Source organism: Rhizobium sp. PvP014 (genome assembly GCF_017876855.1).
Classification (GTDB): domain Bacteria; phylum Pseudomonadota; class Alphaproteobacteria; order Rhizobiales; family Rhizobiaceae; genus Neorhizobium; species Neorhizobium soli.
In genome coordinates this window covers 1,539,869-1,653,715 of sequence record NZ_JAGIOT010000002.1, presented here as the reverse complement: position 1 = coordinate 1,653,715, position 113,847 = coordinate 1,539,869, and the positions used below count along the sequence as shown (strand labels likewise).

The 113,847-nt window shown below is 61.5% G+C and carries 102 protein-coding genes (2 of these 102 only partly in view); 49 read left to right on the top strand and 53 right to left on the bottom strand.

Annotation, left to right across the window (positions count from 1 at the left end):
• A protein-coding gene (gene puuD / locus J3A65_RS12550) for a urate hydroxylase PuuD (RefSeq protein ID WP_209901473.1) crosses the window boundary here: on the bottom strand, nt 1-395 show its beginning. 847 nt of this gene lie to the left of the window's left edge; the window shows 395 of its 1,242 coding nt (coding positions 1-395); the start codon lies at nt 393-395; the stop codon falls past the left edge of the window.
• A 183-nt stretch (nt 396-578) separates the two neighbouring features.
• Between puuD and J3A65_RS12545 the strand changes: the two genes are divergently transcribed.
• Nucleotides 579-1,007, top strand: coding sequence for a GFA family protein (locus J3A65_RS12545; RefSeq protein ID WP_113166803.1), 429 nt, complete (start codon nt 579-581; stop codon nt 1,005-1,007).
• Between the two features lie 5 nt (nt 1,008-1,012).
• Here J3A65_RS12545 and J3A65_RS12540 read toward each other — a convergent pair whose 3' ends face one another.
• The gene (locus J3A65_RS12540) at nt 1,013-1,933 is read right to left on the bottom strand and encodes a sensor domain-containing diguanylate cyclase (RefSeq protein WP_092661053.1); all 921 of its coding nucleotides are present in this window, start codon (nt 1,931-1,933) and stop codon (nt 1,013-1,015) included.
• 212 nt (nt 1,934-2,145) lie between these two features.
• Between J3A65_RS12540 and J3A65_RS12535 the strand changes: the two genes are divergently transcribed.
• From J3A65_RS12535 to J3A65_RS12525, 3 genes are all read left to right on the top strand, one after another.
• The gene (locus tag J3A65_RS12535) at nt 2,146-4,152 is read left to right on the top strand and encodes a GAF domain-containing protein (RefSeq protein ID WP_113110796.1); all 2,007 of its coding nucleotides are present in this window, start codon (nt 2,146-2,148) and stop codon (nt 4,150-4,152) included.
• Nucleotides 4,153-4,536, top strand: coding sequence for a response regulator (locus J3A65_RS12530; RefSeq protein WP_192086208.1), 384 nt, complete (start codon nt 4,153-4,155; stop codon nt 4,534-4,536).
• Nucleotides 4,537-4,727: 191 nt separating this feature from the next.
• Nucleotides 4,728-5,102: a hypothetical protein gene (locus J3A65_RS12525; protein ID WP_197978069.1), complete on the top strand. Its 375-nt coding sequence runs from the start codon at nt 4,728-4,730 to the stop codon at nt 5,100-5,102.
• 13 nt (nt 5,103-5,115) lie between these two features.
• On the opposite strand, the gene J3A65_RS12520 is transcribed toward J3A65_RS12525, so the two are convergent.
• Nucleotides 5,116-6,012, bottom strand: a complete 897-nt coding sequence (locus J3A65_RS12520; RefSeq protein ID WP_244476133.1) for a LysR substrate-binding domain-containing protein — start codon at nt 6,010-6,012, stop codon at nt 5,116-5,118.
• A gap of 116 nt (nt 6,013-6,128) precedes the next feature.
• Between J3A65_RS12520 and J3A65_RS12515 the strand changes: the two genes are divergently transcribed.
• Nucleotides 6,129-6,353 (top strand): hypothetical protein, encoded by a 225-nt coding sequence (locus J3A65_RS12515; RefSeq protein WP_209901471.1) that lies wholly within the window; start codon nt 6,129-6,131, stop codon nt 6,351-6,353.
• 8 nt (nt 6,354-6,361) lie between these two features.
• On the opposite strand, the gene xdhC is transcribed toward J3A65_RS12515, so the two are convergent.
• The 5 genes from xdhC to J3A65_RS12490 form a co-directional block, all read right to left on the bottom strand.
• Nucleotides 6,362-7,219, bottom strand: coding sequence for a xanthine dehydrogenase accessory protein XdhC (gene xdhC, locus J3A65_RS12510; protein ID WP_209901469.1), 858 nt, complete (start codon nt 7,217-7,219; stop codon nt 6,362-6,364).
• 32 nt (nt 7,220-7,251) lie between these two features.
• Complete coding sequence (gene xdhB / locus J3A65_RS12505; RefSeq protein WP_209901467.1) at nt 7,252-9,591, bottom strand: xanthine dehydrogenase molybdopterin binding subunit; 2,340 nt, start codon at nt 9,589-9,591, stop codon at nt 7,252-7,254.
• Nucleotide 9,592: 1 nt separating this feature from the next.
• On the bottom strand, nt 9,593-11,065 hold the full coding sequence (gene xdhA / locus J3A65_RS12500; protein ID WP_209901465.1) for a xanthine dehydrogenase small subunit: 1,473 nt from the start codon (nt 11,063-11,065) through the stop codon (nt 9,593-9,595).
• Between the two features lie 664 nt (nt 11,066-11,729).
• Nucleotides 11,730-12,506, bottom strand: coding sequence for a 3-hydroxybutyrate dehydrogenase (locus J3A65_RS12495; protein ID WP_062455520.1), 777 nt, complete (start codon nt 12,504-12,506; stop codon nt 11,730-11,732).
• Nucleotides 12,507-12,662: 156 nt separating this feature from the next.
• Entirely contained in the window at nt 12,663-13,613 is a 951-nt protein-coding gene (locus J3A65_RS12490) for a sensor domain-containing diguanylate cyclase (protein ID WP_082472015.1), read from the bottom strand.
• 248 nt (nt 13,614-13,861) lie between these two features.
• Between J3A65_RS12490 and glpK the strand changes: the two genes are divergently transcribed.
• Nucleotides 13,862-15,355: a glycerol kinase GlpK gene (gene glpK, locus J3A65_RS12485; protein WP_209901462.1), complete on the top strand. Its 1,494-nt coding sequence runs from the start codon at nt 13,862-13,864 to the stop codon at nt 15,353-15,355.
• A gap of 42 nt (nt 15,356-15,397) precedes the next feature.
• On the opposite strand, the gene J3A65_RS12480 is transcribed toward glpK, so the two are convergent.
• Entirely contained in the window at nt 15,398-16,687 is a 1,290-nt protein-coding gene (locus tag J3A65_RS12480; protein ID WP_209901460.1) for a hypothetical protein, read from the bottom strand.
• Between the two features lie 314 nt (nt 16,688-17,001).
• Between J3A65_RS12480 and J3A65_RS12475 the strand changes: the two genes are divergently transcribed.
• Nucleotides 17,002-18,336 (top strand): D-alanyl-D-alanine carboxypeptidase, encoded by a 1,335-nt coding sequence (locus tag J3A65_RS12475; protein WP_062455530.1) that lies wholly within the window; start codon nt 17,002-17,004, stop codon nt 18,334-18,336.
• 4 nt (nt 18,337-18,340) lie between these two features.
• Here the strand turns inward: J3A65_RS12475 and J3A65_RS12470 are convergent, their stop codons facing one another.
• The 3 genes from J3A65_RS12470 to J3A65_RS12460 all read right to left on the bottom strand — a co-directional run bounded on the left by J3A65_RS12470 (nt 18,341) and on the right by J3A65_RS12460 (nt 20,263).
• Nucleotides 18,341-18,877: an SH3 domain-containing protein gene (locus J3A65_RS12470; RefSeq protein WP_062455533.1), complete on the bottom strand. Its 537-nt coding sequence runs from the start codon at nt 18,875-18,877 to the stop codon at nt 18,341-18,343.
• Nucleotides 18,878-19,034: 157 nt separating this feature from the next.
• Nucleotides 19,035-19,505 (bottom strand): GFA family protein, encoded by a 471-nt coding sequence (locus J3A65_RS12465; RefSeq protein WP_209901458.1) that lies wholly within the window; start codon nt 19,503-19,505, stop codon nt 19,035-19,037.
• Nucleotides 19,506-19,555: 50 nt separating this feature from the next.
• Nucleotides 19,556-20,263 (bottom strand): glutathione S-transferase N-terminal domain-containing protein, encoded by a 708-nt coding sequence (locus J3A65_RS12460; RefSeq protein ID WP_209901456.1) that lies wholly within the window; start codon nt 20,261-20,263, stop codon nt 19,556-19,558.
• 291 nt (nt 20,264-20,554) lie between these two features.
• On the opposite strand from J3A65_RS12460, the gene J3A65_RS12455 reads away from it, so the two are divergent.
• The gene (locus tag J3A65_RS12455) at nt 20,555-21,163 is read left to right on the top strand and encodes a 3'-5' exoribonuclease (RefSeq protein WP_245341531.1); all 609 of its coding nucleotides are present in this window, start codon (nt 20,555-20,557) and stop codon (nt 21,161-21,163) included.
• Nucleotides 21,123-22,112, top strand: coding sequence for a hypothetical protein (locus J3A65_RS12450; protein ID WP_209901454.1), 990 nt, complete (start codon nt 21,123-21,125; stop codon nt 22,110-22,112). Before J3A65_RS12455 ends, J3A65_RS12450 begins: the two co-directional genes overlap by 41 nt.
• Nucleotides 22,113-22,181: 69 nt before the next feature.
• Here J3A65_RS12450 and mqo read toward each other — a convergent pair whose 3' ends face one another.
• A complete protein-coding gene (gene mqo / locus J3A65_RS12445) occupies nt 22,182-23,888 on the bottom strand; it encodes a malate dehydrogenase (quinone) (RefSeq protein WP_245341530.1) in 1,707 nt (568 codons plus the stop codon).
• Between the two features lie 213 nt (nt 23,889-24,101).
• Between mqo and J3A65_RS12440 the strand changes: the two genes are divergently transcribed.
• The 6 genes from J3A65_RS12440 (at nt 24,102) to map (ending at nt 29,596) form a co-directional block, all read left to right on the top strand.
• Entirely contained in the window at nt 24,102-25,127 is a 1,026-nt protein-coding gene (locus J3A65_RS12440) for an ABC transporter substrate-binding protein (RefSeq protein ID WP_062455545.1), read from the top strand.
• A gap of 71 nt (nt 25,128-25,198) precedes the next feature.
• Complete coding sequence (locus J3A65_RS12435; RefSeq protein WP_245341664.1) at nt 25,199-26,200, top strand: iron chelate uptake ABC transporter family permease subunit; 1,002 nt, start codon at nt 25,199-25,201, stop codon at nt 26,198-26,200.
• Nucleotides 26,197-26,958, top strand: a complete 762-nt coding sequence (locus tag J3A65_RS12430) for an ABC transporter ATP-binding protein (protein WP_209901452.1) — start codon at nt 26,197-26,199, stop codon at nt 26,956-26,958. Before J3A65_RS12435 ends, J3A65_RS12430 begins: the two co-directional genes overlap by 4 nt.
• 91 nt (nt 26,959-27,049) lie before the next feature.
• A complete protein-coding gene (locus J3A65_RS12425; protein WP_062582828.1) occupies nt 27,050-27,514 on the top strand; it encodes an SRPBCC family protein in 465 nt (154 codons plus the stop codon).
• A gap of 221 nt (nt 27,515-27,735) precedes the next feature.
• The gene (locus J3A65_RS12420) at nt 27,736-28,779 is read left to right on the top strand and encodes an LLM class flavin-dependent oxidoreductase (protein ID WP_209901450.1); all 1,044 of its coding nucleotides are present in this window, start codon (nt 27,736-27,738) and stop codon (nt 28,777-28,779) included.
• Between the two features lie 58 nt (nt 28,780-28,837).
• Nucleotides 28,838-29,596, top strand: a complete 759-nt coding sequence (gene map / locus J3A65_RS12415) for a type I methionyl aminopeptidase (protein WP_209901448.1) — start codon at nt 28,838-28,840, stop codon at nt 29,594-29,596.
• 53 nt (nt 29,597-29,649) lie between these two features.
• On the opposite strand, the gene J3A65_RS12410 is transcribed toward map, so the two are convergent.
• The gene (locus J3A65_RS12410) at nt 29,650-29,865 is read right to left on the bottom strand and encodes a hypothetical protein (RefSeq protein WP_062455558.1); all 216 of its coding nucleotides are present in this window, start codon (nt 29,863-29,865) and stop codon (nt 29,650-29,652) included.
• Nucleotides 29,866-30,171: 306 nt separating this feature from the next.
• On the opposite strand from J3A65_RS12410, the gene J3A65_RS12405 reads away from it, so the two are divergent.
• Entirely contained in the window at nt 30,172-31,359 is a 1,188-nt protein-coding gene (locus J3A65_RS12405; RefSeq protein WP_209901446.1) for a YbfB/YjiJ family MFS transporter, read from the top strand.
• A 129-nt stretch (nt 31,360-31,488) separates the two neighbouring features.
• Nucleotides 31,489-32,766, top strand: coding sequence for a peptide antibiotic transporter SbmA (gene sbmA / locus J3A65_RS12400; RefSeq protein WP_062455562.1), 1,278 nt, complete (start codon nt 31,489-31,491; stop codon nt 32,764-32,766).
• A gap of 359 nt (nt 32,767-33,125) precedes the next feature.
• Here the strand turns inward: sbmA and J3A65_RS12395 are convergent, their stop codons facing one another.
• Together J3A65_RS12395 and J3A65_RS12390 are read right to left on the bottom strand one after the other, a co-directional pair.
• Complete coding sequence (locus J3A65_RS12395) at nt 33,126-33,491, bottom strand: VanZ family protein (protein ID WP_092660271.1); 366 nt, start codon at nt 33,489-33,491, stop codon at nt 33,126-33,128.
• Between the two features lie 75 nt (nt 33,492-33,566).
• Nucleotides 33,567-34,553 (bottom strand): polysaccharide deacetylase, encoded by a 987-nt coding sequence (locus J3A65_RS12390; RefSeq protein ID WP_209901444.1) that lies wholly within the window; start codon nt 34,551-34,553, stop codon nt 33,567-33,569.
• Between the two features lie 215 nt (nt 34,554-34,768).
• Between J3A65_RS12390 and J3A65_RS12385 the strand changes: the two genes are divergently transcribed.
• On the top strand, nt 34,769-35,440 hold the full coding sequence (locus tag J3A65_RS12385) for a tetratricopeptide repeat protein (protein WP_062455572.1): 672 nt from the start codon (nt 34,769-34,771) through the stop codon (nt 35,438-35,440).
• A gap of 30 nt (nt 35,441-35,470) precedes the next feature.
• Nucleotides 35,471-36,901: a ribosome biogenesis GTPase Der gene (der, locus tag J3A65_RS12380; RefSeq protein ID WP_062455575.1), complete on the top strand. Its 1,431-nt coding sequence runs from the start codon at nt 35,471-35,473 to the stop codon at nt 36,899-36,901.
• Nucleotides 36,902-37,262: 361 nt separating this feature from the next.
• Here der and J3A65_RS12375 read toward each other — a convergent pair whose 3' ends face one another.
• Nucleotides 37,263-38,297 (bottom strand): glycosyltransferase family 1 protein, encoded by a 1,035-nt coding sequence (locus J3A65_RS12375; protein ID WP_192086222.1) that lies wholly within the window; start codon nt 38,295-38,297, stop codon nt 37,263-37,265.
• A 191-nt stretch (nt 38,298-38,488) separates the two neighbouring features.
• Between J3A65_RS12375 and J3A65_RS12370 the strand changes: the two genes are divergently transcribed.
• Nucleotides 38,489-40,534 carry an acyltransferase family protein gene (locus tag J3A65_RS12370; RefSeq protein WP_209901441.1) on the top strand — a complete coding sequence of 682 codons (2,046 nt, stop codon included), beginning with the start codon at nt 38,489-38,491 and terminating at the stop codon, nt 40,532-40,534.
• On the opposite strand, the gene J3A65_RS12365 is transcribed toward J3A65_RS12370, so the two are convergent.
• Nucleotides 40,495-41,406 carry a sugar kinase gene (locus J3A65_RS12365; protein WP_209901439.1) on the bottom strand — a complete coding sequence of 304 codons (912 nt, stop codon included), beginning with the start codon at nt 41,404-41,406 and terminating at the stop codon, nt 40,495-40,497. The two genes, J3A65_RS12370 and J3A65_RS12365, sit on opposite strands and share 40 nt — an antisense overlap.
• 156 nt (nt 41,407-41,562) lie before the next feature.
• Here J3A65_RS12365 and J3A65_RS12360 point away from each other — a divergent pair, with 156 nt between their 5' ends.
• On the top strand, nt 41,563-43,224 hold the full coding sequence (locus tag J3A65_RS12360; RefSeq protein WP_209901437.1) for an alpha-glucosidase family protein: 1,662 nt from the start codon (nt 41,563-41,565) through the stop codon (nt 43,222-43,224).
• A 269-nt stretch (nt 43,225-43,493) separates the two neighbouring features.
• Here the strand turns inward: J3A65_RS12360 and J3A65_RS12355 are convergent, their stop codons facing one another.
• On the bottom strand, nt 43,494-45,035 hold the full coding sequence (locus tag J3A65_RS12355; protein WP_092660281.1) for a sodium:proton antiporter: 1,542 nt from the start codon (nt 45,033-45,035) through the stop codon (nt 43,494-43,496).
• Between the two features lie 285 nt (nt 45,036-45,320).
• On the opposite strand from J3A65_RS12355, the gene J3A65_RS12350 reads away from it, so the two are divergent.
• The 3 genes from J3A65_RS12350 (at nt 45,321) to J3A65_RS12340 (ending at nt 46,705) form a co-directional block, all read left to right on the top strand.
• On the top strand, nt 45,321-45,671 hold the full coding sequence (locus J3A65_RS12350) for a restriction endonuclease (RefSeq protein WP_062457890.1): 351 nt from the start codon (nt 45,321-45,323) through the stop codon (nt 45,669-45,671).
• Nucleotides 45,672-45,825: 154 nt separating this feature from the next.
• Nucleotides 45,826-46,335, top strand: a complete 510-nt coding sequence (locus J3A65_RS12345; protein ID WP_209901435.1) for a DUF3291 domain-containing protein — start codon at nt 45,826-45,828, stop codon at nt 46,333-46,335.
• Between the two features lie 130 nt (nt 46,336-46,465).
• Nucleotides 46,466-46,705, top strand: coding sequence for a hypothetical protein (locus J3A65_RS12340; protein WP_062455595.1), 240 nt, complete (start codon nt 46,466-46,468; stop codon nt 46,703-46,705).
• A 124-nt stretch (nt 46,706-46,829) separates the two neighbouring features.
• Here the strand turns inward: J3A65_RS12340 and J3A65_RS12335 are convergent, their stop codons facing one another.
• The 5 genes from J3A65_RS12335 to J3A65_RS12315 all read right to left on the bottom strand — a co-directional run bounded on the left by J3A65_RS12335 (nt 46,830) and on the right by J3A65_RS12315 (nt 50,819).
• Complete coding sequence (locus tag J3A65_RS12335; RefSeq protein ID WP_062582851.1) at nt 46,830-48,071, bottom strand: saccharopine dehydrogenase family protein; 1,242 nt, start codon at nt 48,069-48,071, stop codon at nt 46,830-46,832.
• 53 nt (nt 48,072-48,124) lie between these two features.
• Complete coding sequence (locus tag J3A65_RS12330; RefSeq protein ID WP_209901433.1) at nt 48,125-49,222, bottom strand: carboxynorspermidine decarboxylase; 1,098 nt, start codon at nt 49,220-49,222, stop codon at nt 48,125-48,127.
• A gap of 156 nt (nt 49,223-49,378) precedes the next feature.
• Nucleotides 49,379-49,795, bottom strand: coding sequence for a GFA family protein (locus J3A65_RS12325; RefSeq protein ID WP_062582853.1), 417 nt, complete (start codon nt 49,793-49,795; stop codon nt 49,379-49,381).
• 71 nt (nt 49,796-49,866) lie between these two features.
• A complete protein-coding gene (locus J3A65_RS12320; protein WP_209901432.1) occupies nt 49,867-50,400 on the bottom strand; it encodes an SRPBCC family protein in 534 nt (177 codons plus the stop codon).
• Entirely contained in the window at nt 50,397-50,819 is a 423-nt protein-coding gene (locus J3A65_RS12315) for a metalloregulator ArsR/SmtB family transcription factor (protein WP_245341529.1), read from the bottom strand. Before J3A65_RS12315 ends, J3A65_RS12320 begins: the two co-directional genes overlap by 4 nt.
• A gap of 164 nt (nt 50,820-50,983) precedes the next feature.
• Between J3A65_RS12315 and J3A65_RS12310 the strand changes: the two genes are divergently transcribed.
• Nucleotides 50,984-51,826 carry an alpha/beta hydrolase gene (locus J3A65_RS12310; protein ID WP_209901430.1) on the top strand — a complete coding sequence of 281 codons (843 nt, stop codon included), beginning with the start codon at nt 50,984-50,986 and terminating at the stop codon, nt 51,824-51,826.
• Between the two features lie 164 nt (nt 51,827-51,990).
• Here the strand turns inward: J3A65_RS12310 and J3A65_RS12305 are convergent, their stop codons facing one another.
• From J3A65_RS12305 to J3A65_RS12285, 5 genes are all read right to left on the bottom strand, one after another.
• Entirely contained in the window at nt 51,991-52,311 is a 321-nt protein-coding gene (locus tag J3A65_RS12305; protein ID WP_062457893.1) for a metalloregulator ArsR/SmtB family transcription factor, read from the bottom strand.
• A gap of 114 nt (nt 52,312-52,425) precedes the next feature.
• Entirely contained in the window at nt 52,426-53,202 is a 777-nt protein-coding gene (locus J3A65_RS12300; RefSeq protein ID WP_209903484.1) for a pyridoxamine 5'-phosphate oxidase family protein, read from the bottom strand.
• A 103-nt stretch (nt 53,203-53,305) separates the two neighbouring features.
• A complete protein-coding gene (choV, locus tag J3A65_RS12295; protein WP_062582860.1) occupies nt 53,306-54,379 on the bottom strand; it encodes a choline ABC transporter ATP-binding protein in 1,074 nt (357 codons plus the stop codon).
• Nucleotides 54,376-55,251, bottom strand: a complete 876-nt coding sequence (gene choW, locus J3A65_RS12290; protein ID WP_062455618.1) for a choline ABC transporter permease subunit — start codon at nt 55,249-55,251, stop codon at nt 54,376-54,378. The genes choV and choW overlap by 4 nt, the downstream gene beginning before the upstream one ends.
• A gap of 145 nt (nt 55,252-55,396) precedes the next feature.
• Complete coding sequence (locus J3A65_RS12285) at nt 55,397-56,350, bottom strand: choline ABC transporter substrate-binding protein (RefSeq protein WP_062582865.1); 954 nt, start codon at nt 56,348-56,350, stop codon at nt 55,397-55,399.
• A 187-nt stretch (nt 56,351-56,537) separates the two neighbouring features.
• Here J3A65_RS12285 and J3A65_RS12280 point away from each other — a divergent pair, with 187 nt between their 5' ends.
• The 3 genes from J3A65_RS12280 to J3A65_RS12270 all read left to right on the top strand — a co-directional run bounded on the left by J3A65_RS12280 (nt 56,538) and on the right by J3A65_RS12270 (nt 59,489).
• A complete protein-coding gene (locus J3A65_RS12280) occupies nt 56,538-57,119 on the top strand; it encodes a thymidine kinase (protein ID WP_062582867.1) in 582 nt (193 codons plus the stop codon).
• 129 nt (nt 57,120-57,248) lie between these two features.
• The gene (locus J3A65_RS12275) at nt 57,249-58,187 is read left to right on the top strand and encodes a hypothetical protein (RefSeq protein ID WP_209901428.1); all 939 of its coding nucleotides are present in this window, start codon (nt 57,249-57,251) and stop codon (nt 58,185-58,187) included.
• Nucleotides 58,188-58,298: 111 nt separating this feature from the next.
• Nucleotides 58,299-59,489 (top strand): DUF2333 family protein, encoded by a 1,191-nt coding sequence (locus tag J3A65_RS12270; RefSeq protein ID WP_192086235.1) that lies wholly within the window; start codon nt 58,299-58,301, stop codon nt 59,487-59,489.
• A gap of 21 nt (nt 59,490-59,510) precedes the next feature.
• On the opposite strand, the gene J3A65_RS12265 is transcribed toward J3A65_RS12270, so the two are convergent.
• The 4 genes from J3A65_RS12265 to J3A65_RS12250 form a co-directional block, all read right to left on the bottom strand.
• Nucleotides 59,511-60,230, bottom strand: a complete 720-nt coding sequence (locus J3A65_RS12265; RefSeq protein WP_062455631.1) for a LuxR C-terminal-related transcriptional regulator — start codon at nt 60,228-60,230, stop codon at nt 59,511-59,513.
• A 226-nt stretch (nt 60,231-60,456) separates the two neighbouring features.
• Entirely contained in the window at nt 60,457-60,978 is a 522-nt protein-coding gene (locus J3A65_RS12260; RefSeq protein WP_082472017.1) for a TIGR00645 family protein, read from the bottom strand.
• A gap of 142 nt (nt 60,979-61,120) precedes the next feature.
• Complete coding sequence (locus J3A65_RS12255; RefSeq protein WP_209901426.1) at nt 61,121-63,454, bottom strand: TonB-dependent hemoglobin/transferrin/lactoferrin family receptor; 2,334 nt, start codon at nt 63,452-63,454, stop codon at nt 61,121-61,123.
• A gap of 228 nt (nt 63,455-63,682) precedes the next feature.
• Nucleotides 63,683-65,278: a DUF2235 domain-containing protein gene (locus J3A65_RS12250; protein WP_062455637.1), complete on the bottom strand. Its 1,596-nt coding sequence runs from the start codon at nt 65,276-65,278 to the stop codon at nt 63,683-63,685.
• A gap of 186 nt (nt 65,279-65,464) precedes the next feature.
• Here J3A65_RS12250 and J3A65_RS12245 point away from each other — a divergent pair, with 186 nt between their 5' ends.
• Together J3A65_RS12245 and J3A65_RS12240 are read left to right on the top strand one after the other, a co-directional pair.
• Nucleotides 65,465-67,144: a formate--tetrahydrofolate ligase gene (locus tag J3A65_RS12245; protein WP_209901423.1), complete on the top strand. Its 1,680-nt coding sequence runs from the start codon at nt 65,465-65,467 to the stop codon at nt 67,142-67,144.
• Nucleotides 67,145-67,309: 165 nt separating this feature from the next.
• Nucleotides 67,310-68,458: a ceramide glucosyltransferase gene (locus J3A65_RS12240; RefSeq protein WP_113167206.1), complete on the top strand. Its 1,149-nt coding sequence runs from the start codon at nt 67,310-67,312 to the stop codon at nt 68,456-68,458.
• Nucleotides 68,459-68,474: 16 nt separating this feature from the next.
• Here the strand turns inward: J3A65_RS12240 and J3A65_RS12235 are convergent, their stop codons facing one another.
• Nucleotides 68,475-69,779, bottom strand: a complete 1,305-nt coding sequence (locus J3A65_RS12235) for an extensin family protein (RefSeq protein WP_245341528.1) — start codon at nt 69,777-69,779, stop codon at nt 68,475-68,477.
• A 289-nt stretch (nt 69,780-70,068) separates the two neighbouring features.
• Here J3A65_RS12235 and J3A65_RS12230 point away from each other — a divergent pair, with 289 nt between their 5' ends.
• The 4 genes from J3A65_RS12230 (at nt 70,069) to queF (ending at nt 74,441) form a co-directional block, all read left to right on the top strand.
• Complete coding sequence (locus tag J3A65_RS12230; protein ID WP_209901421.1) at nt 70,069-72,258, top strand: anthranilate synthase; 2,190 nt, start codon at nt 70,069-70,071, stop codon at nt 72,256-72,258.
• Nucleotides 72,258-72,782, top strand: a complete 525-nt coding sequence (locus J3A65_RS12225; protein WP_209901418.1) for a GNAT family N-acetyltransferase — start codon at nt 72,258-72,260, stop codon at nt 72,780-72,782. Before J3A65_RS12230 ends, J3A65_RS12225 begins: the two co-directional genes overlap by 1 nt.
• A 266-nt stretch (nt 72,783-73,048) precedes the next feature.
• Nucleotides 73,049-73,975, top strand: a complete 927-nt coding sequence (locus tag J3A65_RS12220) for a cation diffusion facilitator family transporter (RefSeq protein WP_280136603.1) — start codon at nt 73,049-73,051, stop codon at nt 73,973-73,975.
• 1 nt (nt 73,976) lies between these two features.
• Nucleotides 73,977-74,441: a preQ(1) synthase gene (gene queF, locus J3A65_RS12215; protein ID WP_062455655.1), complete on the top strand. Its 465-nt coding sequence runs from the start codon at nt 73,977-73,979 to the stop codon at nt 74,439-74,441.
• A gap of 77 nt (nt 74,442-74,518) precedes the next feature.
• Here the strand turns inward: queF and J3A65_RS12210 are convergent, their stop codons facing one another.
• Nucleotides 74,519-75,379, bottom strand: coding sequence for a DUF2076 domain-containing protein (locus tag J3A65_RS12210; protein ID WP_174196403.1), 861 nt, complete (start codon nt 75,377-75,379; stop codon nt 74,519-74,521).
• Nucleotides 75,380-75,539: 160 nt separating this feature from the next.
• Complete coding sequence (locus J3A65_RS12205; protein ID WP_192086242.1) at nt 75,540-76,136, bottom strand: HupE/UreJ family protein; 597 nt, start codon at nt 76,134-76,136, stop codon at nt 75,540-75,542.
• A gap of 216 nt (nt 76,137-76,352) precedes the next feature.
• Between J3A65_RS12205 and J3A65_RS12200 the strand changes: the two genes are divergently transcribed.
• Nucleotides 76,353-76,940 (top strand): ATP-dependent Clp protease proteolytic subunit, encoded by a 588-nt coding sequence (locus tag J3A65_RS12200; protein ID WP_062457904.1) that lies wholly within the window; start codon nt 76,353-76,355, stop codon nt 76,938-76,940.
• 142 nt (nt 76,941-77,082) lie between these two features.
• Here the strand turns inward: J3A65_RS12200 and J3A65_RS12195 are convergent, their stop codons facing one another.
• Entirely contained in the window at nt 77,083-79,782 is a 2,700-nt protein-coding gene (locus J3A65_RS12195) for an EAL domain-containing protein (RefSeq protein ID WP_209901416.1), read from the bottom strand.
• A 241-nt stretch (nt 79,783-80,023) separates the two neighbouring features.
• Here J3A65_RS12195 and J3A65_RS12190 point away from each other — a divergent pair, with 241 nt between their 5' ends.
• Both J3A65_RS12190 and leuA read left to right on the top strand, forming a co-directional pair.
• Complete coding sequence (locus J3A65_RS12190) at nt 80,024-81,211, top strand: benzoate/H(+) symporter BenE family transporter (protein WP_209901414.1); 1,188 nt, start codon at nt 80,024-80,026, stop codon at nt 81,209-81,211.
• A 365-nt stretch (nt 81,212-81,576) separates the two neighbouring features.
• Complete coding sequence (gene leuA / locus J3A65_RS12185) at nt 81,577-83,304, top strand: 2-isopropylmalate synthase (RefSeq protein ID WP_209903480.1); 1,728 nt, start codon at nt 81,577-81,579, stop codon at nt 83,302-83,304.
• 104 nt (nt 83,305-83,408) lie between these two features.
• Here leuA and J3A65_RS12180 read toward each other — a convergent pair whose 3' ends face one another.
• From J3A65_RS12180 to J3A65_RS12170, 3 genes are all read right to left on the bottom strand, one after another.
• Nucleotides 83,409-84,248: an anti-sigma factor gene (locus tag J3A65_RS12180; RefSeq protein ID WP_209901413.1), complete on the bottom strand. Its 840-nt coding sequence runs from the start codon at nt 84,246-84,248 to the stop codon at nt 83,409-83,411.
• Nucleotides 84,245-84,745 (bottom strand): RNA polymerase sigma factor, encoded by a 501-nt coding sequence (locus J3A65_RS12175; RefSeq protein ID WP_209901411.1) that lies wholly within the window; start codon nt 84,743-84,745, stop codon nt 84,245-84,247. The genes J3A65_RS12180 and J3A65_RS12175 overlap by 4 nt, the downstream gene beginning before the upstream one ends.
• A 98-nt stretch (nt 84,746-84,843) precedes the next feature.
• On the bottom strand, nt 84,844-85,803 hold the full coding sequence (locus J3A65_RS12170; RefSeq protein ID WP_209903478.1) for a metallophosphoesterase: 960 nt from the start codon (nt 85,801-85,803) through the stop codon (nt 84,844-84,846).
• Nucleotides 85,804-85,881: 78 nt separating this feature from the next.
• Between J3A65_RS12170 and J3A65_RS12165 the strand changes: the two genes are divergently transcribed.
• Entirely contained in the window at nt 85,882-86,370 is a 489-nt protein-coding gene (locus tag J3A65_RS12165) for an NUDIX domain-containing protein (protein WP_062455673.1), read from the top strand.
• A 15-nt stretch (nt 86,371-86,385) separates the two neighbouring features.
• Here J3A65_RS12165 and J3A65_RS12160 read toward each other — a convergent pair whose 3' ends face one another.
• A complete protein-coding gene (locus J3A65_RS12160; RefSeq protein ID WP_209901409.1) occupies nt 86,386-87,357 on the bottom strand; it encodes a glutathione S-transferase family protein in 972 nt (323 codons plus the stop codon).
• A 330-nt stretch (nt 87,358-87,687) separates the two neighbouring features.
• On the opposite strand from J3A65_RS12160, the gene J3A65_RS12155 reads away from it, so the two are divergent.
• Complete coding sequence (locus tag J3A65_RS12155) at nt 87,688-88,191, top strand: N-acetyltransferase (RefSeq protein ID WP_062455683.1); 504 nt, start codon at nt 87,688-87,690, stop codon at nt 88,189-88,191.
• 30 nt (nt 88,192-88,221) lie between these two features.
• On the opposite strand, the gene J3A65_RS12150 is transcribed toward J3A65_RS12155, so the two are convergent.
• Genes J3A65_RS12150 through J3A65_RS12125 form a run of 6 tightly spaced genes read right to left on the bottom strand, consistent with a single transcriptional unit; the run spans nt 88,222 to nt 96,065 of the window.
• Complete coding sequence (locus J3A65_RS12150) at nt 88,222-88,641, bottom strand: GNAT family N-acetyltransferase (RefSeq protein WP_209901406.1); 420 nt, start codon at nt 88,639-88,641, stop codon at nt 88,222-88,224.
• Nucleotides 88,642-88,670: 29 nt separating this feature from the next.
• The gene (locus J3A65_RS12145) at nt 88,671-89,090 is read right to left on the bottom strand and encodes a GNAT family N-acetyltransferase (protein WP_113110754.1); all 420 of its coding nucleotides are present in this window, start codon (nt 89,088-89,090) and stop codon (nt 88,671-88,673) included.
• The gene (locus J3A65_RS12140; protein ID WP_209901403.1) at nt 89,090-91,156 is read right to left on the bottom strand and encodes a hypothetical protein; all 2,067 of its coding nucleotides are present in this window, start codon (nt 91,154-91,156) and stop codon (nt 89,090-89,092) included. Before J3A65_RS12140 ends, J3A65_RS12145 begins: the two co-directional genes overlap by 1 nt.
• A 3-nt stretch (nt 91,157-91,159) precedes the next feature.
• A complete protein-coding gene (locus J3A65_RS12135; protein ID WP_209901400.1) occupies nt 91,160-94,087 on the bottom strand; it encodes a DUF4159 domain-containing protein in 2,928 nt (975 codons plus the stop codon).
• Nucleotides 94,084-95,019 carry a DUF58 domain-containing protein gene (locus J3A65_RS12130; protein ID WP_209901398.1) on the bottom strand — a complete coding sequence of 312 codons (936 nt, stop codon included), beginning with the start codon at nt 95,017-95,019 and terminating at the stop codon, nt 94,084-94,086. The genes J3A65_RS12135 and J3A65_RS12130 overlap by 4 nt, the downstream gene beginning before the upstream one ends.
• A gap of 32 nt (nt 95,020-95,051) precedes the next feature.
• Nucleotides 95,052-96,065 (bottom strand): MoxR family ATPase, encoded by a 1,014-nt coding sequence (locus tag J3A65_RS12125; RefSeq protein ID WP_062457917.1) that lies wholly within the window; start codon nt 96,063-96,065, stop codon nt 95,052-95,054.
• Nucleotides 96,066-96,270: 205 nt separating this feature from the next.
• Here J3A65_RS12125 and J3A65_RS12120 point away from each other — a divergent pair, with 205 nt between their 5' ends.
• From J3A65_RS12120 to J3A65_RS12110, 3 genes are read left to right on the top strand one after another with little or no spacing between them, the layout of a single operon-like run.
• Nucleotides 96,271-96,906: a DUF1285 domain-containing protein gene (locus J3A65_RS12120; RefSeq protein WP_209901396.1), complete on the top strand. Its 636-nt coding sequence runs from the start codon at nt 96,271-96,273 to the stop codon at nt 96,904-96,906.
• The gene (locus tag J3A65_RS12115; RefSeq protein WP_209901394.1) at nt 96,903-97,538 is read left to right on the top strand and encodes a CoA pyrophosphatase; all 636 of its coding nucleotides are present in this window, start codon (nt 96,903-96,905) and stop codon (nt 97,536-97,538) included. Before J3A65_RS12120 ends, J3A65_RS12115 begins: the two co-directional genes overlap by 4 nt.
• Nucleotides 97,535-98,812: a CCA tRNA nucleotidyltransferase gene (locus J3A65_RS12110; RefSeq protein ID WP_209901392.1), complete on the top strand. Its 1,278-nt coding sequence runs from the start codon at nt 97,535-97,537 to the stop codon at nt 98,810-98,812. The genes J3A65_RS12115 and J3A65_RS12110 overlap by 4 nt, the downstream gene beginning before the upstream one ends.
• Nucleotides 98,813-98,821: 9 nt before the next feature.
• Here J3A65_RS12110 and J3A65_RS12105 read toward each other — a convergent pair whose 3' ends face one another.
• Both J3A65_RS12105 and hemF read right to left on the bottom strand, forming a co-directional pair.
• On the bottom strand, nt 98,822-99,079 hold the full coding sequence (locus tag J3A65_RS12105; RefSeq protein WP_092660339.1) for a hypothetical protein: 258 nt from the start codon (nt 99,077-99,079) through the stop codon (nt 98,822-98,824).
• A 141-nt stretch (nt 99,080-99,220) separates the two neighbouring features.
• Nucleotides 99,221-100,132 carry an oxygen-dependent coproporphyrinogen oxidase gene (gene hemF, locus J3A65_RS12100; RefSeq protein WP_062455712.1) on the bottom strand — a complete coding sequence of 304 codons (912 nt, stop codon included), beginning with the start codon at nt 100,130-100,132 and terminating at the stop codon, nt 99,221-99,223.
• Between the two features lie 187 nt (nt 100,133-100,319).
• On the opposite strand from hemF, the gene J3A65_RS12095 reads away from it, so the two are divergent.
• Nucleotides 100,320-100,577, top strand: coding sequence for a hypothetical protein (locus J3A65_RS12095; RefSeq protein ID WP_062455715.1), 258 nt, complete (start codon nt 100,320-100,322; stop codon nt 100,575-100,577).
• Between the two features lie 9 nt (nt 100,578-100,586).
• Here the strand turns inward: J3A65_RS12095 and J3A65_RS12090 are convergent, their stop codons facing one another.
• The 3 genes from J3A65_RS12090 to J3A65_RS12080 form a co-directional block, all read right to left on the bottom strand.
• Complete coding sequence (locus tag J3A65_RS12090) at nt 100,587-102,239, bottom strand: Na/Pi cotransporter family protein (RefSeq protein WP_209901390.1); 1,653 nt, start codon at nt 102,237-102,239, stop codon at nt 100,587-100,589.
• A gap of 147 nt (nt 102,240-102,386) precedes the next feature.
• The gene (locus J3A65_RS12085) at nt 102,387-102,698 is read right to left on the bottom strand and encodes an addiction module antidote protein (protein WP_209901388.1); all 312 of its coding nucleotides are present in this window, start codon (nt 102,696-102,698) and stop codon (nt 102,387-102,389) included.
• Nucleotides 102,699-102,904: 206 nt separating this feature from the next.
• Nucleotides 102,905-103,369, bottom strand: coding sequence for a tRNA (cytidine(34)-2'-O)-methyltransferase (locus tag J3A65_RS12080; RefSeq protein WP_113110745.1), 465 nt, complete (start codon nt 103,367-103,369; stop codon nt 102,905-102,907).
• 337 nt (nt 103,370-103,706) lie between these two features.
• Between J3A65_RS12080 and J3A65_RS12075 the strand changes: the two genes are divergently transcribed.
• From J3A65_RS12075 to J3A65_RS12065, 3 genes are all read left to right on the top strand, one after another.
• Nucleotides 103,707-105,557, top strand: coding sequence for an ABC transporter ATP-binding protein (locus J3A65_RS12075; RefSeq protein WP_092660349.1), 1,851 nt, complete (start codon nt 103,707-103,709; stop codon nt 105,555-105,557).
• Between the two features lie 337 nt (nt 105,558-105,894).
• On the top strand, nt 105,895-107,808 hold the full coding sequence (locus tag J3A65_RS12070) for a methyl-accepting chemotaxis protein (RefSeq protein ID WP_062582930.1): 1,914 nt from the start codon (nt 105,895-105,897) through the stop codon (nt 107,806-107,808).
• Nucleotides 107,809-107,963: 155 nt separating this feature from the next.
• Entirely contained in the window at nt 107,964-109,844 is a 1,881-nt protein-coding gene (locus J3A65_RS12065) for an ABC transporter ATP-binding protein (RefSeq protein ID WP_209901386.1), read from the top strand.
• Here the strand turns inward: J3A65_RS12065 and J3A65_RS12060 are convergent.
• Nucleotides 109,831-110,769: an endonuclease/exonuclease/phosphatase family protein gene (locus J3A65_RS12060; protein ID WP_209901383.1), complete on the bottom strand. Its 939-nt coding sequence runs from the start codon at nt 110,767-110,769 to the stop codon at nt 109,831-109,833. The two genes, J3A65_RS12065 and J3A65_RS12060, sit on opposite strands and share 14 nt — an antisense overlap.
• A gap of 368 nt (nt 110,770-111,137) precedes the next feature.
• Between J3A65_RS12060 and petA the strand changes: the two genes are divergently transcribed.
• The 3 genes in view from petA to J3A65_RS12045 are tightly spaced (at most 22 nt apart) and all read left to right on the top strand, a layout consistent with a single transcriptional unit that may run on beyond the window.
• Nucleotides 111,138-111,728, top strand: a complete 591-nt coding sequence (gene petA / locus J3A65_RS12055; RefSeq protein WP_062582935.1) for a ubiquinol-cytochrome c reductase iron-sulfur subunit — start codon at nt 111,138-111,140, stop codon at nt 111,726-111,728.
• Between the two features lie 13 nt (nt 111,729-111,741).
• Entirely contained in the window at nt 111,742-113,031 is a 1,290-nt protein-coding gene (locus tag J3A65_RS12050) for a cytochrome b N-terminal domain-containing protein (protein WP_209901381.1), read from the top strand.
• Nucleotides 113,032-113,053: 22 nt separating this feature from the next.
• Nucleotides 113,054-113,847: the 5' portion of a cytochrome c1 gene (locus J3A65_RS12045; RefSeq protein ID WP_174196424.1), read on the top strand. 106 nt of this gene lie beyond the right edge of the window; the window shows 794 of its 900 coding nt (coding positions 1-794); it begins with the start codon at nt 113,054-113,056; its stop codon lies beyond the right edge, outside the window.

Sequence of the window (113,847 nt, the reverse complement as noted above, 5' to 3'; positions counted from 1 at the left end):
ATCCCGAGCGACGCCAGCGACAGACCGATCGCCTGCAGGGACGACAGGTCCATCACCGTGCGGTCGATCAGGAACAGGTCTGCGCCGCCATAATAGACGATGCACAGCATCAGGAAGCCGGAGAGCCAGGTGGCGTAGCTTTCCCACTTGAACCAGGTCAGGTGTTCCGGCATCTGCGCCGGCGCCACCAGATATTTCTGGATGTGATAGAAGCCGCCGCCATGGACCTGCCATTCCTCGCCATAGGCACCGACGGGAAGATGCGCCCGCTTCACCAGCCCGAGATCAAGCGCGATGAAGTAGAAGGACGAGCCGATCCAGGCGATCGCAGTGATGACGTGAAACCAGCGCGCTGCAAAGCTCAGCCATTCCCAGGCGATCGCGTATTCGTACATTCCGTGTGTTCCCGATTCAGTTCCCCTGCAGCGCACTTTGGGGAAAAAATCACCGAGAGGGAAGAGGGGCGGACGCCACCGTCATTCCGATACAGATCATATGGCAATGAGGGGAGCGGGCGAGGTTGCCGTGCCCGTCCATCCGGACTAGCTTTCGGGCGTATCAGGATCGAGGAGCTACCCATGAGCGAAACCGCAGAACCCCATCATGCCTCGTGCCACTGCGGCGCGGTGCGCTTGCGGGTCAAGTTGTCGGATGGGTTCAACACGATCCGGCGCTGTGACTGCTCGTTTTGCCGCATGCGGGGAGCCGTCGTTGCCTCTGCGCTGCTGAGCGATCTCACCATCCTTGAGGGCGAGGACAGCCTGACGCTCTATCAGTTCAATACGGGGACTGCGAAACACTATTTCTGCAAGACCTGCGGCATCTATACCCATCACCAGCGACGCTCAAATCCGGAGCAGTTCGGCATCAATGTCGCCTGCATCGAAGGTGTCAGTCCGTTCGATTTCCCCGAAGTGACGGTCATGGACGGCGTCCGTCATCCGGCCGATACGGGTGCCGATCCAAACTCGGGGATTGCAGGTGTCCTCAGATACTCGACATCCTGAGGCTGTCAGACAGCGGCAGTAATCCGTCCCAGGCGTGTTTCCGGATCGAGGCAGACCTGGTTGCGGCCCCGCATCTTGGCGGCATAAAGGGCCAAGTCGGCGCGCCGGTAGAGGTCGGCGGCGCTATCGCCGCTGTCGCCGGACGCGATGCCTGCAGAAAACGTGTAGCGGAAGCTCTGCTGTTCCGCGACGGGCCGCGAGTGACGCACCGCCTCCAGCATCTTGCCGACGATCGTCAGCGCGTTTTCCGGTGATGCATTGGGCAGGATCAGCACGAATTCCTCGCCGCCGACACGGCCGAGTACGTCGGTCTTTCGCACATGGCTGTGCAGTGTCTTGGCAAAGTCCTTCAGCACCGCATCGCCGACCGAATGGCCGAAACGGTCGTTGATATATTTGAAATTGTCGATGTCGAGTACGGCCAGGCATCCGGCCGGCTGCGACGGCGCGCCACCTTGCGAGCGCAACAGATCGTCGATCTTTGCCATCGCAAACCGCCGGCTTGGAATGCCGGTCAGCTCGTCGATCTGGGAGACCCTGATCGCGTCGTCGCGGTCCTGCCGGAGCGTTCTTTCGTCAGGGCGCATCGAGGTGATGTCACTTGCAACGCACAGCATCCAGCCGTTCGGCTGCATGGTTTCCGTCATCCAGAGCCAGCGGCCGTCGTGAAGGTCGGTTTCGTAGGCGCGAAAGCCGGTCTTGCCGCGCCGCGAAAGGGTGGAGCGCAGCCATGTCTCGAAATCCGTCGCCTTGATGACCGTGCCGCGCGCTGACAGGAAATTGCGGCGCATCATCTCCGACCAGAGCGGATTTTCGGTCTCGTCGAGGCACCAGGCGTCCCGGAACGCACGATTGGCGAAACGTAGCCTGTCGTCCTGATCGAACACTGCGATCAGGACGCCTGCAACTTCCATCAGCCCGGCCATCTGCCGCAGCGTCGCGTCGTCGTTCAAGGCCATGATGTCCCAGAATGTGAGTCTCTGTCTGCGTATTTCTTAGCTGTTACTTATGAATGATCAGTTAGGCAATTTGTTTCAACCCGCGGTATACGCGGTTGAGCAGCAGCAGTGACCGTGCAGTGGTGACAAATCATTTTTGCGCCCTATCTTAGCGTCAACTGCAATTTTCAGAGTTTCCCTTGCTCATCGCCGATCTCGACGAACACGCCGCCCTTCTCGATCGTCTCGAGGCCCTCGAAGCCTACGACATCATGGATTCTCCGTCTGAACCGGAGTTCGACGGGATCGTCCAGATCGCCACCGCGCTTTGCAAGGCGCCGGTGGCGCTGATCAGTCTTGTCGATGCGGAACGCCAGTGGTTCAAGGCGCGTGTCGGGTTCAGCCCGTCTGAAACGCCGCTCTCCCAGTCGGTCTGCCGCCATGCGCTCGCCAGTTCCGATCTTCTGATCATTCCCGATCTCAAGGACGATCCGCGCACGTGCTACAACACGCTGGTGACCGGCGAGCCATTCATCCGCTTTTACGCGGGCGCACCGCTGATCACACCCGACAATATCACCATCGGCAGCCTCTGCGTCATCGACAGTGTGCCGCGGCCGCACGGTCTCGACAACGAACAACGCGAAGGACTGCGCGCGCTTGCAGGCCAGGTGATTGCGCTGTTTGAAGCGCGCCGGCTGTCGCAGCGCAAGGACGATCTGTTTCGCCGGCAGAAGAGCCTGACATCGCATATGCGGGCCGCTGCAAACGAGACGCTGGCGGCCCAGGAGGCTGGCGGCGTCGGCACGTTCGAAGTGGATATCGAGACCGGTCAGGCCAAGACGTCGCCGGCCTTTTGCCGCATCTTCCATCTGCCCGTCGCACCAATCTATCCGTCCTCCCTGTTTGAGGGAATGGTCGTGGAGAGCGACCGGGGCTTGCAGTCGAGCGACCTCGGCCGTCGGGAGGCCACGGATTCGCTCGACGTCGAGTATCGCATCAACACGGATGTCGGAATCCGCTGGATTTCGCGCACCGCCAGTTTCGTTCACGACGAGAGCGGACGGCCGATCAAGATGATCGGTGCGGTGAAGGACGTCACAGTCATCAAGCGGGCGGCCGCCCGCGTCCAGGCTCTGCTCGATCTCGGCGACCGTCTCAATCATCTGACCGACACAGAGTCCATGGCGATGGCGGCGGCCGACCTGATGGCCAAGGCACTGGATGCCACCCGCGCCGGTTTCGGCATCGTCAACCTTGCTGACGAGACGGTGATGATGCAGCCGGAATGGACGGCGCCCGGTGTCGTGTCTCTTTCCGGCCGGCATCACTTCCGTGATTACGGCTCGTTCATCAACGATCTGAGGCTTGGCAACCCCGTCGTCATCCCCGATGTCACGCAGGACCCGAGAACCCGCGACAATGCGCAGGCACTGCTGGATCTCGATATCCGCGTCCTCGTCAATGTGCCGATCATGGATCAGGGGCGTTTCAATCTGGTCGTGTTCGCCCATCACACGCATCCCTATGCGTGGAGCACCGAAGAACTGGCCTTCCTGCGCAGCTTTGGCGATCGCATCCAGGCAGCGATTGCCCGCGTGCATGCCGAGGCCGAACAGATGGTCCTGCAGCGTGAGCTCGGGCACCGTCTGAAAAACACGCTTGCCATGGTGCAGGCCATCGCCTCCCAGACCCTGCGTCCGGTTAAGGAACGCAACCACGTGGATGCTTTCGAGCGTCGCCTGCATGCGCTGAGCACCGCGCACGAAATCCTTCTCGAGCGCAACTGGAGTAGTGCCCCCGTTTCCAACGTCGTTGAAAAGACGCTTGACCGTCTCTCCGTGCGCGAGCGGATCGACATTGTCGGCGACCCGATCATGCTTGGACCCAAGGGTACGCTGTCGCTGTCGCTCGTGCTGCACGAGCTCGCCACCAACGCGATCAAGTATGGCAGTCTCTCCAACACGACAGGCCGCGTTGCCATCAACTGGCACGTGGAAGGCGAGGGCGATCTTTCGTCGTTCAACTTCAGCTGGCAGGAAAGCGGCGGGCCCCAGGTTGCCGAACCGCAGGCCAATGGGTTTGGATCGAAACTTATTCGTATGGGACTGGCCGGAACAGGCGGCGTTAACGTTCGTTATGAACCATCGGGCTTCGTCGCCCAGATGCACGCGTCTCTCCCTCAGCTCCAGCAGGCAGATATCTGAATGGGATCACTTACCCCGCCTTCAAGGCACGTCGTACTCGTAGTTGAGGACGAACCGCTGCTCTTGATGATGGCGACGGACCTCGTAGAAGAAGCCGGTTTCGAAGCCGTCGAGGCTCGAAGTGCCGATCAGGCAGTCGAAATTCTCCAGGACCGTAAGGATATCCGCATCGTCTTTACCGACATCGATATGCCGGGCAGCATGAACGGAATGCGGCTGGCCGCCATGGTGCGCGACCGCTGGCCGCCGATCGAGATCATCATCGTGTCCGGCCATGTGAAGCTCGGCAAGGACGATATGCCGGCCCGCAGCGTGTTCTACAGCAAGCCCTACGATGCCGCCAAGATCGCCGCTCAGCTGCACCGGATGGTCTCGCACCTCTGAATGCCTGCCTGAGTGTAGGTTCCTTAAGAAAAATCTAATACGCAAGTTGTGCGCCGCACTATTTTGTTTAGCGGCACCAGCCGACTCGCGTATTGTAAGCTTTGCAAGTTCTCCGGCGGTGCCGGGTATTGCGTTGAGCGCGTCGCCGGAGATGACATTCATCAACGGAGAACAGGCTTATGCATAGCGACATGACGCCGAGCAGGCGGTGCCTTCCAACGGGCGCGGTGATTGCGTTTGTATCCGGTGTATCCACGTGCGGCATTCCCATTCCACAGGGGCGGGCGCACGAGGCCGTGAGCGGCTTCAAATACGAGTCCTACTGCTGCAACGGCAACAATCATACCGGCGACTGCCAGAGGATCCCGACCAGGAATGTCAGGATCACAAGCGGCGGTTACGAAATCATCCTGAAGCCCGGTGACCACCGTCTGGTCACCCGCACCCATGATTTCCAGCTGCCGCAGAGCGAGGCCCGTCGCAGCACCGATTCCGAATATCACATCTGTCTCTATCCGACGGAAGACACGCTGCGCTGTTTCTACGCGCCCGACATGGGCTTTTGAACGAGCAGCATGATCAGTCTCTGAAACTCGGCATCATAAGGCGCATGAAATCACGGAAGGCGCGGATCTTCTTCGAATGCCGCCGCGTCTCCTGATAGGCGAACCAATAGTCGTTGCCGTCCGAGGCCCTCAGTTCGAACGGCTGGATCAGTCGTCCGAGTGCAACGTCGTCGGCGTAGAATTCAGGCTTCAGAATCGCTACGCCCTGTCCGGCGATCGCGGCCGCCGCCTCGAAAGCCTGTGCCCCGAAACGGCTGTTCGGTCGTCCCCCGAGATCCGCATCGGGAATGCCGGCCGCGGCCAGCCACAGCCGCCACCAGACATCGCCCGCGTCGATGATCCGCAGCTTCAGGATGTCGGCCGGCTCGCGAACGCCGCCGATCGTTTCGGCCAGCACCGGGCTCAGCATCGGTGTAAAATCGCTCTTCATCAGGAAATGCGAGGTCAGTCCCGGCCAGTGGCCGGTGCCGCTGCGGATCGCCACGTCGGCTTCGGTCCGGGTGAAGTCCACCACGGTCTGGGAGGTTTCGAGCCGCACCGCGATGTCGGGGTTCTGCATCTGGAATGTGCCGAGATGAGGGGCGAGCCACCGGTATGCGAATGTCGCGGTCGTGTGGATGACCAGCGTGCTCTCTGACAGTTCCTTCGTTCCCGCCACAGCCTCGTCCATGATGCCGAACGCTTCCGATATTTTTGGTGCCAGCCGCTCGCCTGCCGCCGTCAATGTCACCTGTCGCGGCCGGCGGAGGAACAGCTGGTCGCCCAAAGTCTCCTCAAGAAGCTTGATCTGATAGCTCACCGCCGTCTGCGTCATGCCCAGCTCTTCGCCGGCCCTGGTGAAACTCAGGTGCCGCGCTGCCGCTTCGAAGACGCGAAGAGCGTTCAGCGGAAAGTTCGTCGACATTTTCATGGATAAGCCCTCTTCATCCATACAGACGGATGTTCCATTGGAAATGGAGCATTTTTGCGCGCATCTTCCAAGCACAAACATCAAATCAGTGATGACTCAACAAGGGAGAAGCGGCCATGTTCAGTGGTTTGCGCGCTGCATTTCTGCGCCTGAAATCAAGCAAGGGTTTTTTGACATCGATGATCGCAGGCGCCCGCCGGCGGTGCGACGTGGAGAATGTCAGCGAGGACGAACTGCGGGCCTTCGGTCTGCTCGACGAGAGGATCTCGCCCAGCACCGTCAAGCGTCGCTTCCGTTCCGAGGCGTGGGCCGAGGTGGATCGCTACCAGCGCTTTCCGTGAGGCGCGTGTCAGACCGAAGAACGCGCGGGCACACCCTCTTCGACCGGGTGCCCGGCGGGGACGCGGTGCAACAGTTCGGCGGCCACGAGCGCTGCGATCACGGCCGGGCGCTTGTCCTTGACGCTGCCATCAGCCGACACACTGCCGACCGGCAGCGTCAGCCTAGATATCATCGCCGAACTCGTGTCGCGGTTCTCCGTCTGCCGCTGCAGCCAGTTTGCAAATGTCGCGCGCTTTGTGGCCGAGCCGATCATGCCGACATAGGCGAGGTCTCCCCGCGAGAGCGCCCGTTCGGCGATCAGGAAATCCAGCGCATGGTCGTGGGTGAGGATGACAGCCGCGCCACCCGGCGCAATCTCCGCCACATGCGCTTCCGGCATGGCGGCCAGCCGTGCGGAAACTTCTGGTGGCAGTCCCTCCAGCGCCTCGGCGCGTGTCTCGATGACGGTCACGGCAAAGGGCAGGGGCGCGAGAGCGCGTGCCAGCGCCAGACCCACATGGCCGCAGCCGAACAGGTAGATTTCGGGGCGCGTGTCCTCTTCGAAGCGGATACGGGTTTGCAGATCCGTAGCGACTTCAGGCGTCACGACAGTAAACACGAGTTTCGTGCGACCGCCGCAGCACTGGCCGATCTCAGGCCCCAGCGGAATATCCATCACCGCTGCGCCCGAGCCTGCCAGGATGGCACGCGCATTGTCGATCGCCATATATTCGAACTGGCCGCCGCCGATCGTGCCCCAGATCGCACTGCTGCTTACCAGCATGAACGTACCTTGCTCACGCGGCGTCGAACCCTTTGCCTCAGTGATCTCGACGAGGATCGATGCGGGGTTGGCGGCGAGAAACGCGGCAAGCGGCAGGGTCATGGTTGGGGCTCATGCGGCTGCAGCATCGCTCTTCACCCCAAAGCCTTCATCCGCTCGACCGCCATCAGCACCCTTTCCGGCGTCGCGGGCGCATCGAGCCTCGGGCAGGCGGTGTAGTCGGCAACGCTTGCCACCGCCATCGAGATCGCTTCGAGAACCGAGATCGCCAGCATGAACGGCGGTTCGCCCACGGCTTTCGAGCGGCCGACGGTCGGTTCAGCATTTTCAGACCATTCCGCCAGCTGCACGTTGAAAATCTTCGGCCGGTCGGAGGCGAGCGGGATCTTGTAGGTGGAGGGCGCGTGGGTCCTCAGGCGACCCTTGGCGTCCCACCACAGTTCTTCGGTTGTCAGCCACCCCATGCCCTGCACGAAGGCGCCCTCGATCTGGCCGATATCGATCGCCGGATTGAGCGATTTGCCGACATCATGGAGAATGTCGGTGCGATCCATCATGTATTCGCCAGTCAGCGTATCGATCGAGACTTCCGACACGCAGGCGCCATAAGCGAAATAATAGAACGGATGGCCCTTTCCGGCCGCCCTGTCCCAATGGATCCTCGGCGTCTTGTAGAAACCCGCGGCGGAAAGCTGGACCCGGTCGTAATAGGCGGCCTTCACGAAAGTATCGAACGGCACGGTGTCGCCACCAATGCGAATGCGGTTTGGCAGGAATTCCACTTCGGACTTGTCCACCTTCCACTGCCGGCAGGCAAAGTCCACCAGCCGCTCCTTGATCTGCCGGCAGGCATCGTAGGCGGCCATGCCGTTGAGATCGGAGCCGGAAGAGGCAGCCGTCGCGGATGTGTTCGGCACCTTGCCGGTGGTGGTCGCCGTGATCTTCACCCGGTCGATATCCACCTGGAAGGCGTCGGCCACGACCTGCGCCACCTTGGTATAGAGACCTTGGCCCATCTCGGTGCCGCCGTGGTTCAGGTGGATCGAACCGTCGTTATAGACATGCACCAGCGCGCCGGCCTGATTGTAGGCGGTGAGCGTGAACGAGATGCCGAACTTGACCGGCGTCAGCGCGATGCCCTTGCGAATGACTGGGCTTTGCGCGTTGAATTCGAGGATCGCCTGCCGCCGCGCCTGATAGTCGCTCGACTGTTCCAGTTCGTCGACGATGCGGGCGATGACGCAGTCCTCGACCTCCTGATGATAGGGGGTCGTGGTGCGGCCGGAGCCGGGCTGTCCGTAGAAATTGATCTTGCGCACCTCGAGCGGGTCTTTCCCGACCGCATAGGCGATTTCCTCGATCATCCGTTCGGCGCCGAGCATGCCCTGCGGCCCGCCGAACCCGCGAAAGGCGGTGTTGGACACCGTGTGGGTCTTTAGCGGTTGCGAGGTCAGGTGCACATGCGGGTAGAAATAACTCGAATCCGCATGAAACAGCGCCCGGTCGGTGACGGGACCCGAGAGATCGGCGGAAAAGCCGCAACGCGCCGCGTAGGTCGCGTCGACCGCATGAATGCGGCCGTCCTCGTCGAAGGCGATATCGTAATCGACGCGGAAATCATGACGCTTTCCGGTCATCGACATGTCCTCGTCGCGGTCCGGCCGGAATTTGACCGCCTGGTTGAGCTTCTTTGCCGCGACGGCCGCAAGGGCCGCGAACTGGTTGCCCTGGGTCTCCTTGCCGCCGAAACCGCCGCCCATGCGCCGCGTGCGAACCTCGATCGCGTGGTTCGGCACGCCCAGCACATGCGCCACCATATGCTGCACCTCGCTCGGATGCTGGGTGGAGGACCAGACGATCACGTCGTCGTCCTCGCCCGGAATCGCAAAGGCGATGTGGCTTTCGAGGTAGAAATGCTCCTGGCCGCCGATCTCCATCGAGGCCTGGACCCGAAGCGGCGGCTTGCCGATCTCGGCCTCCGGCTCGCCGCGCTTCAGCGTCATCGGCTCGGTCACGAATGGCGCGCCATTGTCGCGGGCACCTGCGATGTCGCTCCAGTGGGGAAGGTCGCTATACTCGATCTTCGCCAGAAGTGCTGCACGCCTGGCCTGGTCGCGCGTTTCCGCAAACACCGCAAAGATCGGCTGGCCGTGGAACTGCACGAGATCGGTCGCCAGCAGCGGTTCGTCATGGCGGCCAGTGGAGCCGACGTCGTTGGCGCCCGGAATATCGTCCGCCGTCATCACCCAGACGACGCCGGGGGCTGCTTTCACGGCCTCGAGGTCGATCGAGACGATCTGCGCATGGGCGCGATCGGCAAGGCCCAGCCCGCCATGCAGCGTGCCCGCGGGTTCTGGGATGTCGTCGATATACTCGGCCTGACCGGTCACATGCTTGTGCGCCGAATCATGCTTCAGCGATACATGCATCGGGCCGTCGATCACGGACTTCATCGGAAAGCTTGTATTGTCCATGTTATGCTTCCTCCAGCTCGAACCGGTGCAGCTCGCTCGGTGCTCCCGCTGTCTCCAGGAAGAACCGCGTCAGCAGGTTCTTGGCGGTCAGGCTGCGGTATTCAGAGGTTGCCCGCCAGTCCGTCAGCGGCTGGAAATCGGCATCGAACGCGTCGCGCACGGCAGAGACCACGCCCCAGCTCCAGGGCTGGCCGGTCAGCATATCCTCCACATGGGTTGCCCGTTTCGGGATCGCCGCCATGCCGCCGAAAGCGATGCGGATCTCCTCGACCAGCCCTTCCGCATCGAGCATCAGGTAAAACGCGCCGCACAGCGCCGAAATGTCCTCATCGCGGCGCTTGGAAATCTTGTAGACGGCGAAATGGCTGTCTTCTGCCGGGCGCGGCACGACGATCTTTTCCACGAACTCGCCGGGCTGCCGGTCCTGCTTGCCATAGGCGATGAAGTAATTCTCGAGCGGCATCGTGCGGCGACCGGAATGGGAACGCAGCGTCAGTTCGGCACCCAGCGCGATCAGGGGCGGCGGCGTGTCGCCGATCGGCGATCCGTTGGCGATATTGCCGCCGATCGTGCCCATGTTGCGCACCTGGCTGCCGCCGATCCGGTCGATCAGCCGGCCGAAGGCGGGAACCACCGCATCCATCACGCCTTGCGCATCCGCATAACTGACGCCGGCGCCGATCGAGACGCCTCCTTCCTCGATGGTGATCGATTTCAACTCGCTGAGGTGGTTGATGAAAATGACAGGGTCGAGCAGCCGCAGCTGCTTCGTCACCCACAGCCCGACGTCAGTGGCGCCGGCCACGACGGTTGCATCAGGGTTTTGGGAAAAGACTTCGGCAAAGGCCTCGACCGAGGCCGGTACGATGGAGCGTGCGCCGTCTTTCTCCACGACGATCGTGTCGGTCGCCGACTGCATGGAGAAAAGCTTGCCCATGATTTCGGTGCGGTCGCGTTCCAGCGGATCAAACAGCGCGCTCGGGCGGCTTTCCGCCACCTGTTCGGCCGCCTTGACGATCGGCTCGTAACCGGTGCAGCGACAGAGATTGCCCTGCAAGGCGCTTTCGATGTCCTGGCGCGACGGCTGTTCGTTGGAAAGCCAGAGCCCATAAAGCGACATCACGAAGCCCGGCGTGCAGAAGCCGCATTGCGAGCCATGACAGTCGACCATCGCCTGCTGCACCGGATGCAGCTTGCCATCCTTTGCGGCCAGATGTTCGACCGTGACGATATGGGTTCCGTGCAGCGATCCGAGCAGGCGGATACAGGCATTGACGCTTTCATAGATCAGGCCGCGTTCGCTCAGCCTCCCCACCAGCACCGTGCAGGCACCACAATCGCCCTCGGCACACCCTTCCTTCGTCCCCGTCAGCCGCCGCTTCAGGCGCAGATAATCGAGAAGCGTTTCCGTGGGGCCGAAATCTCCAAGGCTCAACTCTTCCGTGTTGAGAATGAAGCGGATCGCTGAACTCATCTGTCTCCTTCGTCCGCCGTTCCCGGCTTCTGCTGTCAATTTCATTGCGGCGGATGCCGAGGCATCCGCTCAAAGTCTCTGCCGCGACGCGACGCCCGACGTCTCCGCCGCGACACCCGCGCAACTCTCCTCATTCCTGTGCTCGTCACAGGAATCCAGCAGCGTCGCGTCCGCGACGCTGGAGGGCTTTTCCCACGCGAAAGACTTCGCGTGACTGGATTCCTGTGACGAGCACAGGAATGAGGGAAACGGGGGTGGGCGCCGTCGCCCACATCGCTTGCTTCGCGCAAGTCTACTTCGCAGTGCGGTCGCCGTCGATGGAGATATTTTTGGCGGGGACGCGGGAGGCAACCTTTCCGCCGAGACAGCTGTCCGGATCTCTCCACCGCAGCGACCACCTAGCGTCTCCGTCGCAACACCCGCCCAACTCTCCTCATTCCTGTGCTTGTCACAGGAATCCAGCAGCGTCGCGTCCGCGACGCGGAAGAGCCTTTCCACGCGAAAGACTTCGCGTGACTGGATCCCTGTGACAAGCACAGGGATGAGGGTCGTGGGGAGGACAACGCGCGGCCACGGAGAGCACGCGCAGGGAGACGGAATGAGGGAAGCGGAGACGTGCCGTTTACTCAGTTGCACTCGCTCCCAATCGCCTCCCACGCCCAAACTACTGCGCCGTCCATCCGCCATCGATGGAGAGGTGCGTCCCCGTGATACTTCTTGCCGCATCGCTCGCGAGGTACAGCGCCGCGGCGGCCACGTCCTCGACCGCGACGAATTCCTTCGTAGCCTGTAGCCGCAGCAGCACTTCATCTCGCACCTGCGCTTCGCTGATGCCCTTTTCGCGGGCCTGGGCGGGGATCTGTTTTTCGACCAGAGGCGTCAGCACGAAGCCGGGGCAGATGGCGTTGACGGTGATGCCGGATTGCGCAACCTCGAGCGCGACGCTTTTGGTGAGGCCCATGATGCCGTGCTTGGCGGCCACATAGGCGGATTTGAACGGCGAGGCGACGAGGCCGTGGGCGGAGGCGACGTTGATGATGCGGCCCTTGCCTTGCGCTTTCATCAGCGGGATCGCGTGGCGCATCGTGTGGAAGGCGGATGACAGGAGGATGGCGATCAGCTGGTCCCATTTTTCCGGCGGAAAGTCCTCGATCTTTGCCACATGCTGAATGCCGGCATTGTTGACAAGGACGTCGACCGTTCCGAATGTCTTCGCCGTGCTCCGGATCAGATCCTCGATCTCGCCGGGCCTCGTCATGTCGGCCGGGTGGTAGAGGACGGTTGCGGCACCCGCCTCGTCGAGCATCCGGCAGGCGGCCTCGATTGCGTCCTTTTCTCCAAAGCCGTTGATCACGACCGTATCGCCCGCGGCTGCAAAACCCTTTGCGATGCCGAGACCGATGCCGGACGTTGAGCCGGTGACGACGACGGTTCTTGCCATTTTTATAAAACCCTCCCTAGGCCAAAGCGCCCGCGCTTGAGCGGTGCCTCGACCGGAAAGGTACGCTCAAACCTTGCGCCCTGGCAATTGCCAAGGAGTGCCGAAAGAAGGGGAGCGAGCAAGGGCCAGGCGCCAGCCTTGCCCTTGCAGCAAGCTTCAGTTTGCCGGCTTGCCCGCACCGGTTGCGGCATGGGTCGCCTGCGCATGAGACGGGGATCGCGCCGGGTTGCCGGCCGTGTTTCTGGCGGCCTGACGCACGCGGTTGCGCCCGCCTTGCTTGGCGTCATAGAGCAGCGTATCGGCCACCCGCAGCATCTGTGCGAAGCTCTCGCCGGCCTCCCCCTGGTAGACTCCGAAGCTTGCGGTGAGACGTCCTTGAGCCAGCGGCGTGACGGTGGTCTTTGCGAGTGCTGCGCGCAACCGCTCGGCGATATCAGCGGCCTCCGTCTCGGTCGTCTTCGGCAAGACGATGCAGAATTCCTCGCCGCCGATCCGCGCCGCGAGATCGTAGGGGCGGACATAATTGGTGGCAATTTCGCCGGCTGCCACCAGAACCTGGTCGCCGACATCGTGTCCGTGACTGTCGTTGATGGTCTTGAACTTGTCGAGATCGAACAGGATGACCGAGATCGGTTCCGCCTGGCGCTCGGCGCGTGCCAGTTCCTGCGCAACGCGTTCGCTCAGCCAGCGGCGGTTGCCAAGCCCGGTCAAAGGGTCGGTCATCGCCTGGTGGCGCAGCTTCTGCATCAGCGTTTCGACTTCGGCGACCATCGAGGTCACAGCCGTCGCGAGCACGCCGATCTCATCATCGGCTTTGGAAAACATCCGCACCGGCTGGCCTTCGTCGCGATAGGTTTTGACCGCGCGCGTCAGGCTGCGGAGCGGCCGCAGCAGCAGCCAAAGGCCCGAAAGGCAGGCCACGGTGCCGATCAGCGTGGCGCCGAGCAGCAACAGAAGAAGCGTGAGCGGCTGGGTTTCGAAACCGATCGCGAGATAGGCGATCACGGCGATCAAGGGCACGTGGATGGACAAAAAGCAGATCATGAAGATCTTGGCCGTCAGTGATTTCCTGAAAGGCTGCAGCGCCATCGGGGGGGTCGGATTCATCCCGGCTCCTTTTGAAGATACAAGTCCCACTGCGGGGTCCAAAGACCGCATAAAGCTATGGGTGCGTCCAAAAGAGGGCGCTCGCTCAAAAAGGCAAATGCGAAATTTAGCAGTTTCGCCGCTGATCCTGTGGATAACGGTGCGGCACCCGCTCGATTCCAGCCTCCATGGCGGGGAGTTGCGGTTTGACGGCGACGGCGGCATCTGCTCAAACCGTGATCAACGCGCAAATGGTGAGGGAGGGCAGCATGGCGGGTTACATCCTGGCGATCGATCAGGGAACCACGTCGACACGGTCAATCGTGTTTGACGAAACAATGCAGATCGCCGGTGTCGGCCAGACCGAGTTTCCGCAGATCTTTCCGAAATCGGGCTGGGTGGAGCACGATCCGGAAGCGATCTGGGAGAGCGTGCTCGTGACGGTCAAGCAGGCGCTGAAGGCCGCAGGCCTTGAGGCATCGCAGATCGCCGCAATCGGCATCACCAACCAGCGCGAGACCGTCGTCGTGTGGGACCGCGAGACCGGCAAGCCGATCCACAACGCCATCGTCTGGCAGGATCGCCGCACTGCATCCTATTGCGAAAAGCTCAAACGCGAGGGTCTGGAAAAGACATTCTCGAAGCGCACCGGCCTGCTGCTCGACCCGTATTTCTCCGGCACCAAGCTTGCCTGGCTGCTGTCCAACGTGAAGGGTGCGAGGGCGCGCGCCGCAAAGGGCGAACTCTGCTTCGGCACGATCGATACGTTTCTGATCTGGCGGCTGACGGGGGGAAAGAGCTTCGTCACCGACGCCACCAATGCCTCGCGCACATTGATCTACAATATCGCCGACAATGCCTGGGACCAGTCGCTGCTTGATATCCTCAAGATCCCGGCCGCCATGCTGCCCGAGGTGAAGGACTGCGCCGACGATTTCGGCGTGACGGAAAAATCCCTGTTCGGCGCCGAGATCCCGATCCTGGGCGTTGCGGGCGATCAGCAGGCGGCAACGATCGGTCAGGCCTGTTTCGAACCGGGCATGATGAAATCCACCTATGGCACCGGTTGTTTCGCCGTTCTCAACACGGGACGCGACATGGTGCCTTCGAAGAACCGGCTGCTCACCACCATCGCCTACCGGCTTGACGGCGAGACGACCTATGCGCTGGAAGGCTCGATCTTTATCGCGGGCGCTGCCGTGCAATGGCTGCGCGACGGAATCGGCGTCATCGACAAGGCGTCAAAATCGGGAGATCTCGCCGCAAAGGCCGATCCGCAGCAGGACGTCTATCTGGTGCCCGCCTTTACCGGCATGGGCGCGCCGCACTGGGATGCGGAGGCGCGCGGCGCCATGTTCGGCCTCACACGAGCGACGGGACCGGCGGAAATTGCCCGCGCGGCACTCGAAGCCGTCTGCTACCAGACCCGCGACCTCTTGGATGCCATGTGCCGCGACTGGAAGAACCGCAGCGGCGACACGGTGCTGAGGGTCGATGGCGGCATGGTTGCTTCCGACTGGACGATGCAGCGCCTCTCCGACCTCCTTGACGCGCCGGTCGATCGCCCCAAGATCCTCGAAACCACCGCCCTTGGCGCCGCCTGGCTCGCCGGCTCCAAGGCCGGCGTCTGGCCAGACCGCAAGGCTTTTGCCAAAAGCTGGGCGCGAGAACGCCGGTTTGAGCCGGAGATGGACCCGAAGACACGGGTTGCCAAGATCAAGGGCTGGAAGGACGCGGTAAGGCGGACGTTGACGAAGGGGTGAGGGGGAATTTTGGCCTCAGCCCTCTTGCTTATCTAGCACCAGTCAATTTGTCGCTTGTTGACCGACCGCTCCCAGGTCGGGCTTGTAGCCGGGTTGACTGAATGGAGCCGGCTGTTTCCGCATCGATCGTGCTTTCAACTTGGAACGAACTGCGCCGACCGATGCTGCTCCGAGCATGATTCCCAAAAGTGCGGACGTCTTGATCGAGAGAAACGCGCCGCCGAACAGCGCCGTCGTGGTGATGTAGATCGATGCCATCAGTGGCAGGATCGGCGGCGTCAGGCGGGTCGAAGTCAGGACGCCTGAAAAGAGGTAGAGGCAGAGCAACATGCCTGGCAGTGTGGCAGCGTAGACGAGATAGAGGATGCCGCTGTCGCCGAACCGGCTCACGTTCAAGGCGCCCGAGAACAACTCGAAGATGTTGGTACTGGTGACGACATCGAATGTGATGGCGATGCGTCGAGGGGTTTCGGACTCGGCAAGCCGGCCATCACTCATCATGTAGAAGAAAAATGCCGCGACCAGCACGATGGCCGGACCCCAAGCCGACCATGCCATTCTGATATGCGACTGGAGACATGACAGACCGAAAAAGAGAATGATCATGGCGGACGGCACACGCGAGTCGGCCAGCAGTGCCAGGACCAGGCAGGCGGCAAATGCGCCCGCGCGTTGCCAGGGGTAGTGCCGGAACCAGACGGCGAAGAACATGCAGGCGACGACTGCGAAATATCCGAGCGACAGAGGTTCCAGAAACGGTCCACCGATCCGGTGATCGGTCAGGAAGCCGAAGAAACTTCCGCCGCCGCGGTTGGCGCCGAGATAAAGCCCCATCTCGTCCGAGCCGCTGGCGAGCTGGTCGGAGACCCAGACGCGGGTGTTGCGGAAGAACGAGAGGGGATTGAACAGCGTGGTATAGAGGCCGACCAGGAACGCATCCAGAAAGCAGATGACACCGACCGCAGCGATGATCAGCTTGAAGGCCTTGAACGGAAATTGCCTGATGACACTTCCGAAGATGATGAAGATCGGGATGACCATCAGGTCGTAGTAATGTTTCGAATTGAGCTCGTTCCAGATTGACGCCAAGAGTGCAAAGACAGCAAGGCAGGCGCAGGCGATCCAGAAGCTCAACGGAAGCTGCGGCCGCCGCAGGACAGCAACAGCAATCGCTGCTGCAGTAATGGCTAATTGAGCGACGGACGCGATAGTCGAATTGACCGGAAACAGTAGGCTGTTGGAGAAAGCAAGGGCCGTATTCAAAAGCGTTGCGGCAAACAAGACTATGCTTGCCGGCCTGTCGGCGTCGTTGTTTTTTCTATAGGTCTGCAATGGCTGCCCCAATCCCGTCAACCGCCTCCGGTTTGTGTAACTGTTCTTAGCAGATCGATGTATTCATCGACAATCGCTCAGGATTTATTTCTCGCGCTTTCGTCTGCCCGCAGTTTGAGCCGTATCTTACGGACAGGTTGCTTATTTATCATCTTGGCACGACGATCCGTTCCGATTGGATCAGCGCAGGCCGCGGTCGCCGTCCGACCGGTGTCCCATAAAAAGACACATCATACCGGGTAAAATTCGGCAGCGCCATTTTCATGCCGGTATCGCTCGCCTATGGTCGCACCGCAAATTCGAGAAGGTGTAGAATGGTTCGGCTGCTGCGTGTTCTGTCGTTTTTTCTGGTGTCATGCTTGGCGGTCGCTGCCGGCCGGACCGAGGCGCAGGCAGGTTACGCGCATTTCATATATGATGTGAGCGCGGGCAAGATTCTTGCGTCCGAAAATGGCGACGTGCTCAACCACCCGGCGTCGCTCACCAAGATGATGACGCTTTATCTCACCTTCGAGGCGATCAAGAGCGGCCGGATGACCTGGGACGAGCAGATCGTCATGACGCCGAACGCGGCGTCGAAGATCCCGTTCAAGCTGGGGCTGAAGCCCGGCGAGACGCTGTCCGTGCGCGAGGCGGTGCTTGCCACCGGCATTCGATCCGCCAACGACTCGGCGGCGGCGCTCGGCGATCGTCTTGGCGGTTCGGAAGAACGGTTCGCGACGATGATGACGGCGAAAGCGCGGGCGCTCGGCATGTCGAAGACGGTGTTCCGCAATGCGTCCGGCCTGCCGGATCCGGCCCAGATCACCACCGCCCGCGACATGGCGATCCTGGCTTTGTCGCTGATCCGCGACTATCCGAGCGAGTACCAGCTGTTTTCGATGCGGTCGTTCGTGTTCCGCGGCCGGACCATCCGCGGCCACAACAATCTCATGTACCGCTATCCCGGCATGGACGGGATCAAGACCGGTTTCGTCAACGCCTCCGGCTACAATCTGGCAAGCGCCGTTGTCGTCAACGGCAAGCGCTATATCGGCGTGGTGATGGGCGGCAAGTCCGCGCGCAAGCGCGATGACCAGATGGCGGCGCTGCTCGATCAGTATACCAACCCGATGCGGCCGGCAGGCGGTGCGCTTGTGGCGACGGCGGAGCCGCAAAAGCGTCCCGGCGTCCAGCCTGGGGGCCAGGCGGGAGCTCCGGCGGCGGGCCAGGTCCTCTCCTATGCCGAACAGCCGCGCCGTCAGATTTCGCCCGGCATGGCATCGTCGAGCCAGAGGACTGTCGCTGCCAGTGCCGGCGGCAGAACCCAGTCGCGCACCGGTATCGAACCGCCGGTTCCCTTGCCCTCCGCGCGGGTCGCCGATGCGTCGAGCGCTGCGTCGCAGGTGGATGCCGCGTCGAACGCCGCAGGCTGGAGCATCCAGGTTGCCGCCGCCGGCAGCCGCAGGGCGGCCACCGCGATGCTGGAGCGGGCACTGCCGGTTCTCGCAGGCGGGTTCGGCCCGGCGGCACCAAGCGTCGAGGGTTACAAGGATGGCGCCCGCGAGTATTTTCGCGCACGATTTGTCGGATTTGCCAGCCGGGAGGTTGCCGCCAGCGCCTGCGCCTCGCTGCAGGCGAAATCGATGACCTGTTTCGTGGTGCGCTGAGGCCTTACTCGATCGTTTCGCCGGGATAGACGCCCCACAGATCCGCCTGTCTGACGAAGCCGGCAAGCCGGCGGTTCTGCAATTGCGCGCGGCACCAGCGGCCGTCGCACCTGACGATATCGAGTTTCACCTCCGCTTGCAGCTGCGCCACCGGCCGCCCGTCGGATGCGGGCGCGATGCGCAACGGCACCGTCTCCTTGATCCAGGGGCCGACCACGGCGGTGCGGTTGCCGGAGAGAAGCGCTGCAAACATCCAGCCGCTCGCGCCCTGCTGGTCGCGCACGCGCCGCCAGTTTCCGTATTCCTCGATGATCTCAAGCGGCAGGCCGCGGGCGGAATAGACATAGGATGTCGGGTGATCCAGCGAGGGTCCGACGCGCATATGCGCCGTTCGTGATTTCAGCGACACAAAGCGGGGGATCGGAAACCCGGTCGAGCGGCCTTTCTTCCAGCCGTCGTTGAACGCGGCTTGCGCCTGCGGCACGCTGCCCCCTGTTTCGACCGGTGCCAGGATGGCGATCAGGACCAGGAGAGCGGGCAAGGCTCTTCTGGCGCGCGTTCCGATTTTTCCGTTTGTTTTCATCAACCCGCCATCGTTGCTGCAGCCAGCTAAGGCCGGCTGCGGCATTCAAGTCGGTCGTGGTTAGCAGCGCGTTAATCAACGCCACCAACGGGAACACGATGCACTCACGATGGGGTTATCGGTCGTCGCTCCCGGCCTGCGCCCGGTAGTCCCCGACGAGCCCTTCGTAAGCGTCCATCGGCGGAAATTCCGCAAAACTGTGGGTGGCGCCCGTGTTTGCCCAGGGGAATTTCGTCGAGGTGAAGGTTTCGATGAACGGCGCAAACCAGTCGGCATCGTCCAGCATGGTCGGCCGGATGTTGACGAACCCGTCCATCCCTGTCGCCTTCGTGTAGAGCCAGCTCTTGCAGCGCGAGCAGTGGTAGTGATGGACATCGTCGCCATGCATGCCGCCGATGACAGGCTTTCCCGCTGTGACTTCGAAACCATCGGCAGGAATGGCGGCCGAGCAGGAGAAGGCGCTGGCGCTCATCTTCTGGCACCCCTTGCAGTGGCAGGCCATCGTGACCAGCGGCGCTGCACTGATCCGGAAGCGGATTTCGCCGCAGCGGCAGGACCCAACGATCGGCAGTTTCGGCATCGGCATGGTGATCTCCTCAGGTGATCCGGAGGAGATAGCGCATCATGCTGACAATGTCAGGCGGGGCGTTTCGGGATGTCCAGGCCGCGCTGCACGGCGGGACGGGCTAGGCCGCGTTCCAGCCATTTCGGCACATGGACAAGCTCGTCATAGCCGACGAGGTCGCCGGCACCGTAAAAGCCGATCAGGTTGCGAACCCATCCGAGCATGGAAATGTCGGCGATCGTGTATTCATCGCCCATCACCCAGTCGCGACCGGCGAGCCGGGTTTCCAGCACGCGGATCAGCCGAGCGCTCTCCTTGGCGTAGCGGTCACGCGGGCGCTTGTCTTCGAAATCCTTGCCGGCGAATTTGTGGAAGAAGCCGAGCTGGCCGAACATCGGACCGAGCCCGCCCATCTGGAACATCACCCACTGGATCGCCTCGTAGCGGCCGGCCGGGTCGGCGGGCAGAAACTGTCCCGTCTTTTCGGCAAGATAGATCAGGATCGCACCCGATTCGAACAGCGCCAGAGGCTTGCCGCCGGGACCATCCGGATCGAGGATTGCCGGGATCTTGCCGTTCGGGTTGAGCGACAGGTACTCCGGCTCCCAGGTCTCGTTCGCCCCGATATTGATGAAATGCGGCTCGTAAGCCAGACCCGTCTCCTCCAGCATGATCGAAACCTTCACCCCATTCGGCGTCGGCGTCGAATAGAGCTGGAGGATGTCGGGGTTTTCAGCCGGCCAGCGGGTGGTGATCGGATAAGCAGAAAGATCGGCCATGGGGGATCCTTGGGCGGGAGAAAGACGAATTATAACTTGCTAGGTCGGTGGTGAAAGGCGACACTTGGAATATAGCTATTTAGACGGTCAGTGAAAGGTTGGCAGCCATGCATGTCGATCTATGGACTCGCGATCTCGAAAGTGCTGAAAGCCTCGCACGCCCTTAGAGTGGCAAATCGATCTCAAGAAGAGGACCGGCGCATGTTTCATTTGGGCGACGAGCATCCTTCAGTGTCGAAGCGTGCACACGATGCTTCGACCGACTCGAGTTCCACAACGTTGGAGAGCAAGTTGGACGTCTACTTCTCGGCCGATATCGAGACCGATGGTCCGATTCCAGGCCCGTACTCCATTCTTTCCTTTGCTCTGGTTGTTGCGGGTACATATGATGGAGTAGAGTTCAAACGTCCCGAAAACTATAGCGATAGTTTCTATCGAGAACTAAAGCCTATTTCAGCCGATTTTGAAGCAGAAGCTCTTGCGGTAAATGGGCTTGATCGGGCCAAGCTTTTTGAAACCGGATCTTCCGCGGAACGTGCAATGGACGACGCAGGGGAGTGGGTCCGAAAAATCGCGGGCAAAGGAAGCCCTGTGTTCGTTGCCTATCCGTTAAGTTTCGATTGGACGTGGTTATACTGGTATTTTGTGCGTTTTAGTAAGCAAGGATCACCTTTCGGCCATTCCCGTTGCTACGACATAAAAACGGCTCTTGCCGTTAAGAGTGGACGTCAGATCGCTGCGTCCGGGCGTTCCAATGTACCTAAGCCCTTGCTTCCAGATAGAATACATACGCACCACGCGCTTGATGACGCTATCGAACAAGCAGAAATTTTCGCAAATTTATTTGAATGGAGTGGGGATGGCGCATTATTTGGAAGAAAGAAGGACCCGAACTCTTAGTAAGATCGTAAGTTTAAAAGAGAAATTGGTGAATGCTGAAGCGCTCCTTCAGGGAAAAGCATGCGTCTATGCTACGGGGTCGTTTGGGAGGCTTGAGAGCGGACAGAACAGTGATCTTGATCTATTCATTCTGAGTAAGACCGGAACGGTCGACGGCGTCACGACGAGTCAATTGCGAAATCTTGACGCGATACTTGTGAAGGCAGACCTGATCAGTGCCGTTAGGGAGTCGGGCATTCCTGATTTTGATGCCGATGGGAAATACCTAGGTCATTATTCCGTCGGAGAGTTCACTGCCCATCTTGGAACTCCCGAGGACGATGCCAAAAATACATTGACGGGCAGGCTGCTCCTGTTCTTGGAAAGCACGCCCCTATTGGGCGAAGCGGTTTACGACGACATCATATCGGACGTGATCGCAGAATACTGGCGCGACTACGAAGATCACTCCTTGGAATTCATGCCGGCTTTTCTGGCTAATGACATCCTCCGCCTATGGCGTACCTTTTGCGTCAACTACGAAGCCAGGACGCGTCGAGACCCTCTTGACGAAAAAATCGAAGGGAAGATAAAAAATTACAAGCTCAAGCACAGCCGTGTTTTGACCTGTTACTCGGCTTTGCTGTTCCTTCTCGGTGTATTCAAATTAGATGAGACTGTATCTATCGAACGCGCCAAGGAGATGACTCACTCGACGCCAACGGGGCGGCTTATCTGGTTACAGAAGCAGGAGCAATTTCGCGAGGTTCACGAAGTTGTCGATCGATTGCTCAACGTATATTCGGATTTCCTTAAGGACACGGATAGGCCAAAGAAAGAGCTACGCGAAGATTTTGGCCAAAATAGTTTGTTTTGGGCGAAAAAATCGAGTGAGTTTGGTGATTTAATTTTCCAGGTCCTGCAGATAATTGGGCGGGATAACAAATTTTATCGGCTTTTGGTCGTTTAAATACGAAAAAACCGGGCATCCTTTCGGACACCCGGCTTCCATTCATTCGTCTGAGGCAGACCCTCCCGATTACAAAGCGATGTCCGGGACCTTTTTCACGTCGCCTTCTGGTGTGACAGTTGCTGTCGTGGCGGATGGGGCGTTGAGTGCCGGGGAGGCGATGGCGAGTTGCAGGCGGGCTTCCGTGGCGGCCCATGCCTTGGCAAGCATATCCGGGTTTTCGTTCAGCTTCTGGCCGTAGCTCGGAACGATCGTGTGGATGCGTTCCTGCCATTCCGGTGTCTTCAGCTTTTCGGCGAACACCTTCTTCAGAACATCGAGCATGATCGGGGCTGCGGTCGAGGCGCCCGGCGAAGCGCCGAGAAGGGCTGCGATCGAGCCGTCCTTGGCCGCGACGATCTCGGTGCCGAGCTTCAGCACGCCGCCCTTGACCGGATCGCGCTTGATGATCTGCACGCGCTGGCCGGCCTGCCACAGGCGCCAGTCCTCGGCCTTGGCATTGGGGAAGTAGACCTTGAGCGCTTCGAAACGGTCGTTGTCGGACATGATCAGCTGGCCGGCGAGATACTGGACGAGCGCGAACTCGTCGGTGCCGACCTTGACCATCGGCCAGATGTTGTCGAGCGTGACCGACGCCGGCAGATCGAACAGCGAGCCTTCCTTCAGGTACTTCGTCGAAAAGGTGGCGAAGGGGCCGAACAGGATGTGGCGCTTGCCTTCGAGCACGCGCGTGTCGAGATGCGGCACCGACATCGGCGGAGCGCCGGTCTCGGCCTGGCCATAGGCCTTGGCAAGGTGGCGTTCGACGATCTCAGGCTTGTCGCAGACGAGGAACGAGCCACCGACCGGGAAGCCGGCATAGTCGTCGCCTTCCGGAATGCCGGACATCTGCAGAAGCGGCAATGCGCCGCCGCCAGCACCGATAAAGACGAATTTTGCCCTGACGGTCTCGGATGCGCCGGTGTCACGGTTGGAATAGCTGACCGTCCAGGTGCCGTCGTCGTTCTTCTGCATGTCGTCGACTTCCGACGAGGTGCGCAGCGTGAACGTCTGCTGGGCCTTCAGGTGCGCCACATACTGGCGGGTGATTTCGCCCCACTCGACGTCGGTGCCGAGCGGGCTCCAGGTGACGGCGAGCTTCTGGTTCGCGTCACGTCCTTCCATCATCAGCGGAACCCATTCGGCGATCTTGGCGTGATCGTTCGAGAATTCCATGCCGGAGAAGAGCGGGCTTGCCTTCAGCGCTTCGAAGCGCTTGGCCAGGAACGCCGTATTGTCTTCGCCCCAGACAAAGCTCATGTGCGGCGTCGAGTTGATGAACGAGCGCGGATCCTTCAGAACGCCGACATCGACCTGGTGTGCCAGGAACTGACGGGTGACCTGGAACGCTTCGTTGATTTCGATGGCGCGGTTGATCTGGACATTGCCGTTGCTGTCCATCGGCGAATAGTTGAGTTCGGCAAGCGCCGAGTGGCCGGTGCCGGCGTTGTTCCAGCCGTTGGAGCTTTCCATCGCGACCTTGTCGAGGCGCTCGATCATTTCGATCGTCCAGGTCGGCTCGAGCTGCGAGATGAGAACGCCGAGCGTGGCGCTTATGATGCCGCCGCCGACGAGGAGAACGTCGACCGTCTTTTCGGGAGAGGTGGTTTGCGCCCAGCTCGGAAGCGTCGTCGCGCCAAGTGCAGCAGCGCCGCCCGCAGCGGAGCCGAGAAGCTGGCGACGGCTGACCGCCATGCCGCTTGTGGAGGACGAAATGTTATTGTTCTTGGAAGGCATCGCCACCTCGGAATTGTTGGTGTTTCGCTCCTCCCGCGGCGGTCTCTAAGGGATTTATCATAGACCGACAAGCCCCCGTTGCGGCATTTTGTCGGTAGGACAGCGTGACGCGGCGGCTGTTCTTCAAAAGATGATTGAATTCATCTTGTTTTGATCCGGCGGCGTGGATATAGGGCGCGTGCGCCCATCGTCCTTCAACAGGGAACCACTCTCGTGACAGCGATTAAGTCTCTTCTGGCCGTCTCCGGCCTTTGCGCCGCTCTTGGTCTCGCGACTGCCGATCTTGCCGAGGCGGCAACCCAGTACCCGCTGACGATCGACAATTGCGGCGCTTCCGTCACGTTCCAGAAGGCCCCGGAACGGGCCGTCGGACTTGGCCAGAACAGCGCGGAAATCCTGCTGATGCTCGGGCTCGAGGACAGGATGGTCGGAACCGCTTTCTGGCCGAGCAAGGTCCTGCCGCAACTGGAAGAAGCCAATGCCAAGGTGAAGCTGCTGACTGTCGAATTCCCGACATTCGAGAGCATTCTGGCGCAGAACCCGGATTTTGCCGCCGCCGCGCTGCCGAGCCTGATCGGCCCGACCAGCAAGGTTGCCAAGCGCGAGGATTTCGAGAAAGTCGGCGTCCCCACCTATATCTCGCCCAGCACCTGCCTTTCCACCGAAAAGGTGAAGAACGAATACGGCAGCCGCGACCAGCTTTGGAATATGGACCTGCTCTATAAGGAGATCGCCGAGCTTTCGCAGATCTTCGACGTTTCCGAGCGTGGCGAAGCGGTCATCGCCGATTTCAAGGCGCGTGAGGCAGCCCTTCGTTCGAGCGTTGCCAAGGACGGCAAGACACTCTCCTACCTGTTCTGGTTCTCCAGCCAGTCGCCGACCGCCGATGCCTATCTCGGCGGCAAGAACGCGGCCTCCGGCTTTATCGCCGATCTCTTGGGCGGCAAGAATGCCGTGACGGCGGAAGCCGAATGGCCGACGCTTGGATGGGAAAGCATCATCGCTGCCAATCCCGATGTGATCGTGGTCGCCAATCTCGACCGCAACCGTTGGGAGCTGGACAAGCCGGACGCCAAGATCAAGTTCCTGACCACCGATCCGGCCGTCAGCCAGATCGCGGCCGTCAAGAACAAGGCGATGGTGGTGATGGACGGTCAGGCGATGAACCCGACGATCCGCACGATCTACGGCGCCGAACAGGTGGCCTCGCAGCTCAAGGCGCTTGGTCTCCTGAAGTGAGCGAAACGCAGCGACCGATCCCGCAGCAAAGCCGGCATACGGGCCGGCAGAACGGGCGGCAGCTTGCCGTCCTGTTCGGCCTGCTGCTGGCGTCGCTCGCCGCCATCGGTCTCGTGGTCGGAGTGAGCGTCGGTATCGGCGACCTGCCGATCCCGCTTTCGACGACCTATGCCGCAATCACCAACCGGCTGGGCTGGACCGCGATCGCGCTCAACCGCATCCACGAGACGGTCATCTGGGACTACCGCCTCAGCCGGGCGCTGGTCGCATCCTTCTGCGGTGCGGGTCTTGCGCTGTCTGGCGCCATCATGCAGTCGCTGCTGCGCAATCCGCTGGCCGAGCCCTATGTGCTCGGCATTTCCGCCGGCGCCTCCACCGGGGCGGTGGCAATCGTCATTCTCGGGCTTGGCGCTGGCACGGTGTCGCTTTCGGCCGGTGCCTTTGCCGGCGCCTTTGCGGCGTTCTTTTTCGTAGCGTTGCTGTCGAACGGCGCGCGTGGCGGGGCGGATCGCACCATTCTTGCGGGCGTAGCGGCATCGCAGCTGTTCAACGCGGCAACCTCCTATATCGTTACCACATCCGGCAATGCGCAGCAGGCGCGTGACGTGATGTTCTGGCTGCTCGGCAGTTTCGGCGGCGTGCGCTGGCCGGAATTCATGCTCGTCTCGGTCATCGTCGGCGTGTGCCTGATCGTCTGCCTGTTCTATGCGCGCGTGCTCGACGCGTTTGCCTTCGGAGACGAGGCGGCCGCCTCGCTCGGCGTCAATGTCGGTCGGGCCCGCATCGTGCTGTTTGCGCTGACGGCGATCATGACGGCGACGATCGTCTCGATGGTTGGAACGATCGGCTTTGTCGGTCTCGTCGTGCCGCATGCGGCGAGGTTCATCGTCGGGCCTTTGCATATCCGGCTGCTGCCGGCCTGCGCCATCGTCGGTGCAATCTTCATGGTGCTGGCCGATATCGCCTCGCGGGCGCTGATCCCGCAGCAGGTTCTGCCGATCGGCGTCGTCACGGCTTTGGTCGGCGTGCCGTTCTTCTCCGTCATTCTCTACCGGTTCCAGAAGTCGTCATGAGCATCGAAGCGGAAAATCTCAGCTGGAAGATCGGCCGCAAGACCATTCTCGACGGCGTGTCCTTCGCGGCCGAACCGGGTAAGATGGTTGGGCTGCTCGGGCCGAACGGATCCGGCAAGACCTCGCTTTTGCGCCTGATCGCCGGACTGAAGACGCCGCATGCGGGCAAAGTGACGCTCGATGGCCGCGATATCGGCACGATCGGCCGACGCTCGATCGCGCAGAGGGTGGCGTTCGTGGAGCAGCATGCGACGACCAATTCCAGTCTGCGCGTGATCGACGTGGTCAAGCTCGGGCGGTTTCCGCACCGCTCGATGTTTTCAGGCTGGTCGATGGCCGACGACGAGGCGGTGAGTGAGGCGCTGGAACGATCCGGCATGGTGGAAAAGCGCAACGACCGCTGGCAGAGCCTGTCGGGTGGCGAGAGGCAGCGCGTGCATATCGCGCGGGCGCTCGCGCAATCGCCGAAGGAACTGATCCTCGACGAGCCGACCAACCATCTCGATGTCCAGCACCAGATCAGCCTCATGCGGCTGGTTGCCGGTCTGCCGGTCACAAGCGTGATCGCGCTGCACGATCTCAACCACGCCGCGATGTTCTGCGACAGCCTGATCATCCTGCAGCAGGGCAAGATCGTTGCATCAGGGACACCGGAGGAGATCATCACGCAGGAACTTCTGAGGGACGTGTTTTCGGTCGATGCGCGGGTGGAAACCTCGTCGCATCACGGGCGGCCGCATATCCACTATCTGCGATAGATCCGAAAACCTCGTATTCGCGCTTCCCTTGCGACGCATTCGTTGTAGGCTCATGTCTTCAGCACGTTGAACAGGCACGGGAGAGAGACGGATGACACACGCCGCATACGCACTGCAGATCGTCCGCGAGTTCGATGTGCCGGCCGAGAAGCTCTACAAGGTCTGGACGACGCCGGAACGGTTCGGCGAGTGGTTCTGCCCGCTGCCCTGGAAAGTGACGCAGGCGCGCGCCGACCTTCGTCCCGGCGGCGAGAGTTTTGTGCTGATGCAGGGGCCGGAAGGCGAAACGGTGCCGAATGCCGGAGTCTATCTGGAAGTGGTGCCGAACAGGAAGCTCGTGTTTACCGACGCCTATACGGCCGGATGGGTGCCCTCGGCCAAGCCGTTCATGACCGGCATCATCGCGTTCGAGGATATCGGCGGCGGACGCTCCCGCTACACGGCAACTGCCGTCCACTGGGCCGAGGAAGACATGATCGCCCACCGGGACATGGGGTTCGAGCAAGGCTGGGGCGTGGTTGCGGACCAGATGGCAGAGATTGCCAAGACGATGTAGATTTTCTCGATTCCTTTCAGGCTGTTGGGCCCTATCGCTCGTGTCCTTAATCCGCAAACGGTGCGGCTGACGATGTGAATCCGGTTTAGGATCCAAGTGTCTGAAACCAGATTCCTTTTGCCTATCCACTCAATCGAACGAACCGTTCGAGAAAATCCGGTTTGCGGGATGTCTGTCCGGTGACTATGTGACTGGCATCAGCAACCGGATATCTTCTGACGATGGAACTCGGCCTTTACACTTTCGGTGATCTCGACCCGACCACGCTCAACAAGGGTGGGGAGGCGGCACGGCGGCTGGCGAACCTTTTGGAAGAGATCGAGCTTGCCGACCAGGTGGGGCTCGACGTGTTCGGGCTCGGCGAACATCACCGGGCCGACTATGTGATATCGTCACCGGCGACGGTGCTTGCGGCGGCGGCCGTGCGCACGAAAAACATCCGGCTGACGAGTGCGGTCACGGTTCTGTCTTCGGAAGATCCGGTGCGGGTGTTTCAGGAATTTGCGACAGTCGATCTGATTTCCGGCGGCCGGGCCGAGATCATGGCCGGGCGCGGCTCGTTCATCGAATCCTTCCCGCTGTTCGGCTATGACCTTGGCGACTACGACGACCTGTTTTCGGAAAAGCTCGATCTGCTGCTCGCGCTACGCGACAATGAGATCGTGACCTGGCAGGGCGAAAAGCGGGCGCCGATCAATGCCCGAGGCGTCTATCCGCGGCCGCTGCAGAACCAGATGCCGGTGTGGATCGCGGTTGGCGGCACGCCGCAATCGGTGGCGCGGGCCGGCGCCATGGGCCTGCCGCTTGCGGTCGCCATCATCGGCGGGGAATATCCGCGCTTTGCGCCGTTCTTCAAGCTTTACCGCGAGGCGGCGACGCGGGCCGGGCATGATGCCGCCACCCTGCCGACTAGCATCGCTGTCCATGGGTTCATCGCCGATACGACCGATATGGCTGCCCAGCAGTTCTACGGGCCGCAGGCTTCTGTGATGGACCGGATCGGCCGAGAGCGCGGCTGGGGGCCGACCAACCGGGCGCATTTCGACCAGGCCCGTGGTCCGATCGGCAATCTCTTTGTCGGCGAGCCGGGGCTGGTGGCGGAAAAGATCATCGCTGCCCACACGGTGTTCGGCATGAGCCGTTTCATGCTGCAGATGGCGATCGGCCTGATGCCGCATGATCAGATCATGCGCGGCATTGAACTCTACGGCACGAAAGTGGCGCCGATCGTCAGAAAAGAGATCGGGAGCCCAAAAAGCATTTGACGGGCCGGGTCGTTGGCGCGAAACCGGCGACCTTACAGAGAGTGGACGTGCGGGACGGATGATCATTTCGAACGAAGACGAGCTTGCAAAGCTCAAGAAGATCGGCAGGCTCTGCGCCCGTGCGGTGGATCTGATGGGCAAGGCGCTCGAGCCCGGGATCACCACCCGCGAACTGGATGCGATCGGCCGCAAGCTTCTGGAAGACAACGGCGCGCAGTCGGCCCCGGAGCATGACTACCAGTTTCCCGGCGCGACCTGCATTTCCGTCAACGAGGAAGTGGCGCACGGAATTCCCGGCGACCGGGCGATTGCGGCGGGCGATCTCGTCAATATCGACGTTTCGGCGCTCAAGGACGGATTTTACGGCGATACAGGCGCGTCATTCTGCGTGCCGCCGGTCAAGCGCGAGGTCGAAAAGCTGTGCCGCGACGGCAAGCGGGCGCTGTGGACCGGGTTGCAGCAGGTGAAGACGGGAAAGCCGATTGCCGGCATCGGCAACGCGATCGGGGCGTTTGCCAAGAAGAACCGCTATACGCTGATCACCAATCTTTCGAGCCACGGCATCGGCCGCTCGCTGCACGAGGAGCCGGGTGAAGTGCCGACATGGCCGGATCCGCAGGAAAGCCGTATCATGGAGGAGGGGCTGGTGTTTACCATCGAGCCGTTCCTGTCGCTCGGCGGCGAATGGGCCGAGGACGCCGACGACAAGAGCGATCCGTGGACGCTCTACAGCGAACCCAAGGCGCCGACCGTGCAGTTCGAGCACACGATCGTGGTGACGCGCAACGGGCCGCTGATCCTGACGCTGGCAGACTAGGCTATCCTAGCTCTGTCAGCAGACCGGCCGAAGAGTCGGCCGTGTCGATCCGATCAGCTTTTCTTGTGTTTGCTGCAGACGATATCCAGCCTGCGATAGAAAGCGTCGGCGCGCTCCTGATTGAGCTTGTCCATCATCAGGCTGGTCTGGCGACGGGCAGCGCTTTCGAGCAACTGGGCAAAAGCCGCGTTGCCGATCTGGTCGGCCTCGCGCAGCTGCGAGATCAAAGGGTCGGACATCACGTCCGAACGGGTAAGATCCTGGTTCATCAATATAAACTCCATCATCCCTACAAAATCGATCCGAACACCTGAAACGGCATTCGAAGGGTACGATGCGTAGATTTCCTAAAATGAACGCCGGCCAGGACATCCGAATCACCGGAGCCCCTGTCGACCTTCATATAATGCCCGTCATTCGTGTCAGCAAAGCGACAGAAGTCGTGATTTGTGGTGTCGGGAATGGGATTGCAGGTGATCCGAATTTGAGGCTGCCCGACCACCCATCAGCGCTCGTCATCGCAGCGATGACAATTTCTGCATTGTGCAGCGCAACCGCCGCTGGGATAAGGCGGCATGTTGCAGATCTCTACGCCTCAGGTTCGAACCCCCCTTATGATCGGCGTGTCCGGCGGCGTTGCGATGGCGGCGGCGATGGGGTTCGGGCGGTTCTTCTATACACCGGTGCTGCCGGGGATGATTGCGGGCATCCCGATCTCGGCTGCCGATGCGGGTACGATTGCAGCCGGTAACTTTGCGGGTTATCTGGCCGGTGCCTTGCTTTCGGCCTATGGCTGGGCGTCAGGTCGCGAGCGGCAGGTGGCGCTCGGAGGATTGCTGGCGACAGCGGTTCTTCTGGCGGCCATGGGTCTTTCGACATCGGTCACGGTGTTTGTGGTGATCCGTTTTCTCGCCGGGCTTGCTAGTGCGTTTTCGATGATCTTCACCTCGGCCGTGGTGCTGCCGCATGCGGCGGGCCGTCCGACTGTCGGCATGCTGCATTACGGTGGCGTGGGCGCCGGCATCGCGCTGTCTTCGGCGCTTGCCTTCATCGTCAACACGGTGGCGGGTGATGCGGCGCACGGGTGGCGGATCAACTGGTTTGCGGGTGCGGCAATCGCGTTTCTTGTCTTCCTCCTGGTGTCGCGCGGATTGCCGCGGCCGGCCGGGGAGACGCGGGTACCCGTCGAGCCCAGGCTCGTCTGGAACCGTCCGCTCGTGCTGATAACGCTGTCCTATGGCCTGTTCGGCTTCGGTTATGTGATTACCGCCACCTTTCTTGTCGCGATTGCGCGGATGGGCAATGCCGGGTCGGTGGTCGAGTTTCTGGCCTGGTTCGTTACCGGGTGTGCGGCCACGGTTTCGCTGTTTGCCTGGCAGCCATTCGTCAGGCGGCTGGGGCTCGGGGCCGCCTATTGCGCCGCCATCGCGTTGCTGTGGCTCGGCGTGCTCGGCTCGGTGATACTGCCTGCGGTTCCAGGTGCGCTGTTCGGCGGGTTGCTGCTTGGGGCAACATTCATGGTCGTTACCGCCTACGGGCTGCAGCTCGGCCGCCAGCTTGCGCCGCAAAGCCCGCGCCGCGCCTTTGCCTTCATGACCGCCGCCTTCGGCACCGGCCAGATCGTCGGGCCGCTCGTGGCGGGGTTTATAGCGGAGCGGAGCGGCAGTTTCACGCTACCGTCGCTGATTGCAGCCGGCGCCCTTGTCGTGTGCGTCGGGCTGGCATTGCCGCTGATCCGGTATGTGCCTCGACGGGACGCCTGAGGGCTGATGCTTACATTTATGTAACAATGGCGGGGAACCATTGCCGCTCCCTTGGAACTGCCTTAGTTTCCGGCCACATCGTCCACCCCGACATCATCCTAGAATCGAACTCAGGAAAGCGCGCGCTCCGTGTTCCACTCCTTCTTTCCCCGACCAAAACTGTTTTTCCTTTCGGCGATCGCATTTGCGTTTGTCGCTGTCCTCGCCTGGTATTTTGTTTTTGCCGGTATCGGCGACAGTCTTGGCTTCGGCGCGCCGGAGGGGGCGGTGGAACCCTACGACCTCACCTTCTTCCTGATGCCGTCGAATGTCTTTTTCTATGCCTATTTTGCAATCTGCATGCTGTTGTTCGGCGCCGCATGGAGTTTCATCGATCGCTACAATCCGTGGATCGGCTGGTCGGTGTGGGGATCCCTGTTGATCGTCGCCGTCACCTATTTCGGCGTGCAGGTGACCGTCGTCATCAACAACTGGCGCCGTCCTTTCGGTGATACGCTGATGAACGCCCTGCAGGGCAAGCCGGGGACGACGGCATGGGACTTCTACAGTCTGATGCTGATCTTCGCGCAGGTGGCTTTCCTCAGCATGGCCGTATCGATCCTCACGGATTTCTTCACCAGCCACTACATCTTTCGCTGGCGCACGGCGATGAACGACTTCTACATGTCAAAATGGGAGCAGTTGCGCCATATCGAAGGCGCATCGCAGCGTGTCCAGGAAGATACGATGCGGTTCTCCGCGACGCTGGAAGGCCTTGGCATTACGCTGATCAATTCCGTGATGACCCTGATTGTCTTCCTGCCGATCCTGTTCGGACTGTCGAGCTACGTGACGGAACTGCCGATTATCGGGCAGATACCGCATGCGCTGTTCTGGTTGGCGATCTTCTGGGCAACCTTTGGTACCGTTCTTCTGGCAACTGTCGGCGTCAAGCTTCCGGGGTTGAATTTCCGCAACCAGCGCGTTGAAGCCGCCTACCGCAAGGAACTTGTTTACGGCGAGGACCATGCCGATCGCGCCCAGCCTGCGACGGTCAGAGAACTCTACGGGAATGTGCGGAAGAACTATTTCCGCATGTACTGGCATTACCTCTATTTCAACGTCGCCCGCTATTTCTACATCCAGGCGGACGGGCTTTTCCTGCTGTTCATGCTGGTTCCAACCATCGTCGCCGGCAAGATTACCTATGGTATCTACCAGCAGATCGCCACGGCCTTCGGGCAGGTGTCGAACTCGTTCCAGTATCTGGTCAATTCCTGGACGACGATCATCGAGCTTCTATCGATCCACAAGCGCCTGAAGGCCTTCGAGGCGGCGATCGATGGTGAGCCGCTGCCGGAGATCGACCGGAATTATCTGGTGCGTGAAGCGGAAGGCGGGGAGATGGCGGCGAACAAGCCGACCTGACCTGATCGTCGTTTCCAGATAGCAGACAGCAGTTTTGGCCGCGCCGGGTGACTAGTCCGGCGCGGTTTCTCGTTCAGGGGAAGGGCAGGCGGCGCAATAAGGGTATTTTGGAGTTCAGGCTTTCCGCCTGCCGGGACCGTTTCCGATGATTTTCGGGATGCCGAAAACCGTCACGGCCATCATCGGAACCGGTTCTTTCGAACCTGTTGGTGATGCCGGTTCGCGAACCCGGTTCCCCGCCCAATGACGCAATCATTATCCCGCGGCCGGACAGCGTGAGGACGAGCAGTTTTCAGAAAAATGATAATCCGTTGATTTCGAACGGAGATAACGTGCATTAGCGGATTTTTCGGACGCCTTTAGGCGACAGCTTTGCGGCGGAACCGCATCTGGTTCAGCGCCCAGCCGGCAAGGCAGCCGATGGCGGCGCCTGCGGCCTTGACCAGTGCATCATCCATATGGGCATGGCGCGAGGGCGACAGGAGCTGCAGCATCTCGATGCCGCCAGCCCCGATCAAGAGCAGAACTGCGCAAAAAATCCACTGGCGCGGATAGGCGGCGACGAAGAGGAAGGCCATCACGGCGAAGGCCGCCGCCCGGTCGACATCCACGGGCAGGAGGTCGTGCGGCCGCAGGTCGATCGGCGAGATCGTCACGAAGACGATCGCGGCGAGCGCCAGCCAGGCCAGGGTCCTGGCCGGATTTGCGAGAAGGCGGTTTGTCATCAGGGTGTCATACCGAACTATGCTGCATTGCGAAAATCGAATCGTCGCCCGCGGTTAACGGCGTCCAGCAGACGGCTACAGGCCGGACGTTGCCTTGGCCTTGCGACGTTCTGCGATCATGGGGATGGCCTGCTTGTAGCTGACGCAGGCGACATCGTCCCTATTGCAGACTTCTGAGACCAGCCGTTCCATCGCCCGCCAATAGGCACCGCCGTTCATCTCGACGAAGTGAAAGCCGAGCTGAACAGGAATGCGGTCACCGTCGTATTCGCGGTCGAAGGCGGCGCGGAACGCGGAATAGGCGCGGTCCTCGAACGTGGACGACTGGCTGGGATTGTCGATGCCGCCGGAATGGCGGATGAACAGATTGTAATCCATGGCGATGATCGGTCGCTGCGACGGGCCTTCGGGAATGAGCGGCAGGCCGAAGCGGATCAGCCAGTCCTCCTCTTCCGGCATCATCGGCCCCTTGGTGACAAGGCTTGCATCATAGGTAAAGCCCGCTTTTTTCTCGGCGACAGTCATGCCGGCACTGGTGGCGAAATAGGGGGCGCGGAAACCACGGATGTCGTTCGCCACGAAATCCTTCCAGCCGTCGGGTTCGCTGTCGCCAGCACCGACCGCGGTCCAGGCATTGCCGAGCACGCGCGAGAAGGTCGTCATCTCGGCGCTCCAGTCTGCCGCGGACCAGTCCTTGCCGTCGAAGTGGCCGCAGGTGTGGCTGGAAATGTCGTGGCCTTCCTGATGCGCCTGCCAGATATGGGAAAGCCGTTCTCGCGCTTCGTCTTTCGTCTGGGCAAAGCCGATATTGGAGCGGCCGGGCTTGTGGCCCGGTCCCTGATAGGTCGACCGCTCGGCGCGGGGGATCAGCAGCGTGCAGGACAGGAAGTAGGTGAAGTGGGCGTTGTTGGCCCTCGCAAAATCGCGGCTGCGCTGCCACAGGTGGTTGGGACCGGCGCCATCGAAGGAGACGATCAGCAACTGTTTCGGCCGCTCGTCTGCGCTCAACGCCGGGGAGGCGAGGCAGAGGCAAAGGGCGATGGAGGAAGAGAGCAAACGCATGGCAACCCGGTACTGTGTCCAAAGGGGAGAATCGAGGCGAATTTCCCTGCGCCCGGATTAAGGCGAAGCTTTGAATTGGGATATGATAGAAGGGACCAAGGCTCCTTGCATCAACAAGCTTGTTTGAGAATTGCGTGAGGGGCCTTACATCCTTAGCAAAATAAGCTATTAGGCGCTCTTTAGATGGATGGGGCCCCAGCAAGGCCGGAGTGATCATGGCGCAGAACGACGACAGCTTTTTCCGTGAGGTCAACGAAGAACTTCGTTCCGACCAGTTGCAGTATGTGTGGAAGCGCTACAGCCGTATCCTGATCGGCGTTGCCGTTCTCGTCGTCCTCGGCACGGCCGGCTGGCGCGGGTACGAATACTGGGAAAACCACGGTTCGTCGCAGTCGGGTGACCGGTTCATCGCGGCGCTTGATCTTGCCTCGAAGGGCAAGAACGACGAAGCGCTGGCGGCACTCTCCGCGATCGAAAAGGATGGCTCCGGCGCCTATCCGGTTCTCGCCAAGATGCGTGCAGGCTCGGTTCAGGCCGCCAAGGGCGATACCGGGGCAGCCATCTCCACCTTTACCGCGATCGGCGGCGACACTTCAGCGCCGGCCGCAATCCGCGATCTCGCAAAACTGCGTGCCGCATGGCTGCTGATCGACGCCGGCACCTACGATCAGGTGTCTGCACAGGCGCAGGCGATGGCCAACCAGGGCCAGACGCTTGCCAATTCCGCCCGCGAGGCACTCGGTCTTGCCGCCTACAAGGCCGGCAACATGGCGGAAGCCAAGACCTGGTTCCAGCGGATCGCCGAGGATGCCAGTGCGCCGCGCAACGTTGCCAACCGCGCCCAGATCATGCTCGACAACATCGCCGCATCCGGCAAGGCGCCCTGATTTTTCGCCACAGGGCAGCAAGGAACGACTATGAGCTTCACCGTCGCCATCGTAGGACGCCCGAATGTCGGCAAGTCCACGCTCTTCAACCGGCTGGTCGGCAAGAAGCTCGCGCTCGTCGATGACACGCCGGGCGTTACCCGTGACCGCCGCCCGGGCGATGCCAAGCTGATCGACCTCCGGTTCATCATCATCGATACGGCCGGTCTCGAAGAGGTCGGTCCCGATACGCTCGAGGGCCGCATGCGGGCCCAGACCGAGCTCGCCATCGAGGATGCCGACCTGACGCTGTTCGTGGTCGATGCGAAATTCGGTCTGACACCGCTCGACAAGACGTTCGGCGAACTGTTGCGCCGCAGCGGCAAGCCGGTCGTGCTGGTGGCCAACAAATCCGAAGCCAAGGGTTCCGACGGCGGCTTCTACGATGCCTATACGCTGGGTCTCGGCGAGCCGGTGCCGATTTCTGCCGAACACGGCCAGGGCATGATCGACCTGCGCGACGCGATCGTCGAGGCGATCGGCGAAGACCGGGCGTTTCCGGAAGGCGACGACGACGAGGCCGAGACGGATATCGACGTGCGCGACAGCGTGCTGGGCGAAGAGGCCGACGACGAGTTCGAGCCGGCCTATGACGATACCAAGCCGCTGCGGGTTGCCATTATCGGCCGTCCGAATGCCGGCAAGTCGACGCTGATCAACCGCTTCCTCGGCGAGGATCGGCTGCTGACCGGGCCGGAAGCCGGCATCACCCGCGACAGCATTTCCGTCGACTGGGAGTGGCGTGGCCGCACGATCAAGATGTTCGACACGGCCGGCATGCGCAAAAAGGCCCGCGTCCAGGAGAAGCTCGAAAAACTGTCCGTCGCCGACGCGCTGCGGTCGATCCGCTTTGCCGAGACGGTCGTGATCGTGTTCGACGCGACCATCCCGTTCGAGAAGCAGGACCTGCAGCTGGTCGATCTGGTGCTGCGCGAAGGACGCGCCGCCGTGCTCGCCTTCAACAAGTGGGATCTTGTCGAAGAGCCGCAGGCGGTGCTGGCCGAGCTGCGCGAAAAGACCGAGCGGCTGCTGCCGCAGGCGCGCGGCATCCGCGCCGTGCCGATTTCCGGCCAGACCGGTTATTCGCTCGACAAGCTGATGCAGAGCATCATCGACACCGACATGGTGTGGAACAAGCGCATCTCGACGGCCAAGCTCAATCGCTGGCTGGAAGGCACGCAGGTTCAGCATCCGCCACCGGCCGTTTCGGGCCGTCGCCTGAAGCTCAAATACATGACGCAGGTCAAGGCCCGCCCGCCGGCCTTCATGATTTCCTGCACGCGTCCCGATGCCCTGCCGGAAAGCTACATCCGCTATCTGACCAACGGCCTGCGCGCCGATTTCCAGATCCCGGGCGTGCCGATCCGCATTCACTTCAAGGCGGGCGAGAACCCGTTCGAAAACCGCCGCAAGAAGCGATAAACCTGCTCGATGATCGCGTTTAGTGCAGAGCGTCGATCATCAGCAGCACGAGCGATTTCGCCAAATGGTTGAAATATAAGCCAGAACGTGGGCTGAACGCAGCGACCGCTCAGGCGTTTCGCGCTCTGCTTGCATTCGGTTCGTCTTTATGATCCACTCCTTCTTGTCGACCCGGTGCTGTGGAGGGCGTTGGGCGGCCTTTTGGGAGGTTTTTCATGATCGTACTCGGTCTGCTGACTGCCGTGGGTCTTGGTGCTGGTGGTATCGGCTATTTCATCTGGCGCGGATAGGCATCAGCGGGACATGCCGGTTCGACATGCAGGCTAGCGCATCGAACCCCGGCCACAGCAGCAATATTCGGTTATCGCGCAGTCAGCGCCTTGACGCCCTGTACCTTGAGCACGTTGCCGAGAAACTGTTTCGAGGCGGCTTCCCAGGTGTAGCGGCGGGCAAGGCGACTTGCGTCCTCGCGCCGACACGTCAGTGCTTCCAGGCAGGCAAGCCGCAGGTCTTCGTTGAGGGCACCGGCGCCTGAGCCCTGTTCGATGATATCGATTGGACCCATGACCGGATAGGCCGCGACCGGGACGCCGCTTGCCAGCGCCTCGAGAATGGTGTTGCCGAACGTATCGGTTCTGGACGGGAAGACGAACACGTCGGCCTGGGCGTAGGCGCGTGCCAGGTCTTCTCCCGTTTTCATTCCCGTGAAAAGCACATGTGGGTAGCGCCGTTGAAGGTCGGCGCGGGCGGGGCCGTCGCCGATCACGACCTTGGAGCCCGGCAGATCGAGATCGAGAAAGGCGGGCAGGTTTTTCTCCACGGCTACTCGGCCGACCGTCATGAAGATCGGGCGCGGCAGGTCGAAGGGCTTTGCCTCGAGTGCCACCGGGTGAAACACCGTCTGGTCGATGCCGCGGCTCCAGCGCAGAAGATTTTTCACGCCGAGCTTGTGCAGTTCCCGCTCAAGGCTCGCGGTTGCCACCATGCAGCCGTTGCCGGCATTGTGGAACCAGCGGACGAAGCCGTTGAGCAGCCGGATCGGCACCGGAAAGCGGGCGGCCACATATTCCGGAAAACGCGTGTGATAACTGGTGGAGAACGGCATGCCGTTCTTCAGGCACCAGCGGCGGGCAGCAAGTCCGAGCGGTCCTTCCGTTGCAATATGCACGGCGGATGGCTGAGTTCCTTCGATGGCCGCGGCAACGCTGCGGAAGCTTGCGACCGAAAGGCGGATTTCCGGATAGGTCGGGCAGGGGATGCTCGAGAAATCCAAGGGCGTCACCATCGAGACATTGATGCCCATGCCTGCCAGTTCGCGGTTGGTATTTTCGATCGAACGTACGACGCCATTGACCTGCGGATACCAGGCGTCGGTTACAATGGTAATCCTTGTCATGGTTTGACCCGGCCCCGTTGCCATGCCGGAACCGACTCGCGGCTGCCGACCATGTTTTCCGTTCCTTCATCGGAAAATATTGTAACAGGGCGATGAAGACGCGCTCTCAACGTTTGATTGTCAAAGCCGAACGCTGCTCGCAGCACCCCTCAGCAATGGACTTCCGCGGCCGGGATTGGTAGAGCCCCGGCATGCAGTACAGACCAGAAATCGATGGGCTGCGCGCGATCGCCGTCGTTCCCGTCATCCTCTTCCACACCGGTCTCGGGTTAATGCCGGGTGGCTTTGTCGGCGTCGACGTGTTCTTCGTCATCAGCGGCTACCTGATCACCGCGATCATTCTCAACGACCTGGCGAGAGACCGTTTCAGCATCGTCAATTTCTACGAGCGGCGGGTGCGGCGCATCGCGCCGGCGCTGCTTGTGGTGTGCATTGCCTGTCTGCCCTTTGCGGCACTGTGGATGCTGCCATCGGAACTGGACGATTTCGGCAAGGACCTGTTCCACTCGCTGCTGATGGTTTCCAACTTCGAGCTCTGGGACAATACGGGATATTTTTCGCCCAGTACCGAACTGAAGCCGCTGCTGCATACGTGGTCTCTATCGGTGGAAGAGCAGTTCTATCTGGTGTTTCCGGTGCTTCTGTGGATGGTGCGCAAGCAGACGCGGCGGGTGATCTTCCGCATCGTGGCGATTTTGGCGCTGATCAGCCTGTTTCTGGCATGGCCGGTTTCAAGGGTCGATCCGGTCGCGAATTTCTATCTCCCCTTTACCCGTTTCTGGGAACTTGCCGCAGGCGCGCTTTTGGCGATCGGCGGCATACCGACCCGTTACTCTGAGCGGACCCGATCGGCCCTGGGGCTTGCTGGCCTTATCCTGATCGTCGGCAGTTGCCTGTTCCTGACATCCGAGCTGAAATGGCCGGGACCGGTGACGCTGGCGCCGGTCGTCGGCACGCTTCTGGTGATCGCCTTTGCCGGTCCGGGCAATCTTGCCGGACGGCTGCTTTCGCTTCGGCCGCTGGTGGCGATCGGGCTGATCAGCTACAGCCTCTATCTCTGGCATCAGCCGGTGTTCGCCTTTGCCCGTCTGCGCTCGATGGACATGCTGCCGGGCTGGTCCTACGGGCTGCTGGTGGCGCTCGTGTTTGCGCTGGCAATCGCAAGCTATTTTCTGGTGGAACAGCCGTTCCGGAAGCCGCAGGTCGGCCGTCGCTTGGTGTTTTCCCTCAGCGGGTCCTTAGCGGCGGTGCTGGTGGTGCTCGGCATCGTGACCACCAACGCGCAGGGCTTTCCGGGCCGCGATCCCGTGCTTACAGCCATGGGGGAGCCGAGCCTCGGCATCGGCAAGATCTGCAACGGCGAAGTGCGGCCGGATGTCTGCACGATCGGTCAGGGCCCGGAAATGGCGGTCTGGGGCGATTCGCTGGCGATGCATCTGGTCGACGGGCTGGCGGCGTCCATGCACGATACGCCGTCCGATCAGGGCGAGGGGCTGGTGCAGCTTCACAAGAACAGCTGCGCGTTTCCAACCGGCATCGCGCCCATTCCGCTCAACGATTCCGCGTCATGGCCGCTCGACTGCATTCGTCACAACGAGGCGGTAAAGGCCTATCTTGCAAAGACGCCCTCGCTGCGCACCGTCGTGCTCGGATCGCAGTACCTGACCTATCTCCGATCTGACCGCCGGGTGATGACGGCGCAAGGCCAGGCGATGCGGACGGATTACGGCCGGATGCTTGCCGAGGTCGAGGCGACTGCCGACTGGCTGCGCTCGATCGGTCTGCGGCCGGTGTTCATGGCGCCGCCGCCGCGCGATGGTCGCGATATCGGCCGCTGTGTCGTGCGAAGCGCCATGCTGGATGTTGCAGACACGCCCTGCATGATGGAGCGGGACGAACAGCGCGCCCATGATGCCCTCGTGGAGCGGCTGATGGCGGACGTTTCGAAGCGGTTCCCGGTCGTGTCGCTCGAAGATTATCTCTGCGACGAAAAAAGCTGCCGGGTTGTGGATGACGGCGTTTCGCTGTTCCTCGACGACGAGCATTTTTCGCATCTGGGGTCGATCCATCTCGGTAAGACGCTCGATCTCTACGACGCGCTGACGGATGCCGCGCAACACGGTTGCGAGGCTGGCGTGAAGGTGGGCGAGCCGAAAGGGATCTGCCAGCTCAAGCCGACACATCCGGTCGCGGTGGTTCAGCCGGGCAGAAGCTCCGGACTGATCAGCGCGCCGTGATGGCCGATGACGGTGGCGGCGACTGCGGCGCCGTAGGCTGCGGCTTCGTGCGGTGCGGCGCCGCTTAAGTACTTCGACAGGAAGCCGGCGTTGAAACTGTCGCCGGCGCTGGTCGTGTCGACCACCTTGCCGGTGGTGACGGCCGGTGCATGACCGGTCACGCCCGACAGGCTGAAGGTTGCGCCTTCTGCGCCGTTCTTGACCACGACATCCGTGACGCCGAGACCATGGTAGCGGGCGATCGTATCGGCCACCGTGGCATCGCCGAAATAGGTCGCTTCATCGTCGAAGCTTGGGAGAACGATGGTGGCGGCTCTTGCGCCATCCTCGATCGTCTTCAGCATGATGTCCCGGCTCACCCACAGGCGCGGGCGAAGGTTCGGATCGAAGGCGACCGTCTTGCCGGCGGCCTTGGCGCGGCGCAGTTCCGATAAAAGCGTCTCGACCGCTTCCGGTGCCAGGATGCCGAGCGTGATGCCGGAGAAATAGATGATGTCGGCGGTTTCGATGGCCGAGCGCAGGTGCTCGGCGTCGTCTGCGAGCTTGCGCGCGGCAGCGCTGTCGCGCCAGTAGCTGAAGGTGCGCTCGCCATTCTTGAGGGTGATCAGGTAGAGGCCGGGCGTCTTGCCGGGGATGCGGCGGATGAGGCTGGTGCCGATGCCGGCTTTCTCCATCATCCCAAGCATATCCGACGACATGGGATCGTCGCCGACTGCGGTCAGATAGTCCACCGACCAGTCTTTGGAGAGGCAGGCGCGGGCATACCAGGCCGTATTGAACGTATCGCCGGCAAAGCCCTTGCGCAGCAGGCCTTCACCCGCCTGCGACAGTTCCACCATGCATTCGCCGATCGAAAGAAGCTTTCCGCCCAATTGTCATCCCTCCCATGGGTTTGACGCTCGAATAAGCTGAAGCGTCCGCCATGACAAGAGCGTGTCGCGCTTCGTTTCCGCGTTGTCTTTTGGTGGCATGGCTCTAGTTTGGGACCAAGGTTGGAATGAGCGATTTTCAAGAAGGAGCATTGTGGAATGGTATTGGAGACCACGAGGGACACCACTCGCAAGGTTGACGGCAACTGGTGGCGCGGTGCGGTGATCTACCAGATCTATCCGCGATCCTTCCAGGACACGACCGGCGACGGACTGGGCGATATCAAGGGGATTACCCAGCGCCTGCCGCATGTGGCTTCGCTCGGCGTCGATGCGATCTGGCTGTCGCCGTTTTTCACCTCGCCGATGGCCGACATGGGCTATGACGTTTCCGATTACTGCAATGTCGACCCGATGTTCGGCACGCTTGACGATTTCGATGAGATGATGACAGAGGCCCATCGCCTTGGCCTCAAGGTGATCATCGACCAGGTCATTTCGCATACATCCGATCGGCATCCGTGGTTTATCGAAAGCCGCTCGAGCCGCACCAATCCCAAGGCCGACTGGTATGTCTGGGCCGACCCCAAGCCCGACGGCACGGCTCCGACCAACTGGCTGTCGATCTTCGGCGGACCGGGCTGGGAATGGGACGGCGTGCGCAAGCAGTATTACATGCACAACTTCCTGATCTCGCAGCCGGACCTCAACTTCCACAATCCCGATGTGCAGGACGCGATGCTGGATACGGTGCGCTTCTGGCTCGACCGCGGCGTCGACGGCTTCCGGCTCGATACCGTCAACTACTATTTCCACGACAAGCAGCTGCGCAGCAATCCGCCGATGGTCTACGACACCGACGGCGCCGGCATGGAGACGGATACCAATCCGTATTCGATGCAGAACCATCTCTACGACAAGACGCAGCCGGAAAATATCGGCTTTCTGAAGCGGCTGCGGGCGCTGCTCGACAGCTACGACAACCGCGCCTCGGTCGGCGAAGTGGGCGACGGGCCGCGGTCGCTGAACACGCTGGCGCTCTATACGACCGGCGACGACAAGCTGCATATGTGCTACACGTTCGACCTGCTGGGCCCGGCGTTTTCTGCCGCCTATATCCGCAAGGTGATGCAGACCGTGCTCGATACGGTGGTGAACGGCTGGGTGTGCTGGGCGTTTTCCAACCACGACGTGGTGCGTCACGTGACCCGCTTTACCGAGGATCCGTCCGAGCAGGACCGCGTCGCCAAATTGTCTGCAACGTTGATTTCGGTGCTGCGCGGTTCGATCTGCCTCTACCAGGGCGAGGAGCTGGGCCTGAGCGAAGCGGAACTGACTTACGAGGATCTGCGCGACCCCTACGGCATCCGCTTCTGGCCGGCCTTCAAGGGCCGCGACGGATGCCGCACGCCGATGGTGTGGGAAGCGGGCGAGACCCATGCGGGCTTCAGCGAGGGCGCCAAGACATGGCTGCCCATTCCGGCCGATCACGCCAGCCGTTCGGTGGATGCGCAGGAGGCAATGCCGGATTCGGTGCTGCAGCACTACCGCGAAACCTTCGCCTTCCGCAAAAACCACCATGCGCTGATCGACGGCGACATGACGTTTATCGAGACCAACCAGGACCTGCTCGCCTTCGTCCGCGAAAAGGGCGGTGAGAAGCTGCTGTTCGTGTTCAACCTGACCCGCGAGCCGCAAAACTTCGTGCTGCCCAAACGGATGGGCGACGTGATGCCGGTCGATCTTCCGGGGTTTGTGTCGAAGCTGGAAGCGGGTGCCGTGAAGCTCGATGCGCTGGATGTGTTCTGCGCGCGGGTGTGATGGCGTAGGTGTGAGTGGGATGGGAGGGGGAGGCAATCTTCCCCTCTTTCCTGTGATTGCCACAGGAATTTTGCCGACGCGTCGGTAGGGCGACGACGGTTCTTTCAGCCCAAGGACTTGGGCTGACTGAGTTCCTGTGACGAGCACAGGAATGCCGGAGTGTGGGGGAATGCGGGCGCCAAACTATCGGCGCCGTTGCATGTGGATTGGTGCGGGAGCAAGACGTTTTGGTGGTTCAACGCCCGTTGATCCCGCACCGCTTTCCCTGATCAGATCTCCTCGATCCGTCGGTCGTCTTCCGGGAGGATCGAGAGTTCGCGCCAGTCGATTTCCTCGAGCAGGAGATTGTATTCGTCGACGTTGAGTTCGTAGGAAGCGCGGAGGTTTTCGAGTTCGGTGCGTTGTCCGGCGATGAAGAGAAGCACCAGCCTGCGGTAGGTGTCCATCGACGCGGCACGGTCCGGGTCGTCGAAGGCCTGGTGTTCCATCGTGAGCTTTGCGCGCAGTTTTTCGGCTTCTGTTCCCGTCTCGCCGTCGAGGCGGCCGATGCCTGCCTTGACGACGCGGCGGCGCATCTCAGACAGTTCCTGCGCGCTGGTATGGCGCCGGTCAAGGCCGAGCCAGCGGATGAGCGGTGACAGCGTCAGGCCCTGCAGGACGAGCGTGGCGATGACCACGGCGAAGGCGGTGAGCACGACCATGTCGCGCTCCGGGAAATCTGCAGGGAGCGCATAGGCCGTGGCAAGCGAGAGGAGGCCGCGCATGCCGCACCAGGAGGCGAGGATTGCCTGTCTGGTCGATGCCGGTTCCTCGCGTCCGTCGCGACGGGCTCGCCAGGCTTCGATGCGGTTATAGGCAAGGCAGAGCGCGAAGCGGGTGGCGATGACGATGGCGACGATCACGGCGGAAAACAGCAGAGCTTCGGCGAAATGGCCGACCTCCATGTCCGCATAGATGTCGCGCACCTGCATGCCCATCAGCAGAAAGGCGACGACGTTGAGGACGAAGACGACGACCGTCCAGACCGCATAGGACTGCACCCGCATGCGCGCCGACGACAGGCTTTCGCTGGTGCTGGCGATCGTCATGGCGAAGGTGACGATGGCGAGCACCGCAGACAGTTCCAGATGTTCGGCGAGGATCCACAGAAGGAAGGTCTGGACGAATTGCAGGAGATTGCCACCAAGCGTGCCTGTGACGTAGGCCGACAGGCGGCGGATCACCAGCGCCGCGACCCAGCCGAGCAGGATGCCGCCGGGAACGGCGAGAACGAGATGGGTCGTTACTTCGCGATCAAGCCCGCCGGCCGACTGGACCGCAAGGGCTGCTCCAAAGATCAGAAGTGCTGCCGCATCGTTGAACAGGCTTTCGCCGCGCAGGATGGCATCGGTGGTGCGCGGCACCGACATGGTGGAGAGGACGGCGGTGGAGGCGGCGGCGTCCGGCGGCGCGACGATGGCGCCGAGCACGATGGCGGCCGCAATCGGCAGGCCGGCCATCACATAGCCGGCGACCGCGACCGTCGCCGTGGTGACGACGACGCCGCCGAGCGCAAAGACCACGAGCGGCAGCCAGAAGCGCCTTGCGGTATTCAGCGGGAAATCGAAGGCGGCATCGAGCAAGGCCGGCGCGATAAACAGCGCCAGCGCGATCTCCGGATCGAGCGCGAAGTAAGGCGCGCCCGGCACCAGCGCCACCGCGACGCCTGCCAGCGCCAGCATCGACGGATAGGGCACGGAGAGCCGCCGCGACACCTGCAACAGCACGATCGCGACCAGCATCAGGATGAGCAGGCTTTCGAAAAAGGTCATGGGGGTGGCGTCATTCGCTGCAGGGGTGATCGACCGGGCGCGTCACAGCGCATCCGTCGAGCATCATGTAGGGCGGGAGGGTGAAAGGGAAAACGGTTTTCGGGCGGGTGAGGGTGATGGCGGGTCTGCGTGGGCAGCGGGATTTGGGCGATGCCAGGTCCAAGGTCTGTTTCGAACGGCATTGCTCCGGGTTGCGGGACGCGATATCTGCTGGAGGCAAGGGCTTTGCATCGATCCAGCCAGATGGAGATGCAGGGCCGGCAGCGCTCAACAGGTGATGGACCGATGGCCCGCAAGAACAGAGACGAACCGGCTTCATGGGACGAGGCTGCGCCGGAGCCCGTGTATTGTCCGATGTGCGAGCGGGTGATCCCGGCGGATCAGCAGGAAAAGCATTATCTTGTCCCCAAGAGCAAGGGCGGCAAGGAAACGGTTTGCCTGCACCGGATCTGTCACGACCAGATCCATGTGAATTTGACGGATGCCCAGCTCGCCAAGAAGTTCTCGACGATCGAGGCTATCCTTGAAGACCCGGCGATACGGACATTCGTTGCCTGGGTGAAAACAAAACCTCCGGGGTATGCGGCTCCGCCGAAGGAGCCGCGACAGGGCCGGGGACGCGGGCCGAAAGCATAGAGACGCACGACCGCCTCGCGGTGGCTCTGACCGTTGTCTTGGCTGAGGCCTCTGATGTCGCGAGAACTGCGATTTCATGCCACTTGTTGCCTGCCGATGGCTCCCGTAGCTTGAAAAGAGACAAGCCATCAAAGGGGAAGCAGACGAGGATCGCATGCATCACCTGGCCGTCTACAATTTCAACAATTTCCGGGTTCGCGCGGACGAGCCGGTAAACCAGGGTTTTCACGACAGGAACGACCTCAATTTTCGTGCGGCGGAAACGAGCGAGGGGTTTGTGGCGCGGTCGGGTTATGAGGGGGAGGAGGGGCCTGAGAGTTGGGGGCCTCAGGTGTTTCCGCGTTTCTACATCGACAATGGTGACGGCTGGGCTCCGGCGACCCTCTCCCTGTGGCGCGACCTGACCTCACTCTACGCCTTTACCTACTCGGCCATCCATATCGAGGCGATGCAGAATGCCCGGCAGTGGTTCGATCGGCATACTTGGCCGCCTTACGTTTTATGGTGGGTCTCTGAAGGTCATGTTCCCGTCTGGCAGGAGGGGTGCGAACGTCTGGAGCACTTGCACGACCACGGTCCCTCTTCCTTCGCCTTCGACTTCAAGGCGCCGTTCGATCCGGATGGCCATCGCACCGCATTCGACCGGGCGGCAGTTCCGCGCTGAGCAGGAACCACTGAAGCCACCCTTCGCTTTCCCCCCGCGGATGACATTTTCCTCAGGAAAGACAAGCGCTTACCCTTGCGGTCGCAGGCCTTATTATCTACGGAGGGGGTTCAAAGTTAAGGGGGTTTTCATGAGTAGAATTATTTTGGTCGTTCTGGTTGTTCTCATCGCAGCGACGGGGTTTATCGGGCAGCGCTGGTATAGCTACGTGTCGAACACGACTTCGGCCTATGACGAGGTGGGTATCGAGATCAACAGCCGTCTGCCGGGACCGCTGAACAAATGGGGCTGCGACAAGCTGCATGCCACATTCGGCGAAGTGCCGCCGCCTTATGGCTGCGCGAGCGCCGACGGAACGTCCTGGCGCTGAGCGGAAGCGCCTGCCTTTGCCTGGTTGGTGAGGGCAGCCTCGTTTTCACAGTGTTACGAACAGAAAAGCCCGCGATCGCTCGCGGGCTTTTCTGTTTGTTGTTTGAACGGACGCTGTTTCGATCTCAGTCGAAATGCAGCTCGCGTTCGCCGTTTTCGTCGCGGATGCAGGTCTGCAGGCCGATCTTGTTCAGGATGTTGAGGAAGGGCTTTGGCGCCAGTTCCTCGACGTTTGCCATCTTCTTCACATCCCATTCGCCAGATGCCACCAGCATGGCGGCGGCGACCGGGGGTACGCCCGCGGTGTAGGAGATGCCCTGGCTGCCCACTTCGTTATAGGCTTCCTTGTGGTCGGCGACGTTGTAGATGAACACCGTGCGTTCCTTGCCGTCCTTGATGCCCTTTACGAAATCGCCGATGCAGGTCTTGCCTTCGTATTCGGGCGCCAGCGACGACGGGTCGGGGAGGCAGGCCTTGACGACCTTGAGCGGCACGACTTCGGAACCGTCGGCAAGCTTGACCGGCTGTTCCGACAGGAGGCCGATGGACTTCAGGACGGTGAAGACGTTGATGTAGTGATCGCCAAAGCCCATCCAGAAGCGCACGTCGGCGCCGTCCATGTTCTTTGCCAGCGAATGCACTTCGTCATGGCCGCAGAGATAGGCGCGGCGCGTGCCGACGACCGGCAGGTCGTAGTCCTTGCCGATTTCGAACATCTTGTTGACGGTCCATTCGCCGCCCTGCCAGGCGTAGACGACACCGGTGAATTCGCGGAAGTTGATTTCCGGATCGAAGTTGGTGGCGAAATACTTGCCGTGGCTGCCGGCATTGATATCGACGATGTCGACGTCGGTGACCTTGTCGAGATAGTCATCCTTGGCAAGGCGGGCATAGGCATTGACGACGCCCGGATCAAAGCCGGCGCCGAGGATGGCGGTGATGCCTTTTTCCTCGCATTCCTGCGCACGCTTCCACTCGTAGTTTCCGTACCACGGCGGGGTTTCGCAGATCTTGTTCGGCTCTTCGTGGATGGCGGTGTCGATATAGGCGACGCCGGTATCCATGCAGGCGCGCAGCACCGACATGTTGAGGAAGGCCGTGCCGACATTGATGACGATCTGGCTGCCGGTCGCCTTGATGAGGGCTTTGGTGGCTTCGATGTCGAGGGCGTCGAGGGCGTGGCCTTCGAGCTTGCCTTCTACCTTCATCGCCTTCTTGTCGTGGACCGAGGCGATGATGGCGTCACATTTCGACTTGGTGCGGGAGGCGATATGGATATCGCCGAGCACGTCGTTGTTCTGGGCGCATTTGTGCGCCACGACCTGGGCGACGCCACCGGCGCCGATGATGAGTACGTTCTTTTTCATGGTGGGGACGAGTTCCTTCAAGTCCAATCGTCAGAAGCCGCTGAGCTTTGTGCTCAGGATAGGCTTTGTTCGTAGTCCGCGTAGCCGAACTCGCGGACCGTCCTGAGGCTGCCATCCAGTTCACGGATGGCGATTGCCGGCATTTGCACGCCATTAAACCAGTTTTTCTTGACCATCGTGTAGCCGGCGGCATCCTGGAAGGAAATGCGGTCGCCAACTTTCAGTTCATCCGGAAAATCGAACTCGCCGAAAATATCCCCGGCAAGACAGGACTTGCCGCAGACCATGGCACGATAAGGCCCCTGGTTTGGGTGAACCTTCGCGTTTTCACGGTAGATCAGGAGATCCAGCATGTGCGCTTCGATGGAGCTATCCACCACGACAAGGTTCTTGCCGTTGTAAAGGGTATCGAGGACGGTGGTTTCCAGCGTCGTCGAGCGGGTGATCGATGCTTCGCCGGGTTCGAGATAGACCTGGACGCCGTACTCGCCGGAAAAGCGCTTGAGGCGCTCGGCAAACAGGTCGACCGGGTAATCGTCGCCGGTGAAATGGATGCCGCCGCCGAGGCTGACCCATTCGGCCTTCTTCAGGAGCGGTGCGAACTTCTGCTCGATATCGCCCAGCATGCGATCAAACAGCGAGAAGTCGCTGTTTTCGCAGTTGTTGTGGATCATGAAGCCGGAGATCAGGTCCATGACCGGCTCGACCTGTTTCAGATCCCATTCGCCCAGCCGCGAGAAAGGGCGGGCGGGATCGGCGAGATCGAAGGACGACGACGAGACGCCGGGGTTGAGGCGCAGGCCGCGGGTAATGCCCGACGACTGGTTTTCGAAACGCTGCAGCTGGCCGATCGAGTTGAAGATGATCTTGTCGGCATGCGAGACGACCTCGTCGATCTCGTAATCGGCATAGGCGACCGAATAGGCGTGGGTTTCCTTGCCGAAGCGCTCGTGGCCAAGGCGGACTTCGTTGAGCGACGAGGACGTGGTGCCGTCCATGTAGTCGCGCATGAAATCGAACACCGACCATGTGGCAAAGCATTTCAGCGCCAACAATGCCTTGGCGCCCGACGTCTCGCGGACAGCAGCGATCCTCTCCATGTTGCGGAGAAGCTTCGACTTGTCGATGAGGTAGTAGGGTGTCTGGAGCATATCGTGCGGTCGGCCTCGTGACGGTCCTGGGAAAGCGTATGGCGCCTATTGCCTCAGGCGGCTGTCATCTTCAAGACCCGAGGGCCAAGATTGTCGAAAGGGCCGCGGTTTGGCAGCCCTTTTGACAGAGACGGAGACGGTCCCGTTTGCCTCGCGTCAGGCTGCGGGCGGCATCTTCGCAAAGCGCGCGAGGGTCGGGTCGAGGTGGTCCCACGGCTGGGCCGCGTCGGTCCACGTGATGATCTGCGGCCGATATTGGTCCGGTGCGTCGAGGCTTGCTGCGCGGATGACAAACATGTCCGGCATGGCCGGAAAGGTCATGGAGACGGGCGCGCCGCAGGTTGGGCAAAAGGCGCGTCTTTTCACGGTGCCGCCATCGCCTGTTGCTTCCCAGTGACTCGGCTGGCCCTCGATCGTCACCGTCGCTCCGGCAAAGACGAGATTGGACGTGTGGCCGGTGCCGCTTTCGCGCTGGCACTGACGGCACTGACAATCGACCATGGCGACGGGTTCGCCGGTGACGGTGTAACGGACGGCGCCGCAGGTGCAGCCGCCGGTAAAGGGTTCATGCATGGACGCTGCTCCATTTCTGGTTGCCGGTGCCTGAGGCTCGCGCCGGGGCGGGGTGTGGTCGCTGGAGGATCTCAGGCGGGAACGATGGCTTCGTATTCGTCGCGCAGACGAAGCCATGCGGGCCAGAAGGCGGCAGGATTTTTGCCCGCTGCCTTGACCTCGAGGATGTCGAGGTGGGCGTGCCAGCCGGCGCCGACCTTGACCATGTTGCGGCGGTCGGAAATGCGGCGGTGGGTGAGGGTCAGAAGAACATCCTTGCCGACGGCCTGCAGTTCGATCGAGACCTCGCCTGAAGGTGGCCAGGAGAAGACCACCCGGTGGGGTGCTTCGAAGGCGATCATCTCGCTCTGCATGCGCTGTTCTTCGGGAAAGCCTTCCGGGCGGCCGGCGGAATCATCGCTGAGTTCGTCATTGCGCCAGATGAGTTCGAACGTGCCGCCCGGCTGGCTCGGCATCGTGCCGGACGCGAGCCACTGGCGGCGCAGATCGCTGTCGGTGACATAGTCCCAGATGCGTTCGATCGGCCCTGGTAGCTTGCGCTGGATCGTCAGGGCGAGGGGTTCTGTCATGAAGGCGTGCCTGCTCAACGATGTCATGTCGGTCATTGATCGTCTCCCGGTTTGCTGTGCGGTTTTCCTTCGGCTTTGGTGGTGGCCTCGCCTTGCGGGCCGGTGGTCTTGATCGCATCGTCCTCGCGCAACAGCCGGTCGAGCGTGTCGAGGCGGGCGGTCCAGAAGCGTTCGTAGAAGGCCAGCCATTCGTGGGCGGCGGCGAGCGGGCCTGGCGATAGGCGGCAGAGATGCGTACGGCCCTGGATTTCGCGGCGGACGAGGCCAGCGGTTTCCAGAACCTTGATGTGTTTCGAAGCGGCGGCGAGCGACATGGCGTAGGGCGCTGCCAGTTGCCCGACTGTCTGCTCGCTGGCAGCCAGCGTCATCAGCATCTGCCGGCGCGTGGCGTCGCTGAGGGCCTGGAAAACCGTGTCGATCTGATGTTCGCTAAATTCAACCATATGGTTTAACATAGGCGGCCTGCAGGCATTGTCAACCGTTTTGTTGAATGTCGAGATTTGGCTTTTATCAGGAGTTGCAAAAGCGAGGCGGAATCATATTCTGCAGGCGCGGAGCGGATGCAGGGGGCAGCCATTTGCAGACGTTCTCTCTCACTTGTCATCAACCGAGGTCAGCCATGAGCAGCAGCTACATCACCACCAGCGACGGCACGCAGATCTATTACAAGGATTGGGGCAGCAAGGACGCCCAGCCGATTGTCTTCCATCACGGATGGCCGCTTTCGTCCGATGATTGGGACGCCCAGATGCTGTTCTTCCTCGACCAGGGTTACCGCGTGATCGCGCATGACCGTCGCGGGCACGGCCGCTCCAGCCAGACCGATACCGGCAACGAGATGGATACCTATGCGGCAGACGTTGCCGAACTGGCGGCGCATCTGGACCTCAAGGAAGCCATCCATGTCGGTCACTCGACCGGTGGCGGCGAGGTCACGCGCTATGTCGCGAAATTCGGCCAGCCGCAGGGCCGCGTGGCCAAGGCCGTGCTGATCGGTGCGGTGCCGCCTGTCATGGTACAGAGCGACAGCAATCCCGGCGGCCTGCCGCTGTCTGTGTTCGACGGTTTCCGTACCGCACAGGCGGCCAACCGGGCGCAGTTCTTCCTCGATATCCCGACCGGACCGTTCTACGGCTACAACCGCGACGGTGCCAAGGTCTCAGAGGGCGTCATCCGCAACTGGTGGCGTCAGGGCATGATGGGCGGCACCAAGGCGCATTACGATTGCATCAAGGCGTTTTCCGAAACCGACTTCACGGAAGACCTCAAGGCGATCGACCTGCCGGTTCTCGTCATGCATGGCGACGACGACCAGATCGTGCCGATCGCCGATTCGGCGATGCTATCATCCAAGCTTTTGAAGAACGGTACGCTCAAGGTCTATGAAGGTATGCCGCATGGCATGGCGACGACGCATGCCGACGTCATCAACGCGGATCTCCTGGCCTTCTTCAAGGCATAGTCAAAACAGAAAATGGCTCGTCGCGAGACGAGCCATTTCCAGAGATTTCATCGGTTTCAAAAAATCTTACAAAGCAAATTTCAAAAAGAAAAAATGCTACCAGCCATGCCGGCAACGCTATGTGGATGCGTTCTGACCCGCCGCGTCATGCAGCGGACAAGATTTCAGGCGGCTGCAGATTTCGTCTCAGCCGGGATGCAGTAGATGTTTTCAAGCGTCGACAGGACCTTGAGAACCGAGTCCGCGGAACTCGAATAATAGATCGTCTGCGCATCGCGGCGCGTCTTCACCAGTTTCTGCGCGCGCAGCTTGGACAAGTGCTGTGACAGTGCAGACTGGCTCAGGCCAACTTGAGTAGCCAGTGCCCCCACAGCTACTTCGCCCTTGACCAGGCAGCACAAAATCATCAGCCGCTTTGGATTTGCCATCGCAGACAGCAAATTCGCTGCTGCATTCGAGTGGTCTGAAAGTGGCATCGTTTCCATCATATCTCTATCCCCTCTTCCTGAGCATGCCGTGCTCCGGTAATGCCGTAGTCCCTGGAACTGACTAAACCAGCAGACATCAAAGTTGTATATCCCTAGATTTTGGGTAGTCGACTACACTGTTTTAGACATATTGAAAATATACTGGGACGCGTGCTCGGGGGACGATTGCAACGTCCTGAACTCATGTCTCAGCAATGTGTCTCCGGCGATCAGATCTAGCCCGGCGCTATCTGCACCGACGAACCGCCATTGACCAGCATTCTTTGCGCCGAGCCGTGCGGCAAGGCTGTTCGCTTCGTCCGTCAACTCTCTGATATCGCGCGAGAAATTACTCCATTCCTCGCCGCTTCCAGGGTTCGCGATGACAAGGTCGCTGCCATCCAAGGCATAGGCCCTGCCAAAGCCGCCGTTGAGCGAGGCCGACTGCGGAACAAGGCGAAAAAAGTAGAAATCCGGAAAGTCGATATAGAGTTTTGCTTTCGGATGACGGTCCAGAAACCGCTGGCGGATGCGCAGATGGACGGGACTATCCCTTTCCACTTTTTCCGCAATGCACTGAACGGTGATTCGCGGATGGGCGAGCGGATCGCCCTTGCCGGTCTCGCCGGCGAGGAGAGAACAGCGGGGATCGCCTGCCAATCCCTTCGTATGACCCGACAGCGCCGATACGAGAATCACCGGCACGCCATCAAGATCGGTTCCGGTCAGCACGCGGCTTGCGGAGGGAAAACCGCTTGTGGGATCAAGCACCGCAAGCGCCATGTGACGGGCGCCGCGCACCAGCATCCGCGCAAGATGGCGTGCCTCCTCATCCGTGTCGCGCAACACGCTTTGATCTTTCGAAGGTTCCTGCGCAGAGGTCGGTGGAAGAGCCTGTCTCACCGTCATTGCGCCCTGCAGCTCGTCGGCCAAAATATTCACCAGTTCTAAATTTCAAATCTCTATAACAGCAGATCATTAACAAACGAGTGTCAGTCCGCCTTGATTTGCATCAAGTCCGGCGTCGATGGCGTGTCAGACCTGCAATCACGTCGTCAGCCGTAATCGCGCCGACGACGGCGCCGTTATCGACGACCGCGATCGATCCCCTCTGGCGGGCCAGCGCATCCATGATGTCGACCAGCGGCGTGGTGCTCTTCGCTGTTGCCGACACCGGCGGCGCCCCGGCATCGGCGGTTACCCCTTGCCGCATCACGTCGCCGGCAGTGAGCAGGCTGATCGGGTTCATGTGCTGGACGAAATCGGCGACATACTGGTTTGCGGGTGCCTGGACGATCTGCTGCGGGGTGCCGCACTGGACGATACGGCCGCCTTCCATGATGGCGATGCGGTTGCCGATGCGGAAAGCCTCGTCGAGGTCGTGGCTGACGAACAGGATGGTCTTTTTCAGGCGGCGCTGGAATTCCAGCAGCTCGTCCTGAAGGCGGGTGCGGATCAACGGATCGAGCGCCGAAAACGGTTCGTCCATCAGCAGGATCGGTGCGCCGGTGGCAAAGGCGCGGGCAAGGCCGACACGCTGCTGCATGCCTCCGGAGAGTTCACCCACCTTGCGATCCGCCCACTGGCTGAGGTTGACGAGTTCCAGCTGTTCGTCGACGCGCTTGCGCCGCTCCGGTTCGGCGACGCCGGCAAGCTCCAGCCCGAAGCCGACATTGTCGGCGACGGTACGCCACGGCAGCAGCGCGAACTGCTGGAAGACCATCGAAACCGTGTGCATCCGAAGATCGCGCAGGGTGCGGGTGCCGGCCTTGTAGGGATCGACCGGTCCGGACGGGGTGGCGACGCTGACCGCGCCGCGCACGACCGGCGCCAGACCGTTGACGGCGCGCAGGAGCGTCGACTTGCCGGATCCGGACAGGCCCATCAGCACCAGGATTTCGCCTTCGCGCACCGACAGCGTGGCATCGGCGACACCGAGCACGATCCCGGTTTCTTCCGAGATCTGGTCGCGCGTCATGCCTTGGTCGAGCAGTTTGACAGCCCGCTCCGGGTTGTTGCCGAAGATGATATCGACATTCGAGAAGGTGACGGCGGCAGGCGCGGTCCGGTTCATCGCGTCGGTCATGACTTGCCTCCCGGTTCTGCCGTTCTGAACATGCGGTCGAGAATGATCGCCAGGATGACGATGCAGAAGCCGGCATCAAAGCCGCGGGCGATGTTGACGGTGTTGAGCGCGCGCACGACCGGTACGCCGAGACCGGGGGCACCGACAAGCGCTGCGATTACCACCATCGACAAAGACAGCATGATTGTCTGGGTAAGGCCTGCCATGATCTGCGGCATTGCGTAAGGGAGCTCGATCTTGCGCAGGACCTGCGACGGCGTCGCGCCGAAGGCGACGGCTGCTTCGGTCAGAGATCCGGGCGTCGAGATGATGCCGAGGCGGGTGAGGCGGACCGGGGCGGGGATAGCGAAGATGACGGTTGCGATGAGGCCCGGCACCATGCCGAGGCCGAACAGAATGAGCGCCGGGATGAGATAGACGAAGGTGGGAATGGTCTGCATCAGGTCGAGGATCGGCCGCAGGATCTCGTAGAGCCAGGGGCGACGGGCAGCAGCGATTCCGATCGGAATGCCGACCGCCATGCAGACGGCGGTGGCTGCAAGCACCAGCGCCAGCGTCTCCGTCGTCTCCTTCCAGTAGCCCTGGTTATAGATCAGCAACAGACCGATTGCGGTGAAGGCTGATATCGAGACTGATCGTCTCAGCCAGAAGGCGAGCGCCGTGACGATGGCGATCAGCACGAAGGGGTTCGGCCCCTGCAGCACGTACAGGATCGCATCGATGACCGCCGACAGCACGGTGGCGAGCCAGTTGAAGAACCAGTCGGCATTGGTGGTCAGCCAGTCGACCGCATCTTTCGCCCAGTTTCCAAGGCGGATCTTGCCGGTGGAATCCACAAGCCAGTTCGGGAGCGAGTTGGTTAGCCAGTTCACGTCGCGTGCCTGCCTCGTCTGGAAGGAAATACAAGGAGCGAAAGCGTTACCCTCGAGGGCGCCCCCAAGGGTCTACCAACGTCAGCGGATCCTCGGGACGGGCCCGAGGATCACACCGCCGGCATTCGCCGGTTTGCGACGCGTCTTACAGGCCGAGTTCGGCCTTGACCGCGGCCTCGGCTGGCTTGCCGTCCTTGGTGGTGACGCCGGCAAGCCACGGGGTGATCGCAGCGCCATTGGCCTTCAGCCACGTGGTCGCCGCTGCTTCCGGCTCTTCACCGTCGTTGAGGATGCCGCCCATGATCTGGTTTTCCATCGGCAGCGAGAACTTCAGGTTCTTGATGAAGGTGCCGACATTGGGGCATTCCTGCGTGTAGCCGGCGCGGACGTTGGTATAGACTTCGGCGCCGCCGAAATTCGCGCCGAACACGTCATCGCCGCCGGTAAGGTAGGTCAGCTTGAAGTTGGCGTTCATCGGATGCGGTTCCCAGCCGAGGAAGACGACGGGTTCGCCGGCCTTGTCGGCGCGGGCGACCTGGGCCAGCATGCCCTGTTCAGAAGATTCCACCACTTCCAGCTTCTTGAGGCCGAATGTGTCCTTCTCGATCATGCCGAGGATCAGGCGGTTGCCGTCATTGCCGGGTTCGATGCCATAGATCTTGCCGCCCAAAGCATCGGCCTTGGCTGCGATATCCTTGAAGTCCTTGATCCCGAGTTCGGCGCCTTTGGCATTGGTTGCCAGCGTGTACTTGGCGCCGACGAGGTTGGGGCCGATGGATTCGACCGACTTGTCGGTGAGGAAGGGCCGGACGTCGGCTTCCTGGGTCGGCATCCAGTTGCCGAGGAAGACGTCGATATCCTTGTTCTTCAGCGACGAATAGGTGACCGGCACCGAAAGCACCTTCACATCCGTCTCGTAGCCGAGCGCCTTCAAAAGGACGGAGGCGGTGGCGGTCGTGGCGGTGATGTCGGTCCAGCCGACATCGGAGAAACGGACGGTGCCGCAGCTTGCCGGCTCGGCGGCCGAAGCAGCTCCGCTCAGCGCCATCATGGAGACGGCGGCGGCCAGAATGGTCTTGGTCGAAACGGTCATGGTCATTTTTATGCTCCCCATTAAAATCATGCCCAACCTTATCAATATCTCTCCGAAACAGGCAAGCTTGTGCATCACGGCGTCTGAAGCCACCATTTGCGACAAGGCGCCGATTGATGGGTCGTTCGCGTATTTTTTGTGGGTTTTGCGTGGCGGCGCTTTTCTTCGATGCCGATCGGCATCACAAAGCCGCATGGCCAAGCTTTACTTCCACTATGCAACGATGAATGCCGGCAAATCGACCATGCTGCTGCAGGCATCCTACAACTACCGCGAACGCGGCATGCGCACGGCAATCTTCATCGCCGACTTCGACCACCGGGGCGGCCAGGGGCGCGTTGCATCGCGAATCGGCCTGTCATCCGACGCGATCCCGTTCAGCCCAGAGGACGATCTCTATGCGGAGATCTCAAAGCTGCATGGGCAAGAGCCGCTGACCTGCGTCTTTATCGACGAGGCGCAGTTCCTGACCTCCGAGCAGGTGTGGCAGCTTGCCCGCATCACCGACCGCGTCGGCATTCCGGTCATGGCCTATGGTCTGCGGACCGATTTCCGCGGAAAGCTGTTTCCGGGGTCGCAGGAGTTGCTGGCGATTGCCGACGAACTGCGTGAAGTCCGCACGATCTGCCATTGCGGGCGCAAGGCAACGATGGTCGTGCGTGTGGATGCCGATGGCGAGGCGCTTCGCGAAGGCGCACAGGTTGAAGTGGGCGGTAACGACCGCTACGTCTCGCTTTGCCGTCGGCACTGGGAAGAAAAGATGCGCTGCTGGTAAGCGGCGACGCGAAGACTGGCATTGTTCCCGTTTGCGTTGAAACGACGTAGCGATTTTTCCAGCCTGTGATACCTTGAAATTCTCCCGGACGGTGGCATGGCCGCGGGAGTGCTTTGGGGAGGGCAGGGCATGGGAGATTACCGGCGATTTCACGAGGAAATATCCCGGATCGCGACGGCGTTTCAGGCAATGTGGGACGAGCTCGCCACATCCGAAGCGATGCTTTCGCGAGGGGTGAAGGACAGACACGTTCCAGATGTCGCAGACCTCGAAGCCGAGGCCGAGCGGCAGGCACGGGTGGCGATGATGGGCGACGGCCTGCAGGCGGATCTCGCCAAAGCGGTCGGCGCGTTCGGCGATGCGGTGACGAGGCTGCGGCAGACCTTCGACGATCCTGTCGAGCCCACCAGTTTGAAGCGCATACTCGGCTGGACCACGAAATGGTCCGGTCAACGTTCGGGGCAAAACAGGACGGGCATCGAGCCCGTGAAGCAGCTCCTCGATGTCGGAAATGCTTTCTACACGCTGCTCGACAAGGAACGTGTCGCGCTGATGATGGGACGCTACCGGTTCGAGAGGGGGCTTCTCGACCTTGCCGACCACCGCAGGGAACTGGTGCGCGGGTTGATGGGCGATGATCTGTCCAAACCCGACGCGGTGGGCCGGACGGAAGGCCTTTTCCGGCTGATGAACGGTATAACCGACCGGATGAATGCCAGCGTGATGACGCTCAATATCTTGCGCCACAAGGTGCTTTTCGACACCGGCGACCTGCTGGCAGTTCATCAGGCGCTCTGGCAGCGCGATCCACCGCTGCAGGGTCTTCTCCCCTACAGTGTTCCGGTAGCAGGGGTATTTGCCGAGAGTGCCTGGCGGGCCTCCGGTGCCGGGCAAGCAAAACGGGCGGCGCAACAGGCTTTTGCCGACCGGTTCCTGCCGAAGGCGGAGACCGATCCGGTGTCCGTGACCGATGGGAGCGAGCCTGGAGAGGTGACGGCTGTGAAGAGCGCCAGTGACGGGCGCTGGAGGATGCCGCACTGGCCGTTTGGCGGCTATCTGCGATCGTAAACCCGTGCTCCGCTGCCGATTTTTATGCAGCGCGGTTGTTTGCCTGCTTGCGGAACCATATCTGTTGGAACAACCGGGCGGACCTATCGGCCCCACAGACAGGAGAACAGGATGCTCGATCGGCTCAAGGCCTCACTTCAGACCCTGGGCAAGGCGATCGCAAGGGGCATCGGACTGCTCGTCGCCGGGATCGTCTGGCCGTTTCGTGCCGCTCATGGCTGGTATGGCGAGCGGCACCTGATGGTGAAGGCGCCGATCCTGGCATTCCTCGTTATCCTGTTTGGTCTTTACGGCTATTTCTTCGTGCAGACCCAGATCTGGACCGGGTTCAACCCGAGCTTTGTCGATGCCTATCGCTGGAATGAGCGCACCGTGCCGGCCGGCCAGGATCTTCCTGCGACGGCGCCCGTGGCGGCTGCTGCTGCCGAAACATCGAACGGGACGGCCGCGTCTTCTCCGGTGCCCGCCGCGCCTGTTGTGGCTGCCCGCCAGTGCCAGTCGTCGGCGATCGTCGATGCGGCGGCGGATCTGACCGACGCCAACGTGAACCAGAATGCGTGGATCTCGTCCATGCTGCTCTACCGGCTCGGCTTCTTCGGCATCAGCTGGGACAATACGCCGTTTCTCGACAACAAAGCTTCGTTCCAGCGCGGCGTGAACCAGGCAGTGCGGCGCACGTCCAGCGAACTTGTCGATACGCTTGGCCGCGTGCGCGGCACGTCGGGTGTCAACACCAACCTACAGGATGCCCGCGGCAACCTGCAGTTTGATGAGTATTCCTGGTATTTCGGTGTCGATCCGTTCGGCTTCAAAACGCCGACGCCGAGCTACTATCGCACCGCGATCGAAAAGCTGCGGGCCTTCAACGCCGATCTCACCTCCTGCAACGCGACCTTCGACAGCCGCTCCGACAATCTCGTGCAGTTCGTCGACCGGATCGCCAATGATCTTGGTGCGACGGCTGCGATCCTGCGCGACCGGTCGGAAAACCATGCGGCGGGCTGGTTCGATACCCGTGCCGACGACCGTTTCTGGTTCGCCTATGGCCAGCTCTACGGCTATTACGCCGTGCTTTCCGCAGCTGGTGCCGACTTCTCGCAGGTCATTCGCGAGCGCAACCTGACGCAGCTTTGGAACGAGACGCTGTCGCGTTTCCGCGCAGCACTTCGCATCCAGCCGTCGATCGTGTCCAATGGGGCGGAAGATGGGATGATCATGCCGAGCCATCTGTCGGTGATGGGCTTCCATACGCTGATGGTGCGCTCCAACCTCGTTGAAGTGCGCGGCGTACTGGATCGGTAAGACGGTGCGGCTGCGGCAGCGCTAGCTGATCAGCCGCAGTCTCAGCGCTTTTGCCACAAGCTGGGTGCGGTTGACGCAATCGAGCTTCTTGATGGCATTGGTCATGTAGGCGTTGACCGTGTGATCGGAGAGGGACAGGATCTTGCCGATTTCGGACGAGGTCTTGCCCTGTGCCGTCCAGCGTACGACTTCAAGTTCCCGCGTGGTCAGCGGCCCGAAGGTCGATGCCTGCTCCGATCGGCGGATGCGATCGAACACCGCGAAGGCGTGCAAAATCACCATGCCGATTTCGTTCAGTTCCGCCTGGGTCAGGCGCGGACGATCTCCCGACATGCGGATGCGGAAGCCGGTACCATCGACCGAATGAAGCGCCATCGCCACGCTGGTGATCATGCCGTACTGACGGCGCAGGGCGATCAGGTCCGGCGGGAGCTGGCCAGGCGAGTTGCGATCATCGAGACAGCAACAGTCCGGGAGCGACCAGCCGCTCGTGGCATCCGCCATCCGGGTGCGTGGCAGCAGCCGCAGTCGATCGAATTCGCGGATATAGTCCTTGGGAAGATTGGTCTCGACGATGATGCGGGACAGAAGCGTCTCGCTTGCAGGCGGAAGCTTGACCAGAGCGAAATGGCGCAAGCCAAATTCGCGTGTGGCCCGTTCAAAGACCGTCGAAATCTCCGCACGGGAGTAGGCTGCAGAAATTTCGCCGTTGAGGATCGATTGCCGCTCCAGCGTGATCATATTAGCTTCGAAAAAAGTGAATGGTTATTATGTTAAGCGCAACAAATATACTAATCGCTTTGTAAATCCAGCGGAAAAGTGAGCAAAAGCCCCCGTGTGGAGTAATTTTCCGAGATACTGTTATATTTGTCTCATGTATCGCCGAGATGGGCTCATTCGCAAGCCCTTTTGCGGTTCGTCAATCACCGGTCCGGCCTGATCCGGGGTAATTTAGACCCTGAGTCGGTCAAAGCTTGGTTTCGTGTTTGTGGGCCTTTGTCGTCGCCATGATCTTCTCCAGCCAGCCGAGCATGACGGCCGAGACCACAAAGGTGAGGTGGATGATCGTGTACCACATCAGCGTGGTATCCGAGTACTGGTTGGCATTGAGGAAGATCTGCAGGAGATGGATCGACGAGATGGCAACGATGGAGGAGGCGACCTTGATCTTGAGGCTTCCGGCATCCAGTTTGCCGAGGAACGAAACGTCGGCTTCCGTTTCGTCGAAGCGGCTAACGAAGTTCTCGTAACCAGAGATCATCACCATCACGATCAGGCTCGCAACGAGTGCCGCATCAATGAGACCCAGCATGGCGAGGATCATTTCGGCTTCACTCAGCGTGAAGACTTCCTTGGCGACTTTCCAGAACTTGAACATGAAAGACAGCGCGTAGACGGCGAGTGCGGCAACCAGGCCCAGATAGAAGACGACGAGGAGCCAGCGACTGGAGAGGATGATCTTCTCGACAAGCAGTTCCAGCGATTTCATGGGGGCCGTTCTCCGTTGCAGGCGCTGGAGATTCCCATAAGCTGGGCCGAAAACCGGTGCAAGATGCCTATCCTGACGAAAACGCCGCACCCCCTACGGGGAATGCGGCGTCCAGGATCAAAGGGCGATCGTCGGGGAGGGATCAGAACTTCTTGGTCACCGACAGTTTGAAGCTGCGGCCGGGCTCGCTGTAGAAGTCCTGCGCCGAAGCCGAAACGCCGTCCGGGACGCTGACCGCGTCAAAGTACTTCTTGTCGAACACGTTGAAGACGCCGGCCTGAACCTTGAGGCCGGTCAGATCAATGCTTCCGACCTTTTCGGGTGCCCACCAGACGGTTGTGTCGACGAGGCCGTAACCGGGTGCCTCGAAGCCGGTGCCGCTGACCTTGTGGCGGGAGGCGGCAAGCGTCAGCGAGACGTCCGAGCCCCAGGTCTCGGATGAATAGCCAAGGCCGATGATGGCGCGCAGCGGCGCGACCGAGTTCAGGTAGTCGCCGGTATCGGTATCCTTGCCGTGCGAATAGGCAAACGAGCCCCAAGTGCGCCAGCGTGGATCGAAGCGCCATTCGCCACCCAGCTCGATGCCGTAGATGCGGACGTGGTTGAGGTTTTCGTAGCCGGTGATGCCGCCGACCGGGTACTCACCGCCTGGAGGCGCGATGGTGACCGTGTCGATGAAGTTCTTGTAGTAGTTGTTGAAGGCGGTCGCCTTGAACGAATAGTCGGCCGCGTCGTATTTGGCGCCGATTTCAAAGCCGTTGCTGGTTTCGGTTTCGAGATCAGGATTGCCGATGCGGGCATAGGAGCCCGGAGCCCCGTAATTCTGGTAAAGCTCGGTCGCGGTCGGCGCGCGGAAGCCGCGGGCATACTGGGCAAACAGTTCCAGTTCCTGGGTCGCCTTCCAGCCGAAACGGAGTTTTGGCGAGATGCCGAAAGCATTGTTGCTTTCGAGATAGGCCGGATCGTAGTTCGGGCTGTCCTCGAAGCTTGCGGTCGATTTCGGATCGTAATCGTACCAGTCGAAGCGCACACCGGGCGTCACCGTCAGGCGGTCCTCGAAGAACTTGATGTCGTCTTCGGCATACATGCCGAGGATCATCCCGTCGACGTCAGGCATATCGGACGAATTGGAATGGAGCATGCGGCAGGACTGGGGACCGAAGGGTTGCGGGATGGTCGTCCAGTCGACATCAGGGCAATTGTCGACGCCGGAGGAGTATTGATAGGTCTTCTGCCAGGAGAGCTCGCCGCCGAACCGGAATTCGTGGCTGACGCCGCCGATGGTCAGTTCCTTCGAGGCGCTGCCGGAGATGCCGTAGCTATCCTGTGTCAGCTGGTTGTCTCGGCTGTAGATACCGCTTGGGGAGCCGTAGAAGAAGGGGTCGCCGGGAATGATTGAGCCGCGTGGGTCGGTAAGGCGGAACCCGTCCGTCGTGTTGTTCAGTCGCTGCTTTTGCCAGTAGGTGATGATGCTCGCCTGATCGACGATGTCGCCGCCGCTGGGGGAGGTAAAGTCGTAGGATGCCGACAGCCGCTTGCGATCGACCTCTTCGCCGCTCTTCAGCGTGCCCTGCTGGTAGCTCGTGGTCGTGCCGCGCATGTTGTCGCTGTCGATCTCCTTGTTGAAGAGTTCGCCGGTCAGGCCGAAACGATGGCCGCCCTCGATATACTGGTGGAACTTGGCGAGCAGGTTGCGCTGCCAGTAATCGCTTGGATTGGCCTCCGTGCGGGTGGTGCCGTAACCACCTATTTCGCCCTCGTTATCGGTCTCGTTGCCGCGCTTGTAGCCGCCCTGGAGCATGAACCAGCTGTCATTGTGTCGTGCGGCGATGGCGGCATTGTTGCCGAGGCTGCGGTCGGCGCTGTCATAGGTGCTCTTGGTCAGGGCGCCGAAATTACGGCCGTCCTCGATCAGGTCTTCCGGATTGATCGTGTAGAGCTGGACTGCGCCGCCAAGAGCGCCGGAACCGACGCGGCTCGAATCGGCGCCCTTGGTGATATCGATCGTCGAAAGCGTGTCGAAATCGAAGGCGTTGTTGCCGCCACGGGCGCTATCGCGCGGGTCGGTCAGCCAGGGCTGGCGGATCCCGTCGATCGTCGTCAGGACGCGCTCGTTTTGCAGACCGCGAATGTTGATGCTCTGGCTCTGCCGGTTGAAGGTGACGCCGGCATCGACGCGACGGGAGAAATCCTTGAAATCGGTGACCATCCGGTCCTGGATGACCTGACGATCTGTCGTTTCGGTCAGCGGCGAGTCGGACTTGCCGACGGAAGTCCCGTCGCGCAACACGATCGGCTTCAGGGCGGTCGTATCCTGGCCATCGGCAACCTGGGTCGCGGCGGTCGTTCCAGCGGCGGTCGTTCCAGCGGTGGTCTGGGCAGTCTCTTGCGCCCATGCCGGCGGCGCGGCCGTGATCAGCAGAAGTGCGGCAGTTCCGGCGTAGAGATGGCGATGCCGCGACGAACGGGTAGGCATGGTGGTTCCCCTCAAAAAGACATGCAGAGACATCGGGCGCGGCGATAGCCTGCGTCCGGGTAACGTTCGGATTGTTTGATTTCCGCCGAAGCAGAAGCCCCGCAAAAAGCCTTAGAAATCTAAACTAAATGAGTCAAGTTTGAATCTGAGTGTAATACTCATGTTTTTGCGCGGCGTGTGGTGAGAGCACGCCGTGACGAGTGTTGGTCGTCGTCACGGCGTGGTTGGTCAGTGGCTCGGTGGTGGGTTTGCGGAAGTCGGAGAAGAGGCGACTGTCAGCCTGACGCTGCCGCGGTTGTTGCCGTAGGCGCCCCAGGCATCGTTGGCGAAGCAGTAAAGATAGCCGTCGCCCTTCGGTGTGAATTTCGCCTTGCTGCGGATCAGAAACACCTCGTGGGGCAGTTTGAGAATGCCGTTCTTGGGCGTCTGCTGCTGAGCGGGCGGCGGCACGTCGTTGGCGATCACGCCGATCAGGCTGAACCAGGGCAGCTCCTCCTCGCGACGGGTCCACCAGAAATCCACCTGCTGGTTTCCGGTCGACCATTTCCACGCCTTTTCGAGCTGGCCAAGGCCGCTCGAGGCAAGATGGGCAATCTCACCGGCCTGGAAGTTTCCTCCATCTTTCGGGCCATCGGCGTTGCACAGGACCGTGCCATCGGTCCACTCGCCTTTCGCGACGAACGTGTAGGTGATGCCCTTTTGCAGAAAGATGCCGGTGTCGTTCCAGTGGTCGCGTGCGAAGACATCGACCTCTGCGGGCAGGTTTGCGTTGGCGTGCCGGTAGCGCCCCTGCGACAAGGGCGGGGTGCGGTGCCGCTCGGAGGCGGAGCTGTGCAAATCTTCTGAAGGCGTTGCGGTCACGTGAGGTACGGCGCGCGGTCTCGTTTTCAGCTTGGCGAAGATGCCACTGGCGGAATCATGCAGCACGCCGCGCGGATCCGGCCTCAGCTGGTTTTCAGCCCCTTCGCGGAATACGAGGCCGCAGCTTTTTGCCTCGTTCATCATCCACAGGAGAGCGCCGTCCGAAAGGCCCGTTGCGGCATAGCCACCGCCGACATCACCATGCACGCCTGGGAACCAGACCTGTTTCAGCGTTCCGGTCCAGCCATCCGGCTTGACCCAGAGCGTCGGCATGAAACTTTGGCGGAACTCGTCGAGCGCGACCGCATGGCGGGCGTTGAGGACGGCGGAACCGAGTGTCGTATCGTGAAACTCATGGTTCTCCGGATTGTCGAGAAGGTTGAGAAACCCCATGTCATCGGGAATGCCGAGCGCGCCGACCGTATCCCAGACGCCGATGAACTGGATGAGCGTTGAGGCATTGCGGGTGCCGCCTGGGGCGACGTTGTGGAAGTGGATCTTGCCGGACTGTTTGCGCTTGGTGCCGGCTTCGCTCTTGGCGCGGTACTCCGTGAAGATCGCCTCGATCGCCTTCCAGGTTCCCTCTTCGTCGAGCTTAGAGGCTTTGATATCCAGAAGGCCGCATTTGGAGATCATGCCGCCGAGGCTGCGGACCGTGTAGGCGCCACGGCTGAAGCCGAACAGATAGATTTGATCTCCGGATTTGTAGGTGCTGGCAAGCCATTTGTAAGCGCCCTTGATGTTGTCAGCGAGACCCTTGCCGGTACCGCCTTCCACCGCACGTCGCCACCAGGTTCCGTCTGTGCCGACACCGGGGTGATAGTAGGCATCCTGTTTGATGCCAGCGGCATCCTTGTCGGCGACTGCATTGTAAATCTTGCGAACATTGGTCGGGCTAGGCTGGCCGCCATCCATATCGTCGGGCGTGTTCCAGGTGCCGTCGCAGCAGAGAATAAGGTTCATTGGTCGTTCCCCCTCGATCCCCCATGGATCAGAGATATATAAGATTGTATCGAATTAAATTGCAACTTTGGTGTGTGGATGAGCGCGTTGTAGTGTGCATAATCAGGGCGCTGTTCCCGTTCCGGGCTTGTCGTGGGGAAGCGGCTGTGGCCATGGTTCACGCAAACCAACAAGCGAGAGACAAGCATGGCCCCCGTTCCATCCGACATCGAGATCGCCCGCGCGGCAAAAAAGAAACCGATCGCGGACATTGGCGCGGCGCTTGGCATCTCTCCCGAGGCGTTGGTGCCCTACGGCCATGACAAGGCGAAGATCGGGGCCGATTTCATCGGCTCGCTCCAGGGCCGCCCCGATGGCAAGCTGATCCTCGTGACGGCGATCAATCCGACGCCTGCCGGCGAGGGCAAGACGACGACCACGGTAGGCCTCGGCGACGGGCTGAACCGGATCGGCAAGAAGGCCGTCATCTGCGTGCGCGAGCCGTCGCTTGGGCCCTGCTTCGGCGTCAAGGGCGGGGCGGCCGGCGGCGGCTATGCGCAGGTCGTGCCGATGGAAGACATCAACCTGCACTTCACCGGCGACTTCCACGCCATTACCTCTGCGCACAATCTCCTGTCGGCGATGATCGACAACCATGTCTACTGGGGCAACGCGCTCGACATCGACACGCGCCGCATCACCTGGCGGCGGGTGATGGACATGAACGACCGGGCGCTGCGCCAGACCGTGACCTCGCTTGGCGGCGTGTCGAACGGGTTTGCGCGCGAAAGCGGCTTCGACATTACCGTCGCATCCGAAGTGATGGCGATCCTCTGCCTGGCGCAGGATCTGGCCGACCTTGAAAAGCGGCTCGGCGATATTGTCATCGGCTACCGGTTCGACCGCTCGCCGGTCTATGCCCGCGACATCAAGGCCGACAAGGCGATGGCGGTGCTTTTGAAAGACGCGATGCAGCCGAACCTGGTGCAGACGCTGGAAAACAATCCGGCGCTGGTGCATGGCGGGCCGTTCGCCAACATCGCCCATGGCTGCAATTCCGTGATCGCGACGAAGACGGCGCTGAAGCTTGGCGACTACGTGGTGACGGAAGCGGGGTTCGGAGCGGATCTGGGGGCCGAAAAGTTCTTCGACATCAAGTGCCGCAAGGCAGGGCTGAAGCCCGACGCAGCCGTGATCGTCGCGACCATCCGGGCGCTGAAGATGAATGGCGGCGTGAAGAAGGACGATCTCGGGACAGAGAATGTCGAGGCGCTGACGCGCGGCTGTTCGAACCTGGGACGTCACATCGCAAACGTGCGCAAGTTCGGCGTGCCGGTCGTGGTCGCGATCAACCACTTCATCTCGGATACCGATGCGGAAGTGGCGGCGATCAAGGAATACGTCTCGCATCACGGCGCGGAGGCGATCCTCTGCCGTCACTGGGCGGAAGGTTCCGCCGGCATCGAGGAACTGTCCTACAAGGTGGTGGAACTGGCCGAAAGCGGCGCCGCCGCCTTCAAGCCGATCTATCCTGATGACATGCCGCTGATGGAGAAGATCGAGGCGGTCGCCACCAAGATCTATCATGCCGGCGAGGTGACGGCGGAAAAGGCGGTGCGCGATCAGCTGAAGGCCTGGGAAAGTGCTGGTTACGGCCATCTGCCGGTCTGCATCGCCAAGACGCAGTATTCGTTCTCCACCGATCCCAACCTGCGCGGTGCGCCGGAAGGGCATGTGGTGCATGTGCGCGAAGTGCGGCTGTCGGCCGGCGCCGGCTTTATCGTGGCGATCACCGGCGAGATCATGACCATGCCGGGCCTTCCGAGCGCGCCTTCAGCCGAGCGGATCCATCTCAACGCGGATGGGCTGATTGAAGGGCTGTTCTAAGCATAGAGGCTGCCCAGCGGTTTTCTCCGGATCGTCCTCGCCTCTCGCCTTCGCGGGTGAGGGGCAACGTCATGCGTCTGTCACACCGAAATGGTCTGCTTGCCCTTACTCTTCTGGCACTGGCGGTGACCCGACGATTCGGGGCCGGCCATCGGGAACATCAGGATGGATCTTGTTCTTGCGACACTCGCCATGGCCCTTCTGGCGATCAATCTCTTCAGCATCGCGGTTGCCGGCCTGCGGCTTTCGCATCGGGACAAAGCGAGTGACAAGCCGGCGGTGATCAAGCCGGACGGTGTATCGATCGTCATTCCGGTGCGCGGCATCGAGGCCTATTCCAGCCTGACGCTCGCGCATGCATTCAAGCTCGAGTGGCCGGATTACGAGCTGATCTTCTGCGTGCAGGACGAGGGTGATCCGATCATCGCCGAGATCCGCTCGGCGATTGCCGCGCATCCGGCGGTGCCGGCGCGGCTGCTGATCGGCGATGACCGGATCAGCGCCAATCCCAAGCTCAACAACTGCGCCAAGGGCTGGCATGCGGCACGACACGAGTGGGTGGTGCTTGCCGATTCCAACGTGTTGATGCCCAAGGACTATATTCAGAACCTCGTCTCCGGTTGGCGGGCCGATACCGGGCTCGTATGCTCGACGCCGATCGGATCGCGTCCGGACGGGTTCTGGGCGGAAGTGGAATGCGCTTTCCTGAATACGCTGCAGGCGCGCTGGCAATATGTGGGCGAGGCGCTGGGGCTGGGGTTTGCGCAGGGCAAGAGCATGCTGTGGCACAAGCCGTTTCTGGATGCGGCCGGCGGCATCCAGGCGCTGGCCGCCGAGATTGCCGAGGACGCGGCGTCGACCAAGCTCGTCAACCGCCACGGCAAGAAAGTCCATCTGGTGTCGGCGCCGTTCGAGCAGCCGCTCGGGCGCCGGGGGCTTGAGGAAATCTGGTCGCGCCAGACGCGCTGGGCCCGGCTGCGGCGGGTGACGTTTCCCCTGTTCTTCACCCCGGAGATCCTGCTCGGGGCGCTGCCGCCCCTGATGCTCGGGCTGATCGCTGCCGTCCTGCTGGATCTCAGTTCGGTGCTCGTGGCCGCAACCGTGTTTGCCGCAACCTACCTGCCGGAACTGGCCCTTGCGCGGGCCAAGGGCTGGCGGCTGTCGATCCTGTCGCTGCCGGCAATGATGGTGCGCGACGTGATGCTGCCGGCAATCTGGATCAGAAGCTGGCTTTCCGGATCGTTCGAATGGCGCGGCAATGCCATGACGATCGGCACGCAGGAAAGCCGGCTGACCGGCTCCTCGCCGGCCTGACCCTGGCCCTCAACGGCTACTCGCAGATGCGGTAGCCGCCATCCCTGTCGATGATGTCGAGATGAAGGTGGTCCTCGTGGGCGGCATCGCTGCCGGGTGCGAGGACCGTGGTGAAATGCAGGCAGGCGCCGGCAGTGGCGGTCATCTGGAAGGCACCTTCCAGCGTGTGATCGTCCTCACGCCGCTTCATCACGACCTTCTCGCCGTTGTCGAGCTTGAAGGCGGCGACATCGAAGGCGTTGCCGCGTCCATGCTCGGAGATCTTGCCGGTCGAGGCGCTGTTTCTGAGGCGGCACTGGTAGGTGGAGCCGGGAACGAGGCCGGTGATCTTGCGGCCTGGCATGGCGATGTTGAGCGCGGGCTGGACCGTATCCTTCAGCCAGTGGGCCATGGTCAGCGCCGTCTTGCAGCGCATGGTCGCGCCGCCGAGATCGACGCCGGGCAGAACCTGCGCCACCTCGATCGGCTGCTTGATGCCGCAGCCATTGCCGTCGTCGATCGGTTTGACGGATTCGAACTTGGCGCCGATGGCACCGAGGTCTGCAAGGCAGGCTTTCAGTTCTGCGGCGTCTTCCTCGACGAGAGGCGGAGGCGGCGGCGGGGTCTCGGCCTGTTCCTGCTTTTCGTCCGCAGGCTTATCGGCCGGAGTTTTGTCATCAGCAGCCTTGTCCTGCGGTGCCTTGTCGTCTGGCTTGGCAGTGTCCGGTTTGGCAGGATCAGTCTTGCCAGGATTAGCTTGGCCGTCGTCGCTCGATGCAGCGGGCGTCTGTTCTGCGGGTTCTTCCGGCTTGGGAGTGGGGGTCGGGATGGTTTCTTCAGGAGCTTTACTGGTCTGTTCCGGGCTCTGGGTCTGTTCGGGGGCCGGGACAGGTGGCTCTGTGGGGCGCTCTGCAGGCTTCTCCGCAGGGGTTTCGGGCGGGTTCTCGGGCTTTGCTTCGACGGGCTTTGCGGCGACCTCAGGTGTAGCAGCGGCTGCGGCCGTTGCCGCCGTTGCCTCGGGCACGGGTTCACCACCCGGCTTTGCCATGGGAAGCGGAACGGTAGCGAGGGCGGGGGCGGCGGGGATCGCGGCTCGGCTCTGGTTCTGGGCACCCTGTGCGGGGCGGGTCGACTGGTTTTTGCCGGACGAGGATTTGCGCGTCGACTGTTTGCGGGTGCGTCCGGCATCGCGCATGAACTGGTCGATGATGTTTGTTTCGACAACGTTCGGCGTCGAGCCTTGCGGTGCTGGGCGGGCGGGCAGAGGCGCTGCACCCAGTGTCAGCGGTGCGCTCATTGCCAGCGAAGTGCTTAAAGCGAGAAGGCATAGAGTATGCTTCATCCTTCGGTCGTCCTTTCCCATGTTTCGGAGACGCAACGCGGATGACCCTGTTTTGGTCGCATTGTGGCCAAATAAATCCACTTGCGCGTTTGCCGGCGCCGCGCTAACAATTCGCTCCATGATGATTTCGATGGGCAACAACGGTAACTGGTGGTGGGCACGCTGACGCGGCCTTGACCAGTCATGTCCATCGACAAGACTATGACCAAGCCGCCCGATTACCGAGGCGGCTTTTTTATTGGCCGCTTCTCAAAATCCGGGCAGATCAACAGGGATTTTAGAGGCAGACATGGCGACGATCATTCACGACGACGGGTCCGAGACCTACGAGACCAAGGGCGGAATCAGCGTCAGCCGCGCCCGCAGGCCGGCCGAATATGCAACCGCGATCTCGTCTTACGTCGACCGGCTGGACGAGCGCCGCGGCGCGGTGTTTTCGTCGAACTACGAATATCCCGGACGCTATACCCGCTGGGATACGGCGATCGCCGATCCGCCGCTCGGCATTACCTGCAACGGCCGGGCGATGTGGATCGAGGCCTATAACGGTCGCGGCGAAGTGCTTTTGTCGTTTATCGCCGACAAGCTTGCGACGATTTCCGACCTGACGCTCGGCGAGCGCACCGACCGCCGTCTGGACCTGACTGTCAACGAGCCTACCCGCGTGTTTACCGAGGAAGAGCGCTCGAAAATGCCGACGGTGTTTACCGCGCTGAGAGCCATCGTCGATCTCTTCCATTCTGACGCGGATTCGGCGATCGGTCTGTTCGGGGCGTTCGGCTACGATCTGGCGTTCCAGTTCGATGCGATCAAGCTCTCGATGCAGCGGCCGGAAGACCAACGCGACATGGTTCTCTACCTGCCCGACGAAATTCTGGTCGTCGACCACCATGCGGCAAAGGCCTGGGTCGATCGCTACGACTTTGCCAAGGACGGCGTGACGACGGAAGGCAAGGCGCAGGATATCGCGCCCGAGCCGTTCCTGCGCACCACGGTGACGCCGCCGAAGGGCGACCACAAGCCGGGGGAATATGCGAGCCTTGTTACCCGCGCCAAGGAAAGCTTTCGCCGCGGCGATCTGTTCGAAGTGGTTCCGGGCCAGAAGTTCATGGAGCGCTGCGACAGCAATCCGTCGCAGATTTCCAACCGTCTGAAGGCGATCAACCCGTCGCCCTATTCGTTCTTCATCAATCTCGGCAACCAGGAATATCTGATCGGCGCATCACCGGAAATGTTTGTGCGGGTGTCTGGCCGTCGTATCGAGACCTGCCCGATTTCGGGCACGATCAAGCGTGGCGAGGATGCGATTTCCGACTCCGAACAGATCCTGAAGCTGCTCAATTCCAAGAAGGACGAGTCGGAGCTTACCATGTGCTCCGACGTCGACCGCAACGACAAATCTCGCGTTTGCGAGCCGGGTTCGGTCAAGGTGATCGGCCGCCGGCAGATCGAGATGTATTCGCGTCTTATCCACACGGTCGACCATATCGAGGGACGGCTGCGTCCGGATATGGATGCGTTCGACGGCTTCCTGAGCCACGCCTGGGCGGTGACCGTGACCGGTGCGCCAAAGCTGTGGGCGATGCGGTTTGTCGAGGCCAACGAAAAGAGCCCTCGCGCCTGGTATGGCGGCGCGATCGGCATGGTCGGCTTCAACGGCGACATGAACACGGGGCTGACGCTGCGCACCATCCGAGTCAAGGACGGCATTGCCGAGGTGCGTGCCGGTGCGACGCTGCTCAACGATTCGGATCCGCATGAGGAAGAGGCCGAGACCGAGCTGAAGGCATCGGCGATGATTTCGGCGATCCGCGATGCGCGCGCCGGCAACACGGCCAAGGCCTCGCGCGACGTCGCCAAGGTGGGTCAGGGGGTGAAGATCCTGCTGGTCGACCACGAGGACAGTTTCGTCCATACGCTTGCCAACTACTTCCGCCAGACGGGGGCGACGGTCTCGACCGTTCGCTCGCCGGTGCCGGAAGAGGTGTTTAACCGGATCGATCCGGATCTCGTCGTCCTGTCGCCGGGGCCGGGCAAGCCGAAGGATTTCGACTGCAAGGCGACGATCAAGGCGGCGCGGGCGAAAGACCTGCCGATCTTCGGCGTGTGCCTTGGCCTGCAAGCGCTGGCCGAAGCCTATGGCGGCGAGCTGCGGCAGCTGGCTTTGCCGATGCACGGCAAGCCGTCGCGCATCCGGGTTCTGGAGCCCGGCATCGTGTTTTCGGGACTTGCCAAGGATGTCACGGTCGGCCGTTATCACTCGATCTTTGCCGATCCGTCGACGCTGCCCTCCGATTTCATCATCACCGCTGAAAGCGAGGATGGCACGATCATGGGCATCGAACACGCCAAGGAACCGGTCGCGGCGGTGCAGTTCCACCCGGAATCGATCATGACGCTGGGCGGCGATGCCGGCATGCGGATGATCGAGAACGTGGTGGCGAACCTTTCGAGAAAGCGCGCAACGAAAGCGGCCTGATGGACGATGCCGACGCGATAGGTGGCGCTGACGGCGTCACCATCGAACCTCTCAAGGACGAGCATATCGAGGGCTTTCACAAGGCGCTCGATATCGTCTGCCGGGAGCGGCGCTACATGGTGTTTCTGCGTGCCCCGCCGATCGACGAGATGCGGGATTTCGTACGCGAGAGCGTGGCTGCTGGCAATCCGCACATCGTCGCGGTCGCTGACGGTGAGGTCGTCGGCTGGTGCGATATCCGAAGGCTGGAGCGCGATGTGCATGCTCATCGCGGCCTGCTCGGCATGGGCATCATTCCCGGGTTTCGCGATAGAGGCTTGGGCCGTCGGCTGATCGATACCGCGGTCGAGGCCGCGAACCGGTCCGGCATTCACCGCGTCGAACTCGACGTGCATGCGGACAATCACCGGGCGATCGCGCTTTACCGGAAGGTGGGCTTTCAGGTGGAGGGCGTGGCGCGCGATGCGTTGAAGATCGACGGGTGCTACCTGGACAGCGTGCGGATGGCGCTGATCTTCACCTGATGCCTGGTCTCTGACGCCCGATGCCCGCCTGCGACGATGCCCCGTTGTTGATAACGTCTGACGACGAGCATACCCGGCGACTGGACGCGCAAGACCGGCTTTGACAAACCGCGAGGCTTGCGCCATACAGCCGGCCATTATTCGAAACCGCCGCTGCGAGACGCTCTCGCCGCGGCGGTTTCGTCGTTTTGGGCATAGCTTCCTGCAAATCGCTTGCAGATGCAGGAGGATGATTAGTGAAGACGGGTATGGGCGATATGGACAGAGTGGCAAAGGACGACAAAAAGGTCGAGAGACTGGCGATGTGGGGCATCCCGATCTCGATCGGCGTGCTGTTCCTCAAACTTGCTGCGTGGTGGGTAACCGGCTCGGTGGCGCTGCTGTCGGACGGTCTGGAATCACTGGTCAACGTGGCGGCGGCATTTATTGCCTATTTCGTCATCCGCTATGCGCAACGGCCGGCGGACGATGACCACCACTTCGGCCATCACAAGGCGGAATACATATCCGCCGTGGCGGAAGGCGCGTTGATCGTGCTGGCGGCGATCCTGATCATTCAGGAAGCCTGGGGCGCTCTGGGCGCCCCGAGCATGCCGGAGACGCCATGGCTCGGGCTTGCCATCAACGCTACGGCAGGCGGAATCAATGCGGTCTGGGCGACCGTGCTAATCAGGGTCGGACGGTCGCACCGGTCTCCGGCGCTTCTGGCAGACGGCCAGCACATCATGTCGGATGTGGTGACGTCGGCCGGCGTATTCGTCGGTCTGGTGCTCGCGGTTCTGACGGGTTACCTGATCCTTGATCCGCTGCTTGCGATCTTCGTCGCCTTCAACATTCTCTGGCAGGGTTACAAGGTCATCACCCACTCGCTGGGCGGGCTGATGGACAAGGCGCTGCAGCCGGAGGAGGAGGCGGCGGTGCGTGCGGCGATCACCGCCCATTGCGACGGGGTTCTCGATGTGCACGATCTGAAGACGCGACGGGCGGGATCGGCTGCGTTTATCGATTTCCACCTGGTGGTGCCATCGCGAATGTCGGTCGGCGAAGCTCACGAAATCTGCGACCGCTTGGAAGATGCGATCAAGGAGGCTATTCCCGGTGCCACCCTGGCCATCCATGTGGAGCCGGAAAGCGAACACGCGCATGGCAAGCGTGTTGCCATTGAAAGCCATGCGAATCTGAAGGGAATTTAAAATGACGATGACGGATGTCAGCGGACTGTCGCAGCTCGGCAATCAGGTCGAGGCCCCAACGAGCCCCGAGACGGCGGTTCTGGAAAAGGTGCCGAACGGCAACCAGGGCACGGATTATGTGGTGCGCTTTACCGCACCCGAATTCACCTCGCTATGCCCGATGACCGGCCAGCCGGATTTTGCCCATATCGTGATCGACTATATTCCCGACGGGTTTCTGGTCGAATCAAAGTCGCTGAAGCTGTTCCTGCATGCGTTCCGCAACCACGGCGCCTTTCACGAGGACTGCTCGGTCTATATCGGCAAGCGGATCGTCGACCTGCTCAATCCGAAATGGTTGCGGATCGGCGCTTACTGGTATCCGCGCGGCGGCATTCCGATCGACGTGTTCTGGCAGACCGGCGAAGCGCCGAAGGGCGTGTGGTTGCCGGATCAGGGCGTGGCGACCTATCGGGGACGTGGGTAAGATTTATTGGCAATTAGCCCGGCACGCACCGGGCTAATTGCGACACTCAACCCGTTCGGGGAGAGGGCCATTCCGCCTCAGACATTCATGTTGTCGTCGCCGCCGAAATCGCCGCCGCCGAAGTCGGACTGATCGTCGTTGCCGAAATCGGCCTGTTGCCAGCCGCCGTCATTGCCACCGGGATCGGGTGTTACGTCGTTGCCGTTATCTGCGTCCGTATTGGATGCCTCACGGATTGCGTCGTCGCCGATATAGGTGTTGTTGATGACGGTTTCCTCGGTCGGGCCGCCTGTGAACGGATTGGCTTCGGCTGCGGGATTGCCCAAGCCGAGGCCTGACATGTGGTTGCCGAACAGGCCCGAAAGCGAATTGGCAAGCAGCATGCCGCCCGCCACGCCGGCGGCCGTGCCAAGTGCGCCGCGCAAAAAACCGCCGCCAGCAGATGGTGCCTGACCCTGCTGATAGCCTTGTGCCCCCTGCATCTGTGATGACCAGGGACCTGACGGGGCCGATGGGCGATAGCCGTCGTCGTTGCCGCGGTATGGCTGAGGCTGCTGATATCCCGGTCGCGCACCCCAGGGGCCGGATGGCTGCTGGCCGGCCTGTTGGGACGGCATTTGCGGTGCCGGAGGGCGAGGCGCCTGACCGGAGCCGAAGATCGAGCTCAGAAAACCGCCGCCCTGTTCGTCGCGCCTGGTGTCGCTTTCGCCGGCCTGAAGCTGCTTGACCTGTTCTTCGAGTTCGCGGATGCGGGCGGAGGCAGCCTCAAGGCCCTTCTCCTGAACGATCACCGCCTGGGCGAGGTAATAGGCGGAATAGGGCTGCTGGCGGGTCGCGTCATCGATCAATGCCTCCGCATCACGGTCGCGCGGGGTGGTCGAGGCTGTTTTCACGCGATCGAACAATGCGGTCAGAAGCTGGCGTTCTTCCGGTGACATGGTCTCACTCCTTGTGGACGTCCCAAGCGGCCGTCATCTGACAAGGAGTTAGTCGGCATTTTCGGGATTTCAAACCCGCTGCCGGGTTAAATCTTGTTCATGTAGAACATGTGCCGCCTGACACTATGATTCAGGCGGCACAGCTTATCTTGTTGTAATCTCAGCCGAATGCGAGCGTCAGGCCGAGCACTGCGGTTGCTGCGCCGAGGATGCGGGTTACAGCTGGCGCAAAGCGCGCGATACCGAGGCCGAGCGCGATGCCGGCTGCGTGAAGAAGAGCTGTCGCGATGACAAAGCCGAGGCCGAACTGAAGCGCGCCGGCACTGCCGAGTTCGCCGCCATGGGCATGGCCGTGGAACAGCGCAAAAACGCCGACGATTGCACCGCAGGCGGCTGTCGGAAGCTTGACGGCGGTGGCGACCAGAAGACCGAGTGCGATGACCGAGGCGAGGATCGCCGGTTCAACGAAAGGCAGATCGAGACCGGAGACCGCGAGCACGAAGCCGAGCGCCATGGTGCCGACGAATGCGGCAGGCACGGACCAGATGGCCTTGCCGCCAATCTGTGCTGCCCAGAGGCCGACGGCGAGCATGGCAAGCACGTGGTCGAGGCCGAAGATCGGGTGCGAAATGCCGGCCATGAACGAGCCATGTGCTTCAGGATCGAGATGGGCAAAGGCGGGAGCGGCAGCAACGACGACTGCGCCCGTTGCGAGCGAAATATGCTTCAGGGCGGTTTGGAAAGGTCTGGTCAACATTTTGATCCCCGATGAAATACATGATGCGTGAAGCGTAAAACGATAGGCAAGAGCAGTCACCGCGTCCATTGCCAATTGTAACGATCCGGCGATGCGGACTACGTCATTCACCTTAGTCGTTGGAAGCTTGCCATGTTCAGGCCGGGGTGCATTGTTTTGTGACCGCGAACACATTATGTCCCGTATATGAATTTCATGCAGGAGACTTTGACCGTGCTGAACGACGAAGACGACACAGAAGACAAGACGAAGGAACTGCCGCTCGGTAAGGAAACGGAGGCGAATCTTTTCAAGTCGCGTTCGATCTTCATCTACGGAGCGATCACCCAGGAACTGGCGCAGAAGGTCAACACGCAGCTCGTGGCACTTGCCGCAGCCAGCGACGAAGACATCCGCATCTACGTGAATTCCCCGGGCGGCCATGTCGAGTCGGGCGATTCGATTCATGATATGGTCAAGTTCATCAAGCCGAAGGTCTGGATGATCGGCACGGGCTGGGTCGCTTCTGCAGGCGCCCTGATCTACGTGTCGGTTCCGAAGGAACGCCGCATCGCGCTGCCGAACACCCGCTTCCTGCTTCATCAACCATCTGGCGGTACGCGCGGCATGGTCTCCGACATCGAGATCCAGGCCCGTGAAATCATCAAGATGAACGAACGCCTGAACAAGATCATGGCAGAAGCAACCGGCCAGCCGATCGAAAAGATCGCAGCCGATACGGACCGCGACTACTGGCTGTCGGCACAGGAAGCCGTGGCCTATGGTCTCGCATCCAAGATCGTGACGTCGCAGAGCGAAATCTGATCGCGACGCCGTTCTGACAAATCAAAATCCCTCGTCGGCTTCAGGCCGGCGGGGGATTTTTGCGTTTGGGGGCAATCGTTTCAGGCGCGGGTAGGGGCCGACAGGTCCGGATGACCGGAACCCTTTCGACCACCGCGCGATATCAGGCGAGCTTGCGGGTGGGTACGGCGGTTGCCGGGACGCGGCCCTGCTGCCAGTGGGCGGCAAAATCCATGAACGCATCGGGCGACATCGGTTCCGCGAAGGCATAACCCTGCAGCACCTGGCAACCGAGGCCACGCAGGATATCCATATGGGCTTCCGTTTCGACGCCCTCGGCGACGATTTCGATCCCTTGCGAACGGCCGATCTCGATGATCGAAGCCACAAGCCGGTGCTGGGGACCCGACGCCTGAAGCGGCGAAATCAGCTGCCGGTCGATCTTCAGCCGTTTGGGGCCGAGTTCCAGCAGACTGACGATCGAAGCGTGTCCGGAGCCGAAATCATCCAGCTCGATATCGATACCCAAATCCTTCAGCGTGCCGATGATCTTGCGCAGGCCGCGGTCGTTTCCTTCAAACGAGATCGATTCCAGAAGTTCGAATGCAATGCTGCCCGGCGCAAACGACAGGTGCGACAGCTGCTCCAAAAGGTTTTCGTCCTTCAGGCGCTGGGCCGAGACATTGACAGAGACCCTTGGGACGGCAAGCCCGCGGGCACGCCAGCGGGTGGCCTGGAACAGCGCTTTTTCGAGAATGAGCGCGTCGATCTCACCGGAGCGATGAAGACCTTCGGCAATATCGAGAAACGCTTCGGGCGCGAGCAGGCCGCGGGTCGGGTGGACCCATCGGGCCAGCGCCTCGACACCGACGATATCGAGGGTGACGGCATCGAACTGCGGCTGGAAGAAGGGAACGATCTGGTCGTTCTCGATTGCCGCGAGAAGCTCGTCGGACGTGCGTTTTACCTGGATCGCCGTCAGAAGCAGGGACTCTGAAAACACCTCGGCGCGGTTACGGCCGCGTTTCTTGGCCTCGTACAGTGCGACGTCGGCATTGATCAGCAACTGGCGCGGTTCTTCGCACGCAAGCGTCTGCATGGCGATGCCGGCGCTGCAGCCGACATGGCATTCCTGGCCGTCGATCGTCATCGGTTTGGCGATCGCCTTGACGATCGAGCGGCCGAGATGTTTTGCCCGCTCTTCCGGGGCCGGGCCGCTGGTGACGACCACGAATTCGTCGCCGCCGATCCGCGAGACGAATTCGTCATGGCCGATCAGTTCCAGGAGCCGGGCCGTCGTCTGGCGCAGGACCTCGTCGCCGGCCGCGTGGCCGAGCGTGTCGTTGACTTCCTTGAAGCGGTCGAGATCGAAATGGATAAAGGCCAGGCGGTGACTGTGCGTCGTCGCGTTCGAGGCTTCCATGAACTGGTCGAGAAAGCGCCGGTTGGGAAGGCCGGTCAGGGCGTCGTGCAAAGACTGGTGCTGCAACGTGCGGCGTGTCGCGCGCAACCGCTCGTTCTGTTCTTCCGCGCGGGCGCGCTCCTCCCGCAGTTCGATCTGCAGATTGACGTCATCAGTGACATCCCAATTGGCGCCAACGACGCGTTCGACGCCTCCCGACGTTTTGTAGGCCTTGCCGTGCGCGCGGATGTGGCGGATCTCGCCCGAAGGTCGGACAATCCGGAACTGGGTAATATAGGGCTCGGTGGCACCGATGACCTCGTTCAGCCGATTTTCAGCCGTCTCGATATCATCCGGATGAACAGTCGAACGCCAGTCCTCGTAGGTGAAGATGTCCTTGCCCGGAGGCGCAGAATAGAGGTCCTTGAGCCGCTCGTCCCAGAAAAGGCGGTCTGTGGCGCCCTCGTATTCCCAGACGCCGATCTGCGACGCTTCGAGTGCCAGCGTCAACCGGTGGTGAATGGTCTCGAACTGCTCCTCCCGGTGTTGCAGATCGACGATGTGGCGATTGCGCTGCCTCATCAAGATCCCCACCCAGATCATCGGGGCGACGATGCAGAGTGCGATCAGCGTCGCGTAGGCATAAAGCCAACCGATATCCGGCGGGGTCGTGTTCCAGCCGGCTTTCGGGACCGCTGCGAGATACCAGGTGTCGTATCCGAGCTCGATGCGGGCACGAACCGCATCGGCGGAGAAGATCGCCGGGTCACCGGTAAAGACGTCCTTCGCAACCGGTGCCGGCCGCCTGGAGATCGCGATGCTGAGGGGTTGCCGTTCGGTATCGAGGTCGATGTCGCGGAACAGGCGCTCCACGTCGATCACGCTCGAGACGATGCCCCAGAAATGTCCGTTGGCTTGCGAAAAAACCGGGTAGCGGGCCAGCAGTCCCAGTCCGCCCTGAGCGAGTTCGACAGGTCCGGCGATCGTGGTGGACCGGCGCTTGATCGCCTCCATGACGGACACTGACCGTTTGGGGTCGGCCGTGTAGTCTCGTCCAACAAGCTGCTTGTTCTGGTCGTAAGGGTAGACGTACCGGATCACAAGATTGGGCGCCACGGCGACGTTCTTCAGCTGCGAGGGAACAGCGAAAACTCGCTCGGAGAGCGCCGCAAATTGCGTTTGCGTGATGGATGGGTTTGAAGCGATCGCGGCAACGAGACCCTGGACCAGATTGACGTTGCCGCGAATATTGGTTTCGAGGCTTGAGGACACGCGCGCCAGTTGTTCCGACGCGACGAGCCGCTGCTGCGCCATGTATTGAGCGCGCTCTTCCAGATCGGCCCGGACAATTCCGAAAATGACCGCAGCGACCATAATGAAGGCGGGCAAATACCAGCCGAACCGGTAGAATCGCCGTTCCCGGCTTCGGCCGGGCTTTATCATGGAGGAAGAGAAGAGCATGCAATGTTCCAACAGGTCTCCTTCCAACATTTCAGACAAGGCTTAATTTAGTCTGAGATGGAACGGCGCCGGACGGGTCGTCGAGCCGAAATACTGGTCTCCACTCCAATATTTTTGAGAAATCCGGCCCTTTATACATGACTGAAAATCGGAAAAAATCAGTCGGCCTGGTCATCTCTTGGGCTTGTCTCGCGGCGGCGGGTCGTGCTCCATGCACCCTTCACCGCGTCGGGTTCTCATCATGCTCAAAGACTTCTCTTTTTCCGCCCTGACGATGGGGATGCTGACCGCGTTTGTCGGTTTCGTCAGTTCGTTTGCCGTGATTATCCAGGGTTTGCAGGCAATGGGCGCCAATAGCGATCAGGTTGCCTCCGCGCTCCTGGCGCTTTCCCTGGCGCTCGGTATCCTTGCCGTGAGTTTCTCGGCCGCTCTCAAGATGCCGATCAGCATTGCATGGTCGACGCCTGGTGCCGCTCTTCTCTCGGGGATCGGGATGATCGAGGGCGGATTTCCCGCAGCCGTCGGCGCCTTCGTCATCTGTGGCGGGCTGATCATGCTGTCGGGCCTGTTCCAGCCGCTCGGGCGCGCGATCCGGATGATCCCGGGGCCGCTTGCCAATGCGATGCTGGCCGGTATCCTGCTCGGCCTGTGTCTTGCTCCCGTGAAGGCGGTGGCGTTCGACCCGATGCTGGGACTGCCGATCGTGCTGACCTGGGCGGTCGTCGTGTCGCGCTGGCGGCTTCTGGCCGTGCCGGCCTCGCTTGCCGCGATGATGCTGGTGCTGATCTTCGGCGTCGACCTGCCGGCAGATACGCTGAGCCAGATCGGCGCTGCGATCCATCCGCAATTCGTGTTCGTCGAGCCGGTGTTTACCTGGCACGGCGCGATTTCCGTGGCGGTGCCACTGTTTATCGTCACCATGGCGTCGCAGAACATTCCCGGCATCGCGATCCTCAAGGCGCACGGATACGAGCCGCATCCCGGACCGATGTTCGTGGCAACCGGCGCCCTGTCCTCGCTTGTCGGCGTTTTTGGCGGCGTGCCGGTCAACATGGCGGCGATCACGGCGGCGATGTGCGCCAGTACCGACGCTCATCCGGATCCCGCCCGGCGTTACGTAGCGGCGATCATCGGCGGCTTCAGCTATGCGGCGCTGGGGCTGGTGGCCGGCGGCATTATCGCCTTCGTATCGCTCGCGCCGCCGATCCTGTTGCAGGCCGTCGCCGGGCTCGGGCTGATCGGCGCGTTCTCGAACGCGGCATACGCCGCCTACCACAATCCCGCTACCCGCGAGGCTGCGGCCATCACCTTTATGGTCACCGCTTCCGGAATCGCCTTCGCCGGGATCTCGGGGGCGTTCTGGGGTCTGCTGGCCGGTGGCGTGATGATGGGTTTGCAGAAGGCTCTCAGACGCGAAAGATTCCCTTGAAAGGGAACCGCGGCCGTCGTTGCAACATCAAATGCCGTTCGAAAGTGCACTTGCACGTTCTCTGCCCGCCCGCTATAGATTCTTCCATGACCATGACAGGTGCGATCATGTCCGACCGTTTGCCGACCCGCAGCTTCGCTGCCGGGGCGACGGTTTTCGCGCCTCTCTCGCTTCTTAGCCTCGACCTTACACTCGGTTGCCGGGTCCGTTGAGGAGCGCCCGGCGGCCGAAAGCCCGCCGGCGTAAGAGCTCCTCGCAAGATTTACCGATATAGCTGAGACAGACCTTAAGAGGTCGCCATCCTCACCAAGCAGGCCCCAAAAGTGCGGCGCGCGGCGGATGGATAGGACGAGGACTTGAAGACCATGGACGCCAAGAATTCCAACGTGACTACTGCCAACAAGGCTAAGGGTATGGCCGACGCGGCGGTGAAATACCGTGCCTATCCCGCCATCAACATTCCCGACCGGACCTGGCCGTCGAAGGTGATCGACAAGGCGCCGATCTGGTGCTCGGTGGACCTGCGTGACGGCAACCAGTCGCTGGTCAACCCGATGGGCCACGATCGCAAGGCCCGCATGTTCAAGCTGCTCCTGGATATGGGTTTCAAGGAAATCGAGATCGGTTTCCCGTCGGCTTCGCAGACCGATTTCGACTTTGCCCGTTGGTGCATCGAAGAGGGTGGCGTTCCCGACGATGTGTCGATGCAGGTACTGGTTCAGTGCCGGCCGGAACTGATCACCCGCACGTTCGAATCGCTGGAAGGCGCCAAGCATCCGATCATCCACTTCTACAACTCGACATCGGAACTGCAGCGCCGTGTGGTGTTCGGCAAGGATGTCCGCGGTATCAAGCAGATCGCCGTCGACGCGGCGAAGATGATCACCGACATGGCTGCCAAGGCCGGCGGCGATTACCGGTTCGAATATTCGCCGGAAAGCTTTACCGGCACCGAGCTGGAAGTGGCGCTGGAGATCTGCAACGCAGTCATCGAGGTGGTAAAGCCGACCGCTGACAACAAGCTGATCCTCAACCTGCCCTCGACCGTCGAGATGGCGACGCCGAACATCTATGCCGACCAGATCGAATGGATGTGCCGCAATATCGACAATCGCGAGAACGTCATCATCTCGCTGCACCCGCACAACGACCGTGGCACCGGGATTGCCGCGACCGAGCTGGCGCTGATGGCTGGCGCCGACCGCGTCGAAGGCACGCTGTTTGGCAATGGCGAGCGCACCGGCAATGTCGACGTGGTGACGCTGGCGCTCAACATGTACACGCAGGGCGTTGATCCTGGGCTGGACTGCACCGATATCGAGCGCATCAAGGACGTCTACGAATATTCCAACGAAATGGTCATTCCCGAGCGCCATCCTTACGTCGGCGAACTGGTCTATACGGCGTTTTCCGGCTCGCACCAGGATGCGATCAACAAGGGCATGAAGGCAATCAAGACCGCCAACCATCCGGTGTGGGAAGTGCCTTACCTGCCGATCGACCCGCGCGACGTCGGCCGGTCCTACGAGGCGATCATCCGCATCAACTCGCAATCGGGCAAGGGCGGCATCGCCTATATCCTGCAGCAGGATTACGGCATCAACCTGCCGCGCAATCTGCAGGTGGAGTTCCGCGAGGACATCCAGCGGATTACTGACGAGGAAGGCAAGGAAGTCGCTTCCAAGCGCATCCATGAGCGCTTTATCGAGCGCTATGTGGACCAGCCTTCAGCACGGCTGAGATTCGTCGATCACCAGACGTTCCCGGCCGGGATGGAGCACAAGGGCATCCGCGTCGTTTCCGCCGAGATCACCGATGGTGGTGAGACGAAGACGATCGAAGGCCGCGGCACGGGCCCGATCGACGGGTTCATCAACGCGCTGTCGGCCTATCTCGGGATCGAGTTGTCGGTGAATGAGTATTCGGAACACTCGCTGCAGCATGGCTCGAACGCCTCGGCGATCGCCTATGTCGAGGTTGAGCATCCGGGTGGCAAGCTGTTTGGCGCCGGCATCAACAACAACATCGTGACGGCATCGCTCGACGCGATCGTGTCGGCCGCCAACCGCGTGTTGGAAGAACGCGGCCGGTAAGCCGGGGCCTGTAGGGTATGAGAAGACACAAGCCGCATCGCTAGCCGATGCGGCTTTTTGTTTGGATCAGATCGGGCGGATAGGCTTCGATGCAGGCCGGAGGCTCAGATCAGTCCCGCGGCCTTGGCGGCGATCTCGTCGAGATCGGCGGCGGAGGAGGGGCCGACGACGACATAGGTCGCGAGCGGCGTGCTCCAGGACACAAGGCCCGTATCGGCGCGGATGTCCTCGACCGGTTTGTTGGTGTCCGAACGGGTCTTGGAGAAGGTGATCGCGATGATCTCTCCCTCATCGCCGCGGCGGTAGAGGAGGAGGCCCGAGGGGCGGTTGTCGGCGGTGAAAAGCCTTGCGCCGGCAAAGGTCAGCCCGCTTTGCGACAGGTCCGGAATGCGAAAGGCGATGCCGGTGCCCGTGGTCAGCCATGCGAGAATATCGCCCGGCCTGTCGGCACCGATTTCCACCAGACGATCGGGCAAGCGGGTATAGAGCCGGTAATGGGCGACGACGTCGTCAAGCCAGTCCCGCGAATCGAGCTGCACTTCCGAGCCGCCGAGACGGGTCGATCCCGGCTGGGTGCCGAGCGCATAGCCGATTCCGCCGCCGAGGCAGAGACTGAGAAGACATGCGACAAGGGCCTGCGTTCTGCTTGGCTTGAACGAGAGTGCCTGACGCTTTTTGTCATCAGGCAGCCTGATCGCGCGGCGCGGCAGTGGTGCGTTCTTGATGGTGCGGACGAGTTCGAGCGGCAGCGGTTCCTTCATGGCATCGTCGAAGACGCGCCGGCCGTAATCCGTGCCGCGCTTCAGACTGTCATGCAGGGCCCGCGCCTGAGGCTCGTTGACCAGAAGCGCTTCGATCTCCTGCCGTTCGTGTTCGTTGGCTTCGCCATCCAGGAAGGCAGAAATGCGCCGTTCTAGCGCGGGCGAGGAAGCACTGGCGTTCATGCGCGGCGCTCCGATGCTTCCGGCGCGATTTCCGACAGTCTGAGCCGTGCAGAACACAGGCGTTCGGCGAAGGCCTGTTTCGGAATGCCGAGGATCGCCGCCGCTTCGCCATAGGCAAACGATTCGACATCGACGAGAAGGAAGACACTGGCGAGGCCTGAGGGCAGGGACAGAAGGATCTGGTCCGATGTGGCCATCGTGGAAATTTCGGTAGCCGATACGACGCCCTGTGCCTTCGGGGTGGAGGACGGCTGGGTCTTGCGGCGCTTCTTGATCTCGTCGGACCAGGCTGTGCGCATCAGGCTGAACAGCCAGCTTTCGATGCGGCCTTCGCCCTTCCAGTGATGGCTTTTCTGGATTGCACGCGAACAGACTTCGCGCACCAGCCTGTCAGCATCCTCGGCGGTGCCTGCAAGCGTCAACGCGAAACGACGAAGCCTCGGCAGCAAGGCTACGAGGTCACGGCGAATGTCCATGGTCTGGGTCGGATTGTTCATGCGGAAACAAGCTTAACGGGGCTATGCGTTATGATTACGGCCATCTCGTTAAGCTATGAATCGAATGTGATGCATTTGCAACAGGCGACGCAATTAATCTACAAGATTTCGACGGTCTCGGGCTGGATCGCCGGCATAGGCATCGGTTGATCGCCATAAAAGACGTGGCTGCTGTCCAGCGCAATGCCGTCACCTGCCTGTGTCAGCCCGTAGCGTTCGCAAACCAGGTTCCAGTTGCCAGGTTCGCCCGACAGCGAAAACAGGTTGTAGGAAGCAGGTGGCTTGTGGCCGCCCGGACCCTGCGAGGCGGACGCGATACCGACGACCGGCACGCGCCGGTTATGGGTCTTGAGTTCGTAGACGGTGTTGAGATGCGTATGGCCGTGCAACACCAGTTCGGCGCCGCCGGTCGAGATGGCCGCAGCAAATCGACGGATGCCGATCATACGCTTGTGCGATGACGCCGCGCCGTGGATCGGCGGGTGGTGAATCATCACCACGCGGAACAGGCCACGTTCGCCGGCTTTCTTCAGCAGGTTCACGGTTTCGCGCGCCTGGCGCGGGCTGAAATAGCCGGATGCGGAAAACGGCGGCGTCGCGTTGGATGTGGAGCAGCCGATGATGGCGATCGGGCCACGCTCCCGGTAGGTCGGGAAGATGTGATCGTCCTTCGGCCATTCGCCCGGATCGTCGTCGCTTTTCACGAAGGGATACCAGGCGGCAACCGACTTGTCGTGAGCGCCCGGCACATAGGCATCGTGATTGCCCGGCACGACTGTGGTGTCGGCGGGATCGCCGATCGTGTCGAGCCATTCGCGGGCCAGCCGGGTTTCGATCTTGGTCGCCAAATTGACCAGATCGCCTGTGATGAGCAACTGGTCCGGCTCTCGGTCCTTCATGTCGCTCAACAGTAGATCCAGCGTGTTGACGAGAAGATGCTTACGGCGGGTGCGGTGCCAGTTGACGAAACCGGTGATGCGTTTTGACAGAAGCTCGCGCATCGTCAGCCGCGGAAGGGGCCCCAGGTGGATATCGGAAATATGCGCGAACTTGAACATGGCGAAGACATAACGCATGAGAGAGCAATTGGTACCGAATTTATCGCCGCTCCCGAAGTTATGAAGTGGAACGCCTGAATGGTTGAGCAGGGCATTCCCGAAGTTACTGGCGGCCGCGCCCGCATTCTCGTCTGGCTGATGCACAAGGCGTTCATCGTCACCCGCGGCATGACGATGGGTGTCCGGGCCGCCTGTTTCGATGACGAAGGCCGGATTTTCCTGGTGCGCCACACCTATGTTCCCGGATGGTATATGCCCGGCGGCGGAATGGAACGCGGCGAAACCGCGCTTCAGGCGCTGCACAAGGAACTGCGGGAAGAGGGCAATCTGGAAGTCCTGGGAGTGCCGGAGCTTTTCCACGTCTACCTGAACCGCAACGCATCGAAGCGCGACCACGTGCTGTTCTACAAGGTCAACGTCAACCAGAAGGCGCCGCGCACCGCGGATTACGAAATTGCGGAAAGCGGCTTCTTTGCGCTCGACGCGCTACCGCCTGAGGTCACGCAGGCAACAGCGCGCCGATTGCAGGAGCTTTCGGGAAAGATCGAGAAGGGGGAGTACTGGTGAGAGTTACCCGCTTTCCTACCCCCGCCCATGCGGTGCGTCGAGATCGAGCTCTGGTCCTGTCGGGACGATGCCGGTCGGGTTTATGGTTTTGTGGCTCTCGTAGTAGTGGTGCTTGATGTGGAGGAGATTGCAGGTCTCGGCCACGCCCTCGTGCTGGTAGAGATCGCGCAGATAGGCTGAAAGGTTCGGGTAGTCGGCGATGCGGCGGATGTTGCATTTGAAGTGGCCGACATAGACCGGATCGAAGCGGATGAGTGTGGTGAACAGCCGCCAGTCGGCTTCGGTCAGCTTGTCTCCGAGCAGGTAGCGGCTTTTCGAGAGACGGGTCTCGAGACTGTCGAGCGTTTCGAACAGCTTTGAGACGGCCTCTTCATAGGCGTCTTGCGTGGTGGCGAAGCCGGCCTTGTAGACGCCGTTGTTGACGGTGTTGTAGATGACCGCGTTGATCGCGTCGATCTCAATGCGCAGATCTTCAGGGTAGAAATCGACATCGGAACCGGTGATGCCGTCGAAGGCGCTGTTCATCATGCGGATGATTTCGGCGCTTTCGTTCGAGACAATCGTGTTCTGCTGCTTGTCCCAAAGGACCGGAACCGTGACGCGGCCGGAATAGGCGGGATCGGCTTTGAGATAGACCTGGTAGAGATAGTCGGAGCCGAACACGGCGTCGCCGGTTGCGCCGTCGCGTTTGCGGAATTCCCAGCCGTTTTCCAGCATCAGGTAATCGACGACGGAGACCGAGATCAGATCCTGCAGCTTCTTGAGGTTGCGGAAGATCAGCGTGCGGTGCGCCCAGGGGCAGGCGAGCGAGACATAGAGATGGTAGCGCCCTGCCTCGGCCTTGAAGCCGGAGGTGCCCGACGGTCCGGAGGACCCGTCAGCCGTTACCCAATTGCGGAACTGTGATTCGGAACGCTTGAAATGCCCCTTGCTGGCCTTGGTGTCGTACCAGACGTCGTGCCACTTGCCGTCTACCAGCATGCCCATAGCAATCTCCTTGGTTGTGCTGCCCATTAGATACGGCAGTGCCAGACAATGACGAGGTGCGATTTGGTAAACGCTGCGTTTTTGGATTGGACGGGTGGAAAATTTTCTGATAGCTCGCTTGTCACGATTGTTCGGGAACATCAAGAAAATGACCGAAGTGCGGACACTGCGACGACGCTGAAGATCGACCACGACGCCTGAAAACGCGTCGCGATATCGCTCGTCCTGTCTGCTCTCTCCCTACGGCTTCGGTTCTCCATGTCCCTGCATCTTGTTGCGTCGCAATCCTCAACATCCCAGAATTCTTCGTCCGAAAACACCGCCAAGTCCATGGCGAAACACGACCTCGTCTATCTGACCGAGGATGCGTCTCACGATGACATCATCGAGGTGATCAACGAGGAGGCTTTCGGTCCCGGTCGGCATGTGCGCGCCGCATCCCGCATTCGCGAGCAGGGGCCGCATGACCGGTCGATCTCGTTTGTCTGCGCTGACGATGGTGAGACGATCGCTTCGGTGAGGATGACGCCGGTTCTGGCGGGAAGCGTGAAGGGCCATATGCTGGGCCCGCTGGCGGTCAGGCCGTCGCACAAGAACCTCGGGATTGGCCGCGAACTGGTGCGGATTGCCATCGATGCCGCGCGCCGCCATGGTTCGGAAGCCGTGATCCTGATCGGAGATCCGCCCTATTACATGCCGCTCGGCTTCGAGAAGGTGGCCTATGATGCGCTCGATTTTCCGGGACCGGTCGATCCGGGCCGGGTGCTGGTCGTGCCGCTCAAGGACGGTGTGCATGACGGGCTGAAGGGCGTGATCGGCTGGCGGGAGCTGTGATCCGTCAGGACTTGCCGCCAAGCCTCTGATCTAGAATCGTTTTTCCAGCCACGTTACGTCATGTCCGCCGGCGAGGCCTTCGAGCTTGCCGATCGGGTGGTAGCCGAGCTTCAGATAGAGCGCGAGTGCTGCCGGGTTCATCGTATCGATATAGGCGCCGATACAGCCACGCTTGGCGGCTTCCGCTTCCGCCATGGTGAGCAGGCGGGTGGCGAGGCCCTTGGCGCGCATCCATTCGGGGATGAACAGCATCGAGATGTAAAGCCAGCCGCGGCCGGTATAGCCGATGAGGCCGCCGGCCATATCGCCCGCCGTATCACGCAGCGGGATTGCCAGTTCGCGGCGGTCGCTCTCGCCGAAGCATTCGATATTGAAGGCTTTCAGCTTGTCGAGGATGATGTCTTCATCCTGCTGCGAGATGCCTTCGACGATTTCCAGATCCATATCCATGCTCCCAGATTGCGGCCGAGATGGATAGACTAAAGCGCTTTTTGAAGGAAGGTGCGGGTTCTGGTTTCGACGAAATTTGGAATCTCGCCAAACACTTGGTAGCCGTGGCTCTTGTAGGCCTTGAGGGCGAGTGGGTTGAACGTATCGATCCAGGCGCCCTTGCAGCCGCGGGTACGGGCTTCATTTTCGGCCTCGGTCAGGAGCTTTGCTGCCATGCCCTTGCCGCGCAGGGTTTCCGGAATGAACAGCAATTGCGTGAAGAGCCAGCCCCAGGACGTGTAGCCCGACAGACCGCCGATGACTGTGCCGCTCTCGTCGCGGATCAGTACGGCGAGCAGTTTCCTGTCGGAGGGGCCGACTTCGCCTTCGTTGAAGGCGGTGAGGCCGCTGCTGACGATTGCTAAATCGTCTGAGGTCGGCGCGTCGGTGAGATTAAGCTCGTGGCCCATCAGCGACCCTCGCGCCACCACATCGCAGCCATCGCGAACAACAGCACCGACAGGCCGGCAAAGCCTGCAAACAGTGGCAGCGTGTTGATGCCGCGCAGCACCGTCTCGTCGGTCATGCGGATAACCATGCGGTTGGGATCACTGACACGAACTTCGCCGCGGACCGGCAGGATGTCGGGGATGGTGATGCCGTCGCCCGAGGCGACGCGGGTCACGAGGCCGCGGGTCTTGTCGGCATAGGGCCGCAAGGTTGCCTCGGTGGAGATCATTGCCTTGAACTCGGGCGAGTCGACCGCGCCGACATGAACAAGGGTCTGGAAGTCGCCGTTTCTCACCTCGAACAGGCCGGTTTCATCCATGCGGCTTTCATAGCGATACTCGCCGGGGCCGGCGGGCGTCATCTGGACGGTTTCGGTGCGGCCGGACGGATAGCGGATCGTGGCTGGGCCGGGATCGTCGCCGATCGTCTGGCGGGTGGCGGCAAGGGTTCGGCCGACAGACCGTGCGGTCAGCGCCTCTTCCTCCAGTTCCGGTTCCTTCATCAGCCAGTGAGCGATGCGGCGATAGAGCGCCACATGCGGGCCGCCGCCTTCGAAGCCACGGGCCCAGAGCCAGCCCTGATCCGACAGGAGCATGGCGACGCGGCCTTCGCCCTGACGGTTGAGGACGAGGAGAGGGCGATCGCCATCGCCTTCCATCACCGTCTGGCCCTGCGGCGGGTCGACATCGATGGTGCGGAACCAGCGTCCCCAGGCGGGCGGCGTCTGGTTGGAGCCTTCGAGGCCGCGGGTGACCGGGTGCTTGGTGCCGACTTCCGACAGATGCGGGAAGAAGCCGGCATTGTGGACTTCACCTGTGGGTGCGGCCGGCAGGACCTGTTCGAGCGGCGTCGCGGCGATCGAATCTTCGCCAGCGTGTTCCGGGCCTGCCGCGATCAGCAGCGCGCCGCCGTTTTGCACATACTGGGAGATGTAGTCGTAATAGAGGATCGGCAGCACGCCGCGGTGCTTGTAGCGATCGAAGATGATCAGATCGAAATCCTTGATCTTCTCGACGAACAGTTCGCGGGTGGGGAAGGCGATCAGCGACAACTCGTTGATCGGCGTGCCGTCCTGCTTTTCCGGTGGGCGCAGGATGGTGAAATGCACGAGATCGACGGAGGCGTCGGATTTCAGAAGGTTACGCCAGGCGCGTTCGCCGGCGTGCGGTTCGCCGGAGACCAGCAGCACGCGCAGGTTCTGCCTGATGCCATCGATGACATGGACGGCGCGGTTGTTGGCGGTGGTCACTTCGCCAGGCAGCTCCGCGACCGAGAATTCCATGACATTGTTGCCGCCGCGCTGGACGTTGAACGAGAACGGGGTGGTGACGCCGGGCGTCGCCTGAAGCGTGGCGATCTGCTGGCCGTTCATGCGCACGATGACTTCGGCGGGGCCGCCGCCCTGGCGACCGTCGTCGAACACGCGCAGTGTCAGTTCCTGCTCTTCGCCGACAATGCCGAAGCGGGGCGCGCGCAGCACTTCGATGCGGCGGTCGAATTCGTTTGGCTGGCCGGTGATCAGCCCGTGGACGGGTGCGTTGAAGCCGAGATCCTGATTGATGCCGGGGAGATCATGGATCTGGCCGTCTGTGAGGAACACGGCGCCGCCGACACGGGCCGGCGGAACGTCCGACATCGCGGAGCGCAGCGCAGTGAACAGCTTCGTCGATGGTGTGTCGCTGTCTACATCGTCTCCGGCCTCGACGATACGCGTCTCGATGCGGGGATATCGGGAGAAGCGGTCGCGCAGTTCCGCCAGCGCCTGATCCGTCTGCTGCTTGCGGCCCGCCGTCTCCTGGCTCTGGGAGCGGTCGACGACGATTGGCACGATGGTGGAGAGCTGGTCACGATCTTCCTGGTTGAGCGTCGGGTTGGCGAGCGCCATCAGGAGGGCGCCGAGCGCCAGCGTGCGAAGGACCGCACCACGGACGCCGCGCAATAGGGCGGTGACGGCAAGGACGAGGGCCAGAGCGCCGAGGGCTGCGAGGATCGGCCAGGAAAAGAAGGGGGCGAATTCGATGGTCATCGGTTACTGCCCCAGCCGTTCGAGGAGTGCGGGCACGTGGACCTGGTCGGCCTTGTAGTTGCCGGTCAGCATATACATCATGATGTTGACGCCGGCGCGGTAGGCGTATTCGCGCTGCATGTCATCAGGCGGTACGGTCGGGAGCATAGAATTGCCCTGTTGATCGACCGCCCAGGCGCCGGCAAAATCGTTGCCGGTGATCAGCAGCGGCGTCACGCCGTCGCCGCCAGAGGAGAGCTGCGAGGTGGAGTTGCGGGCATCCTGACGGGCTTCGACCCAGAGCGGACCGCCGCGATAGCGACCGGGAAAGTCCTTCAGGAGATAGAAGGTGCGGGTCAGAACATGGTTTTCCGGTGTCGGCTCGAGCGGCGGAATATCGATGGTGGCAAGAATTTCCTGCAGCCGCAGGCCGTTGGGGCTGGAGCTGCCATCGAGTGCTGAGACCTGGTCGCGGGTGTCGAACAGAACCGTGCCGCCGTTGCGCATATAGGCGTCAATGCGCGAGATCGAGGCCTGCGATGGCATCGGCGCTGTCGCGGAGACCGGCCAGTAGATGATCGGATAGAAGGAGAGGTCGTCCTTGGCGATGTCGAGGCCGACAGGGGCGCCGGGTTCGAGCGTCGTGCGGTAGCTCATGTACTGGGTGAGACCGTCGAGGCCGCGTTCGGAGATGCTGTCGACATCGCTTTCGCCGGTCTGGACATAGGCGAGGTGGGTCGTGTCGAGGCGGTCGAGGATCTGGTCGTCGCCAGGCTTTACGCCTTCACCGGGCTGCATTTCGCGAAATGGCTGCGGCTGGGCCGATTGCGGTTGCGCCGCGGCAGCGGGCGGCGAGGGTGGCTGCTGGGCGAGCGACGGGTTCGGGTTGAGCAGCGCCATTCCCAACGCGAAGCCGAGGATGAGGGTCGCGGCGGTGCCAGACGTCCGGGCGGAGGTCGGCTTGGAGCGTCCGGGGCGGCGGGAAAAGGCACCGTTCATGAAGAGCATTACCAGGCTATCGAGGACGAGGAGCGCGAAGGCGAGAGCAAACAGGGTCGGACGCAGCGACACGGCCTCGCCGCCAGCCAGTTGCTCCCGCGCCACCTGCGTTCCGCCGGCCGATGGATCGAAGGGGGCAAGCACGGTCGCCGGCGCAAGAAGATTGACGGCGGAGTAGCCGTCTTCGGTGCCGTAGAGGCCCGGAGGGTGGTCGAAGCTTGCGACAGGCCGGGCGTTGGCCGGGATGGTGATTGGACGGGCAGCGCCGGTCTCGGTAGTCATTACGCCGTCGGCGGTCAGCAGACGGTAGGGCGGAAGGGCTGCGGCAGCACCTTCGGTTCCCGGCGCACCGGACGCGCTCCCACCGGCAGCACCGCCGACGCGGGCCATCTGCACCAGCCGGCGCAGCATTTCGACGAAATTGCCTGACAGCGGCAGGTTCGACCAGGTTGCCTCGGCACTGGTGTGGAACAGCACGATGCGGCCGGCCTCGACTTCTTTTTCGGTGACTAGCGGCGTGCCATCGGCAAGGCTTGCACAGGTACGCTCGGCCAGATCCGGCGTCGGTTCGGCCAGAACCTGGCGGGTCACGGTGATATCGGCTGCGCGCGGAAGACCGGCGAAGGGGCCGAAATTCGGGAAATCGGCGAGTGCCTGCGGCTCCGACCAGGACATGGCGCCGCCGAGCGCACGTTCGCCCTGTCGCAGGGTGACCGGTACCAGCGGATCGTCGGCCGGTGCTGCGGCAAGCCGCGGTCCGGCGAAGCGGACGAGCGTACCGCCACGGGAAATCCAGCGCTGCAGCGGCTGCGAGATTTCCGGCGGCAGGCGGCCGACATCGGCCATGATGATCGCCGAGGGATTGTCTTCGAGGATCTGCGGGATCGACACCGAGAGATCGGCGGTGTTGGGCTGGATCACATCGGCATAGGGCTGGAGCGCCCGGCTGATATAGTAGAGCGGCTGCAGCAACGGCTGGAAATCGCTGCCGCTTTCGCCGGCAATCAGCGCCACGCGGCGGCGGCGGAAACCGTCGTCGAGAAGGTGGGCGGCACCGGCGGTTGCGATCCTTTCGACGGAAAGGCGGGCGAAATCGTTGCGCAGTTCGAACGGCGCGGAGATTTCCGTCGTTGCGGTGTTGGCGCCATCGGCAAATTCCAGCGTGCCTGCGGCAAGCGAGCGACCCTGCGGATCGAGCGCGTTGACGGTGAACTGCTGCGTGCCAGCCGTGGAAAGGCGTGTGGCGCTGACATTCATCGCCGTGGAATTGTTGGTGGCACCGGTGATCGCGACGGCCGATTGTCCATCGCCTTCGAGGACGCGCATGTCGCCTGCCGAGAGGCCGGCAAGGGCGGTCATCGTTTCGGCGTCGGTCGTGGCGGCGATGCCGTCGGAGACGAGCGCCAGCGTGCCGGGGCGGGTGCCGTTAAGGGCTTCCCGGAGTGCGGTGACGGCGCGCGTGCGGTCGGGCACCAGCGGCCTCGGGCTTGCGGCGGCGAGCTTGTCACGCGCTGTGGCGGCACTGCCGGGCGTTGCTTCCTGGTTCTGATCGGCGGTGAAGGCGATCGCGACCGGGAGGTCAGCGCTTTCGGCATCGTCGATCAGGAGATTGGCGGTCTCGACGCGGCGTTCCCAGTCGGTCGATGTTGCCCAGCCGTTGTCGATGACGAGCGCCAGCGGGCCATCGGTGTTGAGCGAACTCGTGCGCGGGTTGATGACCGGATCGGCGATGGCGAGAATGATTGCTGCGGCGAGAAGCATCCGAAGGAGCGTCAGCCACCACGGGCTCTGGGACGGCGTTTCCTCGCGCTTCAGCACACTTGCGAGAATGCGCAGGGGCGGGAAGACTTCCGACTTCGGCCGCGGCGGGGTTAGCCGCAGCAGCCACCAGATGGCGGGCAGGGCAATCAGGCCGAACAGGATGGCGGGATAGGCGAAAGCGAGCGCGCTCATGACCTGTCCTCGATATTTCCGCTATCGATCCGTCTAGGCGACGGCATGCCGGAGAGGTAGCCGTGGACGGCGACGAGAGCTTCGGAGGCGAGACGGTCGGTGCGGTGGAAAACGAAACTCCAGCCGAGACGGCGAAGGCCTTCTCCGAGCGCATCGCGGCGGGCGAGATAGGCGCGCTGATAGTCCTCGCGGATGTTTTCGGCGCGGCCGGAGACGAGCTTTTCGCCGGTTTCGGGATCGGTGAATTCGGTGCGGCCGGTATAGGGGAATGTCTCTTCGGCGGGATCGGCAACCTCGATCACATGGCCGCGCAGGCCGCGGCGTCCGAGCGGCGTGATGCGGTCCATGACCTTGTCGGCGTCATCGAGGAAATCGCCGATCAGGACGATATCGCTCTGGCCGCGGATCATGCCCGTGTCCGGCAGGCCGGTCGCCTGCGGCGCGTGCATGATGGCGGTCGCCAGCCGTTCGGCGGCGTTGCGGGCCGAGACCGGTTCCATGATGCCGGGGCATCCGATCCGTTCGCCGGAGCGGGCCAGGATTTCGGCGAGCGCCAGCATGATGACCAGCGCGCGGCTTTCCTTTGATACCGATCCGAATGTCGATTTGTACATCATCGACGGCGACATGTCGGCCCAGAGCCAGATCGTGTGGGCGGCTTCCCATTCGCGGTCGCGGACATAGGTATGGTCGTCGCGGGCGGAGCGGCGCCAGTCGATTCGCGACAGGCTTTCGCCCTCCGCATAGGGCCGGAACTGCCAGAAGTTTTCGCCCATGCCGCGCTTGCGGCGGCCGTGCCAGCCGGCAATCACCGTATTGGCGATGCGCTTGGCCTCGACCATGCAGTCGGGCACCAGCATGGCGCGCTGCTGGGCACGATGGAGGACATCGCTGCTGGCGGTTTGATCGACGATCTGGCCGATGGATGCCACGGAGGTTCCTTTCTAGCCTGAACCGGCGATCTTCAGCCGCGGGCCTGTTTGACCAGGCCGGCAATGACATCGCGCACCGACATGCCTTCGGCGCGGGCGGCAAATGTCAGCGCCATGCGGTGCTGCAGGACCGGTTCGGCAAGCGCGTGGATATCGTCGAGCGAAGGAGCGAGGCGGCCTTCGTAAAGCGCACGGGCGCGGGCCGTCAACATCAGCGACTGGCCGGCACGGGGGCCGGGACCCCAGGCGACATGCTTGTCGGTCGAAGCGTTGCCGTGGCCCGGGCGGGCCGAGCGGACGAGCGACAGGATCGCATCGACCACCTTGTCGGAGACGGGCATCTGGCGGATCAGCGCCTGGATATCCTTCAGCCGCGTCGCGTCGATCACGCTGCGTGCCTTGGCTTCGGCGCTGCCGGTCGTGTCGAGCAGGATCTGGCGCTCGGCGGCAAGCTCCGGATAGAGGACGTCCACCTGCAGGAGGAAACGGTCGAGCTGTGCTTCGGGAAGCGGATAGGTGCCTTCCTGTTCCAGCGGGTTCTGGGTGGCAAGGACGTGGAAGGGTGCGGGCAGGTCATAGCGCTGGCCGGCGACGGTGATGTGATATTCCTGCATGGCCTGCAGCAGCGCAGACTGGGTGCGGGGCGAGGCGCGGTTGATTTCGTCGGCCATCAGCAGCTGTCCGAAGACGGGTCCCTTGACGAAGCGGAAGGAGCGGCGTCCGGTCTCATCCGTATCCATCACTTCCGAGCCCAGAATATCCGACGGCATCAGGTCGGGGGTGAACTGGATGCGGTTGGAATCCAGCCCGAGGACGGTGCCGAGCGTCGAGACGAGTTTGGTCTTGGCGAGGCCGGGAACACCGACCAGCAGCGCATGACCGCCCGAGAGGACCGCGAGCATGGTGTTTTCGACGACACGCTCCTGGCCGAAGATGACCTTGGCGACTTCCTCGCGGATGGCGGCGATATCGGCAAGTGCCTTTTCGGCCGAGGCGATGATGGCTTTCTCGTCGAGGACTGTTTGCGTAGAATTCATCATGCCCATGTCGTTCACCATCACCCTTGATTGGTATCCAGATCCAGCAGGCTTCGCCGAACCTATCCGTCCGACCGTGAATCGCTGCATCGCAGCGGCCACCTTAGACGTTGAAACTTATTCCGCCAAATAAGGCTGACAAGCACGCGATGAATGACTATCTCGTGAGAACATTCACCTTGGCTGATGCTTAAGGTCGAACCGGGACTGAAAAATGGCAGTAGAACCAATTAATGAGGCGGCCGATGCCGCTGGTCTCGCGGCGATGATTTCCCATGCGTCGGAGCAGGCGAGCGGTGGCCCGAGGGGCGAAATGCCCGGCCTGCCGCCGGTCGAGCGGTGGAACCCGCCGTTCTGCGGCGATCTCGATATGGAAATTCGTGCTGACGGAACATGGTTCTATCTGGGCACGCCGATCGGCCGGGCGCCGCTGGTCCGGCTGTTTTCGACCGTGTTGCGCAAGGACGAGGACGGCCGAACCTATCTCGTCACGCCTGTGGAAAAGGTTGCGATCCGCGTCGTCGATGCGCCTTTTGTGGCGGTTGAGATGCAAACGAGCGCGCGTGACGGAGAGCAGGTGCTGACGTTTCGCACCAATGTTGGCGATGTCGTCGAGGCAGGCAGCGACCATCCGATCCGGTTTGCGATCGCGGGCGAGGGACAGGAACTGAAGCCCTACCTGCATATCCGCGGGCGGCTCGAAGCGCTGGTGTCGCGGGCGGTGATGTATGATCTCGCCGCGCTTGGCGAGACGGTAGAGATCGATGGGGTCGCGATGTTTGCGGTCCGCTCCGGCGATGCGGTGTTCCCGGTGATGCCGGCCGCCGAGCTGGAATTGTTGTCCCGATGAGCGGTCTTGGTTTCTTTTCAGCGGCAGAGTTTCGCCGCCGTTCGCTTTCCCAGAAGGGCGGGCCGATCGAGGAAGCGTGGCGCGATCACGGCGATCATCTGCTCAACCCGGCCTGGGTGAACGCGACCGTTCAATCCAAGCTGAAGGATGCGGCCGTGCTGGTGCCCGTCATCGACGATGCCGATGGCGCCAAGGTTATCCTGACGCAGCGGACGGTGAAGCTGCGCAAGCATTCCGGACAGATCGCGTTTCCGGGCGGTGCGATCGATCCCGAAGACGGATCGCCTGAGGTGGCGGCGCTGCGCGAGGCGGAGGAAGAGATCGGTCTCGACCGGCGCTTCGTCGAGCCGCTGGCCAGGCTTCCCGACTATTATGCGGCGACCGGATTTCGCATCACGCCGGTGCTGGCCGTTGTGAGCCGCGGTTTCGAGCTGACGCTCAATCCGGACGAGGTGGACGCGGCTTTCGAAGTGCCGCTGTCCTTTCTGATGGACGAGGCGAACCACCAGCGCGGCACCCGCGACTGGAATGGCGCGACCCGGCACTTCTACGTCATGCCCTATGAGGACCGGGAAATCTGGGGCATTACCGCCGGAATTTTACGCACGTTGTATGAAAGGCTTTACGCATGACCTCCATTGCTACCCCCTCGGTTGCCGGTGAGGCATGGTTCAACGATGCCGCTCTGCAGCGGCTTCTAGCGCTTCTGAACGCCGATGGCGGCGAGGCGCGGGTGGCGGGTGGCGCGGTGCGCAACGCGCTGATGGGGCTCGCCGTCGCCGATATCGACGTGGCGACGACGCTTCTGCCGCAGGATGTGGTGGAGCGGGCAGAAGCTGCCGGCATGAAGGCCGTGCCGACCGGCATCGAGCATGGGACGGTAACGCTGGTGATCGACGGCACGCCGTTCGAGGTGACGACGCTTCGCCGCGACATCGAGACGGACGGACGCCATGCCAAGGTTTCGTTCGGCACCGACTGGCAGGCCGATGCGGAACGGCGCGACCTCACCATCAATGCACTCTACGCGGATGCGTCGGGCGCTGTGGTCGATTTGGTCAAGGGATTGCAGGACATCGAGAGCCGGACGATCCGGTTTATCGGCGACGCTTCGCAGCGGATTGCCGAGGATCATCTGCGCATTCTCCGGTTCTTCCGGTTTTTCGCCTATTACGGATCCGGCCGGCCGGATGCCGACGGATTGCGGGCATCGGCACGCGCCAAGGACAGGCTTTCCACGCTTTCTGGCGAGCGGGTCTGGGGCGAGACGAAGAAACTGCTGGCCGCTCCCGATCCATCGCGCGCACTTTTGTGGATGCGGCAGGCTGGTGTTTTGACTGAAATTCTGCCCGAAACCGAAAAATGGGGCATCGACGGCATTCATCCGTTGGTCGCTGCGGAAGCGGCGCTCGGCTGGACGCCGGATCCGCTGCTGCGGCTTGCGGCGATCGTGCCGCCCGATGCGGAACGGCTTACGGCGATGGCAAAGCGGCTGCGGTTTTCGAATGCCGATGCGGCGAAGCTGGCCGTCTGGGCGTCCGCACCCGCCATTCCCGACGAGGTGACGGATGTCGGCTTCGATCGTCTGCTCTACCGAAATGGCGCGGCCGGGATGGTTGCACGCGTCAAGCTGGCGTTGTCGTCGGCCAGAGCAGCGGCCGAGGGCGATCCAATGGCGATGCGAAAGTCGGCAAGGCTGTCGGTTCTTCTGAAGCGGGCCGAGGGCTACGTCAAACCGGTCTTTCCGATCGCGGGCGCCGACGTTCTCTCGGCAGGTGTGCCTGCCGGCAAGAGGGTCGGTGAGATCCTGAAGCAGATCGAGGACTTCTGGGTGGAGCGTAACTTCAACCCCGACCGGGCAGCGCTGGCCGCCCGGCTGGACGAGATCGTGAAACAGAGCTCCTGATCAATCCTCCTATTCGGAGATCGCCCAGGAGTGGAACACGGATGCCCGCTCCGCGGGAATCATCATGTGAGCGGCATTGGCCGCGCCGGATTCCGCCGACTTACCGGCAAGCTGCCGCTTCACTTGCTCGACACAGAAAGCGTGGGGCAGTTCGCCACCGCTTCTAGCTCGCATTTCGACGGCCAGACGCTCGACCAATTCGGGCGTCTTCATCAACTTCGAAACGGGGTATGGACTTGGTTTTGTCAGGCTGTTTGATGGGGTCATGGCTGTTCTCCCGTGCAACCAGACCGCACGCTAGCACCGAACACACCGATTCGAACATCGAATTTTTCGCAGATGACAACTACCAGTGGCCTTACAGTCATCAATTTCTTGAGAGCAGACTGCCGGGGCGTGCCAAAATGATCAGGGCCAGCGGACTGCCGGTGGCATCGAGGACAAGATCGATTCCACATTGCCGCCTGTCTTCAGGCCGAAAATTGTACCGCGGTCGTAGAGAAGGTTGAACTCCACGTAGCGGCCGCGACGGATCAGTTGCTCGTCGCGGTTCTCTTCGGTCCAGGGCCGGTTGAAATTGCCGCGGACGATCTTCGGGTAGAGGAGGTTGAAGGCGCGGCCGACATCCTGCGTGAAGGCGAAATCGGCATCCCAGCCGCCTTTTTCCGCATCCGAGTGGAGCCAGTCGAAAAAGATGCCGCCGACGCCGCGGGGCTCGTTGCGGTGCTTCAGGAAGAAATAGTCTTCGCACCATGCCTTGTAGCGGGGGTAATCGGCGACCGCGTGCCGATTGCATGTGATTTCCATGACCCGGTGGAAAAGCTGGGTATCGGGGTCTTCCTGGCTGCGGCGGATGTCGAGGACCGGCGTCAGGTCGGCGCCGCCACCGAACCACTGGCTGGTGGTGACGACCATGCGGGTGTTCATGTGCACTGCCGGCACATTGGGATTGACCGGATGGGCGATGAGCGAAATGCCCGACGCCCAGAATGCGGGGTCTTCGTCGGCGCCGGGGATCTGCTTGCGGAATTCTTCGGAAAACTCGCCGTGGACGGTGGACGTGTGGACGCCGACCTTCTCGAAGACGCGGCCTTCCATCATCGACATCGTACCGCCGCCGCCTTCGCCCTCGTTGCGAAGCCAGTTCTTCCGGGTAAAGCGGCCGGGCGGCTGATCGGAGAGCGGGCCGGTCAGCTCGTCTTCCAAAGCCTCGAAGGAAGCACAGATCGTGTCGCGGAGGCTCTCGAACCAGGCTCGCGCGGCTGCCTTCTTCTCTTCGAGATTTTCGGGCAGTTCCTTGGGCAATGCCGGCCGTTCCATGGTCTTTTCCTTTTCCGCTATGCCTTTGATCTGATTCCGTATCCTCGCCGGCGGCACTTAGCATCTCAGACTTGCGCCGGCCATTCCCAAGCGCGTGAGACCGCCCGTTTTAAGACAGGAAAACAGACTCGCAATGCGTGTGAGACCATATTATCTTGATGTCACCAGGTGCCGATAAGAGGGTTTGATGGCGAAATTCACACCCCCGCCACTCGACGGGCTGAAGCGCAGAATTCACCGCCACCGGCAGGAACAGGCGGGCGGACCGGGCAGTATGTTCGTGCGCGAGACATTTCTGATGACCCGCGAGGATGCCCGCGAAAAAGCGCGGCAATGGTTCGACGAATTTCCGAAGGCTGCCTACTGGACCGAAGTGGAAAGCTGGCGCCAGCTGGAGGGCGACCGCATCGAGTTCACCATGCGGAGACTTCCGACGGCGGACTAAGGAAGTCCCTCAGGCGCCGGGTTCGGCGAGGCGAAGGCGGCTTTCGATCAGTGCGCCGCTGTCATCGAGGATCGGATGCGCAACCGACACGATGTGCGCATTGATACGTTTGAGGTCACGTAGCATGTCGAGATGCAGCGAGCTGGTCTGCAGGCTTTCCAGTCGTCCGTCGCGCAACCGCTCCAGATGCTTTTCGGCGGACCGCTTTTCGAGCCGGCGGACTTCCACCTTGATTTCCATCAACTGCCGCGCCAGCGCCAGATCGCCGGTCTGGAAGATCGTCTGGGCGGTTCTCAGGTTGTCGACGGTCAGGCTGAGCAGCACCTGCAATTCATCGAAGCCGTCGTCCGAGAACTTGAGGCCGTGCGCAATCTTCTTGCGGACCTGTTCGGCGATGCCTTTTTCGATGATGTCGCCGATATGTTCGAGGTTGATCGCGTAATCTATAATGGCGATGGAGCGGCGGGCGTTCTCCGCATCGAGACCGGTGCGGCCCAGTTCCGACAGGTAGAGCTTCACATCCTGATGAACGTGATCGACCCGTGACTCGAGCCCGGCGATGTCTGCAAGCGGGGCGATATCGTTACGTTTGAAGGCATTTTCGGTGCGGATCAGCATGCGCTCGATGGTGTCGCCGACGCCGAGCACTTCGCGCGTCGCATTGGCGAGCGCCATCACCGGGTTGTCGAGCGCGTCCTGATCGAGGAAGCGGGGGCCGTCGTCTCGCTGCGGATCATCAGGGACAAGGCGAGCTGCAAGGCGCGAGACTTGGGCTGAGAACGGGAATACGACCAGCGCCAGCAGGATATTGAAGGCGAGGTGTGCATCGACCGGGAGCTTTTCCGGCGACAGCGGCAAGGCTTGAACGGCATCGGCGACAGGGCCCGCGAGCGGCAACGCGATGGCGCAACCGATGCCGCGGGTGACAAGGTTGCCGAGCGTGATGCGTCTTGCGGCAGCCGGCGCAGAAAGAGTGGCGACGACGGGCGGAATGGCGCCACCGAGATTTGCGCCGAGGATGAGCACGATCATCAGGCCGGCGGAGACATTTCCGGTCGAGGCGAGCGAGAGGATCAGCACCACGACCGCAAGGCTGGACGACGAGACGAAGGCGAGCACCGCCGACAGTATCAGCGCCACCGGCCACGCGTCATCGAGCAGGCCGATAAAGGCCGCGAGCGCCGGCGACTGGCGCATCGGTTCGGTGGCGAGCCCAAGCAGATGCAGTGACAGCAGCATCAGGCCGACGCCTATCATGGCCGTGCCGCCGCCTTTGCGGGCTGGCGATGCACCGCGAAGCATGACCAGACCGATGAGGATGAGAAGGGGCGACAGCCACTCGATGCCGGTCGCGACCAGCCAGGCGGTAACGGCGGTGCCGACATTGGCGCCGAGGAGCACGATCTGAGCCATGCGTGGACGCACCATGCCGCGTTCGGCAAACGAGGCGAGCGTCAGTGCGGTCGCGGTCGAACTTTGCAGGGCGATCGTGGCGACAAGGCCGGAGACGAAGGAGCGCAGGCTGCTGCTGGTGCCGCGGGCTAGACCCGTCTTGAGGCGTGTCCCGAAGGCGCGGGTGACGCCATCCTTGACCTGCGCAAGGCCAAACAGAAGCAGGGCCACGGCGCCGAAAAGATTGATGATGACGATGGTGGATTGCATATCGGATTGTCTTCGCCCGGGGACGGTTCCTATCGAATGAAGTGCGATAATGAATTGCCGGCTAACGAATATAGGCCGATTACGCCGATGTGCAAATCACTGTTCGCGACAGTTTTTTACGCGTTTTGGCGTGGGGGCAAAAGGACATCAGGCAGCGTCTGCGGTGGCCTGCTCTTTCGCCGGGACCGGCATGAGTTCAAGACCCAAAGCCTTCATCACCTTCAGAATTGTGGTAAATTCCGGATTGCCTTCGCCGCTCAAAGCCTTGTAGAGCGCCGCCCGGCTCATGCCGGTTTTGCGGGCAAGCTTGCTCATGTTTCGGGCCTTGGTGACGGTTCCGAGGCATTTGGCGATGAAGGCCGGATCGCCTTCCTCGAAGGCTGCGACCATGAATTCGTGGATTCCTTCTTCGGTATCCAGATATTCAGAAGGATCGAATAGACGGGTCTCGAGGGGCATCGCTAATCTCTCCACGCACTTGCCAGTCGCTTTGCCTCGGCGATATCGCGCTGCTGACTGCTTCTGTCGCCACCGCACAGAAGGACGACAACGGTGTCTCAGCGCTTTATGAAATAGAGTCGGTAGCCAGGGGCATGATCGACACGCATTTCTCCGCATCATAGAGTAAACTCAGGCGTGTAAAAGACGCTAAATGCGCGTGCCGTTTATGCGGTGAAACCCGTCTGCCGCAGCGCTTCTCCTGATATCATTGCGGCCGACATGGCGACGTTGATGGAGCGCTGTCCTTCGCGCATCGGGATCAGTATGCGGGCATCCGCCGTTTCGTGGACGAGGTCCGGAACGCCGGCGCTCTCGCGGCCGAACAGCAGGATGTCGCCGGGCTGAAACTGGAAGTCCACGTAGGGTTGGGCGGCCTTTGTGGAGGCGAGGACCAGCCGCCGGTTTTCGGATCTCCGCCAGTCGTCGAACTGCTGCCAGTTGACGTGGCGGGTGAGTTCGACGTTTGCCAGGTAATCCATGCCTGAGCGTTTCAGGTTGCGATCCGAAATATCGAAGCCGGCCGGTTCGATGATATCGACGCCGAGGCCGAGGCAGGCGGCGAGGCGAAGGATCGTGCCGGTATTGCCGGGAATGTCAGGCTGGTAGAGGGCGATGCGCAGGTTGGTCATGGTTTTCCTTAAGCCGAGCCGGCCTGTGAGCTCAAGCGTTTGAGGGCGGTTTCGATCGGATTGCCGCAGATTTGGGACTTTTCAAAATGGCAATGAACGGGTAAAAGGGCATCGATCTTTAACGCCAGCCTATGGAGGCCTTCATGGATATGACCGTGCTTATGCGCCTCCGCCCCCCGGTATTTGTCCGACAGGCTTAGGCGTCCGCGGTTTCACGCAGTCTTTTCACCATTGTATTTTGCACGGCCGATATCCGGCAGCGCTCACCACATAACTGACCGGTTCGCCGTCGGCGCGTTTGCGTTGCGTGAAGCGGGTCCGATTGACGGAGCTATCAATGTTTTCCTGGTTCGAACGGCGGGTTCACCCTTATCCCGAGGAGACCCCAGGCCTGCCGCCTGCCGGCCTGATCGCCTTCCTCTGGCACTATACCAAGCCTGTCTGGCCCTGGGTGCTGATCATGTCGGTCTGCACGATGTTCATCGCGCTCGGCGAAGTGATGCTGTTCCAGTTTCTGGGCAATATCGTCGACTGGCTGACGCATGCCGAGCGTTCGACGTTCCTTGCGAACGAGGGAATGACGCTGGTTGCCATGGCACTGATGGTGCTGGTCGGGCTGCCGCTCGTCGCCGGCCTCAATTCTCTCATCATGCACCAGATCCTGATGGGCAATTTTCCGATGATCGCCCGCTGGCAGATGCACCGGTTCCTGCTCAACCACTCGATGACATTCTTTGCCAACGAGTTTGCGGGTCGCGTCTCGACCAAGGTCATGCAGACGTCGCTCGCGATCCGCGAAGTGGTGATGAAGGTGCTCGACGTCTTCGTCTATGTGGCAACCTACTTCATCTCGATGGTGGCGGTGGTTGCGGTCGCGGATATCCGTCTGGCGGTGCCGTTGGTGGTCTGGATCGCCTTTTATTCGGCAACCGTCGCCTACTACGTTCCCAAGCTCCGGAAGATCTCGGCAGCGCAGGCGGATGCGCGCTCGATGATGACCGGGCGTGTCGTCGACAGCTACACCAACATCGCGACGGTGAAGCTGTTTTCGCATTCCGGCCGTGAGGAAGACTACGCCAAGGATGCGATGGACGTGTTCCTGAAGACCGTGCATGGGCAGATGCGCAAGGTGACCGCGTTCCAGGTGCTGGTTTATTTCTACAACTGTGCAGCCCTGTTTGCCGTCGCGACGCTGTCGATCTGGTTCTGGCTGGACAGCGCGATCTCGATCGGCGCAATCGCCATCGCGATCGGCCTTGCGATGCGCATCAACGGCATGTCGCAGTGGATCATGTGGGAAGTCTCGGCGCTGTTTGAGAATATCGGCACGGTCTATGACGGCATGTCGATGATGACCAAGCCGCATGACGTCACCGATGTCGAGGATGCGTCGAAGCTTTCGGCGGCGAAAGGCCATATCGTCTACGACGACGTGCGCTTCCATTACGGCAAGGCAGCGGGCGTCATCGACGGGCTGACGCTGGATATCAAGGCGGGCGAGAAGGTTGGCCTGGTCGGGCGCTCCGGTGCCGGCAAGACGACTCTGATGAACCTGCTCCTGCGGTTCTACGATCTGGAAAGCGGGCGGATCACCATCGACGGGCAGGACATTGCCGGTGTGACGCAGGACAGTTTGCGGTCCTTGGTCGGCGTGGTGACACAGGACACGTCGCTGCTGCATCGCTCGATCCGCGACAATATCGCCTATGGCCGGCCGGACGCGACCGATGCCGAGATCATTGAGGCGACCAAGCGGGCCAATGCCTGGGACTTCGTGGAAAGCCTCGTCGATCTTCAGGGGCGCAAGGGGCTCGACGCGCATGTGGGCGAGCGCGGCGTCAAGCTTTCGGGTGGCCAGCGTCAGCGGATCGCGATCGCCCGCGTGTTCCTGAAAGATGCGCCGATCCTGGTGCTGGACGAGGCGACCTCTGCGCTGGATTCGGAAGTCGAAGCGGCAATCCAGGAAAACCTGTTTGCCCTGATGCAGGGCAAGACGGTCATCGCCATCGCGCATCGGCTGTCGACGCTCACGGAGATGGACCGGGTGATCGTGCTCGACCGGGGCGCCATCGTCGAGACCGGCACGCATCGCGAACTGGCGGATCAGGGCGGCATCTATGCGGACCTCTGGAACCGTCAGTCCGGCGGCTTCATCGGGCATGAGGACGAGGGCCAGGCTGCCGAGTAAACCGTTGACGGAAGAGGCTTGCGGTCGCCGGGGAAACCGGCGGCCGACAACGGTCGTCACGCGTCCGATGGGCGCTGGACGCTTCCGATCGGCGGGATGGCGCGACGGCAACGATTTATCACTTGTTGCGCATGTTCCGAGCCACCCCGGGATGGTCGCTCACGCTCTCGGCGGCTCCCTAGGGAACGACGCCGCGGCTAGCGAAACATTCAACAATGTCAGGTATTTGCGACGACGCTAATATTTTTTTATGGCCGAGACGCAGTAAGTTTTTCTTTATCTAAAGCTGTCAAGTCTCGAGGGATTAAACTCCCTCTCATTTCGGCTCCGGTCCCAGATGTTCAGCAAGATAAAGATCAAGTTTCTTCTGCCCGCTCTCTTCGGCATCACCGTTCTTCTGGTGATCCTTCAGGGCGCACTCGCCATGCGCTCCGTCAACCAGCTCGATGCTCAGACGTCCAATATCAGCCGTCGCATGGAACGCTCGGTGATGACCTCCAATATGGACAGGATCCTGTCCGATATCCGGCGTCTTTATTTGATGGCGCTTTCGGCCAGCAATGCCGCTGACCAGAAGCAGTGGCTCGATCAGATCCGCGCCAAGACGCAAGAGCGTGCCGAGGCTTTCAAGACATTCGCCGACACGGCCAGCCTCGATGTGACCAAGGACAAGATCGAAAAGCTCGAGGCGATCGTTGCCGATTACGACAAGCTGGGAGCTCAGTTCGTCAGCCTGCTGGGGGCCTCGCGGGTCTATGAGGCCAAGGCCGTCATCGCGCAGATGGTGCCCAAAGGCGGCGAGGCCGGCGATGTGATGCTGGACATGATCAACGACAACCGGCTGCACAGCCTCGAATACGGCAAGGTCGCAGATAGCGCCGCACGGTTTGCAGCCATCTCGACGATTGTCGTCGTCGTCTTCGCAACACTTCTCGCGCTTGCTGCAGGGCTTTTGTCCTACTTCCGCGTTGCGCGCCCGATTGCCGACATTACCGGTTCGATGAACACGCTTGCCTCCGGTAATGCGCAGGTTGCGATCCCTTACGCGGGGCGGAAGGATGAAATCGGCGAGATGGCAGCAGCCGTTTCCGTGTTTCGCAACAACGCCCTGGAGCGCGAGCGCCTGGAGCGGGAAACCGAAGCCAACCGTTCGATGAGCGAGAGCGAGCGGATTGCTCGTGAGGAGCAGAAGGCGCATGAGGCGGCCGAGGTTTCGTTTGCCGTCGATAGTCTTGCCAACGGTCTGAACTCCCTCTCGCACGGCGATATGACCTTCCGCATCGGACAGCCGTTCGCCGGACAGCTCGATCAGCTGCGCGTCAACTTCAACGCCTCGATGGACAATCTGCAGACTGTCCTTCGTTCGGTCGGCGACAATGCCCGGATGATCGATGCCGGTGCCAACGAGATCCGCTCTGCCGCAGACGATCTGTCGAAGCGTACCGAGCAGCAGGCGGCATCGGTCGAAGAGACCGCTGCGGCGCTCGAGGAGGTAACGACGGCCGTCAAGGATTCGGCAGCCCGTGCCGGAGAAGCCGGCAAGCTCGTCGAGCACACCCGCAACGGTGCCGAAAAGTCCGGCGATATCGTTCGCCAGGCCGTCGTTGCGATGGAAGCGATCGAAAAGTCGTCCGGCGAGATCGGCAACATCATCGGCGTGATCGACGACATCGCTTTCCAGACCAATCTTCTGGCGCTGAACGCCGGTGTCGAGGCAGCCAGGGCCGGCGAGGCAGGCAAAGGCTTTGCGGTCGTTGCCCAGGAAGTCCGCGAACTTGCCCAGCGGTCCGCGAAAGCGGCGCGCGAGATCAAGGTTCTGATCGGTGCTTCGGGCGAAAAGGTGCGTGACGGCGTTGCGCTGGTCGGCCAGACAGGGGCTGCCTTGCAATCGATCGTGACCGAAGTGCAGCAGATCAACACCAACGTCGCCTCGATCGTCGTGTCTTCGCGTGAGCAGTCGACGGGTCTGTCAGAGATCAGCACCTCGGTCAATCATATGGACCAGGGCACCCAGCAGAACGCGGCGATGGTAGAGCAGACGACGGCTGCCAGCCACAGCCTTGCCGCGCAGGCCGCATCGCTGATCGAGCTTTTGGCACAGTTCAAGCTGGAAGAGGGACGTAGTGCCGTCCGCTCGGCCACGCCTGCATCGCGACCGGCACAGTCACCCGTGCGTGCAATGGGCAACCGGATTGCCTCGGCATTCGGCGGAGGTCAGGCTGCGGCCAAGCAGGAATGGTCGGAGTTCTGATCCTCTGCCAAAATGATGAGTTCTGGAAACGGCTGCTTCGGCGGCCGTTTTCGTTTTGAAGCCCGCCTTATGAAAAGGGGGCGATTGCGGAATTATCCGGCGACAGCCGCATCCCAGCCTTTGCCCCCTTTCGAAATCCGCCTATATCCTGCGGCATGATCATTCGTCTCTTCCGCGCCTTCGAAAATTATGTTCAGCCGTTTGCGCGCAAGGACGATCTGCGTCCGCCCGAAGACGTGTTCGCCTTTATCTGGTTCTACATCTCGCAGGCCAAGGCGCCGTTCTTCGGGATGCTTATTCTGGGTGGTCTGACGGCGGCGATCGAGGCGGCGCTGTTCTGGTTCGTCGGGCGGCTCGTGGATATCCTGTCGACGATCAAGCCGGGTGACGGCTGGACGGTGCTGCTCGACCAGCATGGCGGCGAGCTGTTGGGCATGCTGGTGCTGATCGGTGTCGTGCGCTTCCTGGTGACGATGTCGACCACGCTGATCGACCAGCAGATCATTACGCCCGGGTTCTACAACCTGATGCGCTGGCAGTCCTACATGCATGTTGCGCGCCAATCGCTGTCGTTTTTCCAGAACGACTTTTCCGGCCGGATCGTCACCAAGGTCTGGTCGGGCGGGCAGGCGGCGGGCGATCTCGTCACCTCGCTGATGGAAAGCGTCTGGTTCGTCACGATCTACTCGGTCTCCATGCTGGTCCTGGTTGGCGGGCTCGACCTGCGGCTCGGCGTACTCGTCTGCGTCTGGGTGCTGGTGTTCGGATTTCTGGCCCGTTATTTCGTGCCGCGCATTCGGTACCACTCGCGCGAGACGGCGGAGGCTGCCTCCATGCTCAACGGCCGCATGGTCGACGCCTACAGCAATATCCAGACGCTGAAACTGTTCGGGCGCGACGAGGCCAATGACCGCTACATGCGGCAGGGCTTTGAGACCTATCAGACCACGCTCATCCACTTTACCCGTTTCATCACCGGCGTCCGGGCGTCGATGGCGCTTCTGTCGGGCATCATGATCAGCAGCATGGCGGCGCTGTCGATCCATCTGTGGCTGTCCGGGCTGATCAGCTCCGGCGCCGTCGCGTTCACCTTGGCGCTGGTGCTGCGGTTGAACTTTCTGCTTGGCCGTCTGATGACCCAGTTCAACGGCATCATGCGAAATTTCGGCACCGTGCAGAACGCCGCCGAGCTGATCTCCAAGCCGATCGGGCTGGTGGACGTGCCCGATGCGACGGAGCTGAAGGTGGAGCAGCCGGAGATTCGGTTTGAGAACATCCGGTTTCACTACGGCAAGGGCGAGGGCGTGATCGACAACCTGTCGCTCTCCATCCGGGCGGGAGAGAAGATCGGGATCGTCGGACGATCCGGTGCGGGCAAGTCGACGCTCGTCAACCTGCTGCTGCGCTTCTACGATCTGGAGGGCGGGCGCATCCTGATCGACGGGCAGGATATCTCGAAGGTGAGCCAGGAGTCGCTGCGTGCCAATCTCGGCATGGTGACGCAGGACACGTCGCTGCTGCATCGCTCGCTTCGCGACAACATCCTGTTCGGGAGACCCGATGCGACCGACGCACAGCTTCTCGATGCGGCCAAGAAGGCCGAGGCAGACGGGTTTATCCAGACGCTGACCGACCAGCGCGGCCGGCGCGGCTTCGATGCGCATGTGGGCGAGCGCGGCGTGAAACTGTCGGGCGGACAGCGACAGCGGGTGGCGATTGCCCGGGTGATGCTGAAGGACGCGCCTATCCTGGTGCTGGACGAGGCAACATCGGCGCTCGATTCGGAGGTGGAAGCCGCGATCCAGTCCAATCTGGAGCGGCTGATGCAGGGCAAGACTGTGCTCGCCATCGCGCACCGGCTTTCGACGATCGCGACGCTCGACCGGCTGATCGTGATGGACAAGGGCGCCATCATCGAGCAGGGCACCCATAACGAGCTGATTGCGGCGGGCGGTCTCTACGCGGACCTCTGGTCGCGCCAGTCTGGCGGGTTTCTGGGGATCGAAGACGAAGGCGACGTGGTCAAGGTCCGGTGATCGCGATGTCGGCGATCAGCCCGGCGTGGTTGGAGCCGTAGGTGTTCGGCATGCGGGTGAGCGACTTTATCTTGAGCGGGGCACGCACATAGACGTGGTCGATCGCCAGACCCAGCATCCGCGCCCGGACTGGCCAGGTGGGCGGCTCGAAGGCTGCTGTCTTCAGACCCGTCGAGTTCAGAAACATCCGCATGTTGGGTGGCAGGCTTGAGGCGTTGAAATCGCCTGACAGAACCAGCGGGCCATCGGTGGCGGTGATGGCGAGCGCTGCATTCATGAGTTCCATCGTGTGGAAGTTGTCGAAATACGGCTTCGTCGTATGGATGCCGACGACATGGACCTTGCGCCCGGAAACCGTGACCTCGCCCATGATAAAGCGATTGTCGAAGATATTGCTCAGGCTTCGAACCGAAGCGTTTTCGATCGGGTTTTTTGAAAACATCATCTGGTCGCACTCTTCCATAAGCACGCCGCAACCGACGCGGTAGGGATAGACCGTGGCGATCTGCGTCAGATGTTCGTAAAGCGATTCGCCTTCCATGATGTTCACCACATCGGCGCCCGATGACAGGATGGCGCGGGTGATGCCCTCGGCATTTTCGTAGTTTTCGGAGAGGATATTGAAGGACATCAGCCGGAAGGTCGGTGCGCTCTGATCGGCAGGCGTGACCTCCGCCGCAATTTCGCGCGCCATCCACAGAGGGTGCGCGGTCAAAAGCAGCGCGACCAGAAGCAGGGCATAGCTTGCGAGGTTGCGGTGGATAAGAAGCGCCAGTGCCATGCCGGCGACGCAGGCCGCGGCCGCATGAAATTGCAGGCTGTGGAGCGTTGCGAGGATCCAGTGAGGCCGCAGATAGCGTGTCAAGATCGCGAGAAGGACCAGCGACACGATGACGCAGATGGCGACCGATAACGTCTTTCTCATTCAGGATTTCCGAGCCGGCTGCCATGAAGCTTTCTGCCGCCTAGCATGCCGTTCCGCCACTGGCAACGCAACAGGCCCGGCCGAGGGCAAGGAAGGGCAGGCGATCTGGGGTTGTGGCCGCTTCGCCACGCCCGCGCGTCCCGGGGTGGGGCAGTTCGATCCAATGCGGCGCATATCCGGCAATACAGGGGGACGGTCCGCATCCTGGCCAGAATGTGGCGGGCAGGCACTTGCCAAGTTGGGACTTTATCTGCGATCAAGCACATGAGGCGCTATTTGCTGGGATTCCCAAGGCATGAGTGTGTCGGGGGAGCCGCGCGGAGGAGCGATGCGGATTTATCCGCTGGAGCGTGAGAGGATGACTGACCGTGAGCGAGCACGATACGCATAGTGCACGCGTGGAGCCCCATTCGGGTGAACCCACGCGGCGCGATTTCCTATATTTGACTACCGGCATGGCTGGCGCCGTGGGCGTCGCGGCCGTTGCCTGGCCGTTCATCGACCAGATGCGGCCTGATGCATCGACGCTTGCGCTCGCATCGATCGAAGTGAATGTCGCAGCTCTTGAGCCGGGTATGTCGCTCACCGTCAAATGGCGGGGCAAGCCGGTGTTCATCCGCAACCGGACGCCGAAGGAACTCGAAGAGGCCAACAAGGTTGAGCTTGCCGCGCTCAAGGATCCGGTGGCACGCAATGCCAACCTGCCGGCCGATGCGGAAGCATCGGGCGTCGATCGTTCTGCCGGCGCCGGCAAGGAAAACTGGATCGTGATGATCGGCTCCTGCACCCATCTGGGTTGCGTGCCGCTCGGTCAGTCCGGGGACTTCGGCGGGTGGTTCTGTCCGTGTCATGGGTCGCACTACGATACGGCAGGCCGTATCCGTAAGGGACCTGCTCCGCAAAACCTGGCCATCCCGACGTTCGCATTTGCGTCGGATACCGTGATCCGGATCGGGTGAGGGGAGCATTCTCATGAGCGATCATTCGTCCTACCAGCCATCCACCGGCATTGAAAAATGGGTCGACCAGCGGCTGCCGCTGCCGCGTCTGATCCATGACAGTTTCATCTCGTTTCCGGTGCCGAGAAACCTCAACTACGCCTATACGTTCGGCGCCATGCTTGCGGTCATGCTGATCGTACAGATCCTGACCGGCGTCGTGCTGGCCATGCATTACACCGCATCGACAGTCGACGCGTTCGACTCGGTCGAGAAGATCATGCGCGACGTCAACCACGGCTGGCTGCTGCGCTACATGCACGCCAACGGCGCGTCGTTCTTCTTTATCGCCGTCTACCTGCATATCGGACGCGGTCTGTACTACGGCTCCTACAAAGCGCCGCGCGAAATCCTCTGGATCCTCGGCGTCGTCATCTATCTCCTGATGATGGCGACCGGCTTCATGGGCTACGTTCTGCCCTGGGGACAGATGTCGTTCTGGGGTGCCACCGTCATCACCGGCTTCTTCTCGGCCTTCCCGCTGGTGGGTGAATGGATACAGCAGTTCCTGCTCGGCGGCTTTGCCGTCGACCAGCCGACGCTCAACCGCTTCTTCTCGCTGCATTACCTGCTGCCGTTCATGATTGCCGGCGTCGTCGTCCTGCATATCTGGGCACTGCATGTGACCGGCCAGACCAATCCGACCGGCGTCGAGATCAAGACAAAGACCGATACGGTGCCGTTTACGCCTTATGCGACGCTCAAGGATGCGCTCGGCGTTTCGGTGTTCCTGATCGTCTACGCCTGGTTCATCTTCTACATGCCGAACTATCTCGGCCATCCGGACAACTACATCCCGGCTGATGCCCTGAAGACCCCGGCACATATCGTGCCCGAATGGTACTACCTGCCATTCTACGCGATGCTGCGCGCGATCACCTTCAACTTCCTGTTTATCGACTCGAAGCTCGGCGGCGTGCTGGTGATGTTCGGTGCGATCATCATCCTGTTCTTCGTGCCATGGCTCGATACGTCGAAGGTGCGCTCGGCCGTGTACCGGCCCTGGTACAAGACGTTCTACTGGATCTTCGTCGTCAACGCGATCCTGCTCGGCTGGCTCGGATCACAGCCGGCGGAAGGCATTTTCGTCGTGCTGTCGCAGATCGGGACGGCCTACTATTTCGGCTTCTTCCTCGTGATCATGCCGCTGCTCGGCCTGTTCGAGACACCTCGCCGCATTCCGAATTCGATCACGGAAGCGGTGCTGGAGAAACAGGGCAGATCAGCCAATGCCGGCGTCGCGGCCGGTCAGGCAAATGCCTGAGCGCAGGCGGGAGGAGACTTACATGAAGAAAATAACACTCGGCCTCGCTTCGCTCACCCTGGCACTCGGCCTCACAATGACGTCCTTGAGTGCGCAGGAAAAGCATGACGTCGGCGCCGGTACAGCCGGCGGCGGCGGCGGTGACCATGCGGAGGGCGGCACGCCGCATTATCCGCTGCGTCATCCGGAACCTGTGGACTGGACCTTTGCCGGTCCCTTCGGCCACTACGACAAGGGCCAGCTGCAGCGCGGCCTCAAGGTCTATACGGAAGTCTGTTCCGCCTGCCATTCGATGCGGCTCGTTTCGTTCCGCACGCTCGAGGATCTCGGCTATTCGGACGGCCAGGTGAAGGCGCTTGCGGCCAATTACGAGGTGCAGGACGGTCCGAACGACGACGGCGAGATGTTTACCCGCAAGGCCGTGCCATCCGACCACTTTCCGTCTCCCTATCCGAACGCCCAGGCGGCGGCGGCGGCCAATAACGGTGCTGCACCGCCGGATATGTCGCTGCTTGCCAAGGCGCGCGGCATTACCCGCGGATTTCCGCAGTTCGTGTTCGACATCTTTACCCAGTACCAGGAAGGCGGCCCGGACTATATCCACGCGCTGCTGACCGGCTACCAGGATCCGCCTCCGGGCGTGGAAGTCGCACCGGGGACGCACTACAATCCCTACTTTGCCAATGCCTCAGCGCTCGCCATGGCCCCGCCGATCAGCAATGATCAGGTGAGCTATGACGACGGTACGCCGCAGACGGTGGATCAGTATTCGAAGGACGTCGCCGCGTTCCTGATGTTTACTGCCGAGCCGCATCT

What these genes read in the sequence shown, in the direction of transcription:
- J3A65_RS12205 (WP_192086242.1), bottom strand. Translation starts at nt 76,136, where the DNA reads ATGTTGACCAGACCTTTCCAAACCGCCCTGAAGCATATTTCGCTCGCA.
- J3A65_RS12410 (WP_062455558.1), bottom strand. Translation starts at nt 29,865, where the DNA reads ATGAACCAGGATCTTACCCGTTCGGACGTGATGTCCGACCCTTTGATC.
- J3A65_RS12335 (WP_062582851.1), bottom strand. Translation starts at nt 48,071, where the DNA reads ATGAAAAAGAACGTACTCATCATCGGCGCCGGTGGCGTCGCCCAGGTC.
- J3A65_RS12460 (WP_209901456.1), bottom strand. Translation starts at nt 20,263, where the DNA reads ATGGCCGATCTTTCTGCTTATCCGATCACCACCCGCTGGCCGGCTGAA.
- J3A65_RS12465 (WP_209901458.1), bottom strand. Translation starts at nt 19,505, where the DNA reads ATGCCGATGCCGAAACTGCCGATCGTTGGGTCCTGCCGCTGCGGCGAA.
- J3A65_RS12475 (WP_062455530.1), top strand. Translation starts at nt 17,002, where the DNA reads ATGGTTCGGCTGCTGCGTGTTCTGTCGTTTTTTCTGGTGTCATGCTTG.
- J3A65_RS12160 (WP_209901409.1), bottom strand. Translation starts at nt 87,357, where the DNA reads ATGGGCATGCTGGTAGACGGCAAGTGGCACGACGTCTGGTACGACACC.
- J3A65_RS12065 (WP_209901386.1), top strand. Translation starts at nt 107,964, where the DNA reads ATGATCATTCGTCTCTTCCGCGCCTTCGAAAATTATGTTCAGCCGTTT.
- J3A65_RS12230 (WP_209901421.1), top strand. Translation starts at nt 70,069, where the DNA reads ATGGCGACGATCATTCACGACGACGGGTCCGAGACCTACGAGACCAAG.
- J3A65_RS12170 (WP_209903478.1), bottom strand. Translation starts at nt 85,803, where the DNA reads ATGTTCAAGTTCGCGCATATTTCCGATATCCACCTGGGGCCCCTTCCG.
- J3A65_RS12115 (WP_209901394.1), top strand. Translation starts at nt 96,903, where the DNA reads ATGAGCGGTCTTGGTTTCTTTTCAGCGGCAGAGTTTCGCCGCCGTTCG.
- J3A65_RS12540 (WP_092661053.1), bottom strand. Translation starts at nt 1,933, where the DNA reads ATGGCCGGGCTGATGGAAGTTGCAGGCGTCCTGATCGCAGTGTTCGAT.
- J3A65_RS12080 (WP_113110745.1), bottom strand. Translation starts at nt 103,369, where the DNA reads ATGACCAACCTGCGCATCGCCCTCTACCAGCCTGACATTCCCGGCAAT.
- J3A65_RS12515 (WP_209901471.1), top strand. Translation starts at nt 6,129, where the DNA reads ATGTTCAGTGGTTTGCGCGCTGCATTTCTGCGCCTGAAATCAAGCAAG.
- hemF (WP_062455712.1), bottom strand. Translation starts at nt 100,132, where the DNA reads ATGGAACGGCCGGCATTGCCCAAGGAACTGCCCGAAAATCTCGAAGAG.
- J3A65_RS12150 (WP_209901406.1), bottom strand. Translation starts at nt 88,641, where the DNA reads ATGGATATGGATCTGGAAATCGTCGAAGGCATCTCGCAGCAGGATGAA.
- mqo (WP_245341530.1), bottom strand. Translation starts at nt 23,888, where the DNA reads ATGCCTTCCAAGAACAATAACATTTCGTCCTCCACAAGCGGCATGGCG.
- J3A65_RS12110 (WP_209901392.1), top strand. Translation starts at nt 97,535, where the DNA reads ATGACCTCCATTGCTACCCCCTCGGTTGCCGGTGAGGCATGGTTCAAC.
- glpK (WP_209901462.1), top strand. Translation starts at nt 13,862, where the DNA reads ATGGCGGGTTACATCCTGGCGATCGATCAGGGAACCACGTCGACACGG.
- J3A65_RS12545 (WP_113166803.1), top strand. Translation starts at nt 579, where the DNA reads ATGAGCGAAACCGCAGAACCCCATCATGCCTCGTGCCACTGCGGCGCG.
- J3A65_RS12180 (WP_209901413.1), bottom strand. Translation starts at nt 84,248, where the DNA reads ATGAACGCCAGTGCTTCCTCGCCCGCGCTAGAACGGCGCATTTCTGCC.
- J3A65_RS12085 (WP_209901388.1), bottom strand. Translation starts at nt 102,698, where the DNA reads ATGCCCCTCGAGACCCGTCTATTCGATCCTTCTGAATATCTGGATACC.
- J3A65_RS12430 (WP_209901452.1), top strand. Translation starts at nt 26,197, where the DNA reads ATGAGCATCGAAGCGGAAAATCTCAGCTGGAAGATCGGCCGCAAGACC.
- J3A65_RS12235 (WP_245341528.1), bottom strand. Translation starts at nt 69,779, where the DNA reads ATGAAGCATACTCTATGCCTTCTCGCTTTAAGCACTTCGCTGGCAATG.
- choV (WP_062582860.1), bottom strand. Translation starts at nt 54,379, where the DNA reads ATGACCGACGCGATGAACCGGACCGCGCCTGCCGCCGTCACCTTCTCG.
- J3A65_RS12330 (WP_209901433.1), bottom strand. Translation starts at nt 49,222, where the DNA reads ATGCTCCAGACACCCTACTACCTCATCGACAAGTCGAAGCTTCTCCGC.
- J3A65_RS12325 (WP_062582853.1), bottom strand. Translation starts at nt 49,795, where the DNA reads ATGCATGAACCCTTTACCGGCGGCTGCACCTGCGGCGCCGTCCGTTAC.
- J3A65_RS12345 (WP_209901435.1), top strand. Translation starts at nt 45,826, where the DNA reads ATGCATCACCTGGCCGTCTACAATTTCAACAATTTCCGGGTTCGCGCG.
- J3A65_RS12350 (WP_062457890.1), top strand. Translation starts at nt 45,321, where the DNA reads ATGGCCCGCAAGAACAGAGACGAACCGGCTTCATGGGACGAGGCTGCG.
- J3A65_RS12385 (WP_062455572.1), top strand. Translation starts at nt 34,769, where the DNA reads ATGGCGCAGAACGACGACAGCTTTTTCCGTGAGGTCAACGAAGAACTT.
- J3A65_RS12265 (WP_062455631.1), bottom strand. Translation starts at nt 60,230, where the DNA reads ATGATCACGCTGGAGCGGCAATCGATCCTCAACGGCGAAATTTCTGCA.
- J3A65_RS12280 (WP_062582867.1), top strand. Translation starts at nt 56,538, where the DNA reads ATGGCCAAGCTTTACTTCCACTATGCAACGATGAATGCCGGCAAATCG.
- J3A65_RS12370 (WP_209901441.1), top strand. Translation starts at nt 38,489, where the DNA reads ATGCAGTACAGACCAGAAATCGATGGGCTGCGCGCGATCGCCGTCGTT.
- der (WP_062455575.1), top strand. Translation starts at nt 35,471, where the DNA reads ATGAGCTTCACCGTCGCCATCGTAGGACGCCCGAATGTCGGCAAGTCC.
- J3A65_RS12090 (WP_209901390.1), bottom strand. Translation starts at nt 102,239, where the DNA reads ATGCAATCCACCATCGTCATCATCAATCTTTTCGGCGCCGTGGCCCTG.
- J3A65_RS12140 (WP_209901403.1), bottom strand. Translation starts at nt 91,156, where the DNA reads ATGACCATCGAATTCGCCCCCTTCTTTTCCTGGCCGATCCTCGCAGCC.
- J3A65_RS12195 (WP_209901416.1), bottom strand. Translation starts at nt 79,782, where the DNA reads ATGCTCTTCTCTTCCTCCATGATAAAGCCCGGCCGAAGCCGGGAACGG.
- J3A65_RS12070 (WP_062582930.1), top strand. Translation starts at nt 105,895, where the DNA reads ATGTTCAGCAAGATAAAGATCAAGTTTCTTCTGCCCGCTCTCTTCGGC.
- J3A65_RS12075 (WP_092660349.1), top strand. Translation starts at nt 103,707, where the DNA reads ATGTTTTCCTGGTTCGAACGGCGGGTTCACCCTTATCCCGAGGAGACC.
- J3A65_RS12525 (WP_197978069.1), top strand. Translation starts at nt 4,728, where the DNA reads ATGACGCCGAGCAGGCGGTGCCTTCCAACGGGCGCGGTGATTGCGTTT.
- J3A65_RS12425 (WP_062582828.1), top strand. Translation starts at nt 27,050, where the DNA reads ATGACACACGCCGCATACGCACTGCAGATCGTCCGCGAGTTCGATGTG.
- J3A65_RS12340 (WP_062455595.1), top strand. Translation starts at nt 46,466, where the DNA reads ATGAGTAGAATTATTTTGGTCGTTCTGGTTGTTCTCATCGCAGCGACG.
- J3A65_RS12310 (WP_209901430.1), top strand. Translation starts at nt 50,984, where the DNA reads ATGAGCAGCAGCTACATCACCACCAGCGACGGCACGCAGATCTATTAC.
- leuA (WP_209903480.1), top strand. Translation starts at nt 81,577, where the DNA reads ATGGACGCCAAGAATTCCAACGTGACTACTGCCAACAAGGCTAAGGGT.
- J3A65_RS12360 (WP_209901437.1), top strand. Translation starts at nt 41,563, where the DNA reads ATGGTATTGGAGACCACGAGGGACACCACTCGCAAGGTTGACGGCAAC.
- J3A65_RS12120 (WP_209901396.1), top strand. Translation starts at nt 96,271, where the DNA reads ATGGCAGTAGAACCAATTAATGAGGCGGCCGATGCCGCTGGTCTCGCG.
- J3A65_RS12450 (WP_209901454.1), top strand. Translation starts at nt 21,123, where the DNA reads ATGGCGCATTATTTGGAAGAAAGAAGGACCCGAACTCTTAGTAAGATC.
- J3A65_RS12210 (WP_174196403.1), bottom strand. Translation starts at nt 75,379, where the DNA reads ATGTCACCGGAAGAACGCCAGCTTCTGACCGCATTGTTCGATCGCGTG.
- J3A65_RS12395 (WP_092660271.1), bottom strand. Translation starts at nt 33,491, where the DNA reads ATGACAAACCGCCTTCTCGCAAATCCGGCCAGGACCCTGGCCTGGCTG.
- J3A65_RS12320 (WP_209901432.1), bottom strand. Translation starts at nt 50,400, where the DNA reads ATGACCGACATGACATCGTTGAGCAGGCACGCCTTCATGACAGAACCC.
- J3A65_RS12225 (WP_209901418.1), top strand. Translation starts at nt 72,258, where the DNA reads ATGGACGATGCCGACGCGATAGGTGGCGCTGACGGCGTCACCATCGAA.
- J3A65_RS12405 (WP_209901446.1), top strand. Translation starts at nt 30,172, where the DNA reads ATGTTGCAGATCTCTACGCCTCAGGTTCGAACCCCCCTTATGATCGGC.
- J3A65_RS12420 (WP_209901450.1), top strand. Translation starts at nt 27,736, where the DNA reads ATGGAACTCGGCCTTTACACTTTCGGTGATCTCGACCCGACCACGCTC.
- J3A65_RS12490 (WP_082472015.1), bottom strand. Translation starts at nt 13,613, where the DNA reads ATGAATCCGACCCCCCCGATGGCGCTGCAGCCTTTCAGGAAATCACTG.
- J3A65_RS12270 (WP_192086235.1), top strand. Translation starts at nt 58,299, where the DNA reads ATGCTCGATCGGCTCAAGGCCTCACTTCAGACCCTGGGCAAGGCGATC.
- J3A65_RS12495 (WP_062455520.1), bottom strand. Translation starts at nt 12,506, where the DNA reads ATGGCAAGAACCGTCGTCGTCACCGGCTCAACGTCCGGCATCGGTCTC.
- J3A65_RS12390 (WP_209901444.1), bottom strand. Translation starts at nt 34,553, where the DNA reads ATGCGTTTGCTCTCTTCCTCCATCGCCCTTTGCCTCTGCCTCGCCTCC.
- J3A65_RS12315 (WP_245341529.1), bottom strand. Translation starts at nt 50,819, where the DNA reads ATGTTAAACCATATGGTTGAATTTAGCGAACATCAGATCGACACGGTT.
- J3A65_RS12375 (WP_192086222.1), bottom strand. Translation starts at nt 38,297, where the DNA reads ATGACAAGGATTACCATTGTAACCGACGCCTGGTATCCGCAGGTCAAT.
- J3A65_RS12135 (WP_209901400.1), bottom strand. Translation starts at nt 94,087, where the DNA reads ATGAGCGCGCTCGCTTTCGCCTATCCCGCCATCCTGTTCGGCCTGATT.
- J3A65_RS12255 (WP_209901426.1), bottom strand. Translation starts at nt 63,454, where the DNA reads ATGCCTACCCGTTCGTCGCGGCATCGCCATCTCTACGCCGGAACTGCC.
- J3A65_RS12355 (WP_092660281.1), bottom strand. Translation starts at nt 45,035, where the DNA reads ATGACCTTTTTCGAAAGCCTGCTCATCCTGATGCTGGTCGCGATCGTG.
- xdhB (WP_209901467.1), bottom strand. Translation starts at nt 9,591, where the DNA reads ATGGACAATACAAGCTTTCCGATGAAGTCCGTGATCGACGGCCCGATG.
- map (WP_209901448.1), top strand. Translation starts at nt 28,838, where the DNA reads ATGATCATTTCGAACGAAGACGAGCTTGCAAAGCTCAAGAAGATCGGC.
- J3A65_RS12520 (WP_244476133.1), bottom strand. Translation starts at nt 6,012, where the DNA reads ATGAAAATGTCGACGAACTTTCCGCTGAACGCTCTTCGCGTCTTCGAA.
- xdhA (WP_209901465.1), bottom strand. Translation starts at nt 11,065, where the DNA reads ATGAGTTCAGCGATCCGCTTCATTCTCAACACGGAAGAGTTGAGCCTT.
- J3A65_RS12105 (WP_092660339.1), bottom strand. Translation starts at nt 99,079, where the DNA reads ATGACCCCATCAAACAGCCTGACAAAACCAAGTCCATACCCCGTTTCG.
- J3A65_RS12530 (WP_192086208.1), top strand. Translation starts at nt 4,153, where the DNA reads ATGGGATCACTTACCCCGCCTTCAAGGCACGTCGTACTCGTAGTTGAG.
- J3A65_RS12145 (WP_113110754.1), bottom strand. Translation starts at nt 89,090, where the DNA reads ATGGGCCACGAGCTTAATCTCACCGACGCGCCGACCTCAGACGATTTA.
- J3A65_RS12305 (WP_062457893.1), bottom strand. Translation starts at nt 52,311, where the DNA reads ATGGAAACGATGCCACTTTCAGACCACTCGAATGCAGCAGCGAATTTG.
- J3A65_RS12095 (WP_062455715.1), top strand. Translation starts at nt 100,320, where the DNA reads ATGGCGAAATTCACACCCCCGCCACTCGACGGGCTGAAGCGCAGAATT.
- J3A65_RS12050 (WP_209901381.1), top strand. Translation starts at nt 111,742, where the DNA reads ATGAGCGATCATTCGTCCTACCAGCCATCCACCGGCATTGAAAAATGG.
- J3A65_RS12240 (WP_113167206.1), top strand. Translation starts at nt 67,310, where the DNA reads ATGGATCTTGTTCTTGCGACACTCGCCATGGCCCTTCTGGCGATCAAT.
- J3A65_RS12125 (WP_062457917.1), bottom strand. Translation starts at nt 96,065, where the DNA reads ATGGGCATGATGAATTCTACGCAAACAGTCCTCGACGAGAAAGCCATC.
- J3A65_RS12060 (WP_209901383.1), bottom strand. Translation starts at nt 110,769, where the DNA reads ATGAGAAAGACGTTATCGGTCGCCATCTGCGTCATCGTGTCGCTGGTC.
- J3A65_RS12175 (WP_209901411.1), bottom strand. Translation starts at nt 84,745, where the DNA reads ATGAACAATCCGACCCAGACCATGGACATTCGCCGTGACCTCGTAGCC.
- J3A65_RS12155 (WP_062455683.1), top strand. Translation starts at nt 87,688, where the DNA reads ATGGCGAAACACGACCTCGTCTATCTGACCGAGGATGCGTCTCACGAT.
- queF (WP_062455655.1), top strand. Translation starts at nt 73,977, where the DNA reads ATGACGATGACGGATGTCAGCGGACTGTCGCAGCTCGGCAATCAGGTC.
- J3A65_RS12260 (WP_082472017.1), bottom strand. Translation starts at nt 60,978, where the DNA reads ATGAAATCGCTGGAACTGCTTGTCGAGAAGATCATCCTCTCCAGTCGC.
- J3A65_RS12245 (WP_209901423.1), top strand. Translation starts at nt 65,465, where the DNA reads ATGGCCCCCGTTCCATCCGACATCGAGATCGCCCGCGCGGCAAAAAAG.
- J3A65_RS12300 (WP_209903484.1), bottom strand. Translation starts at nt 53,202, where the DNA reads ATGACGGTGAGACAGGCTCTTCCACCGACCTCTGCGCAGGAACCTTCG.
- J3A65_RS12275 (WP_209901428.1), top strand. Translation starts at nt 57,249, where the DNA reads ATGGGAGATTACCGGCGATTTCACGAGGAAATATCCCGGATCGCGACG.
- J3A65_RS12285 (WP_062582865.1), bottom strand. Translation starts at nt 56,350, where the DNA reads ATGACCATGACCGTTTCGACCAAGACCATTCTGGCCGCCGCCGTCTCC.
- xdhC (WP_209901469.1), bottom strand. Translation starts at nt 7,219, where the DNA reads ATGACCCTGCCGCTTGCCGCGTTTCTCGCCGCCAACCCCGCATCGATC.
- J3A65_RS12190 (WP_209901414.1), top strand. Translation starts at nt 80,024, where the DNA reads ATGCTCAAAGACTTCTCTTTTTCCGCCCTGACGATGGGGATGCTGACC.
- J3A65_RS12165 (WP_062455673.1), top strand. Translation starts at nt 85,882, where the DNA reads ATGGTTGAGCAGGGCATTCCCGAAGTTACTGGCGGCCGCGCCCGCATT.
- J3A65_RS12250 (WP_062455637.1), bottom strand. Translation starts at nt 65,278, where the DNA reads ATGAACCTTATTCTCTGCTGCGACGGCACCTGGAACACGCCCGACGAT.